General features: G+C 66.1%; 109 protein-coding genes, 1 tRNA gene and 1 pseudogene (1 of these 111 cut by a window edge). 39 read left to right on the top strand and 72 right to left on the bottom strand.

The window, feature by feature from the left end; genetic code table 11:
• Positions 1–78: 78 nt before the first annotated feature.
• The 8 genes from AC1ROX_RS18185 to AC1ROX_RS18150 are packed head-to-tail and all read right to left on the bottom strand — an operon-like array spanning position 79 to position 8017.
• The gene (locus AC1ROX_RS18185) at positions 79–915 is read right to left on the bottom strand and encodes an amidohydrolase family protein (protein WP_493127651.1); all 837 of its coding nucleotides are present in this window, start codon (positions 913–915) and stop codon (positions 79–81) included.
• Positions 916–930: 15 nt separating this feature from the next.
• Positions 931–1368, bottom strand: a complete 438-nt coding sequence (locus AC1ROX_RS18180; RefSeq protein ID WP_493127649.1) for a hypothetical protein — start codon at positions 1366–1368, stop codon at positions 931–933.
• A 1-nt stretch (position 1369) separates the two neighbouring features.
• Positions 1370–2785 (bottom strand): amidase, encoded by a 1416-nt coding sequence (locus AC1ROX_RS18175; RefSeq protein ID WP_493127647.1) that lies wholly within the window; start codon positions 2783–2785, stop codon positions 1370–1372.
• 4 nt (positions 2786–2789) lie between these two features.
• On the bottom strand, positions 2790–3863 hold the full coding sequence (locus AC1ROX_RS18170; RefSeq protein ID WP_493127645.1) for a dihydrodipicolinate synthase family protein: 1074 nt from the start codon (positions 3861–3863) through the stop codon (positions 2790–2792).
• A 9-nt stretch (positions 3864–3872) separates the two neighbouring features.
• Positions 3873–4742 carry a hypothetical protein gene (locus AC1ROX_RS18165; protein ID WP_493127643.1) on the bottom strand — a complete coding sequence of 290 codons (870 nt, stop codon included), beginning with the start codon at positions 4740–4742 and terminating at the stop codon, positions 3873–3875.
• Positions 4729–5760 carry an NAD-dependent epimerase/dehydratase family protein gene (locus AC1ROX_RS18160; protein WP_493127641.1) on the bottom strand — a complete coding sequence of 344 codons (1032 nt, stop codon included), beginning with the start codon at positions 5758–5760 and terminating at the stop codon, positions 4729–4731. Before AC1ROX_RS18160 ends, AC1ROX_RS18165 begins: the two co-directional genes overlap by 14 nt.
• Entirely contained in the window at positions 5757–7202 is a 1446-nt protein-coding gene (locus AC1ROX_RS18155) for an enolase-like domain-containing protein (RefSeq protein ID WP_493127639.1), read from the bottom strand. Before AC1ROX_RS18155 ends, AC1ROX_RS18160 begins: the two co-directional genes overlap by 4 nt.
• Complete coding sequence (locus tag AC1ROX_RS18150) at positions 7199–8017, bottom strand: sugar phosphate isomerase/epimerase family protein (RefSeq protein WP_493127637.1); 819 nt, start codon at positions 8015–8017, stop codon at positions 7199–7201. The genes AC1ROX_RS18155 and AC1ROX_RS18150 overlap by 4 nt, the downstream gene beginning before the upstream one ends.
• Positions 8018–8125: 108 nt before the next feature.
• On the opposite strand from AC1ROX_RS18150, the gene AC1ROX_RS18145 reads away from it, so the two are divergent.
• Genes AC1ROX_RS18145 through AC1ROX_RS18125 form a run of 5 tightly spaced genes read left to right on the top strand, consistent with a single transcriptional unit; the run spans position 8126 to position 12777 of the window.
• Entirely contained in the window at positions 8126–8893 is a 768-nt protein-coding gene (locus AC1ROX_RS18145; protein WP_493127635.1) for an ABC transporter permease, read from the top strand.
• A gap of 29 nt (positions 8894–8922) precedes the next feature.
• Complete coding sequence (locus AC1ROX_RS18140; protein WP_493127633.1) at positions 8923–9912, top strand: ABC transporter substrate-binding protein; 990 nt, start codon at positions 8923–8925, stop codon at positions 9910–9912.
• 18 nt (positions 9913–9930) lie between these two features.
• A complete protein-coding gene (locus AC1ROX_RS18135) occupies positions 9931–10731 on the top strand; it encodes an ABC transporter ATP-binding protein (protein WP_493127631.1) in 801 nt (266 codons plus the stop codon).
• 57 nt (positions 10732–10788) lie between these two features.
• Positions 10789–12024: an acyl-CoA dehydrogenase gene (locus AC1ROX_RS18130; RefSeq protein WP_493127629.1), complete on the top strand. Its 1236-nt coding sequence runs from the start codon at positions 10789–10791 to the stop codon at positions 12022–12024.
• 6 nt (positions 12025–12030) lie between these two features.
• On the top strand, positions 12031–12777 hold the full coding sequence (locus AC1ROX_RS18125; RefSeq protein WP_493127627.1) for a sulfite exporter TauE/SafE family protein: 747 nt from the start codon (positions 12031–12033) through the stop codon (positions 12775–12777).
• 600 nt (positions 12778–13377) lie between these two features.
• Here AC1ROX_RS18125 and AC1ROX_RS18120 read toward each other — a convergent pair.
• The 16 genes and pseudogenes from AC1ROX_RS18120 to AC1ROX_RS18045 form a co-directional block, all read right to left on the bottom strand.
• Entirely contained in the window at positions 13378–14172 is a 795-nt protein-coding gene (locus AC1ROX_RS18120) for a hypothetical protein (protein WP_493127625.1), read from the bottom strand.
• Positions 14172–14492 (bottom strand): hypothetical protein, encoded by a 321-nt coding sequence (locus AC1ROX_RS18115; protein ID WP_493127624.1) that lies wholly within the window; start codon positions 14490–14492, stop codon positions 14172–14174. Before AC1ROX_RS18115 ends, AC1ROX_RS18120 begins: the two co-directional genes overlap by 1 nt.
• A gap of 57 nt (positions 14493–14549) precedes the next feature.
• Entirely contained in the window at positions 14550–16274 is a 1725-nt protein-coding gene (locus AC1ROX_RS18110; protein WP_493127622.1) for a hypothetical protein, read from the bottom strand.
• A gap of 225 nt (positions 16275–16499) precedes the next feature.
• Positions 16500–17297, bottom strand: a complete 798-nt coding sequence (locus AC1ROX_RS18105; RefSeq protein ID WP_493127620.1) for a hypothetical protein — start codon at positions 17295–17297, stop codon at positions 16500–16502.
• Positions 17294–19714: a hypothetical protein gene (locus AC1ROX_RS18100; RefSeq protein ID WP_493127618.1), complete on the bottom strand. Its 2421-nt coding sequence runs from the start codon at positions 19712–19714 to the stop codon at positions 17294–17296. The genes AC1ROX_RS18105 and AC1ROX_RS18100 overlap by 4 nt, the downstream gene beginning before the upstream one ends.
• 463 nt (positions 19715–20177) lie before the next feature.
• A pseudogene (locus AC1ROX_RS18095) lies at positions 20178–20919 on the bottom strand (IS5 family transposase).
• A gap of 70 nt (positions 20920–20989) precedes the next feature.
• On the bottom strand, positions 20990–21916 hold the full coding sequence (locus AC1ROX_RS18090) for a hypothetical protein (RefSeq protein WP_493127616.1): 927 nt from the start codon (positions 21914–21916) through the stop codon (positions 20990–20992).
• Entirely contained in the window at positions 21870–22859 is a 990-nt protein-coding gene (locus AC1ROX_RS18085; protein WP_493127614.1) for a glutathione S-transferase family protein, read from the bottom strand. The genes AC1ROX_RS18090 and AC1ROX_RS18085 overlap by 47 nt, the downstream gene beginning before the upstream one ends.
• Before the next feature lie 7 nt (positions 22860–22866).
• A complete protein-coding gene (gene corA / locus AC1ROX_RS18080; protein WP_493127612.1) occupies positions 22867–23934 on the bottom strand; it encodes a magnesium/cobalt transporter CorA in 1068 nt (355 codons plus the stop codon).
• Positions 23935–23959: 25 nt separating this feature from the next.
• Positions 23960–24244, bottom strand: coding sequence for a putative quinol monooxygenase (locus tag AC1ROX_RS18075; protein WP_493127610.1), 285 nt, complete (start codon positions 24242–24244; stop codon positions 23960–23962).
• Positions 24245–24262: 18 nt separating this feature from the next.
• Positions 24263–24754, bottom strand: a complete 492-nt coding sequence (locus tag AC1ROX_RS18070) for a MaoC family dehydratase (RefSeq protein WP_493127607.1) — start codon at positions 24752–24754, stop codon at positions 24263–24265.
• 1 nt (position 24755) lies between these two features.
• Positions 24756–25442 carry a glutathione S-transferase N-terminal domain-containing protein gene (locus AC1ROX_RS18065; RefSeq protein WP_493127605.1) on the bottom strand — a complete coding sequence of 229 codons (687 nt, stop codon included), beginning with the start codon at positions 25440–25442 and terminating at the stop codon, positions 24756–24758.
• Between the two features lie 7 nt (positions 25443–25449).
• Positions 25450–26397: a 3-hydroxyisobutyrate dehydrogenase gene (gene mmsB, locus AC1ROX_RS18060; RefSeq protein ID WP_493127665.1), complete on the bottom strand. Its 948-nt coding sequence runs from the start codon at positions 26395–26397 to the stop codon at positions 25450–25452.
• Positions 26360–27427 carry an enoyl-CoA hydratase/isomerase family protein gene (locus AC1ROX_RS18055; protein WP_493127603.1) on the bottom strand — a complete coding sequence of 356 codons (1068 nt, stop codon included), beginning with the start codon at positions 27425–27427 and terminating at the stop codon, positions 26360–26362. Before AC1ROX_RS18055 ends, mmsB begins: the two co-directional genes overlap by 38 nt.
• 95 nt (positions 27428–27522) lie before the next feature.
• Positions 27523–28662, bottom strand: a complete 1140-nt coding sequence (locus AC1ROX_RS18050) for an isobutyryl-CoA dehydrogenase (protein ID WP_493127601.1) — start codon at positions 28660–28662, stop codon at positions 27523–27525.
• Positions 28663–28677: 15 nt separating this feature from the next.
• Positions 28678–29505 carry a class I SAM-dependent methyltransferase gene (locus AC1ROX_RS18045; protein ID WP_493127599.1) on the bottom strand — a complete coding sequence of 276 codons (828 nt, stop codon included), beginning with the start codon at positions 29503–29505 and terminating at the stop codon, positions 28678–28680.
• Positions 29506–29611: 106 nt separating this feature from the next.
• On the opposite strand from AC1ROX_RS18045, the gene hemB reads away from it, so the two are divergent.
• Together hemB and AC1ROX_RS18035 are read left to right on the top strand one after the other, a co-directional pair.
• Positions 29612–30622, top strand: a complete 1011-nt coding sequence (gene hemB / locus AC1ROX_RS18040) for a porphobilinogen synthase (protein ID WP_493127597.1) — start codon at positions 29612–29614, stop codon at positions 30620–30622.
• Positions 30619–31107, top strand: coding sequence for an NUDIX hydrolase (locus AC1ROX_RS18035; RefSeq protein WP_493127595.1), 489 nt, complete (start codon positions 30619–30621; stop codon positions 31105–31107). The genes hemB and AC1ROX_RS18035 overlap by 4 nt, the downstream gene beginning before the upstream one ends.
• Here AC1ROX_RS18035 and AC1ROX_RS18030 read toward each other — a convergent pair.
• The 3 genes from AC1ROX_RS18030 to AC1ROX_RS18020 are packed head-to-tail and all read right to left on the bottom strand — an operon-like array spanning position 31104 to position 33233.
• Positions 31104–31256: a hypothetical protein gene (locus AC1ROX_RS18030; RefSeq protein ID WP_493127593.1), complete on the bottom strand. Its 153-nt coding sequence runs from the start codon at positions 31254–31256 to the stop codon at positions 31104–31106. The genes AC1ROX_RS18035 and AC1ROX_RS18030 overlap by 4 nt on opposite strands.
• On the bottom strand, positions 31249–32226 hold the full coding sequence (locus AC1ROX_RS18025) for a YheT family hydrolase (RefSeq protein WP_493127591.1): 978 nt from the start codon (positions 32224–32226) through the stop codon (positions 31249–31251). Before AC1ROX_RS18025 ends, AC1ROX_RS18030 begins: the two co-directional genes overlap by 8 nt.
• Positions 32223–33233, bottom strand: coding sequence for a YheT family hydrolase (locus AC1ROX_RS18020; protein WP_493127589.1), 1011 nt, complete (start codon positions 33231–33233; stop codon positions 32223–32225). Before AC1ROX_RS18020 ends, AC1ROX_RS18025 begins: the two co-directional genes overlap by 4 nt.
• Before the next feature lie 71 nt (positions 33234–33304).
• On the opposite strand from AC1ROX_RS18020, the gene AC1ROX_RS18015 reads away from it, so the two are divergent.
• Genes AC1ROX_RS18015 through AC1ROX_RS18005 form a run of 3 tightly spaced genes read left to right on the top strand, consistent with a single transcriptional unit; the run spans position 33305 to position 37748 of the window.
• Positions 33305–34138 (top strand): DMT family transporter, encoded by an 834-nt coding sequence (locus tag AC1ROX_RS18015; protein ID WP_493127587.1) that lies wholly within the window; start codon positions 33305–33307, stop codon positions 34136–34138.
• Positions 34139–34147: 9 nt separating this feature from the next.
• On the top strand, positions 34148–35305 hold the full coding sequence (locus tag AC1ROX_RS18010; RefSeq protein WP_493127585.1) for a CaiB/BaiF CoA transferase family protein: 1158 nt from the start codon (positions 34148–34150) through the stop codon (positions 35303–35305).
• Positions 35306–35309: 4 nt separating this feature from the next.
• On the top strand, positions 35310–37748 hold the full coding sequence (locus tag AC1ROX_RS18005) for a penicillin acylase family protein (protein ID WP_493127583.1): 2439 nt from the start codon (positions 35310–35312) through the stop codon (positions 37746–37748).
• 91 nt (positions 37749–37839) lie between these two features.
• Here the strand turns inward: AC1ROX_RS18005 and AC1ROX_RS18000 are convergent, their stop codons facing one another.
• From AC1ROX_RS18000 to AC1ROX_RS17990, 3 genes are read right to left on the bottom strand one after another with little or no spacing between them, the layout of a single operon-like run.
• The gene (locus AC1ROX_RS18000) at positions 37840–39150 is read right to left on the bottom strand and encodes a hemolysin family protein (RefSeq protein ID WP_493127580.1); all 1311 of its coding nucleotides are present in this window, start codon (positions 39148–39150) and stop codon (positions 37840–37842) included.
• A 13-nt stretch (positions 39151–39163) separates the two neighbouring features.
• Positions 39164–40000: a TauD/TfdA dioxygenase family protein gene (locus AC1ROX_RS17995; RefSeq protein ID WP_493127578.1), complete on the bottom strand. Its 837-nt coding sequence runs from the start codon at positions 39998–40000 to the stop codon at positions 39164–39166.
• Positions 40001–40002: 2 nt separating this feature from the next.
• A complete protein-coding gene (locus AC1ROX_RS17990; protein WP_493127576.1) occupies positions 40003–40803 on the bottom strand; it encodes an enoyl-CoA hydratase/isomerase family protein in 801 nt (266 codons plus the stop codon).
• Between AC1ROX_RS17990 and mepA the strand changes: the two genes are divergently transcribed.
• On the top strand, positions 40802–41668 hold the full coding sequence (gene mepA, locus AC1ROX_RS17985; RefSeq protein WP_493127574.1) for a penicillin-insensitive murein endopeptidase: 867 nt from the start codon (positions 40802–40804) through the stop codon (positions 41666–41668). The two genes, AC1ROX_RS17990 and mepA, sit on opposite strands and share 2 nt — an antisense overlap.
• Positions 41669–41767: 99 nt before the next feature.
• On the opposite strand, the gene AC1ROX_RS17980 is transcribed toward mepA, so the two are convergent.
• From AC1ROX_RS17980 to AC1ROX_RS17965, 4 genes are read right to left on the bottom strand one after another with little or no spacing between them, the layout of a single operon-like run.
• Positions 41768–42163 carry a hypothetical protein gene (locus AC1ROX_RS17980; RefSeq protein ID WP_493127572.1) on the bottom strand — a complete coding sequence of 132 codons (396 nt, stop codon included), beginning with the start codon at positions 42161–42163 and terminating at the stop codon, positions 41768–41770.
• Positions 42164–42189: 26 nt separating this feature from the next.
• Positions 42190–42987 carry an ABC transporter permease gene (locus AC1ROX_RS17975; RefSeq protein WP_493127571.1) on the bottom strand — a complete coding sequence of 266 codons (798 nt, stop codon included), beginning with the start codon at positions 42985–42987 and terminating at the stop codon, positions 42190–42192.
• Entirely contained in the window at positions 42984–43757 is a 774-nt protein-coding gene (locus AC1ROX_RS17970; RefSeq protein ID WP_493127569.1) for an ABC transporter ATP-binding protein, read from the bottom strand. The genes AC1ROX_RS17975 and AC1ROX_RS17970 overlap by 4 nt, the downstream gene beginning before the upstream one ends.
• Positions 43758–43764: 7 nt before the next feature.
• Positions 43765–44880, bottom strand: a complete 1116-nt coding sequence (locus tag AC1ROX_RS17965; protein WP_493127567.1) for a pyridoxal phosphate-dependent aminotransferase — start codon at positions 44878–44880, stop codon at positions 43765–43767.
• 199 nt (positions 44881–45079) lie between these two features.
• On the opposite strand from AC1ROX_RS17965, the gene bamE reads away from it, so the two are divergent.
• Genes bamE through AC1ROX_RS17945 form a run of 4 tightly spaced genes read left to right on the top strand, consistent with a single transcriptional unit; the run spans position 45080 to position 47460 of the window.
• The gene (gene bamE, locus AC1ROX_RS17960) at positions 45080–45379 is read left to right on the top strand and encodes an outer membrane protein assembly factor BamE domain-containing protein (RefSeq protein WP_493127565.1); all 300 of its coding nucleotides are present in this window, start codon (positions 45080–45082) and stop codon (positions 45377–45379) included.
• A 31-nt stretch (positions 45380–45410) separates the two neighbouring features.
• Entirely contained in the window at positions 45411–46361 is a 951-nt protein-coding gene (locus tag AC1ROX_RS17955; protein ID WP_493127563.1) for a hypothetical protein, read from the top strand.
• Positions 46358–46930, top strand: a complete 573-nt coding sequence (locus AC1ROX_RS17950) for a chromate transporter (protein ID WP_493127561.1) — start codon at positions 46358–46360, stop codon at positions 46928–46930. Before AC1ROX_RS17955 ends, AC1ROX_RS17950 begins: the two co-directional genes overlap by 4 nt.
• On the top strand, positions 46927–47460 hold the full coding sequence (locus AC1ROX_RS17945) for a chromate transporter (RefSeq protein WP_493127559.1): 534 nt from the start codon (positions 46927–46929) through the stop codon (positions 47458–47460). Before AC1ROX_RS17950 ends, AC1ROX_RS17945 begins: the two co-directional genes overlap by 4 nt.
• On the opposite strand, the gene AC1ROX_RS17940 is transcribed toward AC1ROX_RS17945, so the two are convergent.
• Positions 47461–47991 (bottom strand): hypothetical protein, encoded by a 531-nt coding sequence (locus AC1ROX_RS17940; RefSeq protein WP_493127557.1) that lies wholly within the window; start codon positions 47989–47991, stop codon positions 47461–47463.
• A 210-nt stretch (positions 47992–48201) separates the two neighbouring features.
• Here AC1ROX_RS17940 and AC1ROX_RS17935 point away from each other — a divergent pair, with 210 nt between their 5' ends.
• From AC1ROX_RS17935 to AC1ROX_RS17925, 3 genes are all read left to right on the top strand, one after another.
• The gene (locus AC1ROX_RS17935) at positions 48202–48501 is read left to right on the top strand and encodes a PepSY domain-containing protein (RefSeq protein ID WP_493127555.1); all 300 of its coding nucleotides are present in this window, start codon (positions 48202–48204) and stop codon (positions 48499–48501) included.
• 87 nt (positions 48502–48588) lie between these two features.
• Positions 48589–49158 (top strand): NnrU family protein, encoded by a 570-nt coding sequence (locus tag AC1ROX_RS17930; protein ID WP_493127553.1) that lies wholly within the window; start codon positions 48589–48591, stop codon positions 49156–49158.
• Between the two features lie 84 nt (positions 49159–49242).
• Positions 49243–49590 carry a hypothetical protein gene (locus AC1ROX_RS17925; RefSeq protein ID WP_493127551.1) on the top strand — a complete coding sequence of 116 codons (348 nt, stop codon included), beginning with the start codon at positions 49243–49245 and terminating at the stop codon, positions 49588–49590.
• On the opposite strand, the gene AC1ROX_RS17920 is transcribed toward AC1ROX_RS17925, so the two are convergent.
• The 5 genes from AC1ROX_RS17920 to AC1ROX_RS17900 form a co-directional block, all read right to left on the bottom strand.
• The gene (locus AC1ROX_RS17920; RefSeq protein ID WP_493127549.1) at positions 49587–51122 is read right to left on the bottom strand and encodes an amidohydrolase family protein; all 1536 of its coding nucleotides are present in this window, start codon (positions 51120–51122) and stop codon (positions 49587–49589) included. The genes AC1ROX_RS17925 and AC1ROX_RS17920 overlap by 4 nt on opposite strands.
• A 24-nt stretch (positions 51123–51146) precedes the next feature.
• On the bottom strand, positions 51147–51977 hold the full coding sequence (locus tag AC1ROX_RS17915) for an ABC transporter permease (RefSeq protein ID WP_493127547.1): 831 nt from the start codon (positions 51975–51977) through the stop codon (positions 51147–51149).
• Positions 51949–52731: an ABC transporter ATP-binding protein gene (locus AC1ROX_RS17910; protein WP_493127545.1), complete on the bottom strand. Its 783-nt coding sequence runs from the start codon at positions 52729–52731 to the stop codon at positions 51949–51951. Before AC1ROX_RS17910 ends, AC1ROX_RS17915 begins: the two co-directional genes overlap by 29 nt.
• Positions 52732–52741: 10 nt before the next feature.
• On the bottom strand, positions 52742–53740 hold the full coding sequence (locus AC1ROX_RS17905) for an ABC transporter substrate-binding protein (RefSeq protein ID WP_493127543.1): 999 nt from the start codon (positions 53738–53740) through the stop codon (positions 52742–52744).
• Between the two features lie 63 nt (positions 53741–53803).
• Positions 53804–54259 carry a YqaA family protein gene (locus tag AC1ROX_RS17900; RefSeq protein ID WP_493127541.1) on the bottom strand — a complete coding sequence of 152 codons (456 nt, stop codon included), beginning with the start codon at positions 54257–54259 and terminating at the stop codon, positions 53804–53806.
• Positions 54260–54388: 129 nt separating this feature from the next.
• Between AC1ROX_RS17900 and AC1ROX_RS17895 the strand changes: the two genes are divergently transcribed.
• Both AC1ROX_RS17895 and mdlC read left to right on the top strand, forming a co-directional pair.
• Positions 54389–54721: a hypothetical protein gene (locus AC1ROX_RS17895; RefSeq protein WP_493127539.1), complete on the top strand. Its 333-nt coding sequence runs from the start codon at positions 54389–54391 to the stop codon at positions 54719–54721.
• A 161-nt stretch (positions 54722–54882) separates the two neighbouring features.
• Positions 54883–56484 (top strand): benzoylformate decarboxylase, encoded by a 1602-nt coding sequence (mdlC, locus tag AC1ROX_RS17890; protein ID WP_493127537.1) that lies wholly within the window; start codon positions 54883–54885, stop codon positions 56482–56484.
• Here mdlC and AC1ROX_RS17885 read toward each other — a convergent pair.
• Complete coding sequence (locus tag AC1ROX_RS17885; protein WP_493127535.1) at positions 56469–57947, bottom strand: amino acid permease; 1479 nt, start codon at positions 57945–57947, stop codon at positions 56469–56471. The two genes, mdlC and AC1ROX_RS17885, sit on opposite strands and share 16 nt — an antisense overlap.
• A 56-nt stretch (positions 57948–58003) precedes the next feature.
• Here AC1ROX_RS17885 and AC1ROX_RS17880 point away from each other — a divergent pair, with 56 nt between their 5' ends.
• Positions 58004–58378: a hypothetical protein gene (locus AC1ROX_RS17880; RefSeq protein ID WP_493127533.1), complete on the top strand. Its 375-nt coding sequence runs from the start codon at positions 58004–58006 to the stop codon at positions 58376–58378.
• Positions 58379–58387: 9 nt separating this feature from the next.
• Here the strand turns inward: AC1ROX_RS17880 and AC1ROX_RS17875 are convergent, their stop codons facing one another.
• Entirely contained in the window at positions 58388–59371 is a 984-nt protein-coding gene (locus tag AC1ROX_RS17875; RefSeq protein WP_493127531.1) for a Bug family tripartite tricarboxylate transporter substrate binding protein, read from the bottom strand.
• 214 nt (positions 59372–59585) lie between these two features.
• Between AC1ROX_RS17875 and AC1ROX_RS17870 the strand changes: the two genes are divergently transcribed.
• Together AC1ROX_RS17870 and AC1ROX_RS17865 are read left to right on the top strand one after the other, a co-directional pair.
• Complete coding sequence (locus AC1ROX_RS17870) at positions 59586–59987, top strand: helix-turn-helix domain-containing protein (protein WP_493127529.1); 402 nt, start codon at positions 59586–59588, stop codon at positions 59985–59987.
• A gap of 96 nt (positions 59988–60083) precedes the next feature.
• Positions 60084–60473, top strand: coding sequence for an MliC family protein (locus tag AC1ROX_RS17865; RefSeq protein ID WP_493127527.1), 390 nt, complete (start codon positions 60084–60086; stop codon positions 60471–60473).
• A gap of 10 nt (positions 60474–60483) precedes the next feature.
• Here AC1ROX_RS17865 and AC1ROX_RS17860 read toward each other — a convergent pair whose 3' ends face one another.
• From AC1ROX_RS17860 to AC1ROX_RS17845, 4 genes are all read right to left on the bottom strand, one after another.
• Positions 60484–61149 carry an amino acid ABC transporter permease gene (locus tag AC1ROX_RS17860; RefSeq protein ID WP_493127663.1) on the bottom strand — a complete coding sequence of 222 codons (666 nt, stop codon included), beginning with the start codon at positions 61147–61149 and terminating at the stop codon, positions 60484–60486.
• Entirely contained in the window at positions 61146–61826 is a 681-nt protein-coding gene (locus tag AC1ROX_RS17855) for an amino acid ABC transporter permease (RefSeq protein WP_493127525.1), read from the bottom strand. The genes AC1ROX_RS17860 and AC1ROX_RS17855 overlap by 4 nt, the downstream gene beginning before the upstream one ends.
• A gap of 13 nt (positions 61827–61839) precedes the next feature.
• Positions 61840–62589, bottom strand: a complete 750-nt coding sequence (locus tag AC1ROX_RS17850) for an amino acid ABC transporter ATP-binding protein (RefSeq protein ID WP_493127523.1) — start codon at positions 62587–62589, stop codon at positions 61840–61842.
• A gap of 85 nt (positions 62590–62674) precedes the next feature.
• Positions 62675–63523, bottom strand: a complete 849-nt coding sequence (locus AC1ROX_RS17845) for a transporter substrate-binding domain-containing protein (RefSeq protein ID WP_493127521.1) — start codon at positions 63521–63523, stop codon at positions 62675–62677.
• Between the two features lie 91 nt (positions 63524–63614).
• Here AC1ROX_RS17845 and AC1ROX_RS17840 point away from each other — a divergent pair, with 91 nt between their 5' ends.
• Complete coding sequence (locus AC1ROX_RS17840) at positions 63615–64277, top strand: aspartate/glutamate racemase family protein (protein WP_493127519.1); 663 nt, start codon at positions 63615–63617, stop codon at positions 64275–64277.
• Between the two features lie 4 nt (positions 64278–64281).
• Here AC1ROX_RS17840 and AC1ROX_RS17835 read toward each other — a convergent pair whose 3' ends face one another.
• Genes AC1ROX_RS17835 through AC1ROX_RS17820 form a run of 4 tightly spaced genes read right to left on the bottom strand, consistent with a single transcriptional unit; the run spans position 64282 to position 68316 of the window.
• Positions 64282–64908, bottom strand: a complete 627-nt coding sequence (locus tag AC1ROX_RS17835) for a flavin reductase family protein (protein ID WP_493127517.1) — start codon at positions 64906–64908, stop codon at positions 64282–64284.
• An 11-nt stretch (positions 64909–64919) separates the two neighbouring features.
• Positions 64920–65870: an N-carbamoyl-D-amino-acid hydrolase gene (locus AC1ROX_RS17830; RefSeq protein WP_493111116.1), complete on the bottom strand. Its 951-nt coding sequence runs from the start codon at positions 65868–65870 to the stop codon at positions 64920–64922.
• A 13-nt stretch (positions 65871–65883) separates the two neighbouring features.
• Positions 65884–67353: a dihydropyrimidinase gene (gene hydA, locus AC1ROX_RS17825; protein ID WP_493127515.1), complete on the bottom strand. Its 1470-nt coding sequence runs from the start codon at positions 67351–67353 to the stop codon at positions 65884–65886.
• 6 nt (positions 67354–67359) lie between these two features.
• Positions 67360–68316 (bottom strand): dihydrodipicolinate synthase family protein, encoded by a 957-nt coding sequence (locus AC1ROX_RS17820; RefSeq protein ID WP_493127513.1) that lies wholly within the window; start codon positions 68314–68316, stop codon positions 67360–67362.
• Between the two features lie 135 nt (positions 68317–68451).
• On the opposite strand from AC1ROX_RS17820, the gene AC1ROX_RS17815 reads away from it, so the two are divergent.
• Genes AC1ROX_RS17815 through AC1ROX_RS17790 form a run of 6 tightly spaced genes read left to right on the top strand, consistent with a single transcriptional unit; the run spans position 68452 to position 75471 of the window.
• Positions 68452–69390, top strand: coding sequence for an ABC transporter permease (locus AC1ROX_RS17815; RefSeq protein ID WP_493127512.1), 939 nt, complete (start codon positions 68452–68454; stop codon positions 69388–69390).
• Complete coding sequence (locus tag AC1ROX_RS17810) at positions 69387–70292, top strand: ABC transporter permease (RefSeq protein ID WP_493127510.1); 906 nt, start codon at positions 69387–69389, stop codon at positions 70290–70292. Before AC1ROX_RS17815 ends, AC1ROX_RS17810 begins: the two co-directional genes overlap by 4 nt.
• Before the next feature lie 26 nt (positions 70293–70318).
• Complete coding sequence (locus AC1ROX_RS17805) at positions 70319–71893, top strand: ABC transporter substrate-binding protein (RefSeq protein WP_493127508.1); 1575 nt, start codon at positions 70319–70321, stop codon at positions 71891–71893.
• A 35-nt stretch (positions 71894–71928) separates the two neighbouring features.
• Positions 71929–73392: an amidohydrolase family protein gene (locus AC1ROX_RS17800; protein WP_493127506.1), complete on the top strand. Its 1464-nt coding sequence runs from the start codon at positions 71929–71931 to the stop codon at positions 73390–73392.
• A 10-nt stretch (positions 73393–73402) separates the two neighbouring features.
• A complete protein-coding gene (locus tag AC1ROX_RS17795) occupies positions 73403–74410 on the top strand; it encodes an ABC transporter ATP-binding protein (RefSeq protein ID WP_493127504.1) in 1008 nt (335 codons plus the stop codon).
• Positions 74407–75471, top strand: coding sequence for an ABC transporter ATP-binding protein (locus AC1ROX_RS17790; RefSeq protein WP_493127502.1), 1065 nt, complete (start codon positions 74407–74409; stop codon positions 75469–75471). Before AC1ROX_RS17795 ends, AC1ROX_RS17790 begins: the two co-directional genes overlap by 4 nt.
• Before the next feature lie 9 nt (positions 75472–75480).
• Here the strand turns inward: AC1ROX_RS17790 and AC1ROX_RS17785 are convergent, their stop codons facing one another.
• From AC1ROX_RS17785 to AC1ROX_RS17705, 17 genes are all read right to left on the bottom strand, one after another.
• The gene (locus AC1ROX_RS17785) at positions 75481–76224 is read right to left on the bottom strand and encodes a hypothetical protein (protein WP_493127500.1); all 744 of its coding nucleotides are present in this window, start codon (positions 76222–76224) and stop codon (positions 75481–75483) included.
• Positions 76225–76233: 9 nt separating this feature from the next.
• Complete coding sequence (locus tag AC1ROX_RS17780; protein ID WP_493127498.1) at positions 76234–77256, bottom strand: NAD(P)/FAD-dependent oxidoreductase; 1023 nt, start codon at positions 77254–77256, stop codon at positions 76234–76236.
• Positions 77257–77334: 78 nt separating this feature from the next.
• Positions 77335–77411: transfer RNA gene (locus tag AC1ROX_RS17775), tRNA-Met, on the bottom strand.
• Positions 77412–77470: 59 nt separating this feature from the next.
• A complete protein-coding gene (locus tag AC1ROX_RS17770; protein ID WP_493127496.1) occupies positions 77471–78754 on the bottom strand; it encodes an alkaline phosphatase family protein in 1284 nt (427 codons plus the stop codon).
• A 19-nt stretch (positions 78755–78773) separates the two neighbouring features.
• Positions 78774–79772, bottom strand: a complete 999-nt coding sequence (locus AC1ROX_RS17765; protein ID WP_493127494.1) for a Bug family tripartite tricarboxylate transporter substrate binding protein — start codon at positions 79770–79772, stop codon at positions 78774–78776.
• A 43-nt stretch (positions 79773–79815) separates the two neighbouring features.
• Positions 79816–80955 (bottom strand): tRNA 2-thiouridine(34) synthase MnmA, encoded by a 1140-nt coding sequence (mnmA, locus tag AC1ROX_RS17760; RefSeq protein WP_493127492.1) that lies wholly within the window; start codon positions 80953–80955, stop codon positions 79816–79818.
• 45 nt (positions 80956–81000) lie between these two features.
• Positions 81001–81513: a hypothetical protein gene (locus AC1ROX_RS17755; protein WP_493127490.1), complete on the bottom strand. Its 513-nt coding sequence runs from the start codon at positions 81511–81513 to the stop codon at positions 81001–81003.
• 48 nt (positions 81514–81561) lie between these two features.
• Positions 81562–82131, bottom strand: a complete 570-nt coding sequence (locus AC1ROX_RS17750; RefSeq protein WP_493127488.1) for a hypothetical protein — start codon at positions 82129–82131, stop codon at positions 81562–81564.
• Positions 82132–82203: 72 nt separating this feature from the next.
• On the bottom strand, positions 82204–82410 hold the full coding sequence (gene iscX / locus AC1ROX_RS17745; protein WP_493127486.1) for a Fe-S cluster assembly protein IscX: 207 nt from the start codon (positions 82408–82410) through the stop codon (positions 82204–82206).
• 9 nt (positions 82411–82419) lie between these two features.
• Entirely contained in the window at positions 82420–82755 is a 336-nt protein-coding gene (locus AC1ROX_RS17740; protein ID WP_493127484.1) for a ferredoxin family 2Fe-2S iron-sulfur cluster binding protein, read from the bottom strand.
• A gap of 21 nt (positions 82756–82776) precedes the next feature.
• Positions 82777–84672, bottom strand: a complete 1896-nt coding sequence (gene hscA, locus AC1ROX_RS17735) for a Fe-S protein assembly chaperone HscA (RefSeq protein ID WP_493127482.1) — start codon at positions 84670–84672, stop codon at positions 82777–82779.
• Complete coding sequence (hscB, locus tag AC1ROX_RS17730) at positions 84669–85181, bottom strand: Fe-S protein assembly co-chaperone HscB (RefSeq protein ID WP_493127480.1); 513 nt, start codon at positions 85179–85181, stop codon at positions 84669–84671. Before hscB ends, hscA begins: the two co-directional genes overlap by 4 nt.
• Before the next feature lie 9 nt (positions 85182–85190).
• Positions 85191–85592, bottom strand: coding sequence for a HesB/IscA family protein (locus AC1ROX_RS17725; RefSeq protein WP_493127478.1), 402 nt, complete (start codon positions 85590–85592; stop codon positions 85191–85193).
• Between the two features lie 20 nt (positions 85593–85612).
• On the bottom strand, positions 85613–86005 hold the full coding sequence (iscU, locus tag AC1ROX_RS17720) for a Fe-S cluster assembly scaffold IscU (protein ID WP_493127476.1): 393 nt from the start codon (positions 86003–86005) through the stop codon (positions 85613–85615).
• Between the two features lie 36 nt (positions 86006–86041).
• Entirely contained in the window at positions 86042–87280 is a 1239-nt protein-coding gene (locus tag AC1ROX_RS17715; protein ID WP_493127474.1) for an IscS subfamily cysteine desulfurase, read from the bottom strand.
• Positions 87281–87298: 18 nt separating this feature from the next.
• Complete coding sequence (locus tag AC1ROX_RS17710) at positions 87299–88432, bottom strand: cysteine desulfurase family protein (RefSeq protein ID WP_493127472.1); 1134 nt, start codon at positions 88430–88432, stop codon at positions 87299–87301.
• A gap of 13 nt (positions 88433–88445) precedes the next feature.
• Entirely contained in the window at positions 88446–88925 is a 480-nt protein-coding gene (locus tag AC1ROX_RS17705; protein ID WP_493127470.1) for an Rrf2 family transcriptional regulator, read from the bottom strand.
• Between the two features lie 239 nt (positions 88926–89164).
• Between AC1ROX_RS17705 and AC1ROX_RS17700 the strand changes: the two genes are divergently transcribed.
• A complete protein-coding gene (locus AC1ROX_RS17700; RefSeq protein WP_493111156.1) occupies positions 89165–89839 on the top strand; it encodes an alpha/beta hydrolase in 675 nt (224 codons plus the stop codon).
• A gap of 15 nt (positions 89840–89854) precedes the next feature.
• On the opposite strand, the gene AC1ROX_RS17695 is transcribed toward AC1ROX_RS17700, so the two are convergent.
• Positions 89855–90937: an anhydro-N-acetylmuramic acid kinase gene (locus tag AC1ROX_RS17695; RefSeq protein ID WP_493127468.1), complete on the bottom strand. Its 1083-nt coding sequence runs from the start codon at positions 90935–90937 to the stop codon at positions 89855–89857.
• 66 nt (positions 90938–91003) lie between these two features.
• Between AC1ROX_RS17695 and tyrS the strand changes: the two genes are divergently transcribed.
• On the top strand, positions 91004–92257 hold the full coding sequence (gene tyrS / locus AC1ROX_RS17690; protein WP_493127466.1) for a tyrosine--tRNA ligase: 1254 nt from the start codon (positions 91004–91006) through the stop codon (positions 92255–92257).
• Between the two features lie 19 nt (positions 92258–92276).
• Here tyrS and AC1ROX_RS17685 read toward each other — a convergent pair whose 3' ends face one another.
• The gene (locus tag AC1ROX_RS17685; RefSeq protein ID WP_493127464.1) at positions 92277–95384 is read right to left on the bottom strand and encodes a YhdP family protein; all 3108 of its coding nucleotides are present in this window, start codon (positions 95382–95384) and stop codon (positions 92277–92279) included.
• A 188-nt stretch (positions 95385–95572) separates the two neighbouring features.
• Between AC1ROX_RS17685 and AC1ROX_RS17680 the strand changes: the two genes are divergently transcribed.
• Together AC1ROX_RS17680 and bcp are read left to right on the top strand one after the other, a co-directional pair.
• Positions 95573–98458 (top strand): bifunctional [glutamine synthetase] adenylyltransferase/[glutamine synthetase]-adenylyl-L-tyrosine phosphorylase, encoded by a 2886-nt coding sequence (locus AC1ROX_RS17680; RefSeq protein ID WP_493127462.1) that lies wholly within the window; start codon positions 95573–95575, stop codon positions 98456–98458.
• A complete protein-coding gene (gene bcp / locus AC1ROX_RS17675) occupies positions 98455–98919 on the top strand; it encodes a thioredoxin-dependent thiol peroxidase (protein WP_493127460.1) in 465 nt (154 codons plus the stop codon). The genes AC1ROX_RS17680 and bcp overlap by 4 nt, the downstream gene beginning before the upstream one ends.
• 153 nt (positions 98920–99072) lie before the next feature.
• Here the strand turns inward: bcp and AC1ROX_RS17670 are convergent, their stop codons facing one another.
• The gene (locus AC1ROX_RS17670) at positions 99073–99969 is read right to left on the bottom strand and encodes a LysR family transcriptional regulator (RefSeq protein ID WP_493127457.1); all 897 of its coding nucleotides are present in this window, start codon (positions 99967–99969) and stop codon (positions 99073–99075) included.
• 74 nt (positions 99970–100043) lie between these two features.
• Here AC1ROX_RS17670 and AC1ROX_RS17665 point away from each other — a divergent pair, with 74 nt between their 5' ends.
• Positions 100044–100739: a GNAT family N-acetyltransferase gene (locus tag AC1ROX_RS17665; RefSeq protein WP_493127456.1), complete on the top strand. Its 696-nt coding sequence runs from the start codon at positions 100044–100046 to the stop codon at positions 100737–100739.
• A gap of 12 nt (positions 100740–100751) precedes the next feature.
• Here the strand turns inward: AC1ROX_RS17665 and AC1ROX_RS17660 are convergent, their stop codons facing one another.
• Positions 100752–101591: an amidohydrolase family protein gene (locus AC1ROX_RS17660; protein WP_493127454.1), complete on the bottom strand. Its 840-nt coding sequence runs from the start codon at positions 101589–101591 to the stop codon at positions 100752–100754.
• Positions 101592–101758: 167 nt separating this feature from the next.
• Here AC1ROX_RS17660 and AC1ROX_RS17655 point away from each other — a divergent pair, with 167 nt between their 5' ends.
• The 3 genes from AC1ROX_RS17655 (at position 101759) to AC1ROX_RS17645 (ending at position 103707) form a co-directional block, all read left to right on the top strand.
• The gene (locus tag AC1ROX_RS17655; protein WP_493127452.1) at positions 101759–102295 is read left to right on the top strand and encodes a VOC family protein; all 537 of its coding nucleotides are present in this window, start codon (positions 101759–101761) and stop codon (positions 102293–102295) included.
• A complete protein-coding gene (locus AC1ROX_RS17650) occupies positions 102292–102777 on the top strand; it encodes a YbaK/EbsC family protein (RefSeq protein WP_493127450.1) in 486 nt (161 codons plus the stop codon). The genes AC1ROX_RS17655 and AC1ROX_RS17650 overlap by 4 nt, the downstream gene beginning before the upstream one ends.
• A gap of 240 nt (positions 102778–103017) precedes the next feature.
• Positions 103018–103707: a substrate-binding domain-containing protein gene (locus AC1ROX_RS17645; protein ID WP_493127448.1), complete on the top strand. Its 690-nt coding sequence runs from the start codon at positions 103018–103020 to the stop codon at positions 103705–103707.
• Here AC1ROX_RS17645 and AC1ROX_RS17640 read toward each other — a convergent pair.
• A complete protein-coding gene (locus AC1ROX_RS17640) occupies positions 103704–104678 on the bottom strand; it encodes an aldo/keto reductase (protein WP_493127446.1) in 975 nt (324 codons plus the stop codon). The genes AC1ROX_RS17645 and AC1ROX_RS17640 overlap by 4 nt on opposite strands.
• Positions 104679–104779: 101 nt before the next feature.
• Here AC1ROX_RS17640 and AC1ROX_RS17635 point away from each other — a divergent pair, with 101 nt between their 5' ends.
• Positions 104780–105260: the 5' portion of a TetR/AcrR family transcriptional regulator gene (locus tag AC1ROX_RS17635; RefSeq protein ID WP_493127444.1), read on the top strand. It continues 215 nt past the right edge of the window; 481 of the gene's 696 nt are visible here — the first part of the coding sequence; it begins with the start codon at positions 104780–104782; its stop codon lies off the right edge, out of view.

Here is a 105260-nt window from a genome sequence, read left to right as displayed (position 1 = left end):
CGGATGGCCATCCGGGCCCACACGCTTCTTGCGAAGCGCTCAAAACCTACCGGATTTTGCTAAGACGAGGATGACAGACTATGCTTTCCAGCCCAGCCACTCGCAGACGCCGCGGCCCATCACGCCTTCCAGGTCGCTGCCCTTCAACCAGGGCATCTCTTCCGTGAACATGGTCACGCCCTGGCGGTAGCTGCCGGGCAGTCGCGACAGGTCGGTGCCCCAGAAGGTGCGCTTCGGGCCGAAGGCGTCGAACACGCGGCGGATGTGCGGATGGACCGACTTGAAGGGATAGGTCTTGTCGTCGGCATAGCAGGGCATGGCCGAGACCTTGGCCGCCACGTTGGGCCGCTTGGCGAGCGCCAGCACGTTGCCCAGGGTCGCGAAGTTGGTGGCCTCGGTGACGCCCTTGCCGCTCTTCAGGCCGAGATGGTCGAGCACCAGCCGCAGGCCGGGATAGCGCTCCGCCACCTTGTCGGCGAGGTGCATGTATTCGTGGTGGAACAGCACCATCGCCGGGATGTCGTGCTTCTCCAGCTCGCCCCAGACCCAGTCGAAGCGGCCGTCGAGCAGCGGCTGGCGCAGCACCTCGGTGTGGAAGGTGAAGCGCACGCCCAGCATGCCGGGCTGCTTCTTCCAGTCGGCGAGCTGGCCGGTCGCGCCCGGCGCCTCGGGATCGAAGCGGCCCATGGTCGCGAAGCGGTTGGGATGTGCCTTTGCCGCCTCGTTGGCGAGGTCGTTGCGGTCGCCTTCCCACGACGGCGGCACGATGATTACGCCGTCGACGCCGGCTCTGTCCATCTCGCCTAAAAGCTCGTCCTTGCCGAGCGGCTCACGGTGCGGCTCGGCGCGCGCCGGCCAGGGACGCTCCGGCGTGTTCGGGCCCCAGATATGGACCTGTGCGTCGACGATCTTCATTGGCCTGTCTCCCCCTTACTTCATGAGTTTGCGCGCGAGCGCATGGAACACCCACATGCCGAAGCCCCACAGGGCATAGACGATCGGCACGACCACGACGTTCGGCAGGCGCCAGCCGTTGCCCATCGGCGCGCCCTTGAGGGGCGGCACGACGAACCAGTTAACTGCCAGAACCAGCGTGATCGCGAGCAGGATCCAGCCCAGCACCCCCTTGAGGATGCCGGGCAGGCGCGGAACGACGAAGGCGCCGACGATGCCCCACAGGCCACCCCAGAAGGCCTGCGAGACGATCGTGGGCACGCCCCACGGCGGCACCGGCCGCATGTTGTAGGGATTGGAGCGACTGAAGCCCAATTCGGTGGCGAAGTAGAAGCCAAGCTGATGGAACACCAGCACGCTCAGCGCGCCGGCGACGAAGCCCGCGACCGCCATGCGCCAGACATTGCCGTTCACGTTACTTCCCCCGAGGCAGCCGATCGCGCCACGGATGCGCCTGTTCGAGCTGCGCGGCCAGTGACAAGAGGGTGGCCTCGTCACCGTACCGGGCGACGAAATGCATGCCGATGGGCAGGCCGTCTTCCGTCCATTCCAGCGGGACCGACATGGCCGGCACGCCGGCGGCATTGCAGACGGCGGTGAAGGCCACCATCGGCGCCAGCCCCTCCTCGTACGTCTCGAGGCTGCCATCCATTCGCACCGTGCCGAGTGGCAGTGACGTGCGGGCGATGGTCGGCGAGAGGAGGATGTCGAACCTCTCGAAGAAGGCGCCGAGTTGGCGTCCCGTGCGATGGAAGGTCTGCACCGCACGGATATAGTCGTGGGCGCTCACCTTCCCGCCCTGCTCCGCATAGAGCCGCGTCACCGGCTCGAGATCGTCCGGCCCGGGCACGCGGCCGTTGGCGCGCACCTGGATGTTGGTGAAGGTGTTGGCGCACATCACCGTGCCGAAGGCCGCGCCGGTCGCCGCGGGATCGTAAGCCGGCGTCGCCTCCTCGACGTGATGGCCGAGCGCCTCCAGGCGCTTCGCCGTGCGCTCGACGGCCGCGACCAGCGCCGGATCCATCGAGTCCCAACCAACCGGCTTGCACAAGAAGGCGACACGGAGTCTCCCCGGTGCGCGCCTGGTCGCGTCGAGGAACGAACCCTCGGCGTCCGGTGCGCGATACGGATCACCCGGCTCGCCGCCGGCCAGCGCGTCGAGCAGCGCCGCGCTGTCGCGCACCGAGATCGAGACGCAGAGCTGCGCGCCCGCCCCGGCCAGCGTCTCGCCGATCGGCGCCAGGCTGATGCGACCGCGCGAGGGTTTCAGGCCGAACAGGCCACATAGCGAGGCCGGGATGCGGATGGAGCCGCCGCCGTCCGTCGCATGCCCCATCGGCAGCGCCCGCGCCGCCACGACGGCCGCGGAGCCGCCGGACGAGCCACCCGGCGACAGGTCGGCGCGCCATGGATTGACCGTCGCGCCGCCGAAGGCCGGCTCGGTCGTCGGTGCGAGGCCGAACTCGCTGGTGTTGCTGCGGCCCACGATCACCAGCCCGGCGCGTCGCATCCGCGCCACGGCGGCGCTGTCTTGAGCGGCCACCGGCTCCTTCGCGAAGAAGCGCGAACCGACCGTGGTCGGCGTGCCGGCACAGTCGGCCATGAGCTGCTTCACGACGAAGGGAATGCCGTGGAACGGCCCGTCACCCGCTTCCGCAACGGACTTCTCCAGCAGCTCACCTTCGTAGAAATCGGTGAGGGCGTTCAACGTCCCGTTGACCGCTTGCAGACGCTTCAGGCTGGCATCGAGCACTTCGCGTGCGCCGATCTTGCGGCCGCGGATCAGTTCGGCGACGGCCAGCCCGTCATGCGTCTCGAACAGATCTTCCAATGCGTCAGTTCCGCCAGCGCTCGAGGTTCGCGGCGACGAAAGCGTCGTCGTGCAGCTCGGGATAGGTCGCATAGAGCCGGTCGATGCCCTCGCTCTGGCCGGGGCTGAGCTTTTCGTGCGGATCGAGGCATTCGATCGACTTGAGCAGCCCCTGCCGTCGCAGGATCTCATGGCAGCCCGGGATGCAGCCGGCGAAATCGTGGTCGACGTCGAACACGACGCTGTTGCAGTCGGTCACGAACGAATCCAGCGCCAGCACCTCGGGCGGGATCGCGCCGTTCGAGACCGAGAGCTTGAGCCGCTCCAGCATCTTCGCCGCACCGCGCGTCCACACGCTCCAGTGACCCAGGAGTCCGCCCTGGAAGCGCAGGGTCACTTCGCGATTGCCGGTGCGCACGACCATCGGCGTCACGAGATCGGCGACGATGTGATCGTCGTTGCCGGTGTAGAGCGTGATTCGATCCTCCGCCTGCGCGGCAGCGATGCCGAAGCAGACGTCGAGCGTGCGGTAGCGGTTGAACGGCGCCACCTTGATCGCCACGACGTTGTCGATGGCGGCGAAGCGCGTCCAGAATTCGCGCGACAGCTTGATGCCGCCGACTGCCGTCTGCAGGTAGAAGCCGATCAGCGGCATCTCCTTCGCCACGGCCGCGCAATGCTCGATCAGCTCGTCCTCGCTGGCGCCCTTCAGCGCCGCCAGCGACAGCAGCACCGCGTGGTAGCCCAGCGACCGGGCGGTGCGCGCTTCCTCGACCGCCTGCGCCGTCTTGCCGACCGCGCCTGCGATCATGACCAGCGGCCGGTCGGTCCAGTCGCGCGCCGTCTCGATGGCGAGTTCGAGAACCGGGCGGTAGAGCCCGACCTCGCGGATGGCGAACTGGGTGGAGTGCACGCCCACCGCCAGGCCGCCCGAACCGGCGTCGAGGTAGTAGCGAGCCAGCGCACGCTGCGACTGCTTGTCGAAGTTCCGCTCGGTATCGAGCGCCAGCGGATGCGCGGGGATGACGGTGCCCTGCCGCAGCAGGGACAGGACCGGCGCCGGAAGATCGCGCCAGTGAAGGGCCTTATCGATGCTCATGCCAATATCCTAACCCAGTTCCGGGCCCGCGAGGGCAAAGACATGCGAGGGATCGTCCAGCCGTTTCGCAACGCCCAGGGTCATTCGCATGTAGCCGCGCGGCGAGATCGCCCCCTGCTCCTCGAGCCAAGCGCGGACGGCCTGATGCGCCTCCGGAACGTCGATGATGAACGGCCCCGGCGCCGCCGCGGCGGCACGGGAGATCAGGGCCAGGGCGATCGCCTCGCGGTCCGCGACCACCGGCCCGAGCGACGTCGCCATCCGCCCCTCGCGGCCCAGCACGAAGCCCACGATCTTGCCGCCCGTGTCCTCCGCCAGCCAGGCCCGGCCGGGTTGGCGCAGGGCGAGGTGCATCAGGATCGACGGCCGCTCCATGCCGGTCAGCGGCCGGTCGTAGATGGCCAGCCGCGGCAGGTCGGCCGGCGTGATCGGCCGGACCGTGACGCCGCTCGGCGGCGCGACCACGGCGCCCTTCACGCCGTCGAAGTGCCAGCGCGCGATCGGATAGAGGTCGTGAAACCCGAGCGGCAGGTAGATCGGCCGTCCCTGCTCCGTCGCGTCGAGGCCGGCAACAGCGTCGGCGGCCTGCACCTCATCGATGCACTTCTTCAGGAGACCGGTGCCGACACCGCCACGCCGGCGATCCTTGGTCACCAGAACCATGCTGATCCAGGCGAGATTCTGGCCGAGCGGCAGGATCAGCGAGCTGGCCTGCCATCGTCCGTCCGGTGCCGTGCAGCCGAAGCCGCGCCCGGCGCCCAGCATGAAACGCCAGTCGGCGACGTTCTGGTTCCAGCCCGCCTCGATCGACAGCGGCCACACCGCATCGCTCTGCTCGGGATCGATCGGCCTGACATTCAACACGTCAGTATTTGCCATCGCGCACCTCGTAGTGCGTGGGCTTGTTCAAGGTGGCCATGTCGCGCTCCAGCCAGTCGGTCGTCCATTCGATCATCTTCGAGAGTGGCACGCTGGGCGGTCCAAATTCCTTTTCCATCCTGCTTGCGTTGTTCAGCCAGCCGGTCGGCGCTTCCTTGCCGGTGAGTATCGGCGTCTTGCCCAGCAGCTGGCCGAATTCGGCGGCCAGTTTCCGGATCTCGATCGTCTCCAGCCCCGTGACGTTGATCGGCGTCGTGGGCGTGGTCGCGCGCGCAAGACAACGCAGCGCGACCGAGTTGGCATCGCCCTGCCAGATCACGTTCACATGGCCCATCGACAGATCGATCGGCTCGCCGTCGCGCACCTTGCGGCCGACGTCGTGCAGCACGCCGTAGCGCATGTCGATCGAGTAATTGAGACGGAACAGCCGGCCCGGCGTGCCATGGCGCGCCGAGAAATACTCGAACATGCGCTCGCGCCCGGCGCAGGAGTTCGCGTAGTCGCCGGAGGGCGGCACCGGCGGCACGTCCTCGGTCGCGCCGCCGCTATCGACCGGCACGAACGGATAGACGCATCCCGTCGAGAAGGCGACGATGCGGGATTCCTTGAACACCTCGGCGACCATGGCCGGAACCTGCACGTTCATCGCCCAGGTGAGCGGCACGTCTCCGGTCGCGCCGAACTTGCGGCCCGCCATGAACACCACGTTGGCGGCCTTGGGCAGCGCCTCCAGCGCGGCGCGGTCCAGCAGGTCGGCCGCGATCGGCTCGACGCCGACCTTCTCCAGCTCGGCTTTCACGCCAGGCTCGCTGAAGCGCGCCACGCCCATGACGCGCTTGGTCGGCGCCGCGCGCTTGGCCATGCGTGCCAGGGTCGGCCCCATCTTGCCGCCGACACCCAGCACCAGGATGTCGCCCGGCGTCGCCGCCAGGTCGGCCACCAGCTCCGCCGACGGGGCGGTCATGAAATCCTCGACGGCTTCGACGCTTTCGAAACGGCTCGGAAGGTTGGTGCTCATTTCTTGCCTCCAGGATGGGCCGGCGTCAGGCGCTCGGGCGGTGCGGCGGGCATCGCCCGCAGGGCAGCGAAGTCGAGATCGACGCCGACGGCGAAGCCCGGGCAACCCAGCGACCCCAATGCCAACGCACCGTCGCGGACCTTGAGCCGCGCCGGCTTGCCGGGCTGCCGCTCGTAGAGATCGGGATGGGCAGCCACGAAAGCGTTCTGCTCGGCGTCGGAAGCCGACGACATGCCGTCGATGAAATGGTGCGCGTTGCGCTCGACATGGGTGAGGCCCAGCAACGAGACCAAGGCCAGGTCCTGCTGAACGCTGACGCCGGGCTGCGTCGTGAGATCCTCGGCCGACATGAAGTATTCTGGTCCGAGCTTGGCAACGCGCGCTGCATTCAGGATCGACTTGTAGAAGCCCTTGCAGTTCTTGGTCGAAACGCCGGCATAGCCGAGCTTCAGCGCTTCCGGGAAGGTCGACAGCTCGCCGTCGGATTCGTCGATGATGACGGGGCGATATTTGGCCAGTGCCGTCACCGGCCGGCTGAGCGCCGCCTGCCGCTTGATCGGCTGCTCGATGAACAGCGTGGCCTGGACCATCTTTGCGAGCGCCGGCGTCTCCTCGACCTTGCGCCACAGTTCGACGATGCCATCGACATCGTCATACTGCTCGTTGCCGTCAAACGTGACCTTGTAGTCGCCGGCCGCGGCGTCGAGCACCGAGGCGATGCGCGTCAGCCGGTCGAGGTCGGCCTTGATGTCGCCGCCCACCTTCAGCTTGTAGTAACGGCCGCGATAGTAGGAGACGACCTCTTCCAGCGTCTCCGGCAATCCATCGTTCACGCGCTCCGACGCCGGCCGCTCAGCCGTCGTCAGCGGATCGACCAGACCCACCGTGTGGCGGAGATCGATCGAAGGCCGCGGCTTAAGGCCTGCGAGGAAGCCCGCCAGATGCCCCGCCTCGATGTCGGGTGTCAGGTCGGTCGCCGCGATGCCCGGCACGTTGGCCGCGATCATCTGGGCAAAGGATTGTCCCGTCGCCTTGCCCATCGCATCGATGATCGCGCGGTCGAGCAGCGCCGGTCCGTAAGACGCGACAAGCGGATTGAGCCCGAGCTCGGCACCGCGCGCGATCTGCTGGCGGTAGCAGCCGGAATACAGGCCGAACGGCGTGTCGAAGCCGCACGCCATATAATGATCGATGGCGAGCTGCAGCGCCTGCCGGAGCTGGTCGAGGTTCTGCGCATCGGAAAAGTCCGGGCTCTTCTCGAACCACTTGGCGCCCAGCGCTTCGGCCGCGACACCCTCGCTGGTGCGGCCGTCTTCCAGGGCAATGCGCACGCGGATGATCGCCTGGATGCCCTGGGTCACCGTGATGACGCCGAAGCGGAACGGCAGGCGCAGGCGATGGTCGCGTTCGAAGCGGTCGACCGCTTCCACTTTCACTTTCATGTATTTTGCTCCAGCAGGCCCTGCACGTAACCGATCATGCGCGCAGCACAAGTCGGGCCATCGGGCTCGTAGACGAAGGGTTCCATGGCGACCCAGCCCTCGTAGCCGGTGTCGCGCAACGCCTGGACCACGGGGGCGAACCTGTCGGCGCCCTCGCCCGGTCCGCGCTTGTTGCGGTCGTTGAACTGGATGTGCGCCATCAGTCCCGTGGGCATCCAGCGGCGGATCGCGTCGGCGACCGGCTCCTTCTCTTCCAGGCTGGAGGCCAGCGTGTCGACCATCAGCCGGAACGCCGGGCTGCCGATCCGCTTCACGACCGCTTCGGCCTCGCTAAGCGTGTTGACGAAGTTGCAATCCGGTCGCGCCAGCGGCTCCAGGCAATAGATCACGCCCGCCTTCTCCGATGCGGCAGCGGCTGCGGCCCAGGCTTCCTCGACACGCTTCGCATCGTCCGGCTCGGCAACGCGGCGCTGGCCGGGCGAGCCGTGGACGAGATAGGCGCCGCCCAGCTCGGCGCAGAGATCGACCGAGGCCAGCATCACGTCGAGGCTGCGCTGCCAGACGGCGCGGTCGGCCGCGGCGATCGAGAGACCCGCCGGCGCGGCCAGCAGCCAATGAAGGCCGCTCACCTCGATGCCCGCGTCGGCGGAGGTCCGGCGGACGGCGGCGCGCTTGGCGGCTGGCATGCGCCATGCATCGTCGCCCAGGGTGAAGGGCGCGACCTCCAGGCCCTTGTAGCCGAGCGCCGCCGCCAATGTGCATTGGCGCTCGAAGGGAAGCTCACGGATGACTTCGTTACACAGGGAAAGCTTCACGCACGAACCTCGCCTTGACGGGCAAATGCGCGTTCGCCAGTCTCATCGCATGGGGCCTCATGATATCAGCGGGACGAAAGCGATGAACAGAATCATCGCATCGTGCGCATGACGAAATTCAGCGCACTCGGCCGGCAATACTGGCCAACCTTGGTCCTCTTCGCTTTCCTTCTGGCGAGCTGGCAGGCCGCCGTCACCTTCGGTGGCATCCGCGAATATCTCCTGCCGGCACCTCTCTCGGTCTGGAACGCGCTATGGCACGGCGAGATCGCCTGGAGCCAGCATCTCTGGACGACCACCATCGAGATCATCGGCGCCTTCCTCCTGGCAGCGATCGTCGGGGTGGCGCTGGGCGTGGCCATTGCCTGGTCGACCCTGATCGCCAACGCGCTGGTGCCGTTCCTGGTGTTCGTGAACACCCTCCCGAAGGTGGCGGTGGCGCCGCTGTTCCTGATCTGGATGGGCTACGGCATCTTCCCCAACATGCTGATGGGGGCGCTGATCGGCTTCTTCCCGGTGGTCATCAACACCGCCGTCGGCCTCTCCCAGGTCGAGCCGGACATGCTCGACCTCGGCCGCGTCTTCAACGCGCCGAAATGGAAGATCTTCGTCAAGATCCGGATTCCCAATGCGCTGCCCTACATCCTGAGCGCGCTGAAGATCACCGCCACGGCCGCAGTGGTCGGCGCCATCGTCGGCGAGTTCGTCGCCTCGCAGCGCGGCCTGGGCTACGTCATCGTCGCCACCCAGAGCAGCATGAACACCTCCGTGGCGTTCGCAGCGCTCGTCTGGATCTCCGTCGTGGGCCTCGTGCTCTACGGCGCCGTCGTGTTGCTGGCGCATCTCTGGGCCCCGTGGGCCGAGGGCGTCGATTGAATTCGGGGATGGGGAAAAGGGAGACCGTGATGACTCGTACATTGTCGCTTGCACTGGCCGCGTTGCTGGCCACCTCCGGCGTCGCGTCGGCGCAGGAGAAGTTCACCTTCGCGCTCAACTGGTTCCCGGTCGGCGACCACGCCGCCTACTGGGTCGCGCTCGACAAGGGCTACTACAAGGCCAAGGGCATCGACGTGACCCTGGAGAATTCCAAGGGCTCGGGCGACGTGATCGCCAAGGTCGATACCGGCCGCGCCGATGCCGGCCTCGCCGACACCGCGGTCGTCATCGCCTCGGTCGCCCGTGGCACCACGGTGAAGACCGTCGGCATGGTGTTCGACCTGACGCCGCTGAACATCTTCAGCCTCAAGAGCAAGCCGCTCGCCAAGCCCAAGGACCTCGAAGGCGCCAGCCTCGGCGCCCCTCCGGGCGACGGCCAGCGCCAGGTCTTCCCGGCCTTCGCCAAGCTGACCGGCATCGACGCCAACAAGGTGACCTGGGTGAACGTGGAGCCGTCCGCCAAGATCGCCGCCGTGGCCGAGAAGCGCATGGACGGCGTCGGCGACTACACGACCGGCCTGCCGCTCTATGAGAAGGCCGCCGGCAAGGGCAACGTCGTCATGATGAAGTGGTCCGACTTCGGCTTCGACCTCTACTCCATGTCGATCATCGCCAGCGCCAAGACGATGAAGGACCGGCCCAAAGTCCTGAAGGATTTCCTCGAAGCCTCCTACATGGGCTGGCGCGACGTCATGAACGACCCGAAGGGCGCGATGGAGATCTTCAAGAAGCGCGTGCCCGAGATCGACCAGGAGGCGCTGAGCGAAAACATGCTGATCGGCCTCGAACTCACCAAGACCGATCGCTACGCCAAGAACGGCATCGGCTGGATCGAGGACAAGAAGATGTGCGACTCGGTCGACCTCGTGAACACCTACATGGGCCTGCCCAAGAAGGTCGACTGCAAGGACGTCTACACGATGGACTTCTTCACCAAGGTGGAGCGTCCGAAGTTCTGATCGACCAGGCGTAATCGCGTGAGCAAAGGACTGATCGACCTCGACAAGGTCGGCATGACGTATCAGGCGGCGAGCGGCCCGGTGGAGGCGCTCGCCGGCATTTCCGCGTCGATCGGCGCCGGCGAGTTCGTCTCGCTGGTGGGACCGAGCGGCTGCGGGAAGTCGACCCTCCTGCGCATCGTGGCCGGGCTGCGGCCGGCCACGCTCGGCACCATCACGGTCGCCGGACGAAAAGTGACCCAGCCCATCCCCGACATCGGCATGGTGTTCCAGGCACCCATCCTGCTGAAGTGGCGTTCCATCCTGGAGAACGTGCTGCTGCCGGCCGAACTCGCTGGGAAGGACCCGGCGAAGCTGCGGCCGCGCGCCGAGCAGCTTCTCGAAATGGCCGGCCTCGGCGGCTTCGGCCCCAAGCTGCCGCGTGAACTTTCCGGCGGCATGCAGCAGCGGGCCGCGCTGTGCCGCGCCCTGCTGCTCGACCCGCCCCTCCTGCTGATGGACGAGCCGTTCGGCGCGCTCGATGCCATGACCCGGGACGACATGGCGCTCGAACTGCTGCGCATCTGGGGCGAGAAGGACCTCGCCCGCGAGGCCCGCAAGACCGTCCTGTTCGTGACCCATTCGATCCCCGAGGCGGTGTTCCTCTCCGACCGCGTGATCGTCATGTCGGCCCGTCCGGGCCGCATAGCGGCAGACCTCCAGATCGACCTGCCGCGCCCGCGCACCGTGGAACTGCGGGCCACGGAGGCGTTCGGCAAGCTGAACCTGGAGATTTTCCGCGCCCTGACCGGCAAGGACAGCATGGGCACGGCCCTTTAGGGCGTTGGCGCGGCCTGCCCTGCCTGATAAGACGCGGGCGAAATAGCAGGAGCAGACATGGCCAACGCCGCCACCCCCCTCAAGAGCGCCGCCAAGGGCATCAGCGCAGACGCCAGGCCCTTCGACTGGGAGGATCCGTTCTTCCTCGACGACCAGCTCACCGAGGACGAGATCGCGATCCGCGACGTCGCGCGCGACTATTGCCAGGACAAGCTGATGCCGCGCGTCCTGATGGCCAACCGCCACGAGAAATTCGATCGCGAGATCATGAACGAGTTCGGCGCGCTCGGCCTGCTGGGCTCGACGCTGCCCGAGAAGTACGGCTGTGCCGGCGCCAACTACACGACCTACGGCCTGGTCGCCCGCGAAGTGGAGCGCGTCGATTCCGGCTACCGTTCGGCGATGAGCGTGCAGTCCTCGCTGGTCATGCATCCGATCTACGCCTACGGCAGCGAAGAGCAGCGCATGAAGTACCTGCCCAAGCTCGCCACCGGCGAATGGGTCGGCTGCTTCGGCCTCACCGAGCCGGATCACGGCTCCGATCCGGGCGGCATGAAGACCCGCGCCGTGACCGTGCCCGGCGGCTACAAGCTCTCCGGTTCCAAGATGTGGATCACCAACTCGCCGATCGCCGACGTGCTGGTGATCTGGGCCAAGCTCGACGGCGGCGCGATCCGCGGCTTCATCCTGGAGCGCGGCTGGAAGGGCATCGAGACGCCGAAGATCGAGGGCAAGTTCAGCCTGCGCGCCTCGGTGACGGGCGCAATCATGCTCGAGGACGTGTTCGTGCCAGTCGAGAACATGATGCCCAACGTCGCCGGTCTCGGCGGTCCGTTCGGCTGCCTGAACAACGCCCGCTACGGCATCGCCTGGGGCGCCATGGGCGCCGCCGAATTCTGCTGGAAGCAGGCGCGCAACTACACGATGGAGCGCAAGCAGTTCGGCCGGCCGCTCGCCGCCAACCAGCTCATCCAGAAGAAGCTCGCCGACATGCAGACCGAGATTGCGCTCGGCCTCCAGGCCTGCGTGCGGGTCGGCCGCCTCAAGGACAAGGGCCATGCCCAGCCGGAGATGATCTCCCTGATCAAGCGCAACAATTGCGGCAAGGCGCTCGACATCGCCCGTGTCGCCCGCGACATGCACGGCGGCAACGGCGTCTCGGACGAGTATCACGTGATCCGTCACGCGATGAACCTCGAGGCCGTGAACACCTACGAGGGCACGCACGACGTCCATGCGCTGATCCTCGGCCGTGCCATCACCGGCATGCAGGCGTTCAGCGCCGGAGCCTAGCCGGCCGTGCCCCTGCCTCCCCCCGGCGACATCGCGATCGTCGTCGCCGGGGCGCTGGCGGCAGGCTTCGTCAACGGACTGAGCGGCACCGGCTATGCGCTGGTGGCGCTGGGCTTCTGGCTGCAGGCCATGTCGCCCCTCACGGCCGCGCCCCTCACCGCCCTCTGCGGCGTCGCCGGCCATATCCAGTCCCTTCCCCGAATCTGGAGCGGCGTGCGCTGGACGCGCCTGTGGCCGATGCTGACGGCCGGCATCGTCGGCGTGCCGATGGGTACGTTGCTGCTCGACCATGTGAAGCCGAGCCCGCTCAAGATGGGCGTCGGAATCCTGCTGATCGTCTACAGCGCCTGGATGGCCTTCGTGCGCCGCCCGCCCATCGTGACCGGCGGCGGCCGTCCGGCCGACGCGGTCGTCGGCCTGATCGGTGGCGTGCTGGGCGGCATGGCGAGCCTCAGCGGCCCGGCGCCGGCGATCTGGGCGCAGCTGCGCGGCTACGGCAAGGACGAGCAGCGCGGCGTCAACCAGCCCTTCAACATGAGCGTGCTGTTCCTCGCCCTCGTCTCGGCCGGCATCGCGGGCTTCCTCGACATGACGTTCCTGATCTGGGCCGCGATCACCGTGCCGACGACACTGATCGGCGCGAAGATCGGACTGGCCCTCTACGGCCGCATCAACGACGCCCAGTTCCGCCGCATCCTGCTCAGCCTGCTCTGCCTGTCGGGGCTGACGCTGATCGCGACCTCCCTGAAATAGAGCCGGCCTAGTCTAATGACGAGACCGGGCGAGCCGATCTCGTGGCCGTCGAGCGTGGCGCTCAACGCACGCAGTACCGCGGCCTGGTCGAGCGCTCGGTAGGTCTCCATTCTGGCGGTCGGAGGCCGCCCCGGCGTGGTAGAAGTGGCTGTTGATCAGCGCTTCGACAATGGCCCTCGGGCGCGGGCCCTGCGCCTACGCCAGATGGCGGTCCTGCAGCTCGCCCCAGCGGGATGGTCTCCGCGATGCCTGCCAGCGCGTGCTCGGGGTGCGGCCCGTGAGGCCCGTCGCCGGGTCGTGCACCAGGCTGCGGACCGCGCGCGAACCCGGTGTCGAGCTGGCGCGTGAACATCTCGTCGACCTGGAGGCCCAGCGGATTGTGTTCCCGAGGTCGTTGAGCGGCCACGGTTCAGCGGCGGCCGGCGCTGCCGAAGGCAGCTCTTCCATCTCGATGCTGCGATGTCGTCTCCGTTCAGCGGCCCATCGGGGCCTGGTGGGCGTTCTTGTCGTCACCCCATCGATCGGCCGGGCGTCCTGGCACGGGGAGCATTGCCTGGCTCGCCGGCCACAGCCTCTTCTGCTGCAGTTGCTCGTCCAACGTCAGATATTTGCGAAGGCGGGTTTCTCGACGCCGGTCATCGTGTCGTAGGCCTTGAGGATCGTCTCCTCCGGCGTCCGCGTGACACCGCTGTCGTGGTAGATCGCCTTCAGCCACAGCGCCATCTTGGTATGGGAGCCATTCGGAATGAAACGCTCCATCATCGTCTTGCGCAGCATCTCCTCACCCTTGGCGACATAGACGGCGTCGGGTTGGCCACCGTCGGCGAGATGACGGCAAGCCCACTGCCCGTACATCAGTTCCGCTCGCACGATGGCCGGTGCCGACGAAGCTTTGGTGGTGAGTCCAGCCTCATGACAGAGCTTCAGGCCGAGTTCATGACGTCGCGCCGCCAGGTTAAGTGGCAGCGCGGATTCGAGTCCCTCCCGCATCAACAGCTTCTTCCCATTGGGTTCGAAGCGGCCGAACTTGTCCCATCGTCTCCAGTCGGCCTCGCTCGCGCGGCCGAACTCGGCCACCGCCGGATCGCCGTCAATCAGCCATTTGCACAGGCCCAGCGTCTCCCACCACTCGTAAACGCGGAAGCATTCGCTGGTGTCTCTACCTTCGGCGGAATGAGACTGTCCTTCCATCCAGGCCGCCATCGCTTGCACTGTCGCTAGTACCCGAGCACGCAGGCCCAGCAGATGAGCCTGAATCAGATCGGCCAGTCCAAACGCCACGTAGTCAGAGCGATTAGACGAACCAATCTTGGTTGGGTCGAAAATCATCACCTGTGGCAAACGATGGTTGAGGTAGAATTGATGACGTTTCTCGAAATCGAGTGTTCTCGACATCACGGCCTCCCCTCTGGATGGGCGACAGTGCGCTCATCGCTCATGATTCGTTCAACCACACCGTTGCGCGCGCTGCCAGTACCGACCGTGACGATGGTCAGGTTTCTGTCTTTCACGTTCTCCAGCGCCTTGTTGCCCACCTCGGGCGACAGGCGCCCACCTTCCATGGCTGCTTCGATACGGCCTATGGCATGCATTCGGGCTTGCTTGAGCGAGTTTTCGCTCTGATGTGCCCGCCCACCCGGACCGATCGACGTATCCGAGCCTCGCCATTTGGAATCCCAGAAGGTGACCTCACCGTTGCGGTCGACAGAGATCACATCCGCCCCCCGCTCGCCAGCCTTGCGACCAAAATCGATGATCGTGTGGTCCGGGAATTACCGTGCAATGTCATTCGCCAAGCCATACTCGCCACGCAATCCCTTGCGATGGCTATCGTTGTCGGGCAAGTAATCGCGCCCTGCCGCCGGTTCGCCGACGCGAGGGTCGAGTTTGATGCCGGCTGCGGTGTCGATGCCGTCGGCGCCAACGTACTGGTCCCTTTCGGCCCGTTGGGCTCTCTCGTCTAACCAGCCACCGAGAGGTTGAGGCGATGGCTTCTGCTCGACGGCGGCTGCCGGTCCAGCCGGATCGGGTGCGGGCTGCGTGCCCGATGGCTGGGGTGAAGGCGGAAACCAACGCCGCCAATTCTCGATTGCCTGTGGCAGTCCAGGCGCCACCGGCGGCCGGTTGTGCCCGATGCCTGGTGCGGGCTGTTGGCCTGGCGCCGCAGATGGGCGAGGCGGTAGGGGAACGCGACCGCCTCCGCCACCGCGAGCGCCGCCACCTCCGGCTTGCGCGAGAATAATGTGCTGCGGATCGAAGGCTTCACCTACCTTCGCGCTGCCGTCGTCGTTATGGACAATGCGGGGCTCTCCCCCATCGAGCGCGTTTTCCGCTTCCACCTCTTGTGGCAGCACTTCGACCGGGTCACCGCCCGAGACGCGGACGATATTTGGATCGTCTTCCGCGCGCGGCAGCACGTCGCCGACCAAGCCGCGAATGTCGGCCATTGTCGGCGGTTTGCCCTCGACAAGCTCGAAGACGCCTAAAAGCCTGTCGAGTTGCTGCCGCGCGGTCCCGGCCTCCTCGCCGTCGGAATCGACGTTGGCAGCGCGCAATCCCTCGCTGAGGAACAGGCGGCCGAGACGGTGGCGCTCGAAGGCAGGATCGGATTTACCTTCGGCGAGAGTCTTCTGGAGTTTGGTCAGGCGGTCGTAGTCGCTGTCGCCGAGCGACAGCCGATGTTGCGTGAGGTCGAGGCCGACAAAGCTTTCCGGCCCGTGCACGGTCTGGTCATCGAGCCTGCCGTAAAGGTCGCGGTCCGTGACGACGCGGCCGCCTTTCATGACCGTCCGGTCGAGTGCCTCCGTCTGCTCCGGGCTCAACCCGTCGCGCAGCTCCGCGGGCATCGCCATCAGCGGTGCCACGGGATTGTCTCCGAGCCAGTCGAGCGCGCTTGTGGCCGCGCGGCCCCGCGCCGCCTGCCATGCGCGATCGGCACGCGCCTGTTCGATCTGCGCCATCCTCGACATCTGCGCCCGCATCTCGGGCGAGGCGTCCGGCGGCGTCAGCTCGGCGGCGCGCGCCTGGTAGTCGTCGGGGTCGGGGCGCCGTGCCGGATCGTCCGGGGTGTCGGCCAGACCGCCGACGATCTCCGCCACGCGCCGCTCCTCGCGCGCCCGTTCGATCTGGCGCTCGACCGCGGCCTGCCGCTCCGGCTGGATCACGTCGCGCGCGTGGTCGTAGAGCTTCGCCGCGTCCTCGGGATCCTGGTCGATCGCAGCCTCGACCGCGCCGGCATAGAGATCGCTCAGGCCAGCGCGCACCGCCCTATCGGTCCGGCCCGCGTCCCAGCCCTTTCGTTCGCCCTGGTAGCGCAGCTCGCCCACCGCAGTAGCGCCCAGCGTGCGCAGATGGGCCGGGTCCTGCCAGGACAGCGCCGCGTCACGCGCCAAGTCGGCGAGCCGCTCGGACACGATGCGGTCGTCCAGCACCGACGTGGCCTGCTCCGCGATCCGCCCGAGGTCGCCGCCGGCGCGGTCGAGACGCCGGTCGATCACCGGTTCGAGCAGCGCCTTCTGGCGAGGGCCGTCGGTCTGGAGGTCTAGTGGGTTGTCATCCTCAAGGTCGTGAGTCCCCGGTCAATGCCGCGCCATCTCTAGTCGTAGCGTGCAAGTTCTAGCGAGATCCGCCCACCGCGATCCTTCCAGTCAGAGCGACAGAGTTGGCTCACTTCACCGGTGTCGAGAAAGCCGGCGAAGTCACTCCCTAAACTCTTCCCAATGTCAGATCTTGGCGAAAGCCGGCTTCTCGACGCCGGTCATGGTGTCGTAGGCCTTGAGGATCGTCTCCTCCGGCGTCCGCGTGACGCCGCTGTCGTGGTAGATCGCCTTCAGCCACATCGCCATCCTGATGTAGTCGCCACCTCCGATGAAACGCTCTGTTATCGCCTTGCGCAGCATCTCCTCGCCCTTGGCGACATAGGCCGCGTTGGGCTTGCCACCGTCGGCGAGATGACGACAGGCCCATTGCCCGTACATCAGTTCCGCCCGCACGATGGCCGGCGCCGACGAAGGCTTGGTGGTGAGTCCAGCCTCCTGACAGAGCTTCAGGCCGATGTCATGGCGTCGCGCCGCCAAGTTGAGCGGCAGGGCGAGTTCGAGCCCCTCCTGCATTAGCAGCTCCACCCCGTTGGGCAGGAGGCGGTCGAACTGGTCCCATCGTCTCCAGTCGGCCTCGCTTGCGCGGCCGAACTCGGTCACCGCCGGATCGCCATCGATCAGCCACTTGCACAGGCCCAGCGTCTCCCACCATTGATAGACGTAAAAAGTCTCTTCGGTATCCTTACCTTCTGGCCACGCCGGTTGTGACTCCATCCAGCCCGCGAGCGTCCGCGCCAGCGGCAACACCTGCTCGCGCAAACCGAGTAGATGGGCCTGGACCAGATATCCTAATTTACTAGCCATGTAGTGCGAGCGATTGAACGGCCCGGTCGTTTCCGGTTCGAACTTCATCGCAATCGCCAGTAGGAAATCGAGGTAGGACTGACGATCTTCCTCGGGCTCGAAAATTCTCGGCATCATGGCCTCCGTTCCGGGTAGATGACAGCGCGATCACCGCCTTCGATTCGTTCAACCACGCCGTTGCGTGCACTTCCAGTCCCGACCGTGACGATGGTCAGGTTCCTCTTGTTCAAGTTCTCCAACGCTCTGGTGCCAGCTTCAGATGATAGGCGTCCACTCTTCATCGCCGCGAAAATGCTGTCTTGAGTATGTCTCAGCGCACCAGCTAAAGACGGCAGCGTCTGATGCGCCCGACCGCTCGGACCGATCGACGTATCCGAGCCCCGCCACTTGGAATCCCAGAAGGTGACCTCGCCGTTACGGTCGACCGAGATCACATCCGGCCCCCGCTGCCCGGCTTTCCTTCCGAAGTCGATCACCGTGTGGTCCGGGAACTGTCGCGCGATTTCGTTGGCCAGCCCGTACTCTCCGCGTAATCCCTTGAGATGGTTCTCGTCGTTGGGCAAGTAATCGCGCCCTGCCGCCGGTTCGCCGACGCGGGGATCGAGTTTGATGCCGACTGCCGTGTCGATGCCGTCGATGCCGCCATAATGGCCCCTGTCCGCCTGTTGGACTCTCTTGCCCAACCAGTTAATAAGAGCTTGAGGCGATGGTTTCTGTTCAGCAGCGGCTGCCGCCCCAGCCGTATCGGGTGCGGATTGCGTGCCCGATGGCTGGGGTGAAGGCGGAAACCAACGCCGGAAATTCTCGATTGCCGTTGGCAGTCCAGACTCTACCGGCGGCCGGTTGTGCCCGATGCCTGGTTGGGGCTGTTGGCCAGGCGCCCCAGGTGGACGGGGCGGTTGGGGAACGCGACCGGCTCCGCCACCGCGAGCGCCGCCACCTCCGGCTTGCGCGAGAATGATATGCTGCGGATCGAAGGCTTCACCTCCCTCCGCTCTGCCGTCGTCGTTATGGACAATGCGGGGCTCTCCCCCATAGAGCGCGTCCTTCGCTTCGACCTCTTGTGGCAGCGCTTCGACCGGATCACCGCCCGAGACGCGGACGATATTTAGATCGTCTTCCGCGCGCGGCAGCATGGTGGCCACCACGTCACCGACGAGGCCGCGAATGTCCGCCATCGTCGGTGGCTTGCCTTCGAGAGCCTCGAACGCGCCTAAGAACGTGTCGAGTTGCTGCCGTGCGGTCCGCGCCTCCTCGCTGTCTGGATCGAGGTTGGCGGTGCGCAACCCCTCGTCCAGGAACAAACGGCCCAGACGGTGGCGCTCGAAGGACGGATCGGGTTTGCCTTCGGCGAGAGTCTTCTGGAGTTCAGTCAGGCGGTCGTACTCGCTGTCGCCGAGCGACAGCCGATGTTGAGCGAGATCGATGGCCGCGAACTTCTCTGGCTCGCGCACAGCCTGGTCGTCGAGTCTGTCGTAAAGGTCACGATCCGTGACGACGCGGCCGCCGTTCATGACTGTCCGGTCGAGCGCCTCCGTCTGCTCCGGGCTCAACCCGTCGCGCAGCTCCGCGGGCATCGCCATCAGCGGTGCCACGGGATTGTCTCCGAGCCAGTCGAGCGCGCTTGTGGCCGCGCGACCCCGCGCCGCCTGCCATGCGCGATCGGCGCGCGCCTGTTCGATCCGCGCCATCCGGGTCACCTGCGCCCGCACCTCCGGCGAGGCGTCCGGCGGCGTCAGCTCGGCGGCGCGCGCCTGGTAGTCGTCGGGGTCGGGGCGGCGTGCCGAATCGTCCGGCGTGTCGGCGAGACCGCCCACGATCTCCGTCACGCGACGCTCCTCGCGCCCCCGTTCGATCCTGCGCTCGACCGCCGCCTGCCGCTCCGGCTGGATCACATCGCGCGCGTGGTCGTAGAGCTTCGCCGCGCGGTCGGGATCCTGGCCGATCGCGGCCTCGACCGCGCCGGCATAGAGATCGCTCAGGCCGGTGCGCACCGCCCTATCGGTCCGGCCCGCGTCCCAGCCTTTTCGTTCGCCCTGGTAGCGCAGCTCGCCCACCGCGGTGCGGCCCAGCGTGCGCAGATGCGCCGGGTCCTGCCAGGACAGCGCCGCGTCACGCGCCAAGTCGGCGAGGCGTTCGGCCACGATGCGGTCGTCCAGCACCGACGTCGCCTGCTCCGCGATCCGCCCGAAGTCGACGCCGGCGCGGTCGAGACGCCGGTCGAACAGCGGCTCGAGCATCGCCTTCTGTCGGGGCCTGATCGCCTGCGCCAGATAGCGGTCCTTCAGCGCGCCCAGAAGCCGGGTGGTCTCGACGATACCGGCCAGCGCCTCCTCGGGGTCCCGGCCCGCAAGACCCGTCGCCGGATCGGTCACGAGGCCTCGCACCTCGCCCGCGAACCGAGTGTCGAGCTGGCGCGCGAACATCTCATCGGCCTGAAGACCGAGCGCGCTGTCGTCCCGAAGCTCGTTGCGCGGCCATGGTTCCGCGGCAGGCGCTGCCGAGAGCAGCCCTTCTGTCATGATGCTTGCCATGTTCGTCTCCGTTCAGCCGCTCACCGGGGCCTGGAGGGCGCTCTCGCCGTCGCGTGCCGCATCGAAAAGGAAAGCGGCTCCGATGCAGGGACAGCCCCGGCCATCGTCCGCTCGTTGGCTGGCGACTTCGGCGCGCTTGACCCGGTTGATGCGACGGTTGCAGTTACGCCGCGAGGTCAACCTTTCGGATGATCGGTGCTCAATGGCCGCGACAAGGCACGCGGCAACAGGGGCGACGACAACGAGGGATTGGCAGTATCATCGCCAGGGGCATCAAATGTTCTCAAAGACATCTCTCCTGTGAGAAGCGAGCCCTTGAGTTACTGATGAGCCGGACTTTGAATATGCAAGTAGGTTATTTGAAAAGGCCTTGAAAAAATTCGGCCGTTTCGGTGTAGCCGCAGCGCGGCAGCACCTCGAACAGGCGGCCCGCGAAGGGCGCGCTAGGCTGTGGTGACAAATCCTACTTGAGCCGGAGCATGATGCTTGCCAGCCCTACGAAGCCGAGGAAGTTGGCCGCGAGCTTGTCGTAGCGGTTGCGATGCGTCGCCATAGCTTGAGCTTGGCGAAGAAGCCTGCCATGCCCAACGTTGCTTATAGGCAATACGGTCGTAGCGATGTTGGTACTTGCGATGGCTGCGGGCGGGATGACCGGCTCGCCCCCTTGTTCGAGGACAAGTCCGTAAAGGCTGTCGGCGTCATAAGCTTTGTCGGCGATGGGCTGGAAGGCCACGGATCAAGTCGCATGCCGGTGCCATATCGTTTTGTTGCCCCGGCCCGAGCGGACCGGCAGGCCCAGCGCATCGACTACCGCGTGGAGTTTGCGGCCGAAGCCCCCGCGCGAGCGGCCGAGAGCCTGGGCTTGCGGTCCCCCTTTTACGCCGTCCGCTCGCGGCTTGTGCATTGGCACGTATCGCGGTGGCGTCGATCGAAAGCCACTCCAGATCGCGATCGGCTGCGACGGCCTCGAATATCCGATCCAAGACACCGGCCTCGATCCATCAATAGTAACGCCGCTCGGCCGTCTGGTAGGGACCAAACCGGTCCTCCGGGAGGTCGCGCCAGCGGGCCCCAGAGCGCGCAGCCACAGCACCGCATCCAGAAAACGACGACCATCACTTCGGTGACCGCGCTTCCCCTTGCGCCCCCCAGGCACGAACCGCTCCAGTCGCGCCCACCTATCGTCTCAACACTTCGCCTTCCACGCCAGCCTCCAAAAGCCAGCGTTGAATCAGAACCGCCTTCCCAAGGGAATCCTCAAATTGTCACCACAGCCTAGTGCGAATTTCTTGGCAATCTCTCAAGCGCTCGCTCGGCAATCTCGCGATCGAGCACCGCATCTTGCGGCCAACGAGTGTATGACACCGACTCTGGTGAAAGCCCGAGTAGAAAATCGAAGACTTCGGAAGGCGTTTCGTCGTAGTCGAAAGTAATGACGGGGTCTGCCTGTTTGATGAATGGGCTCAAGATCTGAATCGCTTCGGCCCAGGGCAGAAGACGCTTGCCTCCCGCAAAGTCAGGGCGGCGACGCAAGAGGTTCTCGCCGGCGAGTATTAACCAGTCCACGGGAGTCGCCACCAATGGAGCATCGTCTGGCCAAAACAGCGCGGAGGTCATCTGTCCCTCGACTTCGAGAAACTGAATTCGCGGCACGAACTTGGTGTCCCCAACGCTCTGTTGACGTGCATCCCTCTCGAAATTCCATCGCCATGCCTGAAGAACCGTCGCACTGGGCAGAGTGCGAAGACGAGAGCGTTGCTCAGGCCTCTCGAGGGCAATGTCGTAGGCCGATTCGTTGCCAGCATTCCAACCAGAGATTAGTACTTTTGCATCGTACTCACCCTTTCCCATCCCTTTCCACTGGGGATCGTCAACAACGAGATCGAATGCCCGTACGAAAGCCGACACTTCGATTTCCACTTCGATAATGAAGTAGCTGGGCCGAAAGTAGTTTATGTTGAACGCGATGGGATAAAGTTCTCCTTCGTCATCTTTTCGCGCATCGACCCATTCGAAGCTGAAATAGACTCCCGTGTCTTCATTGCTGTAAGCCGCATGCCCGGCCTCAGTGTTGTAGAAGCGCCGATCCTGGAAATAGGCTTCGATGTTCTTCTTGCCGACAGCGCCGTTGCGCGGCCTCAGGAAAAGATCGTGCTCAAAACAGAAACTCCAAGCAGCCGCTGTCGCGCAAGATTTCCTCAAGGCCGGGCGCGTCTTTGGCCGCGGCGAACTTGCGGCGGATCTCGGTCAGCGAGCGGGCGTGGTATTTTTGTGGCTCCTGCGTCCACTCCGTGCCGCCGAGGTTCATGGTGAAACTCTTCTCGCCGCGTCCGATCGCGGCCGCGTTGGCCGCCGACCAGGGCAGGAACAGCGCGCCGACCTCCTGCGTGAGGATCGGCATCAAAGTCGGCTTGAGGGTCGCCAGCGTCTCGAAGCCGCCTTCGGCCTTGGGCGAGAGCATGCGCTGGACCCAGCCCATCACGTTCGGTGCCGAGGCGCGCGTGATTGCGCCGGGCGTCGGGTCGGTCGCGGCTTCGTACAGTTGCCCCCACAGGCCGAAGTCGGCCATCGCCGGCCGGCCACCGAGCAGATAGGGCCGCGACGCCAGATGTGCGTCGATCAGGCCCAGCGCCGAGGCGAACGAGGCCTCGATCAGGGGCTGCGTCTTCTCATTGGAACCGACGAACCCAAGGCGACCCATCATGCGCTCGGCGACCGCCGCTCGCGCCTGCGCGACGGCGAGCGTGCCGTGCGCGCCCATCATCTGCTGGGCGATGCGCTCGGCCGTCGACCAGACGTCCGGCTGGTAGCGCCAGCGATAATGGAACATCCACTTGTTACCCCACTCGTCGCCATACTCCTCGAGGAGCGCGGAGACGAAGGCGAGCGCCGGATCGTCGGAAGTCACGGAGGGCTCGGGATGAGAGGCCTCGAAACGCTCGAGGATCGGCGTCGAATCCTGGATGCCCTCGCCGTCCGGCGTCACGACCAGCGGGACGAGTGGCAGCTTGGCGTATTTGTGGAATTCAGCCTGGACCGCCGGCGAGCGCGGAATCCATTCGTGGTCGATGCCCTTGTAGCGGAAGAAGGACCGCACCTTCACCGAATAGGGCGAAAGTTCCGAACCGAAAATCCGGTGGGTCATAGCGACCTTAGATCCAGCGCTTGCGCTTCAACCACAGGAAGATGGCGGTCACGATGACCACGACCATCACCCAGAAGAAATCGTAGCCGTATTTCCAGCCGAGTTCCGGCATGTTGCCGGTGTCGCGGTCGAAATTCATGCCGTAGATGCCGGCCAGGAAGCTGAGCGGCATGAAGAACACGGTGATGACCGCCATGGTCTTCATGACCTCGGACATCCGGTTGGACGAGTCCATCAGGTAGACTTCCATCAGGCCGTTCGCCATTTCGCGGTAGCTCTCGACCAGGTCGAGCACCGCAATGGCATGGTCGAAGCAGTCGCGCAGATAGGTGCGGGTCTCGGGCATGATGAACGGCACGTCGGGCCGCATCACCGCCAGCACGGTCTCGCGCTCCGCCCACTGGATGCGATGGAACGACACCAGTGCCCGCCGCGCCTGATGGATATGCGCCAGCGTGTCCTGCGTCGGGTGGTCGAGCGCCTCCTCTTCCAGCGACTCGAGATGGGTCGACAGCGCCTCGATCAGCGGGAACTTGCGGTCGACCACGAGATCGATCAGCGCATAGACGAGATAGTCGATGCCGAACAGGCGCAGCCGCGATCCCGCGGTCTGGATGCGGTCGCGCACCGGCTTGAAGATGTCGGCCTTCAGGTCGTGGAAGGAGATGACGTAATTGTCGCCGAAGAAGATGCTGACCTGGCGGCTCTTCAGCACGCAATCCTCGTAGGACGGGTCGTTCAGGACGATGAAGCCCTGGCCTTCGTAGAGATCGAGCTTGCTGCGCTGGTTGGCATGGAAAACGTCCTCCAGCGCCAGCGGATGCAGGTTGAACGCCATGCCGAGGTTGCGCAGCATCTCGGAACTGGGCCGCCCGCCGACATCGATCCAGGTATGGCCGGGCGTGCCGAGATGGAAGCGGCACTGGTCCACTTCCACGCCGTGCAGGACCTCCACCTCGTCCTGGGTATATTCGACCAGCGTGAAATCGAGTGCTTCGTCCGGAACCGGCGCGCGCCCGGCCAACGTGCCGGGAGCCGTACCGGGCTTGGTATGGCGGCGGAAAAAGCCCTCCATGCGCTGACCTCGACCCTTCTTGCCTTCAGACTTCTTCCATCACCTGGACGTCGGGGCGACCGGCGAGATAGTCGCCAAGCTTACGGCCGAGTTCCTTGAAGTGCGGCGCGGCCCGATGGGCCTCCAGCGCCGCCTGGTCCTCGTAACGTTCCAGCATGACATAAACGTTAACGTCGCCCGTCTTGTGCAGCGCGTAGAGCTTGTTGCCCGGCTCGTCGGCATGAACCTTGGCCTGCAGCGCCTTCATGGTCGCCTCGAAGTCCGTGTTGGTGCCGGGCTTGATGGTCAGTTTCGCGATGACGCCGATCATGATTTCTCCTCCTGCCGTCTAGTGCGGCCGCTTCTTCACAAGATACTTGTGCTCGCCATCGCACACCAGTTCGCCCTTCTGGTTGTGGATCGTGAGCTTCAGGACCGCGACGCCGGTGGTGCGGCCGGGCTTGAGCTCGGTCACCTCCAGCATCGGGTAAAGGGTGTCGCCGACATAGACCGGCTTCAGGAACCGCGAGGACTGTTCGAGGAAGCCGACCAGCGATTCACCCACGAAATGCGGGAAGATACCGCCGCCGGCCGCGCCCTGGATGGCGACCTGCAGCCCGTGGGCCAGCATGTCCCGGTGGCCCAGCGCCTTGCAATACTCGCGGTCGTAATGAATCGGATGATTGTCGCCGCTCGCGAGCTGGAAGGCCGAGAACAGCGCCTCGGTCTGGGTGCGCGAGTTGATGTAGAACTTCTGCCCGACCGCGAGGTCCTCGAACCAGTGCGCCGGGCCGAAGCGATGCTCGGCCGGATCGAAGGGCTTGGTGTCTGTGTCGGGCACTTCAGGCAGCCTTCGCCTTGCGGGCCATTCCGTCGAACAGATCGAGCATGCGCTCGCGCCAGGCATAGACGGGATCGTCCTTGTCGAGCAGTTCGAGCGGGCTGATCGTGCGCGGCCACATGAAGGTACCCGCCAGGATGTAGTCCGGATAGGCGGCCTCGACACCCGACAGGAACTTCTGCTCGCGCAGTGCCCGGCGCGCCGGTTCGAGGCAGGCACGGAATGCCGCCAGCCCCTTCTCGCGGGCCTGCATCTGGAACGAGGTGAAATCCGTCGTACCCAGCCGCTTCCCGCGTGACTCCGCGATGTAGTCTTTGTCCTCCGGCCGCACGCGATCATAGAGATCGCCGATGATCAGCGGAAAGACCGCGGCATTCACGATCGTGTCCGCCCAGCCGTTGATGAAGCGCGCATAGGAACGGCCCATCTCGCTCTTGAGCAGCAGCTTCTCGGGATACATGTCATCCAGGTAGACGGCGATGGACCAGCTGTCCTTGATCGGCTTCTCGCCGTCCTTGATCACCGGCACGGTCTTGGAATCGGCGAAGGCGATCTTCTCCTTCTCCGTGAAACCCATCGGCACGTTGGTATAGTCGAGCCCCTTGTGCGCCAGCGAGAACTTGGTGCGCCAGCAGAACGGGCTGGGGCGGCGGTCCTCGTCGAAAGCGAGATCGTAAAGTGTGATCATCGAAACCTCACTTGCCGTCGAGCATCTTGATGATGCCGGAGAAATCCTTGGCGCCGTTGCCTGAATTGACGAACAGGCTGAAGAGCTGCGCGGCTTCGGCGCCGAGCGGCGTGCTGGCGCCGGCCGCGCTGGCCGCCTGCTGGGCCAGCATCAGGTCCTTCAACATCATCGCCGCCGTGAAGCCCGCCTGGTAGTCGCGGTTGGCAGGCGAGGCCGGCACCGGGCCGGGCACCGGGCAATAGTTCGTCAGCGACCAGCACTGGCCCGACGCGGTCGAGGCCACGTCGAACAGCTTCTGCGCGTCGAGGCCCAGGCGCTTGGCCAGCATGAAGGCCTCGCTGACGGCGATCATCGAGATGCCGAGGATCATGTTGTTGCAGATCTTGGCGGCCTGGCCGCCGCCGCTCGCACCGGCGAGGACGATGTTCTTGCCCATCTTCTCCAGGATCGGCTTCGCCTTGGCGAACGACGCCTCGCTGCCGCCCACCATGAAGGTGAGCGTGCCCGCGGTGGCGCCGCCGACGCCACCGGAAACCGGCGCGTCGACCATGTCGAGACCGGCCTTCTCCGCGAGCGCCGCTACATGACGCGCGCTTTCCACATCGATGGTCGAGCAGTCGATCAACAGCGTGCCCTTGGCGGCGTTCGGCAGCACGTCCTTCTCGTAGACCTCGCGCACATGCTTGCCGGCGGGTAGCATGGTGACGACGATCTCCGCGTCCTTCACCGCCTCGGCGGCAGAGGCCGCCTTGTGCGCCCCCTTCTCGACCGCCGCACTCACGGCGGCGTCCGACAGGTCGAACGCCGTCACGTGATGCTGCGCCTTTGCGAGATTGGCGGCCATCGGGCCGCCCATGTTGCCGAGACCGATGAAGGCGATTTTCGCCATGGCTTCCTCCGTTTGGTTTGCTGCCGCCTCAGTCGAAGAACAGGTCGTTCGACACCGGCCTGAAATGCTCCTCGACCATCGCCGCCGTCACGCCCTCGATCGTGGGCGGGTTCCATTGCGGCTTCTGGTCCTTGTCGATCAGCAGCGCGCGCACGCCCTCGAAGAAGTCGTGGCCCTTCTGCATGCAGCGCTGCGACATGCGGTATTCGATCGTCATCGTGTCTTCGAACGACTTGTTGGCGCAGGCCTTGAGCTGCGCCAGCGTGATCACCATCGACAGCGGCGAGAGCTTCATCAGGGCCGCGAGCTGCTTCTGGGCGAACTCGCTGTTCGACTTCTTCAGCTTGGCCACGATCTCCTGCAGCGTCTCGGCCGAGAAGCAGCGGTCGATCTCCGGCATCAGCCCCGGCAGCGTCTGGTCGCCGGCATCCTCCTGGAAGCGGGCGATCACGGCATCGACCTTCTCATTGGCGCGCGGGCCGGAGAGGTCAGCCGCGCCGAGCGCTGCCTGCAGGTCGTTGATCTTGGCGCTCGGCACGAAGGCGTTCGCGATGCCGGCCCAGACCGCGTCCGCCGCCTTGAGGCGATAGCTGGTGAGCGCCAGGAAGGTGCCCAGGGCGCCCGGCAGGCGCGTCAGGAAATAGCCGCCGCCGACATCGGGGAAGAGACCAATGGTCGTCTCGGGCATGGCGAAGAGATACTTCTCCGTCACCACCGAGTGCGAGCCGTGTGCCGACAGGCCGACGCCGCCGCCCATGTTGATGCCGTCGATCAGCGAGATCCACGGCTTGGCGTAGCGGTAGATGCGACGGTTGACGATGTACTCGTCGCGGAAGAAGTCACGCCGCAAGGTGCCCGCGGGATTGTCGCGCATCTCGCGATAGAGGCCCGCCACGTCACCGCCGGCGGAGAAGGCCCGGTCGCCCGCGCCGCGCAGGACCACCGCCTTGATGGAAGGATCCTTCTCCCACTCCGGCATGACCCGTTCCATCTCGAGGATGATGCCGTGCGACAGGGAGTTGAGGACCTTCGGCCGGTTGAGCGTCATGACGCCCAGTCCGTCCTTCACATCGAACAGAATTTCAGCTTCGGACAATTCCAGCTCCAGTTCCCGTGTCATCCCGAGCGTAGCGAGGGATCCTTCGCCTGCAGTAAGGATCCCTCGCTACGCTCGGGATGACACGCATTACATCAGCTCATCAAGAGCCTTCGTGAGATGATCACGCGCATGATCTCGTTGGTGCCTTCGAGGATCTGGTGCACGCGCAGGTCGCGGAGATAGCGCTCCAGCGGGAAGTCCTTCAAGTAGCCGTATCCGCCATGCAATTGCAGCGCCTCGTTGACCACGCGGAAGCCCGCGTCGGTGGCGAAACGCTTGCCCATGGCGGCAGCCTGCGTCGCCTCGGGAGACTTTGCGTCCAGCAAGGATGCCGCGCGCCAGATCAGCAGCCGCGCCGCGTCGAGCTCGGTCGCCATGTCGGCCAGCTTGAACTGCGTCGCCTGGAAGTCGGCCAGCGGCTTGCCGAACTGCTTGCGCTCCACGACGTAGCGCGACGCCGTCTCCAGGCAGGCGCGCGCGCCGCCCAGCGAGCAGGCACCGATGTTGATGCGCCCGCCGTCGAGTCCCATCATCGCGATCTTGAAGCCGTGGCCCTCCGGCCCCAGCCGGTTGGCGACCGGCACCTTGCAGTTCTCGAAGATCACCGAGGCCGTCGGCTGGCTGTTCCAGCCGAGCTTGTTCTCCTGCTTGCCGAACGACAGGCCGGGCGTTCCCGCCTCGACCACAAGGGTCGAGACGCCGCTCGCCCCCGCTCCGCCGGTGCGCAGCATCACGACATAGATGTCGCTGCGCCCGCCGCCCGAGATGAAGGCCTTGCTGCCATTGAGCACGTAGTGGTCGCCCTGCAGCTCGGCGCGCGTCGCCAGCGCCGCCGCGTCGGAGCCGGCGCCCGGCTCGGTTAGGCAGTAGCTTGCGAAATGCTCCATCGAGCAGAGCTTCGGCAGGAAGCGCCGGCGCTGCTCGTCGTCGCCGAAGGCGTCGATCATCCACGCGGCCATGTTGTGGATCGAGATGTAGGCCGCCGTGCTGGGACAGGCCGCCGACAGCTCTTCCATGATCAGGGCGGCGTCGAAACGGCTGAGGCCGCTGCCGCCGACATCGTCGCGCACATAGATGCCGCCGAACCCGAGGGCGGCTGCTTCGCGCAGCACCTCTTCGGGGAAAATCTTCTCGGCGTCCCAGCGCGCGGCGTTCGGCAACATGCGATCGGTCGCGAACTGCCGGGCGGTGTCGCGGAAAGCCTGCTGGTCTTCTGAAAGCGTGAAATCCATGCGGACGAGACCGTATCAAGTCTTCTCGGCCACAGCCATCAGCAAGCCGACCCGTCCCTCGGTGACGTTGCGCCCGAAGTTGGCGGCCATCGTCCTGAAATCCGGACCGAGCAGCAGGTGGATGCCGAGCTTCGGCGGCTGCGCCGGCGGTTTCTGCGCCGCGAACCATTGCTTCGCTTCCTCGGAGACGTCGCGCCAGGCGCGGATGGTGAAGCCGCTCTTTTCGAGCACCGCGCGGGTGGCCTCCGCGTTCAGGAGGAAGCTGGTCGACGGATCGCGCGTCCAGGGCACCGGATAGATCGGCTCCTGCCCGTCGATCGCGATGGCGTCGTAGAGCGCCAGCCGGCCGCCCGGTTTCAGCACGCGATGCATCTCGCTGTAGAGACGTGGCCGGTCGGCGATGTTCATCGCGACATGCTGCGTCCAGACCACGTCGAAGCTCGCCCCCTGGATCGGCAGGTTCAGGGCATTCGCTGCCTTGTATGTCACCTTGCCGGAAAGACCGGTCCGCACCGCCAGCGCCTCCGCGACTCGACAATATTCTTCCGTGAGATCGACCCCGACGACCTCGCAGCCGAACGACTCGGCCAGATAGCGCGACGGGCCGCCGATGCCCGAACCGACATTGAGCACGCGCGTACCGGCATCGATACCGGCCATCGCGGCCAGTTCCTTCGTGGCCGGGAGGCCCCGGACATGGAACTGGTCGAGCGGCGCCAGATCGCTCGTCTTGAGCGGACCGGTTGGCAGGCCCGCGGCATCGACCGCGGCCAGCACGGTGTCGACCAGCGAACGCGAGGCATAGTGGCTTTCGACGGGACCGGAAGACGAGGAAGCGGCCATGGGCAGGGCTCCTGTTTGGGAGCGTCTGGATAGCACGCACCCAGCCTTTTCCTGAGGCAAAGGAGCCGCATTGCGGCCTTGCACGGTTCGCGCCATAAGGCGGCCCATGTCCGCCCGTTTCACGACCCTCGGCCGCTATCCGACGACCCGCCTGCGCCGCAATCGCGGCGAGGAATGGTCCCGCCGCCTCGTCGCCGAAAACAAGCTCTCCGTCGACGACCTGATCTGGCCGGTCTTCGTCCAGGAAGGGCAGAACGCCCGCACCCCGGTCGCCTCCATGCCGGGCGTCGACCGCCTCTCGATCGACCTCTTCGCAGAGGCCGCGAAGGAGGCCCGCGACCTCGGCATTCCCGCCATCGCGATCTTCCCGGAGACCGATCCCAGGGCCAAGACGCCCGACGCGCGCGAGGCCTACAACCCGGGCAATCTCGTCTGCCGCGCCATCACCGCGGTGAAGAAGGCCGTCCCGGATATCGGCATCGTCTGCGACGTGGCGCTCGACCCGTTCAACAGCGACGGCCATGACGGCATCGTACGCGACGGCCGCATCCTGAACGACGAATCGGTCGAGGCATTGGTCAAGCAGGCGATCGTCCAGACCGAGGCCGGCGCCGACATCCAGGCGCCATCGGACATGATGGACGGCCGCATCGGCGCCATCCGCGCCGCGCTCGACGCCAAGGGCTATCTGCATGAGCAGATCATGTCGTACGCCGCCAAGTACGCGTCGGCCTTCTACAACCCGTTCCGCGACGCCATCGGCAGTTCGGGCGCGTTGAAGGGCGACAAGAAGACCTACCAGATGGACTACGCCAACTCCGACGAGGCGCTCCGTGAGGTGGGCTTCGACATCGAGGAAGGCGCCGACATGGTCATGGTGAAGCCTGGCCTTCCCTATCTCGACATCGTGCGTCGGGTGAAGGACACGTTCGGCGTGCCGACCTATGCCTACCAGGTGAGCGGCGAGTACGCGATGCTGCGGGGCGCCGCCGATCGCGGCTGGCTCGACTGGAACAAGGTGCTGATCGAGACGCTGACCGGCTTCAAGCGCGCCGGCTGCGACGGCATCCTGACCTATGGCGCTGTAGATGCGGCGAGGCTGCTGAAATCCAAATGATAGAGCGTCCGTCCGCCCGTCTCATCCTGCTCGACCCGCAGGATCGCCTCTTCCTCTTCAATGTCCACGATCCCGAGGTGTTCGATCCGGCCAAGCCGTTCTTCGATCCCTTCTGGGTGATGATCGGCGGCATGGTCGATCCGGGCGAGGATTACGCCCAGGCCGCCGTGCGCGAGGCCGGCGAGGAAACCAAGCTGCCGGTGATCGACACGCCGCGCTGGGTGTGGAAGCGCGAACGCCGCATGAGCTGGCGCGGCAAGGACGTACTGCACAAGGAGCGCTTCTTCCTGGCGCGCACCGACCGCACCGAGATCGACACGTCGGGCCTCGACGAGAAGGAACGGAGCTGGACGCGGGGCCATCGCTGGTGGAGCGTCGACGAGATCGCCGCCTCGCCCGACCGCTTCGAGCCGTTCGACCTGCGCGCTCACCTGTCCGCTCTCCTGCGCGACGGGCCGCCGGCCGAGCCGCTGGCTCTCAGCTAACGACGGTCGCCGCGCTCCTTCTCCTCGCGCTCCCGCTTGCGCCGTTCCTGTTCTTCCGCTGCGCCGCGATAGGCGCGCCAGGCCAGGACGAGCGCGACCAGGGAACAGGCCACGCCGACGATCATCGCGATTGGTTCGGCCTCACCCATGTTCGAAGAACCTCATGACGGCCTCGTCGCTCCAGGGATACCGGCTGCCTGCGCCATGGAAGCCGACATGGCCGCCTCGTGTCGGCAATAGCGGCGTCAGCGTCTTGTTGGCGTTCCAATCGTAGCTTGTATAGAGCGCGCCGGGAATCCACGGATCGTCCAGCGCGCCCAGCACCAGGGTCGGGACACGGATCTCGCCCATGAAGCGAACGGGTTTGCAGCGCTCATAGTAATCCTCCGCGCCGGCAAAATCATGGCGGGGCGCGATGAACACCTCGTCGTATTCCCAGATCGAGCGCGATCCCAGGATGGCCGACCGCTCGACCGCGGTGAGTTCCGCACCCGTCGCGGTCGCTTCGGCTTTCATCAGGCCGAGGATGTGCCGGTGATAGAGGGCGTTGCGACGCTCCAGCATCCGGCGACAGGTCGCGGACAGGTCGATGGGAGCGCAGACCGTCGCTGCTGCCCGCACGGGGGCGGCCTCGCCCTCCTCGCCGAGATACTTGAGCAGCATGGCGCCGCCCAGCGAATACCCAACCGCTTGCACGCCCTCACGCGTCAGTTCGTCCGGCAGGTTCGCCAGCAAGGCCCGGAAATCCTGGCTGCGGCCGGCATAATATTGCCCGCGGCAGGTCGCGCGCGAGGGGCCGGCGCCACGCAGATTGAGCCGGAGCACGCGCTGTCCGGCATCGAGCAGGCAGCGGGACATGCTGTGGATGTAGAAGCTCTCCTGCGAGCCGGTGAGACCGTGGATCAGAATCGTCAGCGGTTTACCCGCACGAGCCTCCGCCGGATGATCCAGCGTGCAGGCGAGCCGGTCGCCCGTGCCGTCACGCAGATCGATGGTCAGGCGTTCCGATGTATGGGGTGCGAGGTCGCGACGCGGCGGACGCAGGTAGTTTGCGACGGTCTGGAGATCGGCGCCCCACCAGGGAAAGCGCGGACGGAAGAGCGGGAGATCGAGGGTCACGCCTCGATGGTAGCAAGCCGGTCGATGAATTTCTCCACCGCGAGATCGCACCAGGGCCGCGTACTGTCATGGGCATGGAAACCGATATGCCCGCCCGCCGGCGGCATCAGCGGGACGAGCGATGGATTGGCCGCCCAGTCGACTTCCCGGTAGTACTCGACGGGGATCCAGGGATCGTCGCAGGAGGCGATGACCATCGTCGGCACGCGGATCTCGGGCATGAAGGTCAGCGGCGAGCAGAGCTCGTAGTAATCCTCGGCGCCGCGGAACCCGTAGCGCGGCGAGATGAACCGGTCGTCGTATTCCTTCACGCTGCGCGCCGCCTTGATGATCTCGCGCTCTTCCGGCGAGGTGAGCGCGCCCGGCGCCAGCGCTTCGGCCTTCATATCGTTCAGCAGGTAGGCCTGATAAAGCCAGTTGCGCGTGCGCGACATGTGCTTGGCTGTGCGAATGAGGTCGATCGGCGCGCAGATCGTGGCGGCGCCGAGCAGCGGCGAGAACGAACCCTCCTCCCCCAGGTATTTCAGCAGCATCGCGCCGCCCAGCGAATAGCCGACGGCAACCACGCCGTTTTCGGTCAGGTCTTCCGGCAGTTGCGAGAGCACGCGACGGAAATCGGCGGTGCGACCGAGATGGTAGTGCTCGCGGCAATAAGGGCGCGACGGACCCGAGCCCCGCGTGTTGAGACGCAAGACGCAATAGCCGCTGTCGAGCAGATCGCGCGCCGCCTTGAGCATGTACGGGCTGTCTTCGCTGCCCGTCAGGCCGTGGATCAGAAGGACAAGCGGCCTACCTGCTTTGGGTTCAGCCGGCCGATCGAGCATGCCGAGCAGGATATCGCCGGTTCGATCGGCCATCGGAAAGGCCATGCGCTCGCTGGTATGCGGCGCCAGATCCGACGCACGGGCACCCGTCAGCAGGATCGCGATGGTCTGCAGGTCCGGCCCCCACCACGGAAAGCGCGGCTTGAAGGGTGGCAAATCGAGGGAATCGATGGACGGGGGCACGGTCGGTCCGTATTCACACTTTCGTTTCGATGAAAACGTCCAATGCCCCGCCAAGTTCCCCGCTGCTCGGGGTGCTGTTCGCCGTCGCCGCCGCCGTCACTTTCAGCACGGCAGGCGTCATTGTGCGGCGGATCGACCTTCCCGCATGGGATGTGTCGTTCTGGCGCTCGGCCCTGCTGGTCGGAACGATGCTGCCGCTCCTGATTTGGCAGCGCCGGCAGGTCCTGATCGACGTGCGCAATGGCGGCCCGGCCCTTCTCCTGAGTGCCTTTCTGCTCGCCGGAAGTTTCGTGAGCTTCATCCTGGCGCTGGGCCTCGCTCCGGTCGCCAATGTGCTGATCATGTTCGGCGCGACGCCGTTCATCACGGCCCTGGCCGCCCGCCTCTTCCTGGGCGAGCCCCTGCATGGTCACACGATCCTCGCCATGTTGGCCGCCGTCGTCGGTCTTGCGATCAGCGTGGCCGGTTCCCTGCAGCCCGGCGCGCTCGCCGGCATGGCCGTCGCCCTGATCGTGGTCCTGTGCATGAGCGGCAATTATGTCGTGGTCCGCCACCGCCGTGACATCGGCATGACGCCCTCGATCTGGCTGGCCGGCCTCATTTCAGGGCTCGTGGCACTGCCCTTCGCACATCCAGAGAACGTCACTTGGTCGCAGCTTCCGTGGCTGTTTGCACTCAGCCCCGGCCAGCTCGCGGTCGGATTGCTCCTCTACATGGCGAGCCTGAAGCGCATTCCGGCGGCCCAGGCCTCGCTGCTCGGCCTGCTCGAACTGGTGCTGGGTCCGATCTGGGTGTGGCTGTTCGATGGCGAAAAGCCGGACGATCTCACCTTGTTTGGCGGCGTCATCGTCCTCTCGGCGGCGGCGGCCAATGTGTGGCTGGATTCACGGCGATCCACTGGCTAAGAACCGGAGATGACCCAGAATACCAAGGGCCCGCTGTCGGGCATTCTCGTGATCGATCTCTCCCGCATCCTGGCGGGCCCCTACTGCACCCTTCTGATGGCCGAAATGGGCGCCCGGGTGATCAAGGTCGAGCCGCCCAAGGGCGGCGACGATGCCCGCGCCTACGGTCCCTTCGTGAACGGCAAGTCGACCTATTTCGCGTCGGTCAACCGCGGCAAGGAGAGCATCGCGCTCGACCTCAAGGCCGACGGCGACCGCAAGATCTTCGAGAAGCTGCTCGAGAAGGCCGACGTGGTGGTCGAGAACTTCCGCCCCGGCACGATGGAGAAGCTGGGCTACGGCTGGGAGACGCTGCACGCCAAATATCCGCAGCTGATCTACGCCTCGGCGTCGGGCTTCGGCCATACCGGCCCGAACTCCAAGGATCCCGCCTACGACATGGTCATGCAGGGCCAGGGCGGCATCATGAGCATCACCGGCAACGAGGGTCAGCCGCCCAGCCGGGTCGGCATGTCGATCGGCGACATCGGCGCGGGCCTCTACACGGCCGTCGCCGTCAACGCCGCGATCGTCCATCGCCTCAAGACCGGCGAATCGACCAAGGTCGACATCGCGATGTTCGACTGCCAGCTCGCGCTGCTCGAGAACGCCATCATGCGCTACACGGTCGAGAAGGAAATCCCCGGCCCGCTCGGCGCGCGCCATCCGACCATCACGCCCTTCGAGGCCTTCGCCACGTCCGACGGCTCGATGATCATCGCCGCGGGCAACGACAGCCTGTTCATCAAGATGTGCGAGGCGCTCGGCCGCTCCGACATGGCGACCGATCCCGCCTACAAGTCGAATGCGCTGCGCCAGAAGAGCCAGAAGAAACTGAAGGACGAGATCGAGTCCGTCCTGAAGACCAACACGACCGATCACTGGATCGCCGTCGTGTCCAAGGGCGGCGTGCCCTGCGGCCCGATCAACAACATCGCGCAGGCCATCCAGCATCCGCAGGTCGCCGCGCGCAACATGCTGGTCGACGTGCCGGACGGCAGCGGCGGCACGCTGAAGCTGGCGGGCAACCCGCTCAAGATGTCGGCCTTCGCCGACCCGACGACGCGCCCTGCCGCGCCCGACCTCGACAGCGACCGCGACGCGATCCTCTCCTACCTCGGCGGTTGATCCGGTGAGGCTGTTGCTTCGCGTCGCGGCCTTCCTGGGCAAGGTCCTGGTCGGCACGGCGCTGGCGCTCGCGGTCTTCCTGGCCGGCACCTACTTCCATGTGCGCGGGGCGCTGCCGAGCTACAGCGGCAATCTCGAAGCCGCGGGCCTCAAGGCCCCGGTCGAAATCCTGCGCGACAAGAATGCGGTACCGCACATCATCGCGGGCTCGATCGAAGATGCCTCCTTCGCGCTGGGCTATGTCCACGCCCAGGACCGCTTCTGGCAGATGGAGTTGATGCGCCGCGTCGGCCAGGGACGGCTGGCGGAACTGGTGCCGCCGAGGCTCGTCGGCAGCGGCCTGGTCGACAGCGACCGCACCATGCGCGGCCTCGGCGTCTATCGCCGCGCCTCGGAGAGCGTGAATGCGCTGTCGCCCGCCATGCGCGCGCGTCTCGACGCCTACGCCGCCGGCGTCAATGCCTGGATCTCCGACGACGACCAGCAGTACGGGCTGGAACTGACGCTGATCAAGCTCCTGTCCGGCGGCCGCTACCGCCCGGAGCCGTGGCGGCCGGCGGATTCGCTGGTCTGGGCCAAGCTCATGGCGCTCGGCCTCGACGGCAACTGGCGCGCCGAGCTGCTGCGCCTGCGCCTCTCGCAGAAGATCGGCGAGGACGGCGTCAAGTTCCTGATCGAGCCGGCCGGCGACAGCAAGGACTCGACCCTGTCGATGGTCCTCGCCGCCGTGAAGGACATCGATCTCGACCGCATCTTCCGCGGCACCGACAACGAGGTCACGCGCAAGCGCATGGCGTCGAACGAATGGGTCCTGTCCGGCGCCCATGCGGTCTCGGGCCGGCCGCTGCTCGCCAACGACCCGCATCTCGGCTTCTCCTTCCCCGGCGTCTGGTACCTCGCCCGCCTGGTCGGCCCTGGCTTCGACATTCGCGGCGCCACGTCACCTGGCTCTCCTGCGGTCGTGCTGGGCCACAACGGCACCGTCGGCTGGGGCTTCACGACCACCAACCTCGACAGCCAGGACGTCTTCGTCGAGAGGGTCGATCCGACCGATCCCAACCGCTACATCACCCCCGACGGCGCCCGCCCCTTCGCGGTGCGCGACGAGACCATCAACGTCGCCTGGGGCGATCCGATCACGATGCGCGTGCGCGAGACGCGGCACGGGCCGGTGATCGACGACTTCGTCCGCCGCGGCGAGAACCTCACGCCGCAGGGGCACGTGCTGGCCCTGCAGGCGACCGCGCTCGACGGCTCGGATACGTCGGTGGAAGGCTTCGGCCGTGTCGGCTCGGCGCAGAACTGGGAAGAGTTCCTGGCCGCCGCGCGTCGCATCGTCTCGCCGATGCAGAACATGGTCTATGCCGACACGTCGGGGAATATCGGCCTGATCTCGCCGGCGCGCGTGCCGATCCGGCGCAAGGGCGACGGCTCGATGCCGGTGCCGGGCTGGACCTCGGAATATGACTGGGCGGGCTTCGTACCGTTCGACGAACTGCCGCGCGTCTACAATCCGGTGGGCGGGCTGATCGTCAACGCCAACGGCCGGCTGGTGCCCGACGATTATCGCCACTTCATCAGCAAGGACTGGGCCGAGCCCTACCGCCAGCGCCGCGCCGCCCAGCTCCTGGGCGAGGTCGAGCGCCATCCCGTCTACGGCATGATCGTCATGCAGGCCGACAACCTGACGCTCGATGCCGCCGAGATGCTGCCCTACCTGCTGAAGGGCGCGCCGCGCAATGCCCGCGCCGCCCAGGCGCGCGAGCTGCTCAGCCGCTGGAACATGTTCATGCTGGCGAGCCGGCCGGAGCCGCTCATCTACGATGCCTGGATCGCCGAGCTGCAGCGCGGCCTGCTGGCCGACGAGCTGGGCGAGGACCTCTACAATTCGATCGCCGTGCCCGATGTGCCCCTGATGGTCCGCGTCCTGCGCGACAAGCCGGGCTGGTGCGACGATGGCGGCACCAAGCAGACCGAGACCTGCGAGACGGCCATCGCCCTGGCGCTCGACCGGGCGCTCGACTGGATCGCGCGCCGCCAGGGTCCCGACATGGCCAAGTGGCAGTGGGGTCGCGAACATTTCGCGGTGCATCGCCATCCGCTGTTCGACGGCGTGCCGCTGCTGCGCGACATTGCCTCGGTGCGTTACCCGGCGGACGGCGGCAATCAGACGCTGAACCGCGCCGCGCCCTCGTTCCGCGGCAACCGGCCGTTCGATGCGGTGCACGGCGCCGGCTATCGCGGCATCTACGATTTCAGCGATCTCGAGAACAGCCGCTTTGCCACGCCGCTCGGCCAGTCGGGCAACATGCTCTCGCCCTGGGCGCGCAACTTCGTCGACCGCTGGCAGAAGCTCGCCTACATCAACATCGGCGGCACGCGCGCCGAGACGGCCCGCAGCGCCATCGGCACGATCACGCTGTCACCGCCGTCGTCGCGCTGACGTTCATTGGAGCGCGCCACTCCAGTGGCGCTCAAGCTTCGTTGATTAGAAAGGCATGAGCGCCACTGGAGTGGCGCGCTCCATTGAGACGTCAGGCCTCGAGCGTCGACGTCCGGCGCGCCAGCAGCTTGTCGATGCGGCGGCCGTCCATGTCGACGATCTCGAAGGTCCAGCCCTGGTAGGTGAATTGCTCGCCGGCGACCGGCAGGCGGCCGAGTTCGGCCAATGCGAAGCCCGCGACCGTGTGGAACTTGGTGTTGACCGGCAGCTTGTTGATCTCCAGCCGGTCCAGGGTCGCATGGACCGGCGCCATGCCGTCGAGCAACAGCGAGCCGTCCTCGCGCACGACGACATCGGGATGCTCGCCCGGCCCTTCCGGCAGGTCGCCGGCCAGCGCCTCCAGCAGGTCGGTTTGCGTGACGATGCCTTCGATGCCGCCATATTCGTCGACCACCACGGCGAGCCGCACCGGCGCCTTCTTGAACTGCTCCAGCACCTTGAAGATGGGCATGCCCTCATGGACCATCAGCGGCGTCGCGACCGCCGCGCGCGGATCGAGCGCGCCGCCGCGCAGCATCTGGTTCAGCAGCTCCGACTTGGAGATCGCGCCCAGCAGGTTGTCGATGCTGCCGTGCGCCAGCAGCATCTGCTCGTACGGGCTCTCCAGAATCCAGCGCACGCATTCATCGTGCTCGTCGTTCATGTCGATCCAGTGGATCTCGGTGCGCGGCGTCATGATCTCGCCGATGCGGCGGTTGCCGATGTCGAGCGCGCGGACGACGACCTCTTCCTGCGCTTCCTGCAGGAGTCCCGCCTCCTGGCTGGCCTCGACCAGCAGCTTCAGCTCGCCCGGCGAATGCAGCGATTCCTCGCCGGCCCCCGGCTTCAGGCCGACTAGCCTCAGTACGAGGTTGCCCATCCCGTTCAGCACGAGGATCGCCGGCTTGAGCAGCCAGCGGAACAGGCTGAGCGGCCGGATGACCCACAGCGCCGTGCTTTCGGTGCGCTGCAACGCCAGGCTCTTGGGCGCGAGTTCACCCAGCACAATGTGCAGCGAGGTGATGATGACGAAGGAGATGCCGACGGCGATCGCATAGGCGCTGATGCCGGCGGTGGTGCCCCAGATCTCTTCCAGCGGCTTCTCGATCAGGTGCCCGATCGCCGGCTCGCCGATCCAGCCCAACGCCAGCGACGAGATGGTGATGCCGAGCTGCGTGGCGGCAAGGTTGGAATCGAGATGGTCGAGCGCGCGCGCCAGCGCCGCGGCGTTCATCCGGCCCGAGGCAGCCAGCTCCATCACGCGGCTGCGACGCACGGCCACCAGCGAGAATTCGGCCGCGACGAAGAAGCCGTTGGCGGCGACCAGCACCAATACAGCCAGAAGGCCACCCCAATCGGACATTCCATTCTCCCCGTTATCGCGGCGTGTCGCCGGCCAGCGTGATGCGGTGCATGATGCGCCGGTGGCCGTGATAATCGTTGATCGGATTGTGCATCGCGCAGCGATTGTCCCAGAAGGCGAGCGAGCCGGCCTCCCAGCGGAAGCGGCAGGTGAACTCGGGCCGCGTCTGGTGCTCCCACAGGAAGCGCAGCAGCGGCAGGCTCTCCTTCTCGGTCCAGCCCTTGATATGGGCGGTGTGGGCATCGGACGTATAGAGCGCCTTGCGCCCGGTCTCGGGGTGGGTCCGCACGATCGGATGCTCGGCCGTCAGGACCTTGAGCTCTGCGCCTGCCGCCTTCATGCGGTCCTCGCGGGTCTTGGTCACGTCCGCCTTGGCCGAGGAGCTGACACCGACCAGCCCGTCGAGCGTCGCCTTCAATCCGTCGGACAGCGCCTCGTAGGCGAGATACTGGTTGGCGAACATCGTGTCGCCGCCGAACGGCGGCACCTCGCGCGCCAGCAGCATGCTGCCCATCGGCGGCACCGGCAGGTAGGTCGTGTCGGAGTGCCAGATGCCGCCGAAATTATTGCGCTCGTGCTCGAGCTTCACCACCGGCGTGATCATCTGCGATTCCGGCAGGCCCTTGAGCTGCGGATACTCGATCGGCTCGCCGAACTTCCGCGCGAAGGCAAGCTGCTGCAGCGGCGTCACCGTCTGGTCGCGCAGGAAGATCACGAGATGGTCGAGCAGGGCCTGGCGCATCTCGGCCACGACATCGGCTTCCAGATCCTGCGCCATGTCCACGCCGTGGATCTCGGCGCCCAGTGCGCCCGCGATCGGCCTCACCTCGATGTGGCGATAGTTTCGCATGTCTACCTCTTGGCCCAGGAGGGCGTGGTCTTCGCCATGAAATGCCTGATCCCCTCCGCTGCTTCCGGCTGTCGCAGCAGCCCGACGAGGCTGGCCGCCGCCTCGTCGAGTATGGCGCGATCATCCCTGGTGGCGCAGGAGAGCACGAGCCGCTTCGCCACGGCCAGAGCCTTGGGCTCCATCTTCAGAATATCATCCAACAGACTCCGAAGAGTCGTCTCGACATCGGCATCTGACGCGCAGAAGTAACGGCCGACGCCTAGCCGGTGGGCCTCGACGGCGTCGATCACCCGCCCGGTCACGGCCAGGTCGCGCACCGGCCCCTCGCCCAGACGCCGCACCAGGAACGGAATGATCTGCGAGGGGATGAAACCGACCCTGGGTTCGGGAATCCCGAAGCGGGCACTGTCATGCAGGATCACGGCGTCGGAGCAACAGGCCATGCCGAAGCCGGCGCCGACCACCGAGCCTTCGACTACCGCGATGGTGGCCTGCGGCAGCCCCTCCAGCGCCTGCAGCGCGTTGCCGAACTGGCGGTAGACGGGCAGCAGCGGATCGACGCCATTGGCCGGCAGCGGCGGCAAGTCGGCCATGGTGTCGAGATCGCCGCCGGCGCAGAAATGACCGCCTGCCCCGCGCAGCACCAGCACGCGGCAATCGGCGTCCCTGCCGACGGCGACGAACGCGTCCTCCAGTTCGAGCATCATGCGGTGCGTCAGCGCGTTGCGCCGCTGCGGCCTGTTCAATGTCAGTGAGGTGACGGCACCCTGCCGTGCGATCGCGAGGAACTCGTAGTCGGCCATGGGCAAAGTCTTAGCGAGCGACTATCGTGCCAACAAGATGATGCGTTTCGCGGTTCCGCTGCTCGCGGTTTTCCTTGCCCTGACCGGTGCGGCGCGGGCCAACGACTGGGCCACCGTCACGACGCCGGCGCCCGGTCCCACGCAATCGATCGGCTTCTACACCGCCGGTTGCCTGCAGGGCGCGCAGGCGCTGCCGCTGGAGGGCCCCGGCTACGAGGCCATCCGCGTCAGCCGCAACCGCTACTGGGGCCAGCCGGTCACCATCGAGTTCATCAAGACACTGGCGGAGAAGATGCGCGCGGCCGGTCAGGCGCATCTCTACATCGGCGACATCGGCCAGCCGCGCGGCGGCCCTGCCCCGTCCGGCCATGCCAGCCACCAGGTCGGCCTCGATGCCGACATCTGGTTCGAACGCCAGCCCGGGCCACGCCGCGCGCCGGCCGACCGCGAAAACCCGCGCCTGCGCTCGCTGGTTCTCCCGAACGACAGCGGCATCGACGATTCGGTCTTCAACGAGCAGCATGTGTTCCTGCTGCGGACGGCCGCGCAGATGCCGAACCTCGACCGCATTTTCGTGAACAAGTGGATCAAGCAGCGCCTCTGCCAGACGACCGGCGGCGACCGCTCCTGGCTGCGCAAGCTCGTGCCCTGGTACGGGCACGACGAGCATTTCCATATTCGCCTCTACTGCCCGACCGGCAACCCGCAGTGCCAGCCGCAGGCCGACTATGCGCATGACGACGGTTGCGGCGAGGCGCTCGACTCGTGGTTTCGCAAGGCGCCGATCGTGGCACCGGCCACACCGCCCAAGCCCTACCGGCCGAAACTGCCGGCGGCCTGCACCGCCGTGCTCAACGCCCCCTAGAGCCGTCTGGCTCCAGGTTCGAGCCTGTTTTGGCGGGTGGGCCCGGTCGTTTCGTATATTTCGTTTATTTCGTTTGTGGTCCCTGGGACAGCACTCCAGCTAGCTGATCCCGCCACAGCGGTTGGCGCGCTGGCGGGCCTGCACGTCCAGCCAGTCGAGGCCGCCGATCGTGCCGATGCGGATCCAGTCGACCTGGATCGTGCCGTCCGGCACCCGCTTCACGACGTAGCGCGATTCCGCCTGCGGCGCGCTCTGCGGCACGTACAGGACCGTCGTCGTGCCGGGCGCCGAACCCGGCTCGATGTTCACGACGAAGCCGCTGGCCGCCGGGGCCGCGAGGCAGGCCACCATCGAATCGTAAGGAACCGTGTAGACGCTGGACCAGGCCGGCACCGGCTTCGGCGGCGTCAGCGGCTGATTAGCCATCTTGTCCACGTCCGAACACGCTGCGGCGGCGAGCGAAAGAAGAGCGGGAATCATCACGTGCTTGAGCATCACTCACCTCCGGAAACGGCCCTATTCTACTCACCTTGGCCGAGGAGTGAACCGGCCCGGCGCGAGGAGCGGAAGAACCACTGGAACACCTGGAAGCCGATCACGAGATAGACGGCCGACAGGCCGAAGGCGATGGCCAGCATGTCCCAATGGACGGTCTTCTCCGCCATGATGGCGCGCATGCCCTCGAAGATATAGGCCGGCGGCAGGCCCCAGGCGATGACCTGCAGCCAGTGCGGCAGCACCGATATGGGATAGTAGACGCCGCTCACCGGCATCAGGACGAAGACGGCCGCCCAGGCGAAGCTCTCGGCGCTCTGCCCGACCCGCATCACCAGGCCCGACATGGCGAGCCCGATCGACCAGGAGAACATCTGCAGGATCACGAAGAAGGCCAGCAGCGGCAGGCCGAGCGTGTAGATCGAGTAGCCGAAGAACGCCCAGGCCAGCAGCGACACCGGGATCATGCCCAGCAAGGTGCGCAAGAGTGCGGCGATGATGATGCCGGTCGCCAGCTCCCAGGATCGGATCGGGCTTACGAACAGATGGCCGAGATTGCGCGACCAGATCTCCTCCAGGAAGGCGATCGACAGCGAGAGGTTGCCGCGGACCACGACCTCCCACAGCAGCAGTCCCGACAGCAGCACGCCCGCCGCCTGCGCGACAAACGAGGCCTGCGGCAGCAGGTATTGGGTCATGAAGCCCCACATCACCATCTGCACGGCCGGCCAGTAGATCGAATCCACCAGGCGCATCACCGAGCTGCGCCAGAGATAGATGTGGCGCAGCACGAGCGCGTAGATGCGCTGAAGCGAGCCGCTCATGGCGCATCCCCTTCCCGCTTCAGCGCGTCGAGACCGCGGCCACGGCCGCGCGCCATGTCGAGGAACACCTCCTCCATGTCCTCGCGGCCGAACCGTTCGAGCAGCTCGCGCGGGCTGCCGCGTTCGAAGACCCTGCCGGCCTGCAGCAGGATCACGTCGTCGCACAGCCGCTCGACCTCGGCCATGTTGTGCGAGGCCAGCAGGATCGTGGCATGGGTTTCGTGCTGGTAGGTTTCGAGATAGCCGCGCACCCAGTCGGCGGTGTCGGGATCGAGCGAGGCCGTCGGCTCGTCGAGCAGCAGCACGTCGGGCTTGTTGATCAGCGCCTTGGCCAGCGCCACGCGCGTCTTCTGGCCGGCCGACAGCTTGCCGGCCGGCCGGTCGAGGAAGGCCGCGACCTGCATGTGCTCGGCGATCTCCTCGATGCGATGGCGCAGGTCCTTGACGCCATAGAGCCGGCCGTAGAACTGCAGGTTCTGGCGCACCGTCAGGCGGTGCGGCAGGTCGACATAGGGCGAGGAGAAGTTCATGCGTGGCAGCGCCGCATAGCGCCGCCGCAGCATGTCGATGCCCAGGATCTCGATGCTGCCGCCCGTCGGTTCGAGCAGGCCGAGCAGCATGGCGATGGTCGTGGTCTTGCCCGCGCCATTGCCGCCCAGCAGTCCCAGCACCGCGCCACGCGGTGCCGAGAAGCTCAGATCGTCTACGGCGACGATCTCGCCATACACCTTGCGCAGGTGCTGGACCACGATGGAGGGAGCTGCGGACATGCCGGCATCACAATGCCTTGACCGCCGCTTCGATGCGATCGAGGCCCTTGCTGAGCCGTTCCGCGCTGGACGCGAAGCACAGGCGCACATTGCCCTGCCCGCCCGGCCCGAACGCCTCGCCAGGCGCGAGGCCCACCTTGTACTGCTTCGCCATCGTCTTGCAGAAGGCTAGCGTGTCCTCGACGCCCTCGACCGAGAAGAAGGCGTAGAAGGCCGCATCCGGCCGCGCGATCTTCACCTTCGGCAGCGCCGAGAGCCGCTGGAACACCAGCTCGCCGCCGGAGCGGCAGCGCTCGACCATCTGGTGGACGAAGTCGTCGCCCTTCTCCAGCGCGGCGACCGCGCCCTTCTGCAGGAAGGCGGGAACGCCCGATGTGTTGATCTGCACCAGCTTGGCGAACTGGTCGCCCAGCGCCGCCGGGTGGGTGAGCCAACCCAGGCGCCAGCCGGTCATGGCCCACGGCTTGGAAAAGCTGTTGAGCACGATCACCGGATCGTCCGGTCCGGCCAGCTCGAGGAAGGACGGCGCCACCTGACGGCCGTCGGGCCGCTTGGTGTAGATCAGGCGGGCATAGACCTCGTCGGCCATGATCCAGAGGCCGCGCTTCTTCGCGAAGTCGAGGAGCGCCGCCTGCTCCTCGGAGGTCATCGTCCAGCCCGTCGGATTGCCCGGCGAGTTGACGAAGATCGCGCGCGTGCGGTCGTCGACGGCATCGAAGATCTTCTGCAGGTCGAGCTTCCAGCCGCCGGTCGGCGTGCGATCGAGCGACACGTATTTCGGCACACCGCCCACCAGCTTGGTGGCCGAGGTGATGTTCGGCCAGATCGGTGAGACGATCACGATGTTGTCGCCGGGATCGAGCAGCAACTGGCACGTCAGCAGGATCGCCTGCATGCCGCCCGTCGTCACGGTAAGACGCTCGACCGGGCACTTGATCCGATAAAGCCGCTCGGTATAGGCCGACAGGGCGCTGCGCAGCTCCGGGATTCCGCGCTGCCACGTATAGAAAGTGTCGCCGGCCTGCAGGCCCTTGGCGGCCGCGTCGCGCACGAAGTCGGGAGTCACGAGGTCGCTCTCGCCGAACCAGAGCGGCACGACGTCGGGATCCCCGAACACGGTCATCGCCACTTCGGAAATGGGGGTTTCCGGCATGCCGGCCGTGGCGCCGCTCAGCGACGCAATATGACCCGGCGCAATAAATCTGTTCTGGTCTTGCATCAAACGGACGTAGCGCATCGTTCGGAATTGCGCCAGACGCCCACCTGCCCGACAATTGTTGGCGGTGAGGCCCAGCCAGACTAATCGCTGAAAGGAGAAAGCCGTGAAGTACCCCGCATGCCTGCTTTCGTGCCTTCTGGTCGCCGGCTGCGTGCACGGCGACAATGTAGAGCGCCTGCAGGCCGGGATGGATCGTGAGCAGGTTCGTGTGCTCTTGGGCCCGCCCGACGGCTCGACCCATTCGCCGGGCAAGGATTGCGCCTACTACACGGTACTCAAGGACTTCTGGAGCCGTACCCCATGGTCCATGTCGGACCGCTACTATGTCTGCTTCACCGACGGCCGGGTCGAGACCTACGGCCGGGCAGACCAGCCGGGATCGGCTGAGATGACAGCGCGATAGACCGGCGTTACGGTACCGTCAGGGAGAGACAATGCATTCACACCAGGAAGACGGGCAGATCGCGCAATGGCTTGGCGAACGCCAGGACAGCCTCTACGCCGACGGGCGACGCTGCGATGAAATCCAGTACCTGCAGTGCAAGCTGATCCTGAAGCCCGATCGCTTCACCTCGGCCCACGTCTTCAAGGAGTTCGCGGCCCTCGTCCAGCGCGCCGCGGCGACCACCGGCGTCGGCTATCAGCACACGCCAAAATCCCAGCAGAGACCCGAGGTGCGCGAGGTCCTGTTCCTCGATACCGGCGGCTACCATCTCTACAACAACAGCTTCATCGTGCGCCGCCGCATCGCCTATGAGGACGGCTTCGCGATCGGCGACCCCGAGATCGTGTTCAAGTACCGCAGCGACAGCATGGCGAAGGCCCAGGCTCTCGACGTGCGGCCGCACATCGACGGCAAGTACAAGATCAAGTTCAAGCTCGAGGTCATGCCGCTCAAGGAGCGGATCGGCGGTATCCGGCGACTGCTGTCGCACAATGTCGAGTTCGGCCTCAGCCAGGCGCCTGAAGCGGCCCGCATCGTGATGTCGTCGCTGGGCAACATGTCGCTGCCCGAGCTGACGCAGATCTTCCCCGTCCTGTCCTCGGTCAATTGCGACGGCCCCAACAACGTCTCGCTGGTCAACCAGACGATCGTCGAGGAACTGCTGCAGGATATCTGCCTGCTCGACTTCGGCCATCACACCGCGGCGGCGGCCAATCTCGGCCTGTGGCGCGCCCGCGGCGACCATCATGCCTTTGTCGGCGAATTCGCCTTCCAACTCCGTTTCGACGGACCCGAGGGGATCAGCCACAAATCGCTGAACCACTGCGAGCGCTTTTTCCTGGAGCTGCAGCAGGTCGCCGGCGACTGGCTGGCCCTCACCACGACCAAGACCGGCGCCGTGTACCGCCTGAAGGGCAACCCGCCGCAAGCGCACGAATGAGCGTCGCAGAAGCCCCTCCGCCGCCACCCCCACCGTCGCTCGGAAAGCTCTTCTGGGTCTTCCTCGTGATGGGCGCGACCAGCCTGGGCGGGGGCGTGGTCGCCTACCTGCGCACCGGTCTCGTCGTACGGCAACGCTGGCTCGACGATCTGAGCTTCGTGGAGCTGCTGTCAATCAGCCAGACCCTGCCCGGCCTGAATGCCACCAACATGTCGATCCTGGTGGGCGACCGCCTGCGCGGCGGCATGGGCGCGCTGGTCGCCACATTGGGCATGTGCCTACCCGGTGCGAGCCTGATGATTGCCGCCGGCTTCCTCTACGGCGCCGGCGGAGACGGTCCCTGGTCGAAGGCCTTCCTTCATGGGATCGCCGCCGGCGCGGTCGGCCTCATCGTGGTCGTGCTGGTGCAGCTCGGCGCCAAGACGTTGAAGACCTTCGCAGACTATGTGTTCGTCGTGGCGACGGCGGCGGCAGTCGCCTTCTTCAAGGTGCCGGTCCCCTATGCGCTGATCGTGGCCGGCATCGTCGCCATCTGGTGGCATCGGCCGCGCGACAGGGATGTGCCGTGAAACAGCTCTGGGATCTCGCCGGCGTCTTCGCCTACCTGTCGCTTCTCACCGTGGGTGGCGGTATGGCTGCCTTCCCGGAGATGAAGACACTCACGGTCGACACCTATCACTGGCTGACCTTTCCGGAACTGCTGCACTTCTACAGTCTCGGGCAACTCGCCCCGGGTCCGAACATGATGATGGTGGCGTCGATCGGCGTCATGGTGGGGCACATCCCGGGCGCGCTGGTCGCCCTCGTCGCCTTCTTCCTGCCGACCGGCCTGCTCACTTTCTTCGTCGGCCGCCTGTGGATCCATCTCGCCACCTGGCGCTGGCGGCCATCGATCCAGACGGGATTGGGCTCGGTCGCGGTCGGCCTGGTGCTCGCCGGCGCGATCATCATGGGCCGCGGCGCCATCACCGAAGTCTTCTTCGGCGTCGTCGCACTCGTGGTGTTCCTGCTGCTGTGGCGAACGAAGATCAATCCCGCCTATCCGATCGTGGCCTCGGGCCTCGTCGGCATGGCGCTCCACTACTTCAACATAGCGTAGTCACTGCAGGGTTGCCGTCTCCCCGGAGTATTCGGGCTCCAGCTCGCAACTCGCCCGGGAGACGCCGATCGCCACCACCTTGTCGCCGGCCTTCAGACAGCCATCGCGCCATTCGCCGGACAAGGTGGTACCCGCCAGTGTCACGGTGCCGAAACCGTTCGGCAGGTCGTTCTTATAAAGGCCTTCGAAGCGATCGGTCGCATTCCAGGAATACCGGCCGGCACCCTCGCGACGCCCGTTGCGGTAAGTACCCTCGAAGCGGTCGATCGGCTGGCCGTGTTCGGTCCACTGGGAGATGCCTTGCCCTTCCTTCAGCGAAGCACGGCACGTCCCGCTCCAACTTGCTCTGTCCTGCTTGTCGGGGTGCCAATCCCACATGCGGCAGCCCACGCCCGGCTCGAACAGCCAATCCCCCTGCTCACAGGGTGAATTCCAGCTGATCTGGACGGGATCGGGCTCATCGACGGCACAGTCGGGCTTGCCCGGCGCCAGAGCGATTTGCTGGGCCACGACAGGAAGCACCGTCAGCATCAGGGCTGACGAAACAAGCACTGGAAGAATTCTCACGGGACCCCCTTCGACGGTCTTGCGACCGTAGAAATGGAACGCTGCGAAGCGGGGACGGTTGCTCCCTTGTGCGGCTGAATGATGATGCCGCGAGGGATGAATTGAGGCGCAACTGCAACGTCGAAGGCCCTTACGCATTTACCCCGGACGTTTCGCAACACGAGGAGTGTCCCGATGAAGCTCGTCCTGCCGACTGCCGCGGCCCTGATTGCCGTCGCGTCGATCGCGGTCGCCCAAATGCCACCCACGACCGGTGAATCGAATACACCGGCTGTCCCACCGGCCGGGATGCCGGGAAGCGCGCCGCAGACCGCTACGTCGGCCCGCACCCAGATCGAAGCGAGCGGTTACACCAACATCAAGGATCTCAAGCGCAAGGACGATGGCTCCTGGCAGGCGACCGCCACGAAGAACGACATCGAGGTTGCCGTATCCGTCGACAGTTCGGGTGGTGTTACGCAGATTTCCCGCTGAGGCACTTTTGTGACGGTAAACCCGCCCCTGCAGCAGGGGCGGGTAATTGCGTCCGCTAGGCAATAACGGGCGTGCTATGATCGACCCATGTCATTGCTTCTATTGGGTCTGGCGCTTTTTCTGGGCGTCCATTTCTTTACAACTTTACGGGGACCTCGTGCGGCGGTGATCGGACGCCTCGGCGAGGGAGCCTACAAGGGCCTCTACTCCCTGATTTCGGCAGTTGGACTGATCCTGATCGTCGTCGGGTTCGGCTCGTATCGCAGTGCGGGCTACATTCAGGTATGGGATCCGCCTTTTGCGCTTTTTCATCCCATCTCGCTCTTTCTGTTGTGGTTCGCGTTCGTTGCCCTGGTGTCGACCTATGCGCCGCCCAGCCGCATCAAGTCGTTGCTCCGCCATCCCATGCTGGTTGCAGTCAAGGCCTGGGCGCTTTCCCACCTTCTGGTGAACGGCGATCTGGGCTCGATGCTGCTGTTCGGAGGGTTGCTGGCCTGGGCGGTCTATGACCGGATCTCCGTGAAGCGCCGGGGCGATGCCGGCGCTCCGCCCGTCGGCTGGTCGATCAACGATGCCCTGGTCGCGGGGATCGGCACCGTGGCCTATGTCGCCATGTTCTGGCTGCACGACAGCCTGATCGGCGTGACGGCTGCATAGCGGATGCGATCGCTGGCCCATTTGCATCGGCCATGATAGGTTCCGCCGCAAATTCAACCCTCGCGACAACTCCTCAAAAATCCCGTGATCGTCGACGCGCTGTTCCCTACCTATCGTTTCGACAAGTCAGACACCGATGACTTCATGGTCATCGACCAGTGGTCTTACGCTTGGGCAGCCTTCGGCGGGCCCCTGTTCGTTCTGTCGAAGCGGCTCTATTTCCTGGCCTTCATCGACGTCCTCGCCATGATCGTCATCGCGGGCGGAATCGTCTTCGGGCTCACCATCGTCGTCTATCTGTTCAGCGCCTCGCTGGAAGGCATGATCCTCATGCTCATCACCACCGGCGGCGGCCTTGCGCTGAACAGCATCGTCGCCGTGCGGCTGGTCCGCTACGGCTACCTGCAAAGGGGCTGGCGCCTCGGATTCTAGTGGTGATGCGGGTGGTGGCCGTGATGATGGCCGCCGCCGAACCGGTCGATGTGCAGCGGCTGCTTGGCGAGGCCCGGGCAGAAGGTGTTCACCACCTTCTCGACCTTGTCGTAGAGCGCCTTGGCGGGCTTGCGGCCCTTCTCCAGCCGCTCCCGCGCCTTCTCGGCCAAGCGTGCGAGCTGCGCCATGTCGACGTTCAGCAGCTTGCGGTCCTCGAGGATCATGCGGCCGGCAACCATCACCGAATGTACGGCCGATCCATCCTCGGTGTGCACGATCTGGTTGGTCGGATCGTTGAACGGGATCCAGTTGATATGCCCCAGATCGAGGAACACGATGTCAGCCTTGTAGCCGGCTTCCAGCTTGCCGATCTTGTCGCCGAGGCCCAGCGCCCGGGCGCTGCCGGCCGTCGCGGCGTGCAGCACCTCCTCGGTCTTGATCCATTTGCGGTTGTCGGGCCCCTGCACCTTCGACACCATCGAGGCCAGCCGCATGTTCTCGTACATGTTCTGGTTATCGGAACAGCTCGCGCCGTCGGTGCCGATGCCGACATTGACCTTGGCGTCGAGCATGCCGCGCATGTCGGCGATGCCGTTGCCCAGCACCATGTTCGAGCCGGGATTGTGCGAGACCGAGGCCCCCTTGTCGCCCAGCAGCTTCATGTCGTCGCCGTCGAGCCACACGCCATGCGCCACGGTGAATTTCGGCCCGACCAGGCCCAGCGAGTCCATGTAGGCGGTGAGCGAGGTGCCGTAGAGCTTGTAGCCGGCGACCACCTGGACCTTCGACTCGGAAACGTGGCTGTGCAGGCCGGTATCGTAGTCCTTGGCGAGCTTCAGGCAGGCCAGCAGGAATTCCTTGCTGCAATGGTGCGGGATGGTCGGTGCGACGGCGAGGTGCACGCCCTGCCGGTCGAGCTTCCAGCCGTGCAGCGCCTTCTTCATCTGCTTCACGCTCGCCTTGTAGGGCGAGAACTTATAGGCCTCGACCTCCTTCTGCAGCGACGGCGGCAGCTGGTCCATCAGGCCAGGGATCGCCTCGAAGAAGCTGGTGTCGGCCACCATCGGCGCCAGCATGGCCCGCATGCCGACATCGGCATAGGCCTGCCCGATCGCCGCCAGGCCCTCCGCCGTCGGCATGGGGAATTCGGCTGCCAGGTCGTAGGCCGCGGTACAGCCTTTCATCACCATCTCGCAGGCGCCGATCAGGCTCGACAGGTACTTGTCCTCGAGCGTGCGGGCGCCGCTCATGTAGGGACCGGCCGTCAGCAGCAGCTCCAGCGTCACCCCGTCGACCATGCCCTTGGCGAGATTGCCGTGGCTGTGCGTGTGGCCGTTGATCAGGCCGGGATGCAGCAGCTTGCCCTTGGCGTCGATCACCGTCGCCGATTCCGGCGCCGAGACCTTCGTCCCGATCTCCACGATCGTGTCGCCGTTCACCAGGATGTCGGCCTTGGGCGCGACATGGCCCTTGATGTCGACCACGCGGCCGCCGCGGATGACGGTCATCGACGCTTTCGGCGCTTTCGCCATGTCATTCACTCCCCTAGAGACTCGTCAGGCACCCGGCGTCGTATTGCTGCTCGACCACGGGAAGAAGACCCGCTCGGCGACGACCACGATCTGGAACAGCACGACACCCATCACCGACAGGATGATAAGCGCGCCGAAGGCCACCGGCACCTTGAAGAACGCCGTCGACGTCTGGATCAGGAAGCCCAGCCCGGCATCGGCATTGACGAACTCCGCGACGACGGCGCCGACGACGGCGAGCGAGATTGCCACCTTGAGGCCGGCGAAGATGAAAGGAATCGCGTAAGGCAGCCTGATGCGCAGCAGTTCGCTGAGCTTCGAGGCGCGGCAGGCGCGGCTGAGCTCGATCAGCTCCGGCGGCACCGACAGCAACCCGGTCGCGATCGAGATGACCAGCGGGAAGAACGCCACCAGCACGGTGATGACGATGCGCGGCAATTCGTTGGTGCCCAGCAGCACCACCAGGATCGGCGCCAGCGCCACCTTCGGGATCGACTGCGTCCACACCAGGAACGGATAGACCGCCGCCGCAATCGCCGGCGAAGCGGTCAGGATCACGGCCAGCGGCAAGCTGATCAGGATCGACACCAAGAAGCCCAACATCACCGTCTTGAAGGTCGCCATCGTATGGCCGGCCACGGTGGGACCGATGGCCAACGTGTCGTTCCAGATATCGACCGGCGACGGCACGAGATAGCCCGGGATCTTGAAGATACGACAGGCACCTTCCCACACCACGAACAACCCGATCGTGGCGAGCAGCGGCACCACCACCTCGTAGAGGGCGGCGCTCTTCTTCTTGCGGCGGGGCGGCTTCTGCCGCTCATCAAGCGGCGGCGCGGCCTGGACCGACATGGCGTGTTCCGAAGATGAGTTGACGGATGTGTTGGCTGGCTTCGTGGAATTCCGGCGTGGCTTCGGTATCGAAGCTGCGCGGGCGCGGCAGGCCGATATCGATGATTTCCTGGATGCGGCCGGGCCGCGGCGACATCACGACCACGCGGTCGGCCAGCACCACCGCCTCGGTGATCGAATGGGTCACGAACAGCACCGTCTTGGGCCGCTCGCTCCAGATGCGCAGCAGCTCCATGGTCATCTCCTCGCGCGTCAGCGCGTCGAGCGCGCCGAACGGCTCGTCCATGAGCAGGATGTCCGGGTCGTGCACCAGCGCCCGGCAGATCGCGACCCGCTGCTGCATGCCGCCCGACAGTTCGCGCGGCGACTTGCCCTCGAAGCCCTTGAGGCCGACCAGCTTCAGCAGCGCCATCGCCTTGTCGGTGCTGGTCGAATCGATGCGATGCATCATGCGCAGCGGGAACAGTACGTTGTCGAGCACGCTGGCCCAGGGCAGCAGGGTCGGCGCCTGGAATACGATGCCGGTCTCCGCCCGCGGCTCGGTGATCGCCTCGCCGCCGATCGACGCCCGCCCCGCCGTCGGCAGGATCAGGCCGGCAACGATGCGCAGCAGGGTGGACTTGCCGCAACCCGAGGGGCCCACAAGGGTGATGAACTCGTTGCGGCCGATCTCGAGCGACACGTCCTGCAGGGCCGTGACCTGGTCGCCGTCACGGCTGTTGAAGATGCGGGTGACCCGGTTGAGCGAGATCACGTTCGCCCCTTCACTTGGCGACGTTGCTCGTATCGATCGCCGTCTTGTAGTCGAACTCGGGCTTCAGCTCGTTGGCGGTGGCGATGGTCTCCCACGAGAACTTGAGGCGCTCCGGGCTCTCCTTGCCCCAGCCGAATTCCTTGCTGTGATCGTTGAAGACGAACTTCATCACCGCCTTCACGCTGCCCATGCAGTCGTCGAGCTCGACCTCGGGGAAGCGCGCCACGTGCAGCTTGCAGGCCTCTTCCGGATTGGCGGCGGCCCATTCGAAGGCCTCCTTGCTGGCGGCCAGGAAGCGCTTCACCAGGTCGGGCTTGTCCTGGATCATCTTGTCGGTGGTGATGAGCGTCGCGGCGTAGATCTTGAAGCCGACCTCGACGAAGGGCAGCGGCAGGATCTCCTGCCCCGCCTTCACCGCCGCCTTGTTGATGTAATAGTAATGGATCGAGTAGAACGGTGCCGCGTCGATGTTCTTGGCGATGAGCTGCGCCGCCATCGCGGCGCCATCCATGTTCGTCCAGATCAGCTTGTTGGGATCCGTCCCCGCCTTCTTGGCGACCTCGGGGAAGTAGAAGCGATGGCTGTTGCCCGGCGTGATGCCGATCTTCTTGCCTTCCAGCCCCTTGAAGTTGGTGATGCCCGAGCTCTTCAGCACGAACAGCGAATGCGGCGATTCGTTGTAGAGCACGGCAATGGTCTTGACCGGCACGTTGGTGCGCGCCCGCGCCGTCATCACCGCGGCAATGTCGGCGACGCCGAAATCGGCCGCGCCCGAGGCCACCTTGGTGACGGTGTCGCCCGAGCCGTAGCCACGGGTGATGGTGATGTCGATGCCGTGCTTGGCGTAGATGCCCTTGCTCCAGGCGCCGTAGTACATCGCGTGCTCGCCCGACGGGATCCAGTCGGTCTGGAAACGGACTTTGTCCTGCGCCATCGCCGGCAAGACCGAAAGCAGCGTCAGCGCAAGGGCCGCCAATCCGGTACGTCGGCGGAACGATGATGACTGCATGTATGCCTCCCTGTCCGTGTCGAGCACCGTTACGGAAGCAATTACGGTGCCACGCACCTGTCGCTAGGCAAGCCATCCCAGGGTCGCCGCGACCAGGACAGCATAGCGCGCCGTCTTGCCGATCGCGACCAGCACGACGAACGGAACCAAGGGCGTGCGCAGTGCCCCGGCCACCACGGTGAGGGCGTCCCCGCCGAACGGCAGCCAGGCGAACAGCAGGGACCACACGCCCCAGCGCGCGTACCAGCGCTCCACCCGCTCGTAGTCGCCCGGCTTCACCGGAAACCAGGACCTGTTACGGAAGCGTTCGATCAGCCGGCCCAGCACCCAGTTGACCACCGAGCCCAGCGTGTTGCCGACGCTCGCCACGGCCAGCAGCGTCGCCCACTGCGTCGGCTCGGCGACCAGCAGTCCCACCAGCACCAGTTCGGACTGAAAAGGAAAGACCGTGGCCGCCAGGAAGGCCGCCGCGAACAGGCCGGCGTGGCTGAGAAAGTAGGTGCTGGAGATGAAATCCATTGAGCCTTTAGCGCGTTGAAATCAGGGCCATTTCCTGAAGACCGCTTTCTGCGATTCGATGCAACACCTCCGTACAGGCGGCGTTGATCCGGCACAGCCCACGCTATTCACCAACACTGGAGGAACACCATGAAGAAGACCCTCGTCGCTCTCGCCGCGATCGCCGTGACCACCATCGGCGGTGCCGCCTTCGCGCAGACGATGCAGCCGAGCACGCCGGCCGGCCGCGACATGAACTCCATGCCGGGCCAGACCAGCAACCCGAATACCAATCTTCCGGCGACATCGTCGAATGCGACCGCAGCCGAGGCTGCCGTCAAGTCCCAGCTCGAAGCCAAGGGCTATAACGGCATCAAGTCGCTGACGCGCGATACGGCCGGCAACTGGACCGGCAAGGCCATGCGCAACAATGTCGAGGTTGCCGTCACGATGGATACCGCGGGCAATATCCGCGAGCAGTAGGAGCCACACCCTACTGGCATGCGGAAAGGCGGAGCGCCCTACCCCTCGTGGGGCGCTCCGTTCGCATGCGTGCGATTTAAAACGTAAATACGACGTAGCGCGCTCATCTCCGGCCACTAGGATGCAGGTTCCTGCGTTCATTTCATGAGGAAACCACCTGCATGCGCACCGTCAAGGACGTTACCTTCGACCTGCTCCGCAAGCTCGACCTTACGACGGTTGTTGGCAATCCCGGCTCGACGGAAGAGACATTCCTCAAGAATTTTCCCGACGATTTCACCTACGTGATGGCCCTGCAGGAAGCCAGCGTCGTCGGTATCGCCGACGGTATCGCCCAGGGCCTGCGCAAGCCCGTCATCGTCAACATCCATACCGGCGCCGGCATGGGCAATGCGATGGGCTGCATCGTCACCGCCTTCCAGAACAAGACCCCGCTGATCATCACCGCCGGCCAGCAGACCCGCGAGATGCTGATGCTGGAGCCGCTCCTCACCAACATCGAGTCGGTCAATCTCCCGCGCCCCTGGGTGAAGTGGGCCTATGAGCCGGCGCGCGCCGAGGACATTCCCGCCGCCTTCATGCGCGCCTATGCGACGGCGATGCAGCAGCCCTCCGGCCCCGTATTTCTCTCCCTGCCGCTCGACGACTGGGACAAGCCGATGCCGGAGGTCGATGCCTTCCGCACGATCGCCACGCGTGTCGGACCCGATCCGGTCCGCGTCGCCGAGTTCGCCGAGCGCATCAACGCCGCCAAGTCGCCCGTCATCGTCTACGGCTCGGATCTCGCCCGCAGCCAGGCGTGGAACGAGGGCATCCGCTTCGCCGAGACGCTGGGCGTCCCGGTCTGGACGGCGCCCTTCGCCGAGCGCTCGCCCTTCCCGGAAAACCACCGGCTGCATGCGGGCGCACTGCCGGCCGCGATCGGCCCGCTGGGCAAGAAATTCGAAGGCCACGACCTGGTGATCGTCATCGGCGCGCCGGTCTTCCGCTACTACCCTTATGTCGGCGGCGACTATGTGCCGAAGGGCACCCACCTCCTGCAGGTGACGGACGATCCGAACATGTCGTCCAAGGCGCCGATCGGCGACAGCCTGGTCTCCGATGCCAGGCTCTTCCTCGACGCGATCCAGCCCCTGGTGACGAAGCGGACCTCGTCCGTGTCCGCGCCGTTGCGCGCCGCACCGAAGAAGACCGACCTGACTGCGCAGCCGCTGGCGGGCGATGCGATCATAGCCGCCGTGCGTGATGCCTGCCCGTCCGACTATGTGCTGGTCGAGGAAGCCCCCTCGGTCGTGGCCGAGATGCAGGACCAGTTCCGCATCGACAAGCCCGACTGCTTCTACACCTTTGCCTCCGGCGGCCTGGGCTGGGACATGCCGGCCGCCGTCGGCCTCGCGCTGGCGGAGCGCAGCAGCGGCCGCAATCGTCCCGTCATCGCCCTGATGGGCGACGGCTCGTTCCAGTATTCGGTGCAGGCGCTCTACACCGCGGTGCAGCAAAAGGCGCATGTCGTGTTCGTGGTCCTGCAGAACCATGAATACGCCATCCTGAAATCCTTCGCCGAGCTCGAGGAGACGCCGAACGTGCCGGGCCTCGACCTGCCGGGCATCGACATCGAAGCCCTCTCAAAGGGCTATGGCGCGCCGGCGAAGCTGGCGAAGACCGGTGCGGAGGTGACCGCTGCCGTGGCCGAAGCCATCGCCCGCCCCGGCGCCAGCGTCGTGGTGGTTCCACTCACGCGGAAGCGTCACTCCTTGCTGTGAAGCGGGGTCGCCAACGGATTTGCCAGACGGTGAACCGCGCGCGATCGGCCGTAAGCGAAGTAGATCGCCAGGCCGATCGCGACCCAGACGATCAGCCGCGCCCAGGTCAGCGGCGACAGCCCGACCATGAGGCCGAGGCACGACAGGATGCCGAGCATCGGCACCCAAGGCATGGCCGGCACCCGGAACGGCCGGTGCGCATGCGGCTCCAGACGGCGCAGCCGCAGGACCGACGCACACACCATCAGGAACGAGAAGAGCGTGCCCACGCCCACCAGTTCGCTCAACGTCTCGATCGGCGCGACCGCCGCGACCACGGCGACGACGACGCCGATCAGGATCTGGCTCATCCAGGGCGTGCGCAGCTTCGGATGGATGCGACTGAAGACCGGCGGCATCAGCCCGTCCTGCGCCATGATCGCGAAGATGCGGCCCTGCCCGTAGAGCAACACGAGGATCGCCGTCGTGATGCCGATCAGCGCGCCGAGCTGGATGACCGTGGCGAGCCAGCCGATGCCCATGCGGTCCGCGGCCAGCCCGACCGGGGCGGCCACGTTCAGCTCCGGATAGGGCACGATGCCGACCAGCACGGCCGCCACCAGGATGTAGAGGATCGTCGACAGGATCAGTGCGCCCAGGATGCCGATCGGCATGTCGCGCTGCGGCCGTTTGGCTTCCTGCGCGCAGTTCGAGACCGCGTCGAAGCCGATATAGGTGAAGAACACCACCGAGGCGCCGTGCAGCACCCCGCTCCAGCCGAAGGTCCCGAAGGTGCCGGTGTTCGGCGGCACGAAGGGCTGCCAGTTGGCGACCGAGACGTGGCTGATGCCGAAGCCGATGAAGGCCAGGATCACGAGCAGCTTCAGCCCCACCATGAGATTGTTGATGAGCACCGATTCCCGCGTGCCCCGCACCAGCAGGAGGGTCAACAGCGCCACGACGGCCACGGCCGGGAGATTGGCGATGGCGGTCGTGGTCGTACCGTCGGCGAGCCGGACGATCTCGCCGGTCGAGGCCGACAGTCGTGGCGGGATGGCGAGGCCGACGGACGCCAGGGTGCCGCTGAAATAGCCCGACCAGCCGACGGCCACCGCGGCCGCCCCGATCGAGTATTCCAGGATCAGGTTCCAGCCGACCAGCCAGGCCATGAGCTGGCCCAGGCTGGCATAGGTATAGGTATAGGTGCTGCCGGAGACCGGCATCAGGGCCGCCAGTTCGGCATAGCAGAGACCGACGAAGGCGCAGGCGATGCCGGCCAGCACGAAGGACAGGATCACGGCGGGCCCGGCATAGAGCGCGGCGGCCGTCCCGGTCAGGACGAAGATGCCGGCGCCTATGATGGCGCCCACCCCCATGAAGACGATGCTGATCGGTCCCAGGACCTTGGGCAGCGGCACGCCATGCGCAGCCTGTGCCAGGATATCTGAAAGCAACTTACGCGACGCGGCGCCCTTGAAATTCATGCGGTTCCCCCGCTTCCCTCTTAGCAAGACCGGGACGGGCTCCCTATATAAACCGCATGCGCCCTACCCTGCTCACCCTCGTCTTCGTGATGGCCCTGGTCGCCGCGGCGGACACGGCCTTTGGCCAACTGGTGCCGGGATCGATCGGCAATGGCGGCCGCATGCCCGACACCATGTCGCCGGGTGCCCTGCTGCCACCCCCTGTGGCGCCGCCGGCGCCGGTCATGGCGCCACCACCTTCCCAGCCCAACACCTATTCGCTGCAACGCGACCGCCTGGAAAACCAGGGCTACAAGGTGCAGCGACTGGAAGAGCGCAACGACGGATCCTGGCGCGCCAGGGTCACGCGCGATCCCGTGCCGACGCGGCCGCAGGGCGTGCCCAAGCGGGTCACGATCCATCCCAATGGTCAGGTGATCGAGGAATATTGAGGCGGGTAATTACTGACCCGTCTTGATGTTCGCGTCCTTGATGACCTTCGCCCACTTCGGAATGTCGTTGGCGATGGCGGCGCGGGTCTCCTCGGGCGTGCTGCCGACGAGGTCGAGGCCCATGGCGGTGAACTTCTTCTCCATCTCGGGATCGGCGAGCACCTTCAGCGAATCCGCGCGCACCTTGTCGACGATCGGCTTGGGCAGGTTGGCCGGGCCCAGCAGCGCAAACCACGAGGTCGCCTCGAAGCCCGGGAAGCCCTGCTCCGCGAGCGTCGGCAGGTCCGGTGCGCTGGGCGTCCGCTTCAGCGACGTTACCGCGATACCGCGCACCCTGCCGTCGCGCACCAGCGGCATCGCAGCACCTGCGTTCTGGATGCCGACCTGGACCACGCCGCTCATGAGGTCGGCCATGTTCGCGCCGCGGTAGGGGATATGCTCCATCTTGATGCCGGCCAGGAAGCAGAACAGCTCGCCCGCAATGTGCTGCGGCGTACCGACGCCCGGCGTGCCGTAGGAAAGCTTGCCCGGATTGGCCTTGGCGTAGGCGATCAGTTCGGGGATCGTCTTCACCGGCAGGTCGTTGTTCACCATGAACAGCGACGGCATGACCAGTGAGGTCGAGATCGGGGTGAGATCCTTCAGCGGATCGAACGGCAGCGGCTGCAGCGACGGCAGGATCGTGATCGCCGCGTTGCCCGACCACATCAGCGTGTAGCCGTCGGGCGCCGCTTTGGCGACCCGGTCGACGCCGATGGCGCCCGAATTGCCGGCGATGTTCTCAACGATCACCGGTTGACCCCAAGCCTCGGCAAACTTCTGTGCGAACATCCGCGCCGTGACGTCCGTCGAGCTGCCCGCCGTGAATCCAACGACGATTTTAACCGGCTTGTCCGGCCAGCTGGCCTGCGCAAAGGCCGACGAGGCGAGGGCCAGAGGCGCAAGGGCCAGCGCGAGCACGCAGGCGAAGGCGGCGCGGATGTAGGAAACCATCGTGAAGTCCTCCGGGGGGATGCGGTCTTTGCCGCCTGACCCGGAGGTTATGGAGCTTGCATGCAGCCGGCAACTGCATCGCTGCTGCCAAGTCCGTGATGCGAAGTTTCGCGGCCTTCAGCTTGCCATCATTGCGACGTCATTGGGGCACAAGTCGAAAGGTGGCTGTAAGCACTGCGTGCGATAACTACATCTTGTTTCGGAGGTATATTTTTTGGCTCTCTCTCATCCCGTAGACACTCACGTCGGAAGCCGGCTGCGCCAACGCCGAGCGCTTCTTGGCATGAGCCAGACCGACCTCGGCAAGGCCGTGGGTCTCACCTTCCAGCAAGTCCAGAAATACGAGCGCGGCTTCAATCGCATCAGCTCGAGCCGTCTGTTCGAATTCTCCAAGGTCCTCGACGTTCCCGTCTCGCACTTCTTCGACGGCATAGACGCCTCCGCCGGCAGCACCAAGCGAAAGCCGGGCCGTCCCAAGGCCACTGAAAAGCAGGCCGATGCCGATCTCAACACCAAGCGCGAGACGCTCGAGCTGGTCCGTGCCTACTACAAGATCCGCAGCAAGAGCCTGCGGACGAAGACCCGCGACCTGATCGAGGCCCTGGCCCGAGATTAAGCGGCCGGGATTGACAGGATCTCGAAACATCCGGCCCTTGGCAGCGTTGAGGAGGCCCCGCCTCCTCTTTCTGCCCAGCGCGCCGGAGATTCGATCATGTTCCGTCCCCTGTCTCTCACCGCCGCGCTTCTGCTCGCACCCGCCGTTGCCGCCTGCAACGACGGGCCGCCGCTGAAAGCACCGCCTCCCGACGCCCCCATGTCGACGGTTCGCTATCAGTGCCAGCAGAACAAGACGATCGTGGCGGACTACTACGACGGCAAATCGAGCGTCGGCACCGATGGGCGCCCCATTCCCGGCGGCCGCGTCGTGGTTCAGCTGAGCGATGGCCGCAAGTTCAGCCTGCCGCAGACCCTCTCGGGCTCCGGCATTCGCTACGCCGATTCGAGCGGCAGCGTCGTCTTCTGGAGCAAGGGCGACACGGCCTTCGTCGAGGAAGGCGCCAGCCAGACGGTGACCTACCGCGACTGCGTGCAGAAGCGTTGACGCGAAGCCGTCAGCGGCGACCGGCCAGCGCGCGGTTCTCCAGGCGGCTCAAGAGTCGCACGACCGGCCAGAGCAGCAGGAAGTAGATCACCGCGGCCATCACGATCGGCGTCGGATTGTAGGTGATGCTCTGCGCCTGCCGCGCCTCGTAGAGCAGCTCCGGCACGGCGACGACCGAGCCCAGCGAGGTGAGCTTCACCACTTCCAGCGTGTTGGAGAGCAGGTCGGGCATCACGTTGCGCACCGCCTGGGGCAGCACGACATACCGCATGGCCTGCATCCGGCTGAGGCCGGTGGAGCGCGCCGCCTCGACCTGTCCCGCCGGGACGGAGTCGATGCCGGCGCGGAAGATCTCGCCGTAATACGAGCCGGTGTTGAGGAAGAAGGCGATCGCCACGCAGGCGAAGCCGCCCAGCTCGAGCCCGGCAAACGGCAGGCCCGCGAACAGCAGGATCAGCAGCACCAGCGGCGGGAAGGCTCGGAAGAAGTCGACCCAGGCCATCAGCGGCCAGCGCACCAGAGGATGCCTGATCGAGGCGAGCAACGCCAGGATCAGGCCGCCCAACAGGCCGAGCGGCACCACGATCAACGACAGCAGGATCGTGTTCCAGAGGCCCGTCAGCACGATCGGCCAGGCCGCCTTCATGATCTCGATGTTGAAGAAGGCCTCGATCATCGCTTCCACGCGAACTTGGTCTCGATCCAGCGCGCCGCGACGACCACGGGCAGGAACAGGACGACATAGGCCGCCGCGCCCATCATCAGCGGCGAGGGATTGTAGGAATTGGACATCGCCGAGCTCGCCTGTCCCAGGATCTCGGTGACGGCCACGACGGTGCCGAGCGCGGTGCCCTTTGTGATCGAGATGGTGCGATTGGTCAGCGGCGGAATGGTGAGCCGGAAGGCCTGCGGCAACACCACGTTGAACAGCGTCTGGCCGAACGACAGCCCGGTCGAACGCGAGGCCTCCCACTGGCCCTTCGGGATCGAGGTGATGCCGGCCCAGAAGATCTCCTCGGAGAAAGCCATCAGCACGAAGGCGAGCGACAGCCAGGTCGAGACGAAGCCCGAGGGCGACGGACCTGCATAGGGCAGGCCGAAGTACATCAGGACGATGATGACCAGGGGCGGCAGGGACCGGAACAGGTCGACGATGAAGATGATCAGCCAGTTGATTGGCCGGATGGCGAGGCTGCGCAGCAGGGCGAGCGCCAGCCCCGCCCCGAGGCCCGTGACGACGATCAGTAATGCGAGCTCAATGGTCACGACCATGCCGGACAGGATGTCCGGCAGATACTTCCACATGACCTTCGCGTTGAAGAAGGTCTCGACGAACTTGTCCCAGCCGCTCATTGCCGTGCGGCCCTCAATGCCGCTGGATCTGGCCGATGAAGGCGCGCGTGCGTTCGTGGGTCGGATTCTCGAAGATCGCGGCGGGCGGCCCCTGCTCCACGATCAGTCCGTGGTCCATGAACACGACCCGGTCGGCGGCGTTGCGCGCGAAGCTCATCTCATGGCTGACCACGATCATGGTCATGCCGCTTTCGCGCAGGCCGCGCATCACCTCGAGCACCGAGCCGACAAGTTCGGGATCGAGCGCGCTCGTCGGCTCGTCGAACAGCATCACGCGGGGCTCAAGCGCGATCGAGCGCGCGATGGCGACCCTCTGCTGCTGGCCGCCCGAGAGCTGGCCCGGCGTATGGTCGGCGCGGTCGGCGAGGCCGACGCGCTCCAAGGCAGCGCGTGCCAGCGTATCGGCTTCCGCACGGCTCTTGCCCGCCACCTTGCGCAGCGCCAGCGTGACGTTCCCCAGCGCCGTCATGTGCGGATAGAGATTGAAGGACTGGAACACCATGCCGATGCGACGGCGGGCATGGTTGATGTCGGTCTTCGGGTCGAGCATGTCGATGCCGTCGACCACGATCGAGCCGGAAGACGGCTCCTCCAGCCGGTTGAGGCAGCGCAGCAAGGTCGACTTGCCGGACCCCGACGGTCCGATCACGAACACAAGCTCGCGCTCATCCACTTTCAGATCGACGCCCTTCAGGACGTGAAGGGTGCCGAAATGCTTATGGATGGCACGCGCATCGACGATGTGGCTGTTCACGGGACTCATGTCGTTTCAAGCGGAGCAAAAAGCAATCGAGGGGCCCTGCCGACACCGGAAAGGCCCCTCGGTCTGCAGTTTCAGGAGGATGGACTCAGCCGCCGCACTTCAGCTCATGCGGCGTCGGATCGTAGCCCGGCATGCCCGGCACGCCGTAGCCCGGCGTGACCACGACCGCGAGATCGTCGGGACCCGGCTTCTTGCCGAACCACTTCTCGTAGAACTTGGCCATCGTGCCGTCCTTCTTCATGCAGTCGAGCGCATCCTGCAACTCGGCGCGAAGCTCGGGCTTGTCCTTCGGCACGGGCGCGGCCCAATGGGCGCGCGTTTCCGCGAGCTCGAGGTCGGCGATGAACTGCGGGTTCTTCGACGCGGCATAGACGATGGTCGTGTTGCCGCCGAGCGTGGCGTAGGCGCGGCCGGAGAGAACCGCCTGCGTGGCGTCGGGCTGCGTGTCATAGACCTGCACGGTGAAGCCATGCTCCTCGCCCATCTTCTTGGCGAGCGTCTCGTAGGGCGTGCCCTTGTTCACGGAGACGGCCTTGCCCTTGAGGTCGGCCCAGCTCTTGATCGGCGCACTGCCCTTCTTGATGCCGAACTGGAAGGCGGTCCACAGATAGCCCGCCGTGAACAGCATGTTCTCGGCGCGCTCCTTGGTGACGGTCGTCGGCGCGGCGATGAAGTCGTAGCGGCCGGACTGCATGCCCGGGATCAGAGTCGAGAAGCTCACGGCATCGATCGTGATGTCGCGCTTCATGCGCTTGGCCACTTCGGTGAAGACGTCGATCTGGAAGCCTTCGACGCCACCGCCGAGCTTCGGCATGGCATGCGGGGCGAAGGTGCCGTCGACGCCGGTGCGCAACGGCGGCTTCTTGTCCTGGGCGAGCGCCGGGCTCGCGCACATCAGGGCGGCGATCGCGATCGCGGCAAAACGGCGTTGCATCTTCAAGGCGCTATTCCTTCCCATAAAATCCCCAGAACACGACGTTAGATCAGGCGTTGTTGAATAGCAATTTACAGGCCATCCTAGGGCTATGCCCGACCGCATCCTCGTCATTAATCCCAACTCCACCGAAGCCGTCACGCGCGGCATCGACGTCGCCATGGAACCGCTGCGCATGGCCGGCGGCCCGGCCATCGAATGCGTCACCTTGAAAGAAGGTCCGCCCGGCATCGAGAACCAGGGCCATGTCGAACAGGTCGTCGGACCGATCGGCGCGATGGTCAAGAAGCGCGACAACGATTGCTCCGCTTTCGTCATCGCCTGCTATTCCGATCCCGGCCTGCATGCCGCGCGCGAACTCACGACCAAGCCGGTGCTGGGCATTGCCGAGTGCGGCATCCTGACCGCCCTCACCCTGGGCCAGCGCTTCGGCGTCATCTCGATCCTGCGGAAGTCGATCCCGCGCCACCTGCGCTATGTCGGCCAGATGGGCCTGAACGATCGCATGGCCGGCGACCGCGCGATCGGTCTCGGCGTGGTCGAACTTGCCGACGAGGCCCGCACCTTCAGCCGCATGGCCGAAGTCGCTGCCGAATTGCGTGACGAGGATGGCGCCGACGTTCTGGTGATGGGCTGCGCCGGCATGGCCCGCTACCGCGACCGCCTGCAGCGCCATGTCGGCCTGCCCGTCGTCGAGCCGAGCCAGGCCGCGGTCTCGATGGCCATCGGCCGCAGCCGGCTCAACTGGTCCTAGCCGCTTATTCGGCAGCCGCCGCCTTCACGACCGGCGCCGCCGGGAACTCCATGCGGTCGTTGGTGCGGCAATAGCGGTCGGCGAACATGCGGCCGACCGGCTGGTACTTGTCCATGTAGACGCGCTTGGCCTTGTCGTCCCACAGCTCGTCGCGGATGTGGAAGCGCAGGCCCTCGCCGATCACGAGCTGCCGGTCGTCCTTCACGTTGATGACCTGCCAGGTCTTGCATTCCATCGCCCATGGCGCATCGGCCAGGCGTGGCGTCTTGATGTCGACCGACGGCGCGAGCTTCAGCCCGAGATAGTCGGGCTCGCCGACGTTCGGCGGAAAGTCGCCGCTCGATTCGTGCATCTTGAGCGCCAGCGGCTCGTCGGTCAGGTTGACCACGAACTCACCGGTGCGCTCGATGTTGGTCCAGGTGTCCTTGAGGCGCCCGTCCGGCCGCTTGTTGATCGCGAACATGCAGAGCGGCGGGTCTTCGGCGAAGACGTTGAAGAAGCTGAACGGCGCGGCATTGACCGTGCCCGTCGGCCCAACGGTGGTCACCCAGGCGATCGGGCGCGGCAGCACGAAGGCGGTCAGGACCTTGTAACGCTCGTGCGGCGTCAGGTCGTCGGAAGCGTATTGCATTTCTTCTATCCTCAGTTCGACGGTTCGACTTTGACGCCGGTGCGCTCGCTGATGAGCTTGTAGTGCTCCGGGCGGCGATGCTTGGCGAAGTTGAAGGTGGTGTTGCGGATGTACTCGCCGAGTCCGAGGTCGCAATCGTAGGAGATGACCTCGTCTTCCTCGGTCGTGCCCTTGGCCACGATCTCGCCGGTCGGCGCGACAATCACTGAGCCGCCATGCAGCCAGAACCCGTCTTCCTTGCCGGCCTTCGCCGTCGCCACGACCCAGATGCCGTTCTGGTAGGCAGCTGCCTGCAGCGACAGCATGTGGTGGAACACGCGCAGATAGGGCGGCTCATGCGGCGCATAGACGTTGTCGCTCGGCGTGTTGTAGCCCAGCACCACCATCTCGGCGCCCTTCAGCGCCATGACGCGGAAGGTCTCGGGCCAGCGGCGATCGTTGCAGATGCATTGACCGACGATCACCTCGTCCTTGAACATCTTCCAGACGTTGAAGCCGAGATTGCCGACCTCGAAATACTTCTTCTCGAGATGCTGGTACGGCACGGTCGGCCGATGCTCGTCATGGCCCGGCAGGTGGACCTTGCGGTACTTGCCGATCAACCGGCCGTCCGGTCCCACGAGGATCGACGTGTTGAAGTGATGCGTCGAACCCTCTTCCTCTGTGCGCTCGGCATAACCCAGGTAGAAGCCGATCCCCTTCTCGCGCGCCAACTCGAACAGCGGCAGCGTCTCGGGGCTCGGCATCTGGCTCTCGAAATACTTCTCGACCTCGTTCGGATCTTCCATCCAGTAGCGCGGGAAGAAGGTCGTCAGCGCCAGTTCCGGGAACACGATGAACTTGGAGCCGCGGCTGTCGGCTTCCTTCAGCATCTCGATCATGCGCTTGACCACGCTCGCGCGGCTGTCGGCGAGATTGATCGGACCCAGCTGGGCGGACGAGACTTTCAGACGGCGGGACACTTGCTTCACTCCTCTAGAACAGCGGCTTCAAACCGAAGCGCGACATGGCCTGCAGTTCGGGCGTGCTCTGCCCAATGGGCTTGGACGAATCGGGCGAGGCGCAGGGCAGGAACTGGCCCGAGCCGCGCTCGGCGTTCAGCTTGCCATCCTCGACCACCACTCGGCCGCGGCTCACGACGGTGATCGGCCAGCCCTTGATCTGGCGGCCCTCGTAGGGCGTGTAGCCGACATTGTCGTGCAGGTCCTTCCAGCTGACCGTCACGTCCTTGTCGGCATCCCAGATCGCGAAGTCGGCGTCGGAGCCGACAGCGATCGTGCCCTTGCGGGGATAGAGGCCGTAGAGCTTGGCGTGGTTGGCCGAGGTCAGCGCCACGAACTGTTGCAGGGTGATACGTCCCTTCTGGACGCCTTCCGAGAACAGCATCGGCAGCCGGATCTCGATGCCGGGCACGCCGTTCGCCATTTCCTTGAAGGTCGTCTTGTCACCCTTGGGGATCTTGCCGCCGGCATTGAACTGGTAGGGCGCGTGGTCGGACGAGAAGGTCTGGAACGTGCCGTCCTTCAGCGCCGCCCACACCGCCTCCTGCGCCGCCGAATCGCGCGGCGGCGGGCTGCAGCACCACATGGCGCCCTCGACACCGGGCTTGTCCATGTCGTCGGCCGTCAGCGCGATGTATTGCGGGCAGGTCTCGCCGAAGATCTTCAGCCCCTTCTTCTGGGCCTGGCGCAGCGTCTCGATCGCCTCGATCTCCGACATGTGCACCAGCAGTAGCGGCGCATCGACCAGCCGCGCCAGCGAGATCGCACGGTTGGTGGCCTCGGCTTCGGCAAGGCGCGCATGGGCGATGGCGTGGAACTTCGGCGCGCCGTGGCCCTGTTCGACCAGGTGATGTGCCAGCCACTGGATCATGTCGTGATTCTCGGCATGGACCATGACCAGCGCGCCGTCGCGCCGCGCCACGGAAAGGATGTCGAGGATCTGGTAATCGCTGACCTTCATCGCATCGTAGGTCATGTAGATCTTGAACGAGGTGTAGCCGTCCTTGATTAGCGCCGGCAGTTCCTGCCCCAGCGCCTGCGGCGTCGGATCGGTGACGATCAGGTGGAAGGCGTAGTCGATCACCGCCTTCGGCGTCGCCGCCTCGTGATACTCGTTCACCACCTGCCGCAGCGACATGCCGCGATGCTGGGCGGCGAAGGGAATAACGGTCGTGGTACCGCCGAATGCGGCCGAGACGGTGCCGGTATAGAAATCGTCGGCGCACATCACGCCCATGCCCGACTTCTGCTCGATGTGGCAGTGGCTGTCGACGCCGCCCGGCAGCACGAACTTGCCGCCGGCATCGATCTCCCGCGTGCCCTTGCCCTTGAGATCCGGACCGATCTCGACGACCTGGCCATCCTTGACGGCGATGTCCCCCTCGGTCTGGCGCTCGGCCGTGACGATGCGGGCGTTACGGACGATCAATTCATACTCAGCCATGTTCTCCTACTCCGCCGCCTTGGCGAGACGGCCCGCGGTCGCCAGACGCCGGTCGAGGCGCGCGATCATTCCTTCGAGTTCCGACTTGTCCGCCGCCGTCAGCGACGAGCCTGGCGCACGCTGCTTGGGGCTCTTGATGGCGCCGCGGCGGAACAGGACTTCCTTGCGCAGTGCGAGCCCGATCGCCGGCTGCACCTCATGGCGCACCAGCGGCAGATAGATGTCGAACAGGTCTTCCGCCTCCTCGGCCTTACCCTTGGTGAAGAGCTCGTAGACCTGCACCAGCATTTCGGGCCAGGCGAAGCCGGTCATCGCGCCGTCGGCGCCGCGCCGCATCTCCTGCGGATAATAGAGACCGCCATTGCCGACCAGGATCGAGACACGGCGGCGGCCCGGCTTCTTCTCGCCCTCGCGCACCTTCGTGAGCTTGGCGAGACCCGGCGCATCCTCGTGCTTCAGCATGACGAGCTGCGGGAAGTCGTCGACCAGCCGCTCGAACACGTTGACCGGCAGGTAGACACCGGTGGTCTGCGGGTAGTCCTGGTAGACGACGGGAATGTCGGGACCCAGCGCCTGGAAGACCTGCGCATAGTAATTGTAGATGCCCTCGTCGCCCTTGAGGCCCGGCGGCGGCGCGACCATCACGCCGGACGCGCCGGCGATCATCGCCTCGTGCGAGAGGCGGCGGACATTCTCGAGCCCGGCATGGCTCACGCCCACGATCACCTGCCGGCCCTGCGCCCGGCCGATCACACGATTGACGACCGAGAGGGATTCCTCGGCGGTCAGCTTGTGTGCCTCACCCATCATTCCGAGGAGGGTGAAACCATGTACGCCACAACCCAAATAAAAATCGGTCAACGTGTCGACACTCTGCAGGTCGATCGCGCCCTCATCGGTGAAGGGTGTGGCGGCAATGATGTAGACGCCTTTTGCCTGCTCGTTCAGCTTTCCTGATGACATCGTCGACGCTCCCCGGCGCGGTTCTTGCAACACCCTGACATGACGTTGCAGCGATCATGCCAGCCACCGGGCGCTTGTCGAGCGACGCGGCGTCGGCCAGTGTTATTACCCGAAGAGGGGCAGGTTTCGAAGTAAATGGCGCGGCATATCGCCCATCGATTGATGATATCCCTCCCGGTGCTGCTGGGGGTGCTGCTCATCGGCTTCCTGCTGCTGCAGGTCGTGCCCACCGATCCGGCAACCGTCGTCGCCGGGCCGACCGCGACCAAGGCGGAGATCGACGCGATCCGCAACGATCTCGGCCTCAACGAGCCGCTCTGGGTCCAGTTCGGCCGCTATCTCGGCCGCGTCCTGCAGCTCGATCTCGGCCGCTCGATGATCTCCAATCGCGCCGTGGTCGACGAGATCGCCCTCACCCTCTGGCCGACCATCGAGCTGATGCTGGCCTGCCTGGTCTGGGCCGTGCCGCTCGGCATCACCTTGGGCACGCTGGCGGCGCGGCGCCGCGGTACCGCGATCGATCGCGCCATCATGGCGCTCTCGGTGATGGGCGTGTCGGTGCCGATCTTCTGGGTCGGTCTGCTGCTGATCCAGTATGTCGGCGGCGCCGGCCTGCTGCCCTTCCAGGGACGCAACGGCCCGATCTGGACCGCCGACGGCTTCATGAGCATCATCCTGCCGTCGATCACGCTGGGCTCCGTCTTCGTCGGCCCGGTCGCCCGCATGACGCGCACGTCATTGCTGGAGACTCTGGGCGCCGACTATGTCCGCACCGCCCGCGCCAAGGGTGCCTCGGACTGGCGCGTCACCATCCGGCATGCGTTGCGCAACGCCATGATCCCTGTGGTCACCCTGGTCGGCCTGCAGATCGGCTTCCTGCTGGGCGGCTCGATCGTCACCGAGACCATGTTCGCCTGGCCAGGCGTCGGTCGCATGGCGGTCGGCGCCATCACCTCGAGCGACTTTCCGCTGGCGCAGGGCGCGATCCTGATCCTTGCCGTAGGCTTCATGGCCATCAACCTCGTGGTCGACGTGCTCTACGCCTATCTCGATCCCAGGATCGCCCGCGGATGACCGACGCCGCCCTCCCGCTGCAAAGCCAGGCCGACCAGCGCGCCATCGCCGCGATCCGGCGAAAGAATGCGATCTGGCGCCGCATTCTGCGCGATCCGCCGGCGGCGATCGCGGCCTTCTTCCTCATCGTGATCGTCGGCGCCGCGATCCTCGCGCCCTGGATCGCACCGTTCGATCCCTACGCCTCCAACATGCGGATGCGCCTCTGCCCGATCGGCGGCGCACGCTGCCCCGATTTCCTGCTGGGCGCCGACAACCAGGGCCGCGACATGCTGAGCCGCATCCTGTTCGGCCTGCGCGCCACCCTGGGGATCGGCATCATCGCCGTGCTGGTCGGCGGCGGTCTCGGCGCGCTGATCGGTCTGTGCGCCGCCTATTTCAAGCGCCTCGACCAACCGCTGATGCGCCTGGTCGACGTGCTGCTCTCCTTCCCGTCGATCCTGTTCGGCCTCGCCATCGCGGCGGTGATGGGCACCGGCCTCTTCTCCCTCGTCGTGGCCCTCAGCATCGCCTCGGTGCCGTCGATCGCGCGCATCTCGCGCGGTGCGGCGCAGTCGATCATGCAGCAGGAATACATGGAGGCCGGCCGTGCCGTGGGCCTCGGCGACGGCGCGCTGATCTGGCGCTACCTCGCCCTCAACTGCTGGCCGACCATCCTGATCTACATGACCCTGCAGCTGGGACAGGCGATCCTGCTGGGCGCCGCGCTCTCGTTCCTCGGCCTCGGTGCGCAACCGCCGACCGCAGAGCTCGGCAGCATGGCCTCCGATGGCCGCAAGTTCCTGTCGATCGCGCCGCATGTCTCGACCCTGCCCTGCGCGGCGATCTTCCTCGTGGTTCTCGCATTCAATGTCCTGGGCGACGCCCTACGCGACGCTCTCGATCCGAAGTTGAGGCAATAAACGTTGAGACAACAGGAGGTGTGGGCATGAGAAAACTGACATTGGCGGCGCTGGCCGCCGTGGCCTTGGCGGGTGTTGCAGCGCCGGCGATGGCACAGAAGAACGTGACGATCGTGCGCGAGATCGACACCGATCGCTACGATCCGCACAAGTCGACCGCCCGCTCGGGCGCCGAGGTTATCTACATGATGGGTGACACGATGGTGAACCTCGACTTCGACATGAAGACGTTGAAGCCGGGCCTCGCCACGAGCTGGACGGTCTCGCCCGACGGCCTCACCTACACCTTCAAGCTGCGTGACGACGTCACCTTCTGCAGCGGCAAGAAGATGACCGCGAAGGACGTGGTCGCCACCTATGAGCGCTGGCTCGATCCCGAGACCAAGGGTCTCGTGAAGTGGCGCATGGGCGATGTCGACAAGATCACCGCGCCCGACGATGTCACGGTCGAGTACAAGCTCAAGAAGCCGTTCTCCGAGCTGCTCTACCAGATGACGCAGTACTTCCACACGGTCCTGAACGTCGACCAGACCAAACAGCTCGGCGCCGACTTCGGCGTGAAGGGCTTCGACGGCACCGGCCCCTACTGCTTCGAAAGCTGGACGCCGCGCGATTCGACCGTGCTGACCAAGCACAAGGGCTACAAGTGGGGGCCGCCGATCTACGACTACACCGAGGCGCAGGTCGACAAGGTGACCTGGAAGGTGGTCCCTGAGGAGAACACCCGCGTCACCGCGCTGCAGGCCGGCCAGGCCGATGCCAGCCAGTACGTTCCCTACTGGTCGATCAAGGAACTGCAGGCCAACAAGAACCTCTCGGTGACCAAGGCCGAGAACTTCTTCTGGACCTACTTCATTGGCTTCAAGGTCGACAAGGAACTGGTCAACGACGTGCGCGTGCGCCAGGCGATGAACCTCGCGGTCGACCAGAAGGCGATCACCGAGGCCGTGACCTTCGGCTTCGCCGACCCGGCCTCGACGATGCTGATGCCCAACGTCCTCGACTTCAACGGCAAGCTCAACAAGGCGGCCTACGGCGAGAACCTCAAGGAAGCCGACAAGCTGCTCGACGAGGCCGGCTGGAAGAAGGGTCCGGACGGCTTCCGCTACAAGGACGGCAAGAAGCTGGCGCCGCTGATCTACGGCATCTCCGGCGCCTTCAAGGAGATCGCCGAGGCCGTGCAGGGCGACCTGCGCAAGGTCGGCATCGACCTGCAGATCCAGCTGTTCGACGCGACGGTCGCCTGGGGCAAGCTCGCCACGCAGGAGTTCGACGCCTTCGGCATGAGCTTCCCCTATGTGAGCGCCGGCGACGCGCTGAACCTCTACTTCCGCTCGACCAATGCGCCGACCCCGAACCGCATGAACTGGAAGGACAAGGAAACCGACGAGCTGCTCGACAAGGGCTCGACGGCGCTCGACGAGGCCACGCGCGCCGCATCCTACCAGGCTGTCCAGCAGAAGGTGCACGATGCCTTCGTCTGGATCCCACTGTTCCACGAGCCGCTGTTCGTCGTGGCGGGCTCCAAGCTGAAGCCCATCAAGGCGCACGGCAACTATGGCTGCGGCTTCTATAAGGGCCTGGGCATCGCGTTCAAATAGCTAGCAGCTCGCCAAGCAAACGGAGTGAAACGTTCATGAAGACGACCAAGATCGCCGGCCTCGACCACGTCGTTGCGTGGGACGAGGCGGAAGGGCGGCACGTCTATCTCGAAAATGCCGATCTCGTGTTCAAGGGCAACGAGATCGCCCATGTCGGACCGGGCTACACGGGCCCGGTCGACACGAATATCGACGGCAAGGGGATGATGGCCATCCCCGGCCTCGTCAACGTGCACAGCCATCCGTTCTCGGAGCCGGCCAACAAGGGCCTCACCGAGGAGTACGGTAGCGACAAGCTGGGCCAAAGCTCGCTCTACGAATACCTGACAGTGTTCGGCCTCAATCCCGAGGACGCCGGCCCCTCCTCCAAGGTCGCAGTGTCGGAGCTGCTGAAGAGCGGCGTCACCACCATCACCGACCTGTCGATGGCGCGCCCCGGCTGGGCCGACGACCTCGCCTCGACGGGCATCCGCGCCGTCGTCTGCCCGATGATGCGCCAGGGCGTCTGGTACACCAAGAACGGCCATACGGTTGAGTATGCCTGGGACGAGAAGGCCGGCGAGAAGGCCTTCGAGGCCTCGATGGCGACGCTCGACGAAGCCGCCAAGCATCCGAGCGGCCGCCTCTCCGGCATGGTCGGCCCGGCGCAGATCGACACCTGCCGCGAGGGCTTCTTCAAGGAGGCCCTGCAGGAAGCCAGGCGCCGCGGCCTGCCGATGCAGACCCATGCCTGCCAGGCCGTCGTCGAATTCCACGAGATGGTCCATCGCCACGGCAAGACGCCGATCGAATGGCTCGACTCGATCGGCGTGCTGGGGCCCGATCTGATCATCGGTCACGGCATCTTCCTGAACGACCATCCACAGATCCACTATCCGCATGCCAACGACTTCGAGCGGCTGCGCGACTCCGGCGCGTCTGTGGCGCATTGCCCGACCGTGTTCGCGCGGCGCGGCATGGTGATGAATTCGATCGGCCGCTACATGGAGGCGGGCATCACGGTCGGCATCGGCACCGACACCTTCCCGCACAATATGCTCGATGAGATCCGGCTGGTCTGTTACCTCGCCCGCGTCTTCACCATGAACTACAAGATGGGCACGACGCGGCACGCCTTCGAGGCGGCCACGGTCGGCGGCGCCAAGATGCTGCGCCGGCCCGATCTCGGACGACTGGCACCCGGCTGCAAGGCCGACTTCTCGCTGGTCGACATGAGCCATCCCTACATGCAGCCGGCGCACGAGCCGGTGCGCAGCCTGATCTACTCGGCGAGCGACCGCGCCATCCGTCACGTCTATGTCGACGGCCAGCAGGTGGTGAAGGACGGCAAGGTCCTGACCGTTGATGTCGAAGCGGCAACTGCCGGACTGGTTGAAGGCCAGCGCAAGCGGCTTGAAACGGTCAGCCAGCGCGATTGGGCCGGCCGCACCGCCGACCAGCTCGCGCCGCCGGTCTACGGCACGCGCGACCGGCTCCCGCAGTCACGGCCGGTGACGTGAGGCGCGCGCGTTGAGCGGCACGACTCCTCTGCTCGAAGTGAAGGGCCTGCGCACGGAGTTCCGCTCCGGCGGCAGCTCGTTCGCGGCTGTCGACGGCATCAGCTTCTCCCTCGCACCGGGGGAGACGCTGGGCATCGTGGGCGAATCGGGCTGCGGCAAGTCGGTGACGTCGCTCTCGATCATGCGGCTGGTGCCCAACCCACCCGGCAGGATCACCGCGGGCGAGATCAAGCTGGAAGGTCGCAATCTCCTCGACCTGCCGGAAAGCGACATGCGCGCCGTCCGCGGCGACGACATCGCGATGATCTTCCAGGAGCCGATGACCAGCCTCAACCCGGTGCAGACCGTGGGCGAGCAGATCGTCGAGGCCGTGCAGCTCCATCGTTCGCTGAGTGCCGCCGACGCCCGTGCACGCGCACTCGAAATGCTGCGGCTGGTGAAGATCCCCTCGCCCGAGACGCGGCTCGACGAGTATCCGCACCAGCTCTCCGGCGGCATGCGCCAGAGGGTGATGATCGCCATGGCGCTGGCCTGCGACCCCAAGCTGCTGATAGCCGACGAACCCACGACGGCGCTCGACGTCACCATCCAGGCGCAGATCCTCGACCTGCTGCGCGACCTGCGCGAGCGCACGGGTGCCGCCATCATGCTGATCACCCACGATCTCGGCGTGGTCGCCGAACTCGCCCATCGCGTGATCGTCATGTATGCCGGCCGCATCGTCGAGGAAGCGCCGGTCGGTCTCCTGTTCGCCGATCCGCAGCACCCCTATACGCTCGGCCTCCTCGGTTCGATCCCGCGATTGGGCAGTGATGGCGACGAGCGCCTCACCGCCATCGAGGGCGTGGTCCCCAATCCCTACGCCCTGCCGCCTGGCTGCCGCTTCAGTCCGCGCTGCGCCCTCGCCGATGCGCGTTGCCAGGCCGAGCAGCCGACCTTGCGCGAGATCACCCCCGGCCATCGTGCCGCCTGCTGGAAGGCGCCGCTCGATCTCGTCCTCGCCGAGGCCGCCGAATGAGCACCGAGCCCCTGCTCTCCGTCACCGGCCTCGCCAAGCACTTCCCGGTGAAGCGCGGCATCGTCTTCCAGAGCGCGGTCGGCACCGTGCGCGCCGTCGACGGCCTCACCTTCGACGTGGCGCCGGGCGAGACGCTGGCACTGGTCGGTGAATCAGGCTGTGGCAAGTCGACGACGGGCCGGCTGATCCTGCGCCTGATCGAGGCCACTGAGGGAACGATCCGCTTCGCCGGCCGCGACGTGCGCGGCCTCTCCCGCGGCGCCCTGCGCGACCTGCGCCGCGACATGCAGATCATCTTTCAGGACCCCTACGCCTCGCTGAACCCGCGCCTCACCGTGGGCGAGACGCTGGCCGAGCCGCTGCGCCTGCACGACCTCGCCTCGGGCGCGGCCCTGCGCAAGCGCATCGACGAGCTGCTGGGCGAAGTCGGTCTCTCCGCCTGGCATGCGCTGCGCTATCCGCACGAATTCTCCGGCGGCCAGCGCCAGCGCATCGGCATCGCCCGGGCGCTGGCCTCGCAGCCCAAGCTGATCGTCTGCGACGAACCGGTCTCGGCGCTCGACGTGTCGATCCAGGCGCAGGTGATCAACCTGATGCAGGACCTGAAGCACAAGTTCGGCCTCTCCTACATCTTCATCGCCCACGATCTCGCCGTCGTGCGCCACATCTCCGATCGCGTCGCCGTCATGTATCTCGGCAAGATCGTCGAGCTGGCACCCAAGCGCAGCCTGTTCGCCCGCCCGCGCCATCCCTATACGCAGGCCCTGCTCTCGGCGGTCCCAGTGCCAGATCCCACGGCGCAACGCGCCCGCATCCGCCTGGCCGGCGACGTGCCGAGCCCCCTCAATCCCCCCAAGGGCTGCCGCTTCCACACGCGCTGCGCCCACGCCCAGGATCGCTGCCGCATGGAGGAGCCGCTGCTGCGTCCGGTAGGCGCCGAAGGCCAGATCGTGGCCTGCCACTTCGCCGAAAGCATCGTGCCGCCCACCCTGGTGCCGGAGAACGACCCACCCTACGCGCGTCGTCTGGCCGCCCTGCGCAAGCTTTCCGCAGCCGCCTGACACCCGTCGTCAGCCGAGCAAAATCACTTCCTCGACGGAAGCGTCCAGGACCAGATCGTCGAATGATCCAAGGTGCCAGAGGCAATTCACGTCGAGCGTGAGGATCGGACTGTCCCACCATCGCGCGATGATGTCTTGCAGAGCGTCGGCTTCGACGGCCCCCAGATGGTCGGTGAAATTGAACAAGCCGATGAGGTAGAGGTCCGTTTCCGGTCTTCCGAGAACTCGCTGGATCTGGCGAAGGATGTTGGTTCCCTCGCGACACTCGGGATAGACGCGCAGGTAGAGGCGACCGACATTGATGTTGCCGGAAAACAGGCCACGCACTTCGACGCGCAGTCGCCGCAGCTGCTTCAGGGCGAGTCGCCTGCGATCATCGAAGACGTATGGGACATCCTTCGACAACGATCCGCAGATCGTTGCGTGGAGCTTCTCCCGGCGCTTCGGCAGGAGGCCCCAGGCAATCTTGTGCGCAAACGGCGCTTCTCTGAGTTCGCGCTCCAGCGCCTGATACGCAGCGGATTTCTCCAGCGTTTCAGGAGGAACCGGCAACACCAGCGAGAAGGCGCGCTCGTGCCTGCCCATCCGGTAGCTCGCTCCGGGCCGCGACGCGATGACATCGGGATGTTCCGGTGCGATCAGCGGCAGATGAGCGAGGCGATAGGGTTCGTCCAGCAGGAGCTTCTCTCCGCGGACGAACCGCGTCCTGCTCCTCAGGTAGCCGAGCTCGGCATCGGGGCAGAAAACGTCCACGCCGCTTCCCTAGGCGTCAGGCACGCCCGAGGTCGTCGAATATTCGAAGTGCAGCGGCGTCTCGGGATGGATCAGCGCATAGGCCGAGCGCGCCGCGATCGCGGCTTCGGCGAAGCCGGTCAGGATCAGCTTCAGCTTGCCGGGATAGGTGACGACATCGCCCACGCCGAAGATGCCAGCCTTGTTCGTGGCGGCGGTCGCGGGATCGACCTCGATCTGGTTGCGCTCCAGCGCCAGGCCCCAGTCGGCGATCGGGCCAAGCGACATCGAGAGGCCGAAGAACGGCAGCAGGATGTCGGCTTCGATGCGTTTCGTCTCGCCCTCCAGGGTGGCAACCGTCACGGAAGTGATCTGGCCGTTATCGCCTTCGAGCCCGTGGAGCTGATACGGCACGACGAGGTCGATCTTGCCTTCCTTTGCCAGCGCCTTGAGCCGCGCCTCGCTCTCGGGCGCGGCGCGGAACCGGTCACGGCGATGGATCACCGACACGCGGCCGGCGATCTCGGCCAGCGACAGCGCCCAGTCGACGGCGGTGTCGCCGCCGCCCGCGATCACGATCCGCTTGCCGCGGAAGCTCTCGCGCTGGGTGACGTAGTAGAAGACGCTCTTGCCCTCGTAGGCCTCGATGCCAGGCAGCGGTGGCCGGTTGGGGCCGAAAGCGCCGACGCCGGCCGCGACGATCACCGCCTTGGCCTGCAGCACGGTGCCCTTGGACGTCGTCACCCGCCAGAAACTACCGGTCAGCGGCTCCAGCGCCTGGACCTGCTCGCCCAGGTGATAGACCGGCCGGAACGCGGCCGCCTGCGCCTTCAGCCGGACGATCAGCTCGGCCGCCTCGATACGCGGAAATCCCGGAATGTCGTAGATCGGTTTCTCGGGGTACAGCGCCGTGCACTGCCCGCCAGGATCGTCGAGCACGTCGATGACATGGCAGTTGAGACGGACCATGCCGCACTCGAACACGGCGAAAAGACCGACCGGCCCCGCCCCTATGATGATGACGTCGGTCTGTTGGGTGTGTCCTTTGGCCATGGTCACAAATTGGCGCAGGCGATGCGCAAATGAAAGCCCCCGGCCGCGCCTGTCTGGGCACGTACCGGGGGCCAAAATTGGTAGCTGGGGGCGGACTTGAACCGCCGACCCCGGCATTATGAGTGCCGTGCTCTAACCAGCTGAGCTACCCAGCCATGGGTGGGCGCTTTTATGCGGCAGGGCCTCGATCTGTCAAGAAAAGCGGCGGCGCGGCTCAGGCCGTTATTGGGGCACCGTCCATGCCATCCACAGGCTCGCCGAGGAAGCGCAGGATGGTTGGAGCGATGTCGACGAGGCTCGTCGCACGCCCGGCGTCTCCTTGCCCGAGATCGGGATGAATGAAGGTCAGGAACGGCCGAGTCTCGCCGGGGCCCAGGCCGCCATGGTGGCCGCAGCCGATCTCCGGTGTGCCCTCGCCGTCCTCAACCAGCCAGCGCGTGCCCGAGACGCCGAAGGGGTTGGTCTCGTCGTGGCGCGTCGTGTCGACGGCTGCGAGCAAAGCGTCGCCGGAGAGGCCTGTCGCTGCCAGCGCCTCGCCGGTCAGGATCGAGCCGGCCCATGGTTCCTGGCGCATCTTCGGCAGCAGATCGGCCACGGCCGCCCCCGCCTTGCCCGTCGCGTAGATCAGCGCCGAGGTGCCTTGCGAGGCGACGCCGATGCGGCCCTCCTTCATCTCGGCCTCGAGGCCATTGGCAGCCAGCCAGTTACCGATATGGACCGACCGGCCGATGGTTTCGTGGCCATGGTCGGAACCGACCACCAGCAGCGTGTCGAAACGGTCCTCATGCATCTTCACAGTCTCGACAACCTTCGCCACCAAGCCGTCGGTGACTTCGAGTGCGTGGATATGTTCGGGCGAGCCCAGCTGATCGTGATGCAGGGTGAGATCGGGGTTTGCTAGCCACAGGACGGCCAACCGGAAATCCTCCGACGGCACGACCTCCTCACAGAAACGCCGGGCCATCTCGATGTCGCCGTCGAGATCGTGGCTCACGTCAAGATGGGCCGCGCCGGTGAGCGGCGTACCGCCGGCGCCGAACGAACCCGCGCGATGCAGCACCGTGCCGAAATGATCCGGATCGAGGAAATACGCAGCGCCCGGCGAGACGTTCGAATAGGCGACCTGCCCGCCCGACTTCGCCAGCCGCTCGGCCATCGTGGGCACGCGCAAGGTGCGTCCCGTCACGCGGCGCATGGTCTGGCGGAAGGACGGTGCACCGACATTGTGCACGGTGATGCGGCCATCCTCGACGAGTGCCATCTGGTTGCCTTCGAGCCCATGCCGGCCGGGATAGCAGCCGGTCGCGATCGAGGCGGCGGAGACACGCGTGACCGAAGGAAAGACCGCGCGATGGTCCTCGGCGCGGCGATGTCCGGCCACAAGGCGCGCCAGGGTCGGCGTATGCGCCTCGCTGATCCATTCGGCGCCGAGGCCGTCGCAGACGACCAGGATCGCCCGTCTCGGGCGCGAGCTGTTCATCAGGCCATGATAGACCATGCCCGGCCTCAGGATATCGTCATTCCGGCTGGATGCCTGCCTGCGAAACGATGCGGTCGCTCTTCGCCACCTCGTCGCGCACGAACTGGCGGAATTGTTCGGCCGTCGAGCCGACCGGCACCGCGCCCTGGTCACGCAGCGCGCTCTGGACCTCAGCCGCCGCCAGTGCACCGACGAGCCCCACGCGCAGCCGATCCACGATCTCCTTCGACGTGCCCTTCGGCACGGCGACGCCGACCCAGGTGTTGAACTCGTAGCCGGGGAAACCCAGCTCGGCCATCGTCGGCACGTCCGGCAAGGCTTCCGACCTCGCCGACGAGGTCACAGCGAGCGCGCGCAGCTTGCCCGAGCGGACAAGCGGCACGGCCGGCGGCACGCTGCTCACCGCCATGTCGATGTGGCCGCCCACGGCATCCTGCACCAGCGGGCCCGAGCCCTTGTAGGGAATGTGCAGGAATTTGGCCTTGGCCATGCTGGCCATGAGTTCGGCCGCGAGATGCTGCGGGCTGCCGCTGCCGATCGAGCCGTAGCTGACCGTCTCGGGCTTGGCGCGTGCCGCCTCGATCAGTTCCTGCAGCGACTGCTTTGTCGACGCCGGCGCGACGAAGACCAGTGGGAAGGTCGCCACCAAGGTCACCGGCTCGAAGTCGGTGCGCGGATCGTAGGTCATGTTCTTGAACAGGCTGGCGTTGATCGCCATCTCGCTCGCCGCGCCGAACAGCACCGTGTAGCCGTCGGCCGGTGCCTTCGCGACGCTCGCGGCGCCGATCATGCCCGTGGCGCCGGGCCGGTTCTCGATCACGACCGATTGGCCGAGCACCTCCGACAGGCGCTGCGCCATCGCACGCCCCGTGATGTCGGTGCCGCCGCCCGGCGGATAGGGGATGATCAACTTCACCGGCTTGGCCGGATAAGTGTCCGCCCGCGCCGCCGCAGGGGCCGCCGCCGAGAAAGCCAGAAGGAGTGCCGCGAGGGAGTCGCGACGCGAAAAGGGTCGCTGGGAGATGTCGCTCGTCATGCCCGGCCTTATCCGGGTAACTGGTGACGCGGCGATTACAGGATTATGGAGACCGTTGGATGAAGCCGCCGCCCAGCACGCGACTGCCTGTTGAAGCGTCGTAGACGACGCAGGCCTGGCCGGGCGACACGCCGACTTCGGGCTCGACGAAGCGCACGATCGCGCCCGCCTCCGTCAGCTCGATCTCGGCGGGCCGCAGCGTCTGGCTGGAGCGCACGCGGACCTGCACCGGCAGACGCCCCTCGTAAGGCGCATCCAGCCAGTTCACGTCATAGAGCGTGATCTCGTCACGGCCGAGCGCCGCGCGGGGACCCACCACGACCCGGCGCGTCGCGGGCTCCAGCCGCACGACATAGAGAGGATCGTTGGCCGTGCCTTCACGCTCGCCCAGCGCCAGGCCGCGACGCTGGCCGACGGTGTATCGCACGATGCCCTCGTGACGGCCGACGACGTTGCCCGCCATGTCGACGATCTCACCCGGCTCGACGGCCTCCGGCCGCAGCTTCTGGACGACCGAGGCATAGTTGCCGTTCGGCACGAAGCAGATGTCCTGGCTGTCGGGCTTGTCCGCCACAACGAGATCGAAGCGTCCGGCCAGCGCGCGCGTCTCGCTCTTGGGGAGATCGCCCAGCGGGAAACGCAGGAAGTCGAGCTGCTCGCGCGTCGTGCCGAACAGGAAATAGCTCTGGTCACGCGCCGGGTCGGCGCCGCGATGCAGTTCCGGCCCCGCCTCGCCCATCACGCGGCGCACGTAGTGACCGGTCGCCAGCGCCTCGGCGCCGAGCTCGCGCGCCGTCTTCAGCAGGTCTCGGAACTTCACGGTGCGATTGCAAGCGATGCACGGCACCGGCGTCTCACCGCGCGCATAGGCATCGGCGAAGGAGTCCATCACCTCGGCGCGGAAGCGGCTCTCATAGTCGAGTACGTAGTGCGGGATCGACAGGCGTTCCGCCACCTGGCGCGCATCCTGGATATCCTGGCCGGCGCAGCAGGCGCCCGCCTTCCCCATCGCGACGCCATGGTCGTAGAGCTGCAGGGTGACGCCCACGACGTCGTAGCCCTGCTCCTTCAGCAGCGCCGCCGTCACCGACGAATCGACGCCGCCCGACATGGCGACCACCACGCGGGTGTCGCCGGGCGCCTTGTCGATACCGAGGGAATTGAGGGTGGAACTGCGGGCCATGGAGCGGCCTATATAGGCCTCGCCCCCTGCCCCCGCCAGCCGGGGCTAGTCGCGGCGGTAGCCGTTGTCGCGGACGACCTTGGCGACGCCATTGCGGTCGTAGACGATCGAAACGCGATCCCCCATCTGGATGTCGCCATCGTCGTACTGCGCCACGGTCACGCGCTGGCCGTCGTCGCGCTGTACCGTCACCTCGATGCCGCGCCGGGTCGAATTCTGGTCGATCGCCGTGCCGGCGATGCCGCCGGCCACAGCACCGAGCAAGCCGCCGACGACAGCGCCGCCCGCAGAGTTGGTGATGGCTCCACCGGCCACCGCACCGCCGACGGCACCGATGCCGCCGCCGACCAGGGTGCCGTCGTTCATGCCCGAGCCGCGGCCGCGCTTGACCGGCACTTCGCGAATGGAGACGACGCGACCGTTCTCGCCGCGATAGCTCGAGCCCTGCGAGGAGGTGTTGACGACGCCGGGCTGAACGCCATTGGGGTTACTACAGGCACCGAGTCCGATCGCGAGGACGGCAGGAACAAGAAGGCCGACGCGCCATTTGCCGAACATCTGAAAAGACACCTTTCGCACGCTTCGATCAAATCAAACGAGACGCATTCAGTCGGGGCTGCGCGACGTGTCGCGCACGACCCGTGCAACGCCACGACCATCCTGCACGATCTGTACGCGGTCGCCGAGCTGGACGTCCCCGTCGTCGCGCTGTGCCACCGTCACGCTCTGGCCGTCGTCGCGCTGGACCGTGACCTCGATGCCGCGGCCGCCGCTGCGCTGCCCGTCGGCGATCGTGCCGGCGATCGCACCGCCCACCGTGCCGAGCAGCAGACCGACAAGACCGCCGCCCACCGTCTGGCTGGTGATGGCGCCGATCGTGGCGCCGACGCCGCCGCCGATGATGCCGCCCATCATTGCGCCGTTGCCGCCGCTGTAGCCACCGCTGCCGCCCGCCAGGCCGACTTCACGGATGGAGACGACGCGACCGGGACCGCCGACCGGCGTACTGTAAGCCACCTGCGTGGGCGCTCCGGGCGGCGGTGCGCTCGCGGGGCCGCCGTAGACGGGCGCCGACGAACTCACGATGCCCGGCTGGACCGCATTGGACGCGCAGGCACCAAGTCCCGCTGCCAGCACCAGCGGCAGCAGCAGAGGACGCACTCTCGTCGCGATCATGGGGACCCCTCCCGGATCATCGTTAGTCGCCCATATTTCCGGCCAAATTACGGCGTCTGGCAAGCGCCCAAGCTAGTCGCGCTCTTCGATCCACGCGGCCTGGATCGCTTCGAGAATCTTCTCGTTGGAGCGCGCGGCATCGTCGGCGAAATCCGGCAGCTCCATCACCCAGCGGTGCAGGTCGGTGAACCGCAGGTTGACGTTGTCGGCATCGGGATGGCGCTCCTCGAGCTCGATCGCGATGTCCTGCACGTCGGTCCAGCGCAGCTTGCGGGCCATCGGCCTCTCCTACTTGTCGACCATCATGTTGCGCGTCGCCGCCGGCAGCTTGACCACCAGCCCGTCGAGCGCCTCGGTCATGCGGATCTGGCAGCCCAGGCGCGACGTATGTGTGAGACCGAACGCAAGGTCGAGCATATCTTCCTCGTCGTCGCTGGCGGGCGCCAGCTTCTCGAACCAGACGGCTTCGACCACGACGTGACAGGTCGAACAGGCGAGCGAGCCCTCGCAGGCGCCTTCGATATCGACATGGTTGCGATGCGCTATCTCGAGCACTGAAAGGCCCAGGGGCGCATCGACTTCCTTGCGCGACCCGTCCCTCAGGATGAACGTCAACTTCGGCATTTCTCGTTCTCTCTTGCTCCGCTACTCGCCGACCCGGTTTTCCAGCTCGCCCATCGACATGCCCGACAGCGCCTCGCGGATGCCGCGGTCCATGCGCCGCTCCGCGAAAGGCTTGGACAGCGTCTCGAGCGCCTCGGCCGCTGCATTGATCTCGTCCCGGCTCTCGCCTTCCATCGTCGTTTCCAACCGTGCCCGCGCCGCATCGATCGCCGCACGCTCCTCGTCGGACAGCAGCTTGCCGTCCTTCACGAGGGCCGCTTCCAGCGCCAGCAGGCCACGCCGCGCCTCGACCCGCGCCTCGGTCAGCAGGCGCAGGTTCATGTCGGCCTCGGCATTGTCCATGCTGTCGTAGAGCATGTCGGCCATGTCCTCGTGGCTGAGGCCATAGGACGGCTTCACCTCGACCCTCTGCGCCACGCCGGTCGTACGCTCCTCGGCCGAAACGGTGAGCAGGCCATCGGCATCGACCGCGAAGCTCACGCGGATGCGGGCCGCGCCGGCGGTCATCGGCGGAATGCCCGACAGCTCGAAGCGCGCCAGGCTGCGGCAGTCGGCGACCATCTCGCGCTCGCCCTGCACGACATGGATCGCCATGGCGCTCTGGCCGTCCTGGTAGGTCGTGAAATCCTGCGCGAGCTGCGCCGGGATCGGCGTGTTGCGCGGCACGATCTTCTCGACGATGCCGCCCATCGTCTCGAGACCGAGCGACAGCGGCGTCACGTCGAGCAGCAGCGTATCGCCGCCACCGGTCAAGGCCTCGGCCTGCAGCGCGGCGCCCAGCGCCACGACTTCGTCGGGATCGATGTCGGTGAGCGGCGGCTTGCCGATCATCTCGGCGACCTTGGTGCGCACCAGCGGCACGCGGGTCGAGCCGCCGACCAGCACCACGCCCTCGATGTCTGCCGCGACCATGCCGGCATCGGCCAGCACGTTGCGCGAGATATCGAGCGTGCGCGCCACGTAGGCGTCCACCATCGCGTCGAACTCGGCGCGGGTCAGCGCGTGGAACGACGGCGTGCCGGCGATCTCGAGGCGGCCCGAGGTCTGATCGCGATCGGAAAGCTGTTCCTTCATCTGGCGGGCGAGCGCGAGCGCTGCCTTGACCGCCGTCTCGTCCACCTGGTCGGCAAGACCGTCGCGCTTGCGCTCGTCCAGCATGCGCTCGGCAATGGCGCGGTCGAAATCGTCGCCGCCCAGCGCCGTGTCGCCGCCGGTGGCCAGCACCTGGAACACGCCCTTCTCCAGGCGCAGCAGCGAGAAGTCGAAGGTGCCGCCGCCCAGGTCGTAGACGGCGTAGAGTCCTTCGGAGCCCTTATCGAGTCCGTAGGCCAGCGCCGCCGCCGTCGGCTCGTTCACGAGGCGCAACACTTCGAGTCCGGCCACGCGAGCCGCATCACGTGTAGCGGTGCGGGCAGCGTCGTCGAAATAGGCCGGCACGGTGATGACCGCCCGCTCGACCGGCTTCTCGAGTGCTGCTTCGGCGCGGGCGCGCAGCGCCTTCAGGATCTCGGCGGAGATCTCGACCGGCGAGCGCGCTTTGCCGCCGATGCGCAGCTTCACCATGTCGGTCTCGCCGGTGCCTGGCTCGACCTCATACGGAAGTACGCCGGCCACGGCATGGAGATCGGCCGCACCACGCCCCATCAGGCGCTTGATCGACGCCACGACGTTGCGCGGCTCGCTGGCGATCGCGGCGCGCGCATCGTCGCCCACCAGTACGCCGCCCACCGCGGGATAGGCCACCACCGAGGGTACGAGCGCCTTGCCCGTCTCGTCGTGCAGTGCCGCCGGCGTGCCGTCGCGCGCGATGGCGACCACCGAGTTGGTCGTGCCGAGATCGATGCCGACCGCCAGCGAGCCCTCGCCGGCATGCGGCAACGGCGTTTCGCCCGGCTCGTGGATCTCCAGCAAGGTCATGCGTTCGACCGTTCAATGTTCATGCGTCGTGCCCGCGCCTCTTCGGCGAATTTGTCGAGGTAGCGCAGGCGAAGGAGCGCCTTTCTGATGGCGGCCCTGTCGTTTGCCAAGAACAAACTGGCGAGCCCCGCCAGCGCCTCCCGCACGTCCTGACGGGCCTTTGCAGCGAGACTGTCGACCGCTTCCGGCGTGCCGGCGTCATGCAGCGCCTCGCGCGCTTCCATGGCTTCCATCAAGAGGTCCGGGTCGTCGATCGTCTTACCGTCGCCCGGCAGGTCCACCCCCGCCCGCTCGGCCATGTAGAAGGCGCGGCTCAGCGGGTCCTTCAGCGTGCGGTAGGCTTCATTGACAGAAGCCGCCTCGGCCGAGGCCCGCGCCCGCTCCTCGGGCGGCTTGGACACGAAGCGGTCGGGATGCCACTGGCGCTGGAGCGCGAAATAGGCCCTGTCCAGCGCGGCTGCGTCGAGATCGAGCGCCGCCGGCAGTCCCAGCCGCGCGAAATGATCCATGATCGGTCTTCAGACGTGGAAGGATTCGCCGCAGCCGCAGCGGCCCTTCTCGTTCGGATTCCGGAACACGAAGCCCGATTTCAGCTTCTCTTCCTCGTAGTCCATCTCGGTGCCGATCAGGAACAGCGACGCCTTCGGATCGACCAGCAGCTTGATGCCATGAGCCTCGATGACCTCGTCCATCGGCTCCTGCTTGTCGGCGAACTCCAGCGTGTAGCTGAGGCCCGAGCAGCCCTTGGTGCGCACGCCGATGCGGATGCCCGCCGTCGGCTTGCCACGGCCCTCGATCATCCCCTGGATGCGCTCGCCCGCAAGCGGCGTCACCGTCATCAGCTGCGGACGGGGACGGCGCGGGCGCGGCGCGGCCGGAGCAGCGGGCGCTGCGGGCTTGGTGTCGGTGGTCGTGGTCATACGCTTGGCTCCGAAATGCGCTACTCGGCCTTCTTGGTCGCCTTGGCGCGATAGTCGGCGATCGCCGCCTTGATCGCGTCCTCGGCAAGGACCGAGCAGTGGATCTTCACCGGCGGCAGCGCCAGGTGCTTGGCGATGTCGGTGTTCTTGATCGCCTCGGCCTCGTCGATCGTCTTGCCCTTCACCCACTCCGTGACGAGCGAGCTGGAGGCGATCGCCGAGCCGCAGCCGAAGGTCTTGAACTTGGCGTCCTCGATCAGCCCGTCGGCGCCGACCTTGATCTGCAGCTTCATCACGTCGCCGCAGGCGGGCGCGCCGACCAGGCCGGTGCCGACATCCTCGGCCGTCTTGTCGAACGAGCCGATGTTGCGGGGGTTCTCGTAGTGATCGATCAGCTTTTCACTGTAAGCCATGACACTCTCCTCAATTCTCGAGCGGCGCCCGAAACGTTAGTGGGCAGCCCACTCGATGGACTTAATATCGATTCCTTCCTGGGCCATTTCCCAGAGAGGGCTCATCTCGCGCAGCTTCTTCACGTGCCGTACCAGTTCGTCGACAGCGGTATCGATCTCATGCTCGGTCGTGAAGCGGCCGAGGCCGATGCGTAGCGACGTATGCGCCATGTCTTCCTCGACGCCCAGAGCGCGCAGCACGTAGCTGGGCTCCAGCGAGGCCGAGGTGCAGGCCGAACCGGACGAAACCGCCAGGTTCTTGATGCCCATCATCAGCGACTCGCCTTCAACATACGCGAAGCTGATGTTGAGGTTGCCCGGGATACGCTGCTCGAGGTCGCCGTTGACGACGATGTCCGTGAGCTTGGCGCGCAGGCCGGTCAGCATGCGCTCCTGCAGCTTCTTCAGCCGCTTCGCCTCGGCGTCCATCTCCTTCATGCAGAGCTCGGCCGCCTCGCCCAGCCCGACGCAGAGCGGCGTCGGCAGGGTGCCCGAGCGGAAACCGCGCTCCTGGCCGCCACCAACGATCATCGGCACCAGACGAACACGCGGCTTGCGGCGGACGTAGAGCGCACCGATGCCCTTGGGTCCGTAGATCTTGTGGCCCGAGATGCTCATCAGGTCGACGTTCAGCGCCTCGACATCGAGCGGAATCTTGCCGGCGGCCTGGGCCGCATCGGTATGGAAGAAGACCTTCTTCTCCCGGCAGATCTTGCCGATCTCGGCCAGCGGCTGGATGACGCCGATCTCGTTGTTCACGGCCATGACCGAGACGAGGACGGTCTTGTCGGTGATCGCCGCGCGCAGCACGTCGAGATCGAGCAGCCCGTCGGGCTTGACCGGCAGGTAGGTGACCTCGAAGCCCTGCTGCTCCAGATGACGGCAGGTATCGAGCACGCACTTATGCTCGGTCACCGTCGTGATGATGTGGTTCTTCCGGTCCTTGTAGAACTCGGCCACGCCGCGGATCGCGAGGTTGTTCGACTCGGTGGCACCGGAGGTGAAGATGACTTCCTTCTCGTCGGCGCCGATCAGCTTGGCGACCTGGCCGCGCGCCTTCTCCGTGCCTTCCTCGGCTTCCCAGCCATAGGCGTGGCTGCGCGAACCCGAATTGCCGAACTTGTGGGTAAAATAGGGCATCATCGCCTCAAGGACCCGCGGGTCCATCGGCGTGGTGGCCTGGTAATCCAGGTAGATCGGCTGATCGTTGCGCCGGATTTGGGTAATGGCTGTCATGCTAACCCCTTGAAACTCCTACGCTGCCCTGGCCCTACTGAGGGTGTGGGGAATATCCGACTGTCGCACTCGGGTATATAGGTTTTGCCACGCGGTGATCAAGCGTTCGATGTCGGCCGCTTCGGTATTCCAGCCCAGGCTGATCCGGGTGGCGCAGGCCGCTTCCGCCGCCGGCACGCCCATCGCTTCCAAGACCGGCGACCGCTGTACCTTTCCGGACGAGCAGGCCGCGCCGGCGCTGATGCAGACACCAGCAAGATCGAGCGCCATGACCTGCGTCTCGGCCCGCACGCCGGGCATCGAAATGCAGGTCGTGTTGGCGACGCGCGGCACCTTTACACCGTAAATCGCGGCAGCAGGCGCAATCTGGACAAGGGAAAATTCAAGCCGGTCGCGCAAACCAGAGACGTCGAGGCCCTCGCCCGCGGCTTGCACTGCCGCGCCGAAGCCCGCGATGCCCGACACATTCTCCGTGCCCGCACGACGGTTGGATTCCTGCCCCCCACCAAGACGATCGGGCGACAAGGGCGCGCCCTTGCGTACCACCAGCGCGCCCACTCCGGTCGGGCCGCCGAGCTTGTGGGCGGACAGGCTGAGATAATCGACGCCGAGGCCATGCAGGTCGACCGGGACCTTCCCGGCTCCCTGAACCGCATCGCAATGGACCAGCGCGCCCACGATCCGTGCCAAGCGCACGACCTCGGCGACCGGCTGCAGCACCCCGGTCTCATTGTTGGCCAGCATCACCGACACGAGCGCCGGCTCGGCCGACGCCGAGAGCCCACGCTCCAGCGCCGCGAGGTCGAGAACGCCGTCGCCGTCGACCGGAAGGATTTCCGCGTGCGGCACGGCACGCCGCACGCTGTCGTGCTCGATGGCCGAGACCAGCACCCGCCTGCGGCCGGCACCCGACAGGGCCAGATTATTCGCTTCGGTGCCGCCCGACGTGAAGATCGTCTCGGTCGGTCGGGCGCCCACGAGGGCAGCCACGTCGCGGCGCGCCCTGTCGACGATCGCCCGCGCCTTGCGCCCGATCCCGTGGACCGACGAGGGATTGCCGCCCGCACGCAGCGCTTCGACCATGGCGTCGAACGCCGCCGGCCTCAGGGGGCTGGTGGCGTTGTGATCCAGGTAAGCGACGACGGCGGACATCGGGCTTTGCGACCTAGCTGGCCGCAGCCATCGACGGTTCGGAATTGGCCGCGGCCGGCGGCGCATCGAGCAAGCGCGTCGTCAGCTTGCGCTCCAGCACGTCGAGCAGGGTCACCGAGCTCAGGAACAGGTGGATCTGGTTGCCAAGCTCTTCCCACAGGTCGTGGGTGAGGCACTTGCTGCGGTCGGCCCGGCAGCCGGTGGCGCCCATCTCGGTGCAGCGCGTGGCGCTGATCGGCTCGTCGACCGCCAGGATGATTTCGGACACCCTCGTGTCCGCCGAGCCCCTGGCCAGGCGATAACCGCCGCCGGGACCGCGCACGCTCTTCACCAGGCCGGCACGGCGCAGGCGGGCAAAAAGCTGCTCCAAATATGACAGGGAGATTTCCTGGCGGGTGGCGATATCCGACAGGGAAACCGGCTTGGCCTGGGCATGGCGAGCCAGATCGACCATCGCCATCACAGCGTAACGTCCCTTGGTGCTGAGCTTCACAGCATCCTCCTCACGGCCAGAATCGGCCGGTCTTCGTCATGGAAACGCCTAAAGTTCTTGAAAACCAAAGCGTTACTACGATATGCCAGCCCCCCAGACAGGGGTTCTGGGCAAAAACCAACTGCGTCGCTCGGATTTAATTAATCCCAGCGGGTTGGTCAAGTATCGAGAATCCCCCGCTACCATTGCCAGGTCAGTTACGACCGGAGGGTCGATCAGGGTGAAGAACCGGAGTCTCGATGCCTGACGTGATGTTCACTGGCCCCGAAGGGCGTCTCGAGGGTCGCTATCACCAGAGCAAGGAAGAACGCGCGCCGATCGCGCTGATCCTGCATCCGCACCCGCAATATGGCGGGACGATGAACCACAAGGTCGTCTTCTCGCTGTTCCACGTCTTCGTGAATCGCGGCTTCTCGGTGCTGCGCTTCAACACGCGCGGCGTCGGCCGCAGCCAGGGACGCTTCGACAACGGCATGGGCGAGCTGTCCGATGCGGCAGCCGCGCTCGACTGGCTGCAGGGCATGAACGCCGACGCCAAGTCGTGCTGGATCGCGGGCTACTCGTTCGGCGCGTGGATCGGCATGCAGCTCCTGATGCGTCGCCCCGAGATCGACTGCTTCATCTCGGTCGCACCGCCGGCCAACTCCTACGACTTCGCCTTCCTCGCCCCCTGCCCGTCCTCCGGCCTGATCGTCGGCGCGGAAAAGGATGAGGTCGTGCCGCAGGCCGACATCCAGAAGCTGGTGGCGCGCCTGTCGCTGCAGAAGGGCATCACGGTCGAGTCGCGCACCATCAAGGGCGCGAACCACTTCTTCCACGACTCGCTCGACAAGCTCGCGGTCGATGTCGACAAGTACGTCGCCAAGAGCCTGCTCAATCCGCCGGGTCGCGCGACGAGCAACAAGGAGCCCTGATCTAGGGCCCCCTGATCAAGGATCGTTCAGCCGGCCGCCCGTCATCGGACGCGGCGCGCCGGTGGTCCCGGGAAACGTCAGCGGCAAGCCGCGCAGGGATCGCACGGCAAGAAACGCGAAGGCCTGCGCTTCCAGCGCATCGCCGTCCCAGCCGAGATCCGCAGCGGTCACGACCTTGCCGTTCGTCTCCTCGGCAATGGCGCGCAACAAAGTCGGATTGCGCGCCCCGCCGCCGCAGATCACCCATTGCGACACCGGCGCCGGAAAGTGCTTCGACGCCAGTGCGATGGCGCGCGCCGTACCGCGCGTCAGCGTGGCGGCGCCGTCGGCGACGCTGAGGCCATCGGCCCAGGTGTCGTTGAAGTCGCCGCGATCAAGCGACTTGGGCGGCACCTTCGCGAAGAAGCGATGCTCGGCGAACCGCTCGACCCTTGCGCGATCGACCTTGCCCGCCGCCGCCAGCGCCCCGTCCCTGTCGTAACGCTGTCCGGCTCGGCGTGCGCACCAATCGTCGATCGGCCCGTTGCCCGGTCCCGTGTCGAAGGCCAGCAGCGAACCGTCGGCGCCGATCCAGGTGACATTGCCGACGCCACCAATGTTCACGACGGCGAGCGGCCGCGGCAGGTCCGCCGCGAGGGCGGCATGATAGACCGGGACCAAAGGCGCGCCCTGCCCGCCCGCCGCCACGTCGGCCGTGCGCAGGTCGTTCACGACCCGAACACCCAGCGCGCGCGCGAGCGCCGCGCCGTCGCCGATCTGCCAGGTAAAGTGGCGATCCGGCTGGTGCGTGATCGTCTGACCATGGAAGCCCACGAGGTCGAGCGTATCGGACGCGATGCCCGTCTTCCCGGTCCAGGCGCGCACGGCAGCCACATGCAGGTCCGTGACGACCTGCTCGGCCGCGCGTGTCGCCTCGGTCTCTGCCGTGGCGCCGAACGCCGCACGGATGGTGCGACGGGCCTCGTCCGGATAGGGCATCGTCAGGCTGGGGCCGAACGAGGTCACGCGCTCGCCGTCGGTCTCGATCAGCGCCACGTCGACGCCGTCGACCGAGGTGCCGCTCATCAGGCCGAGGGCCCGCAGGAAAGATGAAGCCATGGGGGGAATGTGTTACACCCCCGGCGCCTTCAGGGACAATCAGCCAAGCAACGGACCGAGCGGAAGATGTCGGGTTTCAAGTCGGATTTCATGCGCATCGTGCACGAGCGCGGCATGGTGCATCAGTGCAGCGACACCGCACGCCTCGACGAGCTGCTGTCGAGCGGCACCCGCACGGCCTATATCGGTTTCGACTGCACCGCCGACTCGCTGCATGTCGGTCACCTGCTGCAGATCATGCTGCTGCGCTGGTGGCAGAAGAGCGGCCACAAGCCGATCGCGCTGATGGGCGGCGGCACGACCAAGGTCGGCGATCCGTCGGGCCGCGACGAGACGCGCCAGCTCCTCACGACGGCGCAGATCGACGCCAATATGGCGAGCATCAGGAAGAGCTTCGCCAACTACCTCAGCTTCGGCGAGGGCGCGACCGATGCGGTGATGGCCAACAATGCCGAGTGGCTGGACGGCCTCCTCTACATCCCGCTGCTGCGCGACGTCGGCCGGCACTTCTCGGTCAACCGCATGCTGACCATGGACTCGGTGAAGCTGCGGCTCGAGCGCGACCAGCCGCTGTCGTTCCTCGAATTCAACTACATGATCCTGCAGTCCTACGACTTCGTGGAGTTGAACAAGCGCCACAACTGCATCGTGCAGATGGGCGGTTCGGACCAGTGGGGCAACATCGTCATGGGCGCCGATCTCGGCCGCCGCATGCAGGGTGCCGAGCTGTTCGCGCTGACCTCGCCGCTGCTCGCGACGGCATCCGGCGCCAAGATGGGCAAGACGGCCGCGGGCGCCGTTTGGCTCAATCCCGAGCGGCTGTCGCCGTACGATTTCTGGCAGTACTGGCGCAACACCGAGGACGAGGATGTCGGGCGCTTCCTGAAGCTCTTCACCGACCTGCCGCTGGCTGAGGTCGCGCGTCTCGCGGCGCTGCAGGGGCAGGAAATCAACGAAGCCAAGAAGATCCTGGCCACCGAGGTCACCACCCTCGCCCACGGCAAGCAGGCCGCCGAGAGCGCCGCGGAGACGGCACGGCGCACCTTCGAGGAAGGCGCCAAGGCCGACACGCTGCCGACCGTCGAGGTGGCGCGTGCCAAGCTGACGGCCGGAATCGCTGCGTTCGAGCTGATGCACGAGGCAGGCCTGGCCGAGAGCAGGAACGAGGCCCGCAAGCTCATCAAGGGCGGCGGCGGCCGGCTGAACGACAAGCCGATCGCCAACGACACGGTGACGGTGGGCGAAGCCGATCTCGGGTCCGACGGTACATTGAAGCTGTCGGCCGGCCGCAAGCGCCACGTCCTGGTGCGCGCCGTCTAGTCCCATTCAGGGGCAGCGATCAGGGCGCGCGCTGCATCTCCGGTGACCCCACCGGCTGGCCCGGCGGCGGCGGCGTGCCGGCACCCGGCGCCGAGTTGAAGAGATCACGCAGGGCACCCGGCGCCATCGCCGACATCATGTTGACGTCCGTCTTCAGGTCGTCGAACGGGCCGTGAACCTGATAGGAGACGGCGAACATGCCGCCGTCCTTGCCGCCGGTCAGCAATGGCCCGAGCAATGGCACGTTGGACAGGAGATTGTTCAGCGCGAAGGCCGGCACGACGATGCCGTTCAGCAAAGCCGTGTCGTTGCCGAGGTCGATGGTTCCCTGAGTCGTCAGCCCGATCGACTGGCCGCTGGTGCGACCGTTGCGGACCTCGATGCGGTCCCCCGCTTTCCTGAGACTGGCGCTCAGACTGTCGAACTGCTGCAGCGCATTGCCCGCGGCGTTCAGGCCGTCGATCGCCGAGTTGAGCGTGCCGATATCGCGGCGGGCCGTCACCTTCTGGAGCCGGTAAGGCCCCATCTTGAGCGTGCCCTCGAGCGGCGGATCGGCCCAGGTGTCGTTGAACTTCCCTTCGATATGCAGGTAGCCGTTGACCAGCCCGTCGATCCAGCCCGCCTCGCTCAGCAATTGGCCGAAGTCGGCGACGTAGAAGAACAGCGTCCGGCCTTGCCCGTTCGGCGTGACCCGAAAGGTCGAGCCCTTGCCGCCGCCCATCGTGAGATCGGCGGAAGCGACCCGGTCTCCGATCAGTTCGAGGCGGCCGTTGAGGTAGCCGAGGGATCCGCGCTTCAGGACGACGTTCTGCAACTGCACCGTGGCCTTGGTGCTGGTGCGCGACACCGAGGCCGCGCCCTTCGGCTCCCGTACCGCGACCTCGTTGCGAGCGTTCAGCATGTCGCGCACGCGCTGCAGTTCGAGCGACTGTCCCTTGATGGCAAGGTCGACGCCGCCCGGATGGCGCCGCCAGTCGACGGCCATGTCCGTCTGGCCGAGCTTGACCTCCTGCAGGCTGACCTGCTGGACGCCGCCGTCGCCGCCGAATCGCACTTGCCCCTTGGCCTGCAAGCCCCCGCCGCGGCCATCGAAGTCGGCGGTCGTGATCTTGCCACCGGCGGCCAGCTTCAGCGTCATGGTCGCGAGCGCGTCCGTGCCGGCCTCCTTGCTCCAGGCCAACGGCATGACGTTCAGTTTCGCCGCCTTCATATCGAAGCGGCCGGTGACTTCGCCGGTGCCGTTGGGAGCGACCTGATAGTTCAGCACCGTGCCGACCGGGCCGACGACATAGGGCTCGACCGGCGGGAACCCCGCCTTCTCCACGAAGGTCGAGGGCACGGTGCCCTTCACCTCGTAGCGCCGGCGGAAGGGCGCCTTGGCCCCGAACAGCTCGCGCCAGGTGACGTCGACGGTGCTGCCGTCGAGCTTGCCCTGCCCCGTGACGCTCAGCTCCGAATTGCCGTACTTCACGCGCGCCGTCGCATCGGTCAGATCGACGTCGCCAATCACGTCCTTCAGCGCGAAGGCGGTAAGCTGGGCATCGGCGGCGACCTCGATCTCCGCGACGGTCAGCGCATCGATCAGCGGGAAGCTCAGCGACACATCGACTGCCGCCTGACCGCCCAGCCGCCGATAGTCATAGAGCGATTCCTTGGGCAGGCCGAGCTTCGGGCGCTCCAGGAAGCGCATGACGTCCTGCGCCGAACCGCTGATGGGAAGCCGGATCGCCGCCATCTGCGGCGACGGCTTGTCGAGGCCCGTCAGGTCGATCGTGCCGTCGGTCACCTTGAGATTCTCCGCGCCGCCCCGCGCGATATCGAAATGCAGGCTGCCGTTCTCGTAGCGGGCCTTCCCCGAGACATCCTGCATCTCGGGCATGTGCGGCATATACCGCACGGTCAGGCCGCCGTAGTCGAGGAACGCCGCCATGCGGTCCATCTTGATGTCGGTGATATTGTCGACGGGCGCGCTCAACGCGAATTCGGCAGCCACGTCGATGGTACCCGCGGTGACATTGGCGATCGCCCATCGTCGACCGCCTTCCGCAAATTCCATCGGCCAGTAGTCGGCCAGCTTTTCGACCGGAATCTGCCGGATCTCGGCGCGGCCCGCGAAGTGACGGGTTTCCGAGGCACGATGACCGGCGCCGGTGATGACCACCTTCGCGGCGCCAAAATCGAAGTCGATCCGCTCGATCTTGGAGGTGTGCTCGACATTGTCGATGCCGAAGCGCGCGCTCATCGAGTGCACCTGATGCGTGACCGGCAGGATGCCCGGCAAGGTCACGCTGCCATTGCCGCCGGTGATGTCGACTCCCACCGTCTTGATCTCACCGCCGCCGGTTCCCTCGATCTGCAGGCGGCCGGACAGGGCGATGTCGACGCCCCGCAGGATGGCCAGGTCGGACGATAAATCGGCGAAGATCCACGGCTTGAAGCCCGAGATATTGGCCTCCAGCGAGATGCGGCTGCGGTCGCGCGTATAGACGCCGGCCAGCGAGAGGTCGACGGGATCGCCATGCCCCACGAAGCGGGCATTGGCCGTGATGAAGACGCCGGCGGCGTCACGCCGGAGTTGCGCGCTGGCGTCGGGCGCATTCCAGGTCAGGCCCGTTTTGAGGTCCCGGATCGTGACGTTCGCCCGCTCGACCAACACCGAATCGAGCTGGCCGATCAGCGACTTGTAGTTCGGCTCGGCCAGCAGCTGGTCGACCAGGATCGACACCGCCTCGCCCTGCGAGCCACTTTCCTGCGACGTGAAGATACGCTTGAAGACGCCGCCATCGCGCGCAATGTCGGCCTCGATGGCCGGCCGCGTGATCGTGATCGAGGTCGGCAGCAGCATGCCCTGGACGACTGCACGCGGTTCGAAGGTCAGTGCCGCCTCCGGCGCCGTGGCGATGACCTGATTCTTTTCGTTCGTGAAGCGCAGGTTGGTGAAGGCCAGCCGGACAGGCCGACTGATACCGCTCCACTCGAAGAATATCTTGTCGAAATCGGGATGGATGTCGTTGCCCGGCACATCGATCAACTTGGCGATGCGCGGCTTCAGGAAGTCGAGATCGACCGGGCCTGACATCAGGCGCAGCGCGACGACGACAACCAGCGCGGTCAGGACGAGTACCACACCGACCGTTACACGCGCGACTACCCGGCAGGTCCGTCTGACCAAACTCTACTCTTTCCGTTCCTTGACGATGGCGACGCGCTTGGGCAAGCGTGCCGGTGACAATGAGAATTTACCTGTCGACGCATTGAATGTCTTGGTTTTCGACCGCACGCCTTCCTCGTCCGCATGATCCCGAGCGGCAAGCCGTGGCGTGGACGCGCTGGGACGAACGCGCCGCGCGGCCGGACGACGCCTCGGGCGTCGCGCTGCTCGACGCTCTGTTCGGCAACAGCCCCTACCTGACGGAAACGGCGGTACAGAACCCGGTTTTTATGACCGATCTATGGCGTCGCGGCCCGGACGCCATCATGGCCGACCTGCTGGCCGAACTCGCCGTCGCGCGAAGCGACGCCCGTGCAGGCACCACGCCCACCGACATCGCGGCCACGCTTCGCCGCCTCAAGCGCCGGGTGGCGCTTGCCGTAGCGGTCGCCGACATCGCGGGCGCGTGGCCGCTCGACCGCATCACCGGCCATCTCAGCGACTTCGCGTCGGGCTGCCTCCGCGCCCTGACCGACTCGATCCTCCTCCAGCTCGAGCGCGACGGGCAGCTGGCGCTCGGCGGCAAGCCCGATGCGGCCGCCTTCACCGTGCTGGGCATGGGCAAGCTGGGGGCCGGGGAACTCAACTATTCGAGCGACATCGACCTCATCCTCTTCTACGACCGCGACGCCCCCGCGCTAGCCGGCAACGAGCAACTGTCGCGCCACTTCGTGCGCGCCGCACGGCTCCTGGTGCAGCTCATGTCGGAGACATCGGCCGACGGCTACATCTTCCGCACCGATCTCCGCCTCCGGCCCGATCCCGGCTCGACCCCGCTCGCCATGTCGGTCCAGGCCGCCGAACTCTACTACGAGAGCGTCGGCCAGAACTGGGAGCGGGCCGCCATGATCAAGGCGCATCCCGTGGCTGGAAACGAGGCCGTGGGCACGGCCTTCCTTGCCGACATGACGCCGTACATCTGGCGCAAGCACCTGGACTTCGCGGCGATCCACGACATCCATTCCATCAAGCGGCAGATCGACGCCCATCGCGGCGGCGGCACGATCAAGGTTCTGGGACACAATGTGAAACTCGGCCGCGGCGGCATCCGCGAGATCGAGTTCTTCGCCCAGACCCAGCAGCTCATCTTCGGCGGCCGCAATCCCACCCTCAGGCTGCGCGCCACCTGCCCGACGCTGCGGGCGCTCGCCGCGACCGGCCATATCACGAGCAAGGCCGCCGACGAGCTGATCGAGGCCTACGGCTTCCTGCGCCGCGTCGAGCATCGCCTTCAGATGATCGACGACCGGCAGACCCATTCGGTTCCGGCCGACGAGGCGGGCGTCGCCGCGCTCGCGACGTTCCTGGGCTACGACACGTCGATGGCGTTCCAGGAAGCGCTGCTGCAGACGTTGCGCCTGGTCGAGAGCCACTATGCCCATCTCTTCGAGGAGGCGCCGAGCCTCGCCGGTCCGGGCGGCAACCTGGTGTTCACCGGGACCGATGACGATCCCGGCACTTTGGAGACGCTGAAGTCGTTGGGCTTCCGCGATCCCTCGGCAGCGGCCGGCATCGTGCGGCGCTGGCATCACGGCCGCTTCCGCTCGACCGCAACGGCCCGCGCCCGCGAACTCCTGACCGAGTTGATGCCCGGCTTGCTGAAGGAACTGGGTGCAACGGCCGCGCCCGACCAGGCGCTGCTCAACTTCGACCTGTTCCTCAGCAACCTGCCGGCCGGCGTGCAGCTCTTCTCGCTGTTCAAGGCCAACCCCGCCCTGCTCGAGCTTCTGGCGACGATCATGGGCAGTGCGCCGGGCCTCGCCGCCCATCTCGCGCGCCGTACGCTGCTCCTCGATTCGGTGCTCTCGCCCGACTTCTACAGGCCGCTGCCGCCGGCCGAGGAAATGACGGCAGAACTCACGGCGCTGCTGGCCCGCGTCGACCACGAGCAGGATATCCTCGACCTGGCGCGCCGCTGGGCCAACGACCGCCGCTTCCAGGTGGGTGTCCAGCAGCTCAAGCGGATCGTGACGCCGGCCTGGGCGGGCCTCGCCTACTCCGACATCGCCGCCGCCACGATCTCCGCGCTCTGCGACAGGGTGGAACAGCGCTTCGCCGAGGCCTATGGCAGCTTCCACGGTCAGCGGCTGGCGGTCCTGGGGCTGGGCAAGCTCGGCAGCCGCGAGATGTCGGCGACGTCCGATCTCGACCTGATCTTCGTCTACGATATCCCGGCCGGCATGGAGGCGTCCGACGGGCCGCGTCCGCTGTCGCCCATCCAGTATTACACACGGCTCAGCCAGAAGATCGTGACGGCGCTGACCGCCCACACCAACGAAGGGGCGCTCTACGAAGTCGACATGCGCCTGCGGCCGTCGGGCCGCTCGGGCCCGCTCGCCAACTCGCTGGAAGGGTTCGAGACCTATCACGCGCAGTCGTCGTGGACGTGGGAGCACATGGCGCTGACGCGCATGCGCGTGATCCATGGGCCGCAGGCCCTGGTCGAACGCCTGACCGGCATCGTGAGGGCCACGCTCTGCCGCACGCGCGATCCCGAGACGCTGGTCCGCGACGTCGCCGACATGCGCGACCGCATCGCGCAGCATGCGCCGCCCAAGAGCCCGTGGGACTTCAAGCACCTGCCCGGCGGCCTGTTCGACATCGACTTCGTGGCCCAGTACCTCGCGCTCCGCCACGCCTGCCCGCACCCCGAGATCCTCGATCCGCATCCGGCCGAGATGCTGCGCCGGATGGCAGCGACGGGCCTGATCGACCAGGCCGATGCCGACCACCTGCGCGCCGCACGGACACTGCTGTCGGACGTCCAGAGCCTGCTCCGCCTCACCCTGAACGGCGACGAGGCCGCTTTCGACGAGACCAGGGCACCGGAGGGCCAGCAACGGCTGATCGCCGCCACGGAAGGCGCCGCCGATCTCGCCGACCTGCGGGCGCGGATCGAGACCGAATCGAAGACCGTGCGTGCTATATACGAGCGCATCGTGGAGGCGCCGGCCGTGGCTGCGGGCTGGCAAGCGAGGAGCAGGAAATGAGCGTCGTCGAAGGCAAGAAGGCCCCGGATTTCACCGCCGCGACCGATGGCAGCGGCAAGCTCAAACTGTCGGAGCTGCGCGGCAAGCCGGTGGTGCTCTATTTCTATCCCAAGGACGATACGCCGGGCTGCACGACCGAGGCCTGCGGCTTCCGTGACAGCGCCGCGGCCTTCAAGAAACTGAAGGCCCAGGTGGTCGGCGTCTCGAAGGACAGCGTCGCCCGCCACGACAAGTTCAAGGCCAAGTACGAGCTCAACTTCCCGCTCGTCTCCGACGAGGACGGCAAGGTCTGCGAGAAGTACGGGACCTGGATCGAGAAGAGCCTCTATGGCCGCAAGTACATGGGTATCGACCGCGCCACCTTCCTGATCGACGGCGAAGGCGTGGTCCGCAAGATCTGGCGCAAGGTCAAGGTCGCGGGCCACGTCGACGAAGTGCAGGAAGCGCTCAAGGCGCTTTAGCAGGCTGTTGAAACAAGTTTTTGAGAAGTACCGGCGAGCAACATCGATCCGTCAACGGCCATCGCGACACCTGATTCAGGGGCCGCCCCTTTCCGTTTCGTCTGATTCGTTTGTTTCGTTTGTCCGCCAAAACTCCGACTTTTGCTGTTGGTGTCACGCGGCTTTGCGGGCCAGGCTTTTAAGCGCCCGAATGGTCTCGCGCAGGCCCAACTGCAAGACCTTGTCGCGGCGGATCACGATCGCGAGCTTGCGATAGAGACGCGGTGAGAGTGGCCGCACCACGAGGTTGGTCCGATCGCCCGCCTCGCGCACGGCGACCGCCGGCAGGATGGCGCAGCCCAGTCCCGCCTCCACCAGGCGCTTGATCGCCTCGACACTGCCCAGTGCCATCTTGGGCTTGAGCTCGACGCCGCCGTTGAAAAACCACTGGTCGGCCACGACCCGCGTGTGGCCGCCGGGCTCGAACATGATCACCGGCAGGCGGGCCATGACCGCAGGCGTGACGCGTCGCGGCAGCACCACCCCTTCGCGCGCCGTCGCCGCCACGAACTCGTCGTCGAGCAAGGGCGTCACCTCGAGGCCGCGGCCGGCCGCCGGCAAGGTCACCAGCCCGATATCCAGCGCATTGTCCTGCACGCCCTTCACGATGTCCGACGTGTTGCCCGTGGCGATGGTGATCTCCAGCTCCGGCAGGCGGCGACGCAGGTCGCGCAGCAGCGGCGGCAGGCGGAAGATCGCGGCCGTGGCGCCGGTCCCGAGCCGCACCCGCCCGACCTCGCCGCTGGTGAACCGCGCCAGCCCCTCGAGCAGCGAGGCCACGGCGCCGTCGATCCGCGCGGCATGATCCAGCAGTTCGCTCCCGGCTGCGGTCGGCGTCGCGCGCCGTCCCACCCGCTCCAGCAGGCGCACGCCCAGCTTTTTCTCGAGCTGGCCGATCTGCTGGCTGATCGCCGGCTGGGTCAGGTTGAGATGCGACGCCGCGGCGGAAAACGACCCCAGCCGCACGACCTCGGTGAAGGCGCTGACGTGATCGAGGTTCAATCCGCGCATGGCAAATTTTCTCTTATGGTTTTCATAAGATAACAAGATTTCCCTTATGTCTCCACCGCTCGCAGATTGTGCCCATGTCGCATCGCAACGGGTTCGGAGGCATCGTCATGGAGATCGGTCGCTACATCGGCGGCTCGCCCTGGTCTCGGACCCGCCAGCGTGAGGCGCTGCGCAACCTGGACGACCGGCTGTTGTCGGACATCGGCCTGTCGCGCGAACAGGTGCTTTCAGGAGGAACGATGATGAGGACGGCCGTCGACGTTCGCGACGCCCGCGAAGGCGACATGCGCTTCATGCAGGAGATCTACGCGCACCATGTGCTGCATGGGCTGGCAAGCTTCGAGGAGGCCGCGCCCACGGTCGCCGAGATGATCGGCCGCCGCGCCGCCGTGCTGAAACTCGGCCTGCCCTATCTCGTGGCCGAGATGGACGGGCGCATCGTGGGCTACAGCTATGCCTCGCTGTACCGCCCGCGCCCGGCCTATCGCCACACGATCGAGGATTCGGTCTATGTCCGCGACGGGTTCGCGGGCCACGGTATCGGCCGCGAGCTGCTGTCGACCCTGATCAAGCGCTGCGAGAACGGCCCCTGGCGGCAGATGCTGGCCGTCATCGGCGACAGCGCCAACGCAGGCTCGATCGGCCTGCACGGCAGCCAGGGCTTCCGCCAGATCGGCAAGCTCGATGCCGTCGGTTTCAAGTTCGGCCGCTGGGTGGATTCGATCCTGATGCAGCGGCCCCTCGGCAAGGGCGATCTCGCCCTCCCCTGAGGTCTGGCGAGACTACTTCTTCGGCGACCAGCCGTAGATCTTCTGCAGCGAACCGCCCATCAGGGTCGCGCGGTCGCTGTCGGACAGGCGATCGGTGACGCGGAAGGAATCGACGCCCTCCTTGTAGGTGAGCAGCGCCACGGCGCGGGTCCAGTCGGTGCCCCACATGCAGCGATCCAGGCTGAAGGCGTCGAAGATGCGGCCCAACGGATCCCAGATGTCCTTGTAGGGGAATTTCTCGTGGCTGAGCGTGCAGGCGCCGGTGATCTTCACGACGACGTTCGGGTTCTTTGCCAGGTCCAGCAGCAGCGGCAGCTCGTGCCACGGATCCTTCGGCGCCGGCGGCGCCATCGGCTGCTCGAGGCCGAGATGGTCGATCACCAAGGTCGTGTTGGGATTGCGCTTGGCCAGTTCGCCGACCTGCGGCAGGCGGCCCCGCGCCATCAGGTTGACCGGCAGGTCGTGCTTGGCCGCCGCGGCCAGCACGCGGTTGATGCCCGGATCGGCCGCGTCGGTCGAAATCTCCGGCGTGAACATGATGCGGATGGCAACCGTGCCGTCCATCGCCGCCCAGTCCGCGATCGTGCCCTCGACCTTGGGATCGTTGGCGTTGACCGGCTTGATGACGCCGAACCGGCCGGGATGGGCCTTCTGGACGCCCACGGCATAGCTCTCGTCCCAGCGGTACATCGTATAGACCGAGACCAGCAGCGCGCCGTCGACACCGACGGAGTCCATCGCCTTGATCATGTCCTCGGCGGTGACTTCGGGCGGTCCTGCCAGCACTGCAGTCCACGGGCGGCCCGGATGATTGCGCTCGTAGCAGTGAACCTGGGCGTCGATCGTCGGCATGCGTTTCTCCCATACAATGCGCGGACGGTACCGCCGCCGCTGCGTTTGTCATGGGAATTCTGGGCCGCCGCCCACCATGCGATACAAGTTCCACATGGCGGAGAAGGCTCTGCTCCCTTACGAATCGGTTGCTCGATCCAACCCTCTTTCCCTCGGAGGACGTTGCAATGGCCGTCAAAGGCAAGCAGTCGATCGGACAGATCGGCATTACTCTCATCGTTCAGGACGTGGCCGCCGCGGCCGACTTCTATCGCGACGTGATCGGCGCCGAGGAGATTCGGCGCAGCTTCTCGCACAACCATGGCGAACCACCGGGACCGGAGCCGATTGGCGCCGAATTCTGGCTGGCAGGCGCGTGGTTGATCGTGACGAAGGAAAATCCGCGTTGGCGCGAAGCGCCCCGCGCCGACTGGCCGCGCTCGCCGATTTCGGCCGGAGCGTCTTCGGGATTCCTGATCGTCTACGTCGATAACGTGGACGATGTGTTCGCCCATGCGCTGGCAGCCGGTGCGACTTCACTGGCCAAGGAACAGGGTCCCGAGGAAACCTACTGGGGCGACAAGGTCGTCCGGATCATCGATCCCTTCGGGCATGGCTGGGTCATCCAGAGCCGGCTCGAGGATGTCGAGGAAGCCGACCTGGCCGCCCGCTTCGAGGCCCAGCGCGCGCGCATCCGCGCCAGCCGGGCGGCACAGCAGGCATGACCGTCGAAGCGGTGCGTGCGTTCCTGTCGACGCATGCTCCTGATCTCCAGGTTGTCGAGCTCGACGCCAGCACCGCGACGGTCGAAATGGCCGCCAAAGGCCATGGCGTCGCGCCGGCACAGATCGCCAAGACGCTGTCCCTGCGCATCAAGGACCGCAATCTGCTGATCGTGACCTCGGGCGATGCGCGGCTGAACAACCGCAAGATAAAGGACGTGCTGGGCGGCAAGCCGCGCATGCTGGGTCAGGAGGAGGTCGCGGCCCTCACCGGCCATCCGGTGGGCGGCGTCTGCCCGTTCGGCCTCGCAACGGCCCTTCCCATCTACTGCGACGTCTCGCTGAAGGCCTTCGAGGAAGTCGTGCCCGCCGCCGGCTCGACCAACTCGGCGGTGCGCATCGCGCCCGAGCGCATGGCGACCCTCGTGGATGCCGAATGGATCGACGTTTGCGACCGGCCCGGCGCTTCGTCGGAGCCCGCGTAGCCATGAGCTGGCGGGACATTCTTCGCGATCTGTTCGCGGCGCCGCCAACATCCGGGGGAAGCACTCGCTCGCGATCCAACCGGTTCGACCTGGGCGTTTGCCCCGGCTGTCGCGGCCTGCGCCTGATGGCCAGCCCACGCTGCCAGCACTGCGGCAGCACAGCCCATGTCACCGCCGACGCCTGACTGCGCTATCGTTCCGCCGCGTTGCGGCGGCCCTCCCTCTGAAAGTGGCTTCGACATGAAGGTTTTCAGCGCGATCGCCGTACAGGGTGTGGTCGAGGAGCTCGTGCCCGCGTTCGAGAAGGCTCATGGCTGCACGCTCGACTTCACCTGGGCCACGGCGCCGCTGCTCCTGAAGCGCCTGCAGGCCGGCGAAAAGGCCGACGCGCTGATCCTCAACCGCGCGGTCACCGACACGCTGCTCGCCTCGGGCGGGATCGTCGCCGGGTCCGATGTTGTGATCGCCAGCTCGACCACCGCTATCGCCGTGAAGGCGGGCGCGCCGAAGCCCGACATCTCCACGCCCGAGGCGCTGAAGCGCACGCTGCTGCAGGCTAGAGCGATCTCTTATACCGATCCGGCGGCCGGCGGTGCCAGCGGCATCTATTTCGCGAAGCTGCTGGAGCGGATGGGCATCGCGGACGAAATCAACGCCAAGACGAAGTTCCCGCCGCCTTCGGGTTACTCAGGCATGTTCCTGCCGACCGGCGAGGTCGACCTCGCCGTCCAGCAGGTGCCGGAACTGCTGCATGTTCCCGGCATCGAGATCGTCGGGCCCCTGCCCGGCGACCTGCACATGGTCACGGTGTTCGTGGCCGGCATTCCGTCGGACAGCACGCAGCCCGCACTGGCGAAGGCCCTGATCGAAAGCCTTCGCACGCAAGAGGCAAAGGCGCTCTTTCGCGCCAAAGGCCTCGAACCAGGCTAGGCCTTCGCGACCTTCTGCTCCTCCAACCGATCGGTGGCCGGCGGCGGCGTGCGCGACAGGGCGGCCATTTCGGCGTGAAGCTCCGGCGTCATGGCGACGTTCACCGAATCCAGGGAAGCCTTGAGCTGGTCGAGGTTGCGCGCGCCGATGATGGGCGCGGTGATCGCGGGATTCGCGCCGACCCACGCGATGGCCGCGCTAACCGGATGCAGGCCCTTCTGCTTGCAGAGCGCCACGTACTTCTCGGCGGTCTCGAAGGCCCATTCCTCGCCGTAGCGCGCCTCGTACATCTTGTTGGTCTTGAGACGTCCCGAGGCCTCGCCGGAATACTTGCCCGACAGGAGCCCGGCGGCGGCCGGGCTGTAGGGAATGACGCCGATGCCGTTGGCCGCCGCCATCGGCAGCAGTTCGACCTCAGCCTGGCGCTTCACCAGGTTGTACATGGGCTGGATGACCTGCAGGCGCGCCCAGTTGTTGCGCTCCTGGATGTCGACCGCGCGCTGGGTCTGCCAGGCCGACCAGTTGCTGACCGCCGGGTAGATCACCTTGCCCGAGCGCACGAGGTCCTCGAGGCCGCGCATCATCTCGTCGATCGGCGTCACGGCGTCGTAGCGATGGAGGAACAGCACGTCGATGCGGTCGGTCTGCAGGCGGCGCAGGCTCGCCTCGACGGCCTGGACGACGTGACGGCGATTGGCGCCGCCGGCATTCACGTCAGGACCGGTCTTGTTGAAGCACTTGGTGGTGATCACCAGCTCGTCGCGATGATCCTTCGCCAGCCGGCCGAGGATCTCTTCGGACCTGCCCTTATTATATTCGTTGGCCGTATCGAAGAAATTGATGCCGGCGTCGCGCACCGCCTTGTACATCGAAGCCGAGGTGGCCTCGTCGGCGTCGCCGCCGAAGGACATGGTGCCGAAGCAGAGTTGCGAGACGTGGATGCCGGTACGGCCGAGGAGCTTGGTTTTCATGCCGAGCCTTCTAGCACGGCGCGATACGGTTCTGCAGCCACCATGGAAAACCGTCCGGCTTCACTTTATGAGAAGCCCGACGACTTGCAGCAGGATGTGTTGTGGCGAGAAAGACAATCAGCAAGAAGCCGAAACCCGCGGCGCCGAAGCGCCGGAAGGCGAGCCGTCCCAACCTGCCGGAACGCATTCTCGACGTCGCCGAGGAATTGTTCGGAAGGGTCGGCTACGGCGGCGCCACCACCCGCGCCATCGCCAGCCGCGCCCGCGTGAATGTCGGCCAGCTCCATTACTATTTCGAGTCAAAGCGCGCGATCTTCGAGGCGGTCGTGGCCCGGCACGGCACCGAGGTCACGGAACGGCGGCGCCAGCTCCTGCAGGAGGCTGAGGCCCGCTATCCGCGCGGCGTCGTCCCGCTCGACGTGCTGGTCGATGCGCTGGTCCGTCCCCTGCTGATGGCCGAGCCACGCGCCAATGGACGGCGGCGTGCCTCGATGCAGATGCATGCGCGCCTCTTCACCGATCCCGACGACACCGCGAGCGTCGTGCGCGCCGACATCTACGACGAGACCAATGCACTCTATG

Source organism: Reyranella sp. GW821-FHT14A01, assembly GCF_058803965.1.
The sequence above is the reverse complement of the archived record's forward strand: the minus strand, read 5'-3'. Positions and strand labels throughout refer to the sequence as shown.

Bases quoted from the DNA above. Each gene is read 5' to 3' on its own strand.
- AC1ROX_RS18185 (WP_493127651.1), bottom strand. From the start codon at position 915: ATGAAGATCGTCGACGCACAGGTCCATATCTGGGGCCCGAACACGCCG.
- AC1ROX_RS18170 (WP_493127645.1), bottom strand. From the start codon at position 3,863: ATGAGCATCGATAAGGCCCTTCACTGGCGCGATCTTCCGGCGCCGGTC.
- AC1ROX_RS18165 (WP_493127643.1), bottom strand. From the start codon at position 4,742: ATGGCAAATACTGACGTGTTGAATGTCAGGCCGATCGATCCCGAGCAG.
- AC1ROX_RS18160 (WP_493127641.1), bottom strand. From the start codon at position 5,760: ATGAGCACCAACCTTCCGAGCCGTTTCGAAAGCGTCGAAGCCGTCGAG.
- AC1ROX_RS18155 (WP_493127639.1), bottom strand. From the start codon at position 7,202: ATGAAAGTGAAAGTGGAAGCGGTCGACCGCTTCGAACGCGACCATCGC.
- AC1ROX_RS18145 (WP_493127635.1), top strand. From the start codon at position 8,126: ATGACGAAATTCAGCGCACTCGGCCGGCAATACTGGCCAACCTTGGTC.
- AC1ROX_RS18140 (WP_493127633.1), top strand. From the start codon at position 8,923: ATGACTCGTACATTGTCGCTTGCACTGGCCGCGTTGCTGGCCACCTCC.
- AC1ROX_RS18130 (WP_493127629.1), top strand. From the start codon at position 10,789: ATGGCCAACGCCGCCACCCCCCTCAAGAGCGCCGCCAAGGGCATCAGC.
- AC1ROX_RS18120 (WP_493127625.1), bottom strand. From the start codon at position 14,172: ATGTCGAGAACACTCGATTTCGAGAAACGTCATCAATTCTACCTCAAC.
- AC1ROX_RS18105 (WP_493127620.1), bottom strand. From the start codon at position 17,297: ATGATGCCGAGAATTTTCGAGCCCGAGGAAGATCGTCAGTCCTACCTC.
- AC1ROX_RS18100 (WP_493127618.1), bottom strand. From the start codon at position 19,714: ATGGCAAGCATCATGACAGAAGGGCTGCTCTCGGCAGCGCCTGCCGCG.
- AC1ROX_RS18085 (WP_493127614.1), bottom strand. From the start codon at position 22,859: ATGACCCACCGGATTTTCGGTTCGGAACTTTCGCCCTATTCGGTGAAG.
- corA (WP_493127612.1), bottom strand. From the start codon at position 23,934: ATGGAGGGCTTTTTCCGCCGCCATACCAAGCCCGGTACGGCTCCCGGC.
- AC1ROX_RS18075 (WP_493127610.1), bottom strand. From the start codon at position 24,244: ATGATCGGCGTCATCGCGAAACTGACCATCAAGCCCGGCACCAACACG.
- AC1ROX_RS18065 (WP_493127605.1), bottom strand. From the start codon at position 25,442: ATGATCACACTTTACGATCTCGCTTTCGACGAGGACCGCCGCCCCAGC.
- AC1ROX_RS18050 (WP_493127601.1), bottom strand. From the start codon at position 28,662: ATGGATTTCACGCTTTCAGAAGACCAGCAGGCTTTCCGCGACACCGCC.
- AC1ROX_RS18045 (WP_493127599.1), bottom strand. From the start codon at position 29,505: ATGGCCGCTTCCTCGTCTTCCGGTCCCGTCGAAAGCCACTATGCCTCG.
- hemB (WP_493127597.1), top strand. From the start codon at position 29,612: ATGTCCGCCCGTTTCACGACCCTCGGCCGCTATCCGACGACCCGCCTG.
- AC1ROX_RS18035 (WP_493127595.1), top strand. From the start codon at position 30,619: ATGATAGAGCGTCCGTCCGCCCGTCTCATCCTGCTCGACCCGCAGGAT.
- AC1ROX_RS18030 (WP_493127593.1), bottom strand. From the start codon at position 31,256: ATGGGTGAGGCCGAACCAATCGCGATGATCGTCGGCGTGGCCTGTTCC.
- AC1ROX_RS18010 (WP_493127585.1), top strand. From the start codon at position 34,148: ATGACCCAGAATACCAAGGGCCCGCTGTCGGGCATTCTCGTGATCGAT.
- AC1ROX_RS18000 (WP_493127580.1), bottom strand. From the start codon at position 39,150: ATGTCCGATTGGGGTGGCCTTCTGGCTGTATTGGTGCTGGTCGCCGCC.
- AC1ROX_RS17995 (WP_493127578.1), bottom strand. From the start codon at position 40,000: ATGCGAAACTATCGCCACATCGAGGTGAGGCCGATCGCGGGCGCACTG.
- mepA (WP_493127574.1), top strand. From the start codon at position 40,802: ATGGGCAAAGTCTTAGCGAGCGACTATCGTGCCAACAAGATGATGCGT.
- AC1ROX_RS17990 (WP_493127576.1), bottom strand. From the start codon at position 40,803: ATGGCCGACTACGAGTTCCTCGCGATCGCACGGCAGGGTGCCGTCACC.
- AC1ROX_RS17980 (WP_493127572.1), bottom strand. From the start codon at position 42,163: ATGCTCAAGCACGTGATGATTCCCGCTCTTCTTTCGCTCGCCGCCGCA.
- AC1ROX_RS17975 (WP_493127571.1), bottom strand. From the start codon at position 42,987: ATGAGCGGCTCGCTTCAGCGCATCTACGCGCTCGTGCTGCGCCACATC.
- AC1ROX_RS17970 (WP_493127569.1), bottom strand. From the start codon at position 43,757: ATGTCCGCAGCTCCCTCCATCGTGGTCCAGCACCTGCGCAAGGTGTAT.
- AC1ROX_RS17965 (WP_493127567.1), bottom strand. From the start codon at position 44,880: ATGACCGTGTTCGGGGATCCCGACGTCGTGCCGCTCTGGTTCGGCGAG.
- AC1ROX_RS17955 (WP_493127563.1), top strand. From the start codon at position 45,411: ATGCATTCACACCAGGAAGACGGGCAGATCGCGCAATGGCTTGGCGAA.
- AC1ROX_RS17950 (WP_493127561.1), top strand. From the start codon at position 46,358: ATGAGCGTCGCAGAAGCCCCTCCGCCGCCACCCCCACCGTCGCTCGGA.
- AC1ROX_RS17940 (WP_493127557.1), bottom strand. From the start codon at position 47,991: ATGCTGACGGTGCTTCCTGTCGTGGCCCAGCAAATCGCTCTGGCGCCG.
- AC1ROX_RS17935 (WP_493127555.1), top strand. From the start codon at position 48,202: ATGAAGCTCGTCCTGCCGACTGCCGCGGCCCTGATTGCCGTCGCGTCG.
- AC1ROX_RS17930 (WP_493127553.1), top strand. From the start codon at position 48,589: ATGTCATTGCTTCTATTGGGTCTGGCGCTTTTTCTGGGCGTCCATTTC.
- AC1ROX_RS17920 (WP_493127549.1), bottom strand. From the start codon at position 51,122: ATGGCGAAAGCGCCGAAAGCGTCGATGACCGTCATCCGCGGCGGCCGC.
- AC1ROX_RS17915 (WP_493127547.1), bottom strand. From the start codon at position 51,977: ATGTCGGTCCAGGCCGCGCCGCCGCTTGATGAGCGGCAGAAGCCGCCC.
- AC1ROX_RS17905 (WP_493127543.1), bottom strand. From the start codon at position 53,740: ATGCAGTCATCATCGTTCCGCCGACGTACCGGATTGGCGGCCCTTGCG.
- AC1ROX_RS17900 (WP_493127541.1), bottom strand. From the start codon at position 54,259: ATGGATTTCATCTCCAGCACCTACTTTCTCAGCCACGCCGGCCTGTTC.
- AC1ROX_RS17895 (WP_493127539.1), top strand. From the start codon at position 54,389: ATGAAGAAGACCCTCGTCGCTCTCGCCGCGATCGCCGTGACCACCATC.
- mdlC (WP_493127537.1), top strand. From the start codon at position 54,883: ATGCGCACCGTCAAGGACGTTACCTTCGACCTGCTCCGCAAGCTCGAC.
- AC1ROX_RS17885 (WP_493127535.1), bottom strand. From the start codon at position 57,947: ATGAATTTCAAGGGCGCCGCGTCGCGTAAGTTGCTTTCAGATATCCTG.
- AC1ROX_RS17880 (WP_493127533.1), top strand. From the start codon at position 58,004: ATGCGCCCTACCCTGCTCACCCTCGTCTTCGTGATGGCCCTGGTCGCC.
- AC1ROX_RS17875 (WP_493127531.1), bottom strand. From the start codon at position 59,371: ATGGTTTCCTACATCCGCGCCGCCTTCGCCTGCGTGCTCGCGCTGGCC.
- AC1ROX_RS17865 (WP_493127527.1), top strand. From the start codon at position 60,084: ATGTTCCGTCCCCTGTCTCTCACCGCCGCGCTTCTGCTCGCACCCGCC.
- AC1ROX_RS17860 (WP_493127663.1), bottom strand. From the start codon at position 61,149: ATGATCGAGGCCTTCTTCAACATCGAGATCATGAAGGCGGCCTGGCCG.
- AC1ROX_RS17855 (WP_493127525.1), bottom strand. From the start codon at position 61,826: ATGAGCGGCTGGGACAAGTTCGTCGAGACCTTCTTCAACGCGAAGGTC.
- AC1ROX_RS17850 (WP_493127523.1), bottom strand. From the start codon at position 62,589: ATGAGTCCCGTGAACAGCCACATCGTCGATGCGCGTGCCATCCATAAG.
- AC1ROX_RS17845 (WP_493127521.1), bottom strand. From the start codon at position 63,523: ATGCAACGCCGTTTTGCCGCGATCGCGATCGCCGCCCTGATGTGCGCG.
- AC1ROX_RS17840 (WP_493127519.1), top strand. From the start codon at position 63,615: ATGCCCGACCGCATCCTCGTCATTAATCCCAACTCCACCGAAGCCGTC.
- AC1ROX_RS17835 (WP_493127517.1), bottom strand. From the start codon at position 64,908: ATGCAATACGCTTCCGACGACCTGACGCCGCACGAGCGTTACAAGGTC.
- hydA (WP_493127515.1), bottom strand. From the start codon at position 67,353: ATGGCTGAGTATGAATTGATCGTCCGTAACGCCCGCATCGTCACGGCC.
- AC1ROX_RS17820 (WP_493127513.1), bottom strand. From the start codon at position 68,316: ATGTCATCAGGAAAGCTGAACGAGCAGGCAAAAGGCGTCTACATCATT.
- AC1ROX_RS17815 (WP_493127512.1), top strand. From the start codon at position 68,452: ATGGCGCGGCATATCGCCCATCGATTGATGATATCCCTCCCGGTGCTG.
- AC1ROX_RS17810 (WP_493127510.1), top strand. From the start codon at position 69,387: ATGACCGACGCCGCCCTCCCGCTGCAAAGCCAGGCCGACCAGCGCGCC.
- AC1ROX_RS17805 (WP_493127508.1), top strand. From the start codon at position 70,319: ATGAGAAAACTGACATTGGCGGCGCTGGCCGCCGTGGCCTTGGCGGGT.
- AC1ROX_RS17800 (WP_493127506.1), top strand. From the start codon at position 71,929: ATGAAGACGACCAAGATCGCCGGCCTCGACCACGTCGTTGCGTGGGAC.
- AC1ROX_RS17790 (WP_493127502.1), top strand. From the start codon at position 74,407: ATGAGCACCGAGCCCCTGCTCTCCGTCACCGGCCTCGCCAAGCACTTC.
- AC1ROX_RS17780 (WP_493127498.1), bottom strand. From the start codon at position 77,256: ATGGCCAAAGGACACACCCAACAGACCGACGTCATCATCATAGGGGCG.
- AC1ROX_RS17770 (WP_493127496.1), bottom strand. From the start codon at position 78,754: ATGGTCTATCATGGCCTGATGAACAGCTCGCGCCCGAGACGGGCGATC.
- AC1ROX_RS17765 (WP_493127494.1), bottom strand. From the start codon at position 79,772: ATGACGAGCGACATCTCCCAGCGACCCTTTTCGCGTCGCGACTCCCTC.
- mnmA (WP_493127492.1), bottom strand. From the start codon at position 80,955: ATGGCCCGCAGTTCCACCCTCAATTCCCTCGGTATCGACAAGGCGCCC.
- AC1ROX_RS17755 (WP_493127490.1), bottom strand. From the start codon at position 81,513: ATGTTCGGCAAATGGCGCGTCGGCCTTCTTGTTCCTGCCGTCCTCGCG.
- AC1ROX_RS17750 (WP_493127488.1), bottom strand. From the start codon at position 82,131: ATGATCGCGACGAGAGTGCGTCCTCTGCTGCTGCCGCTGGTGCTGGCA.
- iscX (WP_493127486.1), bottom strand. From the start codon at position 82,410: ATGGCCCGCAAGCTGCGCTGGACCGACGTGCAGGACATCGCGATCGAG.
- AC1ROX_RS17740 (WP_493127484.1), bottom strand. From the start codon at position 82,755: ATGCCGAAGTTGACGTTCATCCTGAGGGACGGGTCGCGCAAGGAAGTC.
- hscA (WP_493127482.1), bottom strand. From the start codon at position 84,672: ATGACCTTGCTGGAGATCCACGAGCCGGGCGAAACGCCGTTGCCGCAT.
- hscB (WP_493127480.1), bottom strand. From the start codon at position 85,181: ATGGATCATTTCGCGCGGCTGGGACTGCCGGCGGCGCTCGATCTCGAC.
- AC1ROX_RS17725 (WP_493127478.1), bottom strand. From the start codon at position 85,592: ATGACCACGACCACCGACACCAAGCCCGCAGCGCCCGCTGCTCCGGCC.
- iscU (WP_493127476.1), bottom strand. From the start codon at position 86,005: ATGGCTTACAGTGAAAAGCTGATCGATCACTACGAGAACCCCCGCAAC.
- AC1ROX_RS17715 (WP_493127474.1), bottom strand. From the start codon at position 87,280: ATGACAGCCATTACCCAAATCCGGCGCAACGATCAGCCGATCTACCTG.
- AC1ROX_RS17710 (WP_493127472.1), bottom strand. From the start codon at position 88,432: ATGTCCGCCGTCGTCGCTTACCTGGATCACAACGCCACCAGCCCCCTG.
- AC1ROX_RS17700 (WP_493111156.1), top strand. From the start codon at position 89,165: ATGCCTGACGTGATGTTCACTGGCCCCGAAGGGCGTCTCGAGGGTCGC.
- AC1ROX_RS17695 (WP_493127468.1), bottom strand. From the start codon at position 90,937: ATGGCTTCATCTTTCCTGCGGGCCCTCGGCCTGATGAGCGGCACCTCG.
- tyrS (WP_493127466.1), top strand. From the start codon at position 91,004: ATGTCGGGTTTCAAGTCGGATTTCATGCGCATCGTGCACGAGCGCGGC.
- bcp (WP_493127460.1), top strand. From the start codon at position 98,455: ATGAGCGTCGTCGAAGGCAAGAAGGCCCCGGATTTCACCGCCGCGACC.
- AC1ROX_RS17670 (WP_493127457.1), bottom strand. From the start codon at position 99,969: ATGCGCGGATTGAACCTCGATCACGTCAGCGCCTTCACCGAGGTCGTG.
- AC1ROX_RS17665 (WP_493127456.1), top strand. From the start codon at position 100,044: ATGTCGCATCGCAACGGGTTCGGAGGCATCGTCATGGAGATCGGTCGC.
- AC1ROX_RS17660 (WP_493127454.1), bottom strand. From the start codon at position 101,591: ATGCCGACGATCGACGCCCAGGTTCACTGCTACGAGCGCAATCATCCG.
- AC1ROX_RS17655 (WP_493127452.1), top strand. From the start codon at position 101,759: ATGGCCGTCAAAGGCAAGCAGTCGATCGGACAGATCGGCATTACTCTC.
- AC1ROX_RS17650 (WP_493127450.1), top strand. From the start codon at position 102,292: ATGACCGTCGAAGCGGTGCGTGCGTTCCTGTCGACGCATGCTCCTGAT.
- AC1ROX_RS17645 (WP_493127448.1), top strand. From the start codon at position 103,018: ATGAAGGTTTTCAGCGCGATCGCCGTACAGGGTGTGGTCGAGGAGCTC.
- AC1ROX_RS17640 (WP_493127446.1), bottom strand. From the start codon at position 104,678: ATGAAAACCAAGCTCCTCGGCCGTACCGGCATCCACGTCTCGCAACTC.